This window comes from Halomonas sp. ABH4_019 (assembly GCF_056159885.1).
The window spans coordinates 786,078-900,083 of sequence record NZ_JBSWWC010000002.1 but is presented as its reverse complement, the minus strand read 5'-3'; the positions used below and the strand labels follow the sequence as shown (position 1 = coordinate 900,083).

At 67.1% G+C, this 114,006-nt stretch carries 99 protein-coding genes and 1 tRNA gene (2 of these 100 running past the window's edge); 63 read left to right on the top strand and 37 right to left on the bottom strand.

Annotated elements, in window-relative coordinates; genetic code table 11:
• Positions 1-311 carry the beginning of a LysR family transcriptional regulator gene (locus tag ACXAFN_RS11295; protein WP_474988757.1) on the bottom strand. 586 nt of this gene lie to the left of the window's left edge, so the window shows 311 of its 897 coding nt (coding positions 1-311); the start codon lies at positions 309-311; the stop codon falls past the left edge of the window.
• A gap of 327 nt (positions 312-638) precedes the next feature.
• Here ACXAFN_RS11295 and ACXAFN_RS11290 point away from each other — a divergent pair, with 327 nt between their 5' ends.
• The 4 genes from ACXAFN_RS11290 to ACXAFN_RS11275 all read left to right on the top strand — a co-directional run bounded on the left by ACXAFN_RS11290 (position 639) and on the right by ACXAFN_RS11275 (position 5,253).
• Positions 639-1,691 (top strand): porin, encoded by a 1,053-nt coding sequence (locus tag ACXAFN_RS11290; protein ID WP_474988755.1) that lies wholly within the window; start codon positions 639-641, stop codon positions 1,689-1,691.
• Positions 1,692-1,808: 117 nt separating this feature from the next.
• Positions 1,809-2,912: a 4-hydroxyphenylpyruvate dioxygenase gene (gene hppD / locus ACXAFN_RS11285; RefSeq protein WP_474988753.1), complete on the top strand. Its 1,104-nt coding sequence runs from the start codon at positions 1,809-1,811 to the stop codon at positions 2,910-2,912.
• 204 nt (positions 2,913-3,116) lie between these two features.
• Positions 3,117-4,184 (top strand): isocitrate/isopropylmalate dehydrogenase family protein, encoded by a 1,068-nt coding sequence (locus tag ACXAFN_RS11280; protein ID WP_474988751.1) that lies wholly within the window; start codon positions 3,117-3,119, stop codon positions 4,182-4,184.
• Between the two features lie 103 nt (positions 4,185-4,287).
• Positions 4,288-5,253, top strand: coding sequence for an NAD(P)-dependent oxidoreductase (locus ACXAFN_RS11275; protein ID WP_474988749.1), 966 nt, complete (start codon positions 4,288-4,290; stop codon positions 5,251-5,253).
• Between the two features lie 302 nt (positions 5,254-5,555).
• Here ACXAFN_RS11275 and ACXAFN_RS11270 read toward each other — a convergent pair whose 3' ends face one another.
• The 9 genes from ACXAFN_RS11270 to ACXAFN_RS11230 form a co-directional block, all read right to left on the bottom strand.
• The gene (locus tag ACXAFN_RS11270; protein ID WP_474988747.1) at positions 5,556-6,167 is read right to left on the bottom strand and encodes a lambda exonuclease family protein; all 612 of its coding nucleotides are present in this window, start codon (positions 6,165-6,167) and stop codon (positions 5,556-5,558) included.
• Between the two features lie 60 nt (positions 6,168-6,227).
• A complete protein-coding gene (locus ACXAFN_RS11265) occupies positions 6,228-6,965 on the bottom strand; it encodes an ERF family protein (protein ID WP_474988746.1) in 738 nt (245 codons plus the stop codon).
• Positions 6,966-6,976: 11 nt separating this feature from the next.
• Entirely contained in the window at positions 6,977-7,162 is a 186-nt protein-coding gene (locus ACXAFN_RS11260; protein ID WP_474988744.1) for a hypothetical protein, read from the bottom strand.
• A gap of 92 nt (positions 7,163-7,254) precedes the next feature.
• Complete coding sequence (locus ACXAFN_RS11255) at positions 7,255-8,223, bottom strand: DUF932 domain-containing protein (protein ID WP_474988742.1); 969 nt, start codon at positions 8,221-8,223, stop codon at positions 7,255-7,257.
• 69 nt (positions 8,224-8,292) lie between these two features.
• A complete protein-coding gene (locus ACXAFN_RS11250) occupies positions 8,293-8,610 on the bottom strand; it encodes a hypothetical protein (protein WP_474988740.1) in 318 nt (105 codons plus the stop codon).
• Between the two features lie 161 nt (positions 8,611-8,771).
• Positions 8,772-10,667 carry a UvrD-helicase domain-containing protein gene (locus ACXAFN_RS11245; RefSeq protein WP_474988738.1) on the bottom strand — a complete coding sequence of 632 codons (1,896 nt, stop codon included), beginning with the start codon at positions 10,665-10,667 and terminating at the stop codon, positions 8,772-8,774.
• On the bottom strand, positions 10,664-12,622 hold the full coding sequence (locus ACXAFN_RS11240; RefSeq protein WP_474988737.1) for an ATP-dependent nuclease: 1,959 nt from the start codon (positions 12,620-12,622) through the stop codon (positions 10,664-10,666). The genes ACXAFN_RS11245 and ACXAFN_RS11240 overlap by 4 nt, the downstream gene beginning before the upstream one ends.
• A 619-nt stretch (positions 12,623-13,241) precedes the next feature.
• A complete protein-coding gene (locus ACXAFN_RS11235) occupies positions 13,242-14,504 on the bottom strand; it encodes a tyrosine-type recombinase/integrase (protein WP_474988735.1) in 1,263 nt (420 codons plus the stop codon).
• A gap of 347 nt (positions 14,505-14,851) precedes the next feature.
• Complete coding sequence (locus ACXAFN_RS11230; RefSeq protein WP_474988733.1) at positions 14,852-15,715, bottom strand: YicC/YloC family endoribonuclease; 864 nt, start codon at positions 15,713-15,715, stop codon at positions 14,852-14,854.
• Between the two features lie 110 nt (positions 15,716-15,825).
• Between ACXAFN_RS11230 and rph the strand changes: the two genes are divergently transcribed.
• Complete coding sequence (gene rph / locus ACXAFN_RS11225; protein ID WP_474988731.1) at positions 15,826-16,563, top strand: ribonuclease PH; 738 nt, start codon at positions 15,826-15,828, stop codon at positions 16,561-16,563.
• Between the two features lie 311 nt (positions 16,564-16,874).
• Here rph and ACXAFN_RS11220 read toward each other — a convergent pair whose 3' ends face one another.
• Positions 16,875-17,642, bottom strand: a complete 768-nt coding sequence (locus tag ACXAFN_RS11220; RefSeq protein ID WP_474988729.1) for an exodeoxyribonuclease III — start codon at positions 17,640-17,642, stop codon at positions 16,875-16,877.
• Between the two features lie 91 nt (positions 17,643-17,733).
• Between ACXAFN_RS11220 and pyrE the strand changes: the two genes are divergently transcribed.
• The 3 genes from pyrE (at position 17,734) to rep (ending at position 21,107) form a co-directional block, all read left to right on the top strand.
• Positions 17,734-18,414: an orotate phosphoribosyltransferase gene (pyrE, locus tag ACXAFN_RS11215; RefSeq protein ID WP_474988727.1), complete on the top strand. Its 681-nt coding sequence runs from the start codon at positions 17,734-17,736 to the stop codon at positions 18,412-18,414.
• A 99-nt stretch (positions 18,415-18,513) separates the two neighbouring features.
• Complete coding sequence (trmL, locus tag ACXAFN_RS11210; RefSeq protein ID WP_474988725.1) at positions 18,514-19,053, top strand: tRNA (uridine(34)/cytosine(34)/5-carboxymethylaminomethyluridine(34)-2'-O)-methyltransferase TrmL; 540 nt, start codon at positions 18,514-18,516, stop codon at positions 19,051-19,053.
• Complete coding sequence (gene rep, locus ACXAFN_RS11205) at positions 19,050-21,107, top strand: DNA helicase Rep (RefSeq protein ID WP_474988723.1); 2,058 nt, start codon at positions 19,050-19,052, stop codon at positions 21,105-21,107. Before trmL ends, rep begins: the two co-directional genes overlap by 4 nt.
• A 98-nt stretch (positions 21,108-21,205) precedes the next feature.
• Here the strand turns inward: rep and ACXAFN_RS11200 are convergent, their stop codons facing one another.
• Both ACXAFN_RS11200 and ACXAFN_RS11195 read right to left on the bottom strand, forming a co-directional pair.
• Positions 21,206-22,021 carry a c-type cytochrome gene (locus ACXAFN_RS11200; protein ID WP_474988721.1) on the bottom strand — a complete coding sequence of 272 codons (816 nt, stop codon included), beginning with the start codon at positions 22,019-22,021 and terminating at the stop codon, positions 21,206-21,208.
• Between the two features lie 255 nt (positions 22,022-22,276).
• Entirely contained in the window at positions 22,277-23,428 is a 1,152-nt protein-coding gene (locus ACXAFN_RS11195) for a baeRF3 domain-containing protein (protein WP_474988719.1), read from the bottom strand.
• Between the two features lie 208 nt (positions 23,429-23,636).
• Between ACXAFN_RS11195 and ACXAFN_RS11190 the strand changes: the two genes are divergently transcribed.
• Together ACXAFN_RS11190 and ACXAFN_RS11185 are read left to right on the top strand one after the other, a co-directional pair.
• A tRNA-Arg gene (locus ACXAFN_RS11190) sits at positions 23,637-23,713 on the top strand.
• A 252-nt stretch (positions 23,714-23,965) separates the two neighbouring features.
• Positions 23,966-25,558 (top strand): sensor domain-containing diguanylate cyclase, encoded by a 1,593-nt coding sequence (locus tag ACXAFN_RS11185; protein WP_474988717.1) that lies wholly within the window; start codon positions 23,966-23,968, stop codon positions 25,556-25,558.
• Between the two features lie 24 nt (positions 25,559-25,582).
• Here the strand turns inward: ACXAFN_RS11185 and ACXAFN_RS11180 are convergent, their stop codons facing one another.
• On the bottom strand, positions 25,583-27,688 hold the full coding sequence (locus ACXAFN_RS11180) for a putative bifunctional diguanylate cyclase/phosphodiesterase (RefSeq protein WP_474988715.1): 2,106 nt from the start codon (positions 27,686-27,688) through the stop codon (positions 25,583-25,585).
• Positions 27,689-27,896: 208 nt separating this feature from the next.
• Between ACXAFN_RS11180 and ACXAFN_RS11175 the strand changes: the two genes are divergently transcribed.
• From ACXAFN_RS11175 to ACXAFN_RS11165, 3 genes are all read left to right on the top strand, one after another.
• Complete coding sequence (locus ACXAFN_RS11175; RefSeq protein ID WP_474988714.1) at positions 27,897-28,643, top strand: sulfite exporter TauE/SafE family protein; 747 nt, start codon at positions 27,897-27,899, stop codon at positions 28,641-28,643.
• A 191-nt stretch (positions 28,644-28,834) separates the two neighbouring features.
• Positions 28,835-30,592 carry a formate--tetrahydrofolate ligase gene (locus ACXAFN_RS11170; protein WP_474988712.1) on the top strand — a complete coding sequence of 586 codons (1,758 nt, stop codon included), beginning with the start codon at positions 28,835-28,837 and terminating at the stop codon, positions 30,590-30,592.
• A 244-nt stretch (positions 30,593-30,836) separates the two neighbouring features.
• Entirely contained in the window at positions 30,837-32,534 is a 1,698-nt protein-coding gene (locus ACXAFN_RS11165) for an EAL domain-containing protein (protein WP_474988710.1), read from the top strand.
• A gap of 30 nt (positions 32,535-32,564) precedes the next feature.
• Here ACXAFN_RS11165 and ACXAFN_RS11160 read toward each other — a convergent pair whose 3' ends face one another.
• The 3 genes from ACXAFN_RS11160 to flgA form a co-directional block, all read right to left on the bottom strand.
• On the bottom strand, positions 32,565-33,014 hold the full coding sequence (locus ACXAFN_RS11160) for a flagella synthesis protein FlgN (RefSeq protein ID WP_474988708.1): 450 nt from the start codon (positions 33,012-33,014) through the stop codon (positions 32,565-32,567).
• Positions 33,011-33,301 carry a flagellar biosynthesis anti-sigma factor FlgM gene (gene flgM / locus ACXAFN_RS11155; RefSeq protein ID WP_474988706.1) on the bottom strand — a complete coding sequence of 97 codons (291 nt, stop codon included), beginning with the start codon at positions 33,299-33,301 and terminating at the stop codon, positions 33,011-33,013. The genes ACXAFN_RS11160 and flgM overlap by 4 nt, the downstream gene beginning before the upstream one ends.
• 74 nt (positions 33,302-33,375) lie before the next feature.
• Positions 33,376-34,071, bottom strand: coding sequence for a flagellar basal body P-ring formation chaperone FlgA (flgA, locus tag ACXAFN_RS11150; RefSeq protein WP_474988704.1), 696 nt, complete (start codon positions 34,069-34,071; stop codon positions 33,376-33,378).
• A 159-nt stretch (positions 34,072-34,230) separates the two neighbouring features.
• Here flgA and flgB point away from each other — a divergent pair, with 159 nt between their 5' ends.
• From flgB to flgL, 11 genes are all read left to right on the top strand, one after another.
• Positions 34,231-34,644: a flagellar basal body rod protein FlgB gene (flgB, locus tag ACXAFN_RS11145; protein WP_474988702.1), complete on the top strand. Its 414-nt coding sequence runs from the start codon at positions 34,231-34,233 to the stop codon at positions 34,642-34,644.
• Positions 34,645-34,659: 15 nt separating this feature from the next.
• Complete coding sequence (gene flgC, locus ACXAFN_RS11140; RefSeq protein WP_474988700.1) at positions 34,660-35,067, top strand: flagellar basal body rod protein FlgC; 408 nt, start codon at positions 34,660-34,662, stop codon at positions 35,065-35,067.
• Between the two features lie 4 nt (positions 35,068-35,071).
• The gene (locus ACXAFN_RS11135) at positions 35,072-35,785 is read left to right on the top strand and encodes a flagellar hook assembly protein FlgD (RefSeq protein ID WP_474988698.1); all 714 of its coding nucleotides are present in this window, start codon (positions 35,072-35,074) and stop codon (positions 35,783-35,785) included.
• 72 nt (positions 35,786-35,857) lie between these two features.
• Complete coding sequence (gene flgE, locus ACXAFN_RS11130; RefSeq protein WP_474988696.1) at positions 35,858-37,126, top strand: flagellar hook protein FlgE; 1,269 nt, start codon at positions 35,858-35,860, stop codon at positions 37,124-37,126.
• Positions 37,127-37,142: 16 nt separating this feature from the next.
• Positions 37,143-37,898 carry a flagellar basal body rod protein FlgF gene (locus ACXAFN_RS11125; protein ID WP_474988694.1) on the top strand — a complete coding sequence of 252 codons (756 nt, stop codon included), beginning with the start codon at positions 37,143-37,145 and terminating at the stop codon, positions 37,896-37,898.
• A gap of 25 nt (positions 37,899-37,923) precedes the next feature.
• Positions 37,924-38,706: a flagellar basal-body rod protein FlgG gene (flgG, locus tag ACXAFN_RS11120; RefSeq protein ID WP_474988692.1), complete on the top strand. Its 783-nt coding sequence runs from the start codon at positions 37,924-37,926 to the stop codon at positions 38,704-38,706.
• A 25-nt stretch (positions 38,707-38,731) separates the two neighbouring features.
• On the top strand, positions 38,732-39,415 hold the full coding sequence (locus tag ACXAFN_RS11115; RefSeq protein ID WP_474988690.1) for a flagellar basal body L-ring protein FlgH: 684 nt from the start codon (positions 38,732-38,734) through the stop codon (positions 39,413-39,415).
• Positions 39,416-39,427: 12 nt separating this feature from the next.
• Complete coding sequence (locus ACXAFN_RS11110; protein WP_474989100.1) at positions 39,428-40,561, top strand: flagellar basal body P-ring protein FlgI; 1,134 nt, start codon at positions 39,428-39,430, stop codon at positions 40,559-40,561.
• On the top strand, positions 40,561-41,580 hold the full coding sequence (gene flgJ / locus ACXAFN_RS11105; protein WP_474988688.1) for a flagellar assembly peptidoglycan hydrolase FlgJ: 1,020 nt from the start codon (positions 40,561-40,563) through the stop codon (positions 41,578-41,580). The genes ACXAFN_RS11110 and flgJ overlap by 1 nt, the downstream gene beginning before the upstream one ends.
• Positions 41,581-41,662: 82 nt before the next feature.
• Positions 41,663-43,585 carry a flagellar hook-associated protein FlgK gene (flgK, locus tag ACXAFN_RS11100; protein WP_474988687.1) on the top strand — a complete coding sequence of 641 codons (1,923 nt, stop codon included), beginning with the start codon at positions 41,663-41,665 and terminating at the stop codon, positions 43,583-43,585.
• Between the two features lie 18 nt (positions 43,586-43,603).
• Positions 43,604-44,830: a flagellar hook-associated protein FlgL gene (gene flgL / locus ACXAFN_RS11095; protein ID WP_474988685.1), complete on the top strand. Its 1,227-nt coding sequence runs from the start codon at positions 43,604-43,606 to the stop codon at positions 44,828-44,830.
• Positions 44,831-44,917: 87 nt separating this feature from the next.
• Here flgL and fliR read toward each other — a convergent pair whose 3' ends face one another.
• The 13 genes from fliR to fliF all read right to left on the bottom strand — a co-directional run bounded on the left by fliR (position 44,918) and on the right by fliF (position 56,208).
• Entirely contained in the window at positions 44,918-45,712 is a 795-nt protein-coding gene (fliR, locus tag ACXAFN_RS11090; protein ID WP_474988683.1) for a flagellar biosynthetic protein FliR, read from the bottom strand.
• A 6-nt stretch (positions 45,713-45,718) separates the two neighbouring features.
• Positions 45,719-45,988, bottom strand: coding sequence for a flagellar biosynthesis protein FliQ (fliQ, locus tag ACXAFN_RS11085; protein ID WP_309652059.1), 270 nt, complete (start codon positions 45,986-45,988; stop codon positions 45,719-45,721).
• 42 nt (positions 45,989-46,030) lie between these two features.
• Positions 46,031-46,780 carry a flagellar type III secretion system pore protein FliP gene (gene fliP / locus ACXAFN_RS11080; protein ID WP_474988681.1) on the bottom strand — a complete coding sequence of 250 codons (750 nt, stop codon included), beginning with the start codon at positions 46,778-46,780 and terminating at the stop codon, positions 46,031-46,033.
• Positions 46,777-47,211 carry a flagellar biosynthetic protein FliO gene (gene fliO, locus ACXAFN_RS11075; RefSeq protein WP_474988679.1) on the bottom strand — a complete coding sequence of 145 codons (435 nt, stop codon included), beginning with the start codon at positions 47,209-47,211 and terminating at the stop codon, positions 46,777-46,779. Before fliO ends, fliP begins: the two co-directional genes overlap by 4 nt.
• A complete protein-coding gene (gene fliN / locus ACXAFN_RS11070; RefSeq protein ID WP_474988677.1) occupies positions 47,208-47,720 on the bottom strand; it encodes a flagellar motor switch protein FliN in 513 nt (170 codons plus the stop codon). The genes fliO and fliN overlap by 4 nt, the downstream gene beginning before the upstream one ends.
• The gene (fliM, locus tag ACXAFN_RS11065; protein WP_474988676.1) at positions 47,713-48,756 is read right to left on the bottom strand and encodes a flagellar motor switch protein FliM; all 1,044 of its coding nucleotides are present in this window, start codon (positions 48,754-48,756) and stop codon (positions 47,713-47,715) included. The genes fliN and fliM overlap by 8 nt, the downstream gene beginning before the upstream one ends.
• A gap of 19 nt (positions 48,757-48,775) precedes the next feature.
• Complete coding sequence (fliL, locus tag ACXAFN_RS11060) at positions 48,776-49,258, bottom strand: flagellar basal body-associated protein FliL (protein WP_474988674.1); 483 nt, start codon at positions 49,256-49,258, stop codon at positions 48,776-48,778.
• 123 nt (positions 49,259-49,381) lie between these two features.
• A complete protein-coding gene (locus ACXAFN_RS11055; RefSeq protein WP_474988672.1) occupies positions 49,382-50,839 on the bottom strand; it encodes a flagellar hook-length control protein FliK in 1,458 nt (485 codons plus the stop codon).
• A gap of 19 nt (positions 50,840-50,858) precedes the next feature.
• Positions 50,859-51,314 (bottom strand): flagellar export protein FliJ, encoded by a 456-nt coding sequence (fliJ, locus tag ACXAFN_RS11050; RefSeq protein WP_474988670.1) that lies wholly within the window; start codon positions 51,312-51,314, stop codon positions 50,859-50,861.
• Complete coding sequence (gene fliI / locus ACXAFN_RS11045; protein WP_474988668.1) at positions 51,311-52,705, bottom strand: flagellar protein export ATPase FliI; 1,395 nt, start codon at positions 52,703-52,705, stop codon at positions 51,311-51,313. Before fliI ends, fliJ begins: the two co-directional genes overlap by 4 nt.
• A 12-nt stretch (positions 52,706-52,717) precedes the next feature.
• Positions 52,718-53,470 (bottom strand): flagellar assembly protein FliH, encoded by a 753-nt coding sequence (locus ACXAFN_RS11040; RefSeq protein WP_474988667.1) that lies wholly within the window; start codon positions 53,468-53,470, stop codon positions 52,718-52,720.
• Entirely contained in the window at positions 53,463-54,464 is a 1,002-nt protein-coding gene (gene fliG / locus ACXAFN_RS11035; protein ID WP_474988665.1) for a flagellar motor switch protein FliG, read from the bottom strand. The genes ACXAFN_RS11040 and fliG overlap by 8 nt, the downstream gene beginning before the upstream one ends.
• Positions 54,454-56,208, bottom strand: coding sequence for a flagellar basal-body MS-ring/collar protein FliF (fliF, locus tag ACXAFN_RS11030; protein ID WP_474988663.1), 1,755 nt, complete (start codon positions 56,206-56,208; stop codon positions 54,454-54,456). The genes fliG and fliF overlap by 11 nt, the downstream gene beginning before the upstream one ends.
• A 248-nt stretch (positions 56,209-56,456) precedes the next feature.
• On the opposite strand from fliF, the gene fliE reads away from it, so the two are divergent.
• Positions 56,457-56,789, top strand: coding sequence for a flagellar hook-basal body complex protein FliE (fliE, locus tag ACXAFN_RS11025; protein WP_474988662.1), 333 nt, complete (start codon positions 56,457-56,459; stop codon positions 56,787-56,789).
• 183 nt (positions 56,790-56,972) lie between these two features.
• Here fliE and ACXAFN_RS11020 read toward each other — a convergent pair whose 3' ends face one another.
• A complete protein-coding gene (locus ACXAFN_RS11020) occupies positions 56,973-57,332 on the bottom strand; it encodes a flagellar protein FlaG (protein WP_474988660.1) in 360 nt (119 codons plus the stop codon).
• Positions 57,333-57,537: 205 nt separating this feature from the next.
• Between ACXAFN_RS11020 and ACXAFN_RS11015 the strand changes: the two genes are divergently transcribed.
• From ACXAFN_RS11015 to ACXAFN_RS11005, 3 genes are all read left to right on the top strand, one after another.
• Positions 57,538-59,196 (top strand): methyl-accepting chemotaxis protein, encoded by a 1,659-nt coding sequence (locus tag ACXAFN_RS11015; protein WP_474988658.1) that lies wholly within the window; start codon positions 57,538-57,540, stop codon positions 59,194-59,196.
• Positions 59,197-59,206: 10 nt separating this feature from the next.
• Positions 59,207-60,976 carry an EAL domain-containing protein gene (locus tag ACXAFN_RS11010; protein WP_474988657.1) on the top strand — a complete coding sequence of 590 codons (1,770 nt, stop codon included), beginning with the start codon at positions 59,207-59,209 and terminating at the stop codon, positions 60,974-60,976.
• Between the two features lie 73 nt (positions 60,977-61,049).
• Positions 61,050-63,584, top strand: a complete 2,535-nt coding sequence (locus ACXAFN_RS11005; protein WP_474988656.1) for an EAL domain-containing protein — start codon at positions 61,050-61,052, stop codon at positions 63,582-63,584.
• On the opposite strand, the gene ftsZ is transcribed toward ACXAFN_RS11005, so the two are convergent.
• Positions 63,574-64,662 carry a cell division protein FtsZ gene (gene ftsZ / locus ACXAFN_RS11000; protein WP_474988655.1) on the bottom strand — a complete coding sequence of 363 codons (1,089 nt, stop codon included), beginning with the start codon at positions 64,660-64,662 and terminating at the stop codon, positions 63,574-63,576. The genes ACXAFN_RS11005 and ftsZ overlap by 11 nt on opposite strands.
• Before the next feature lie 212 nt (positions 64,663-64,874).
• Here ftsZ and ACXAFN_RS10995 point away from each other — a divergent pair, with 212 nt between their 5' ends.
• The 4 genes from ACXAFN_RS10995 to ACXAFN_RS10980 all read left to right on the top strand — a co-directional run bounded on the left by ACXAFN_RS10995 (position 64,875) and on the right by ACXAFN_RS10980 (position 73,509).
• Complete coding sequence (locus ACXAFN_RS10995) at positions 64,875-66,743, top strand: methyl-accepting chemotaxis protein (RefSeq protein WP_474988653.1); 1,869 nt, start codon at positions 64,875-64,877, stop codon at positions 66,741-66,743.
• A 382-nt stretch (positions 66,744-67,125) separates the two neighbouring features.
• Positions 67,126-68,319, top strand: a complete 1,194-nt coding sequence (locus ACXAFN_RS10990) for a FliC/FljB family flagellin (RefSeq protein ID WP_474988652.1) — start codon at positions 67,126-67,128, stop codon at positions 68,317-68,319.
• Between the two features lie 203 nt (positions 68,320-68,522).
• Complete coding sequence (locus tag ACXAFN_RS10985; protein ID WP_474988650.1) at positions 68,523-73,076, top strand: FkbM family methyltransferase; 4,554 nt, start codon at positions 68,523-68,525, stop codon at positions 73,074-73,076.
• 193 nt (positions 73,077-73,269) lie between these two features.
• Positions 73,270-73,509 (top strand): DUF2835 domain-containing protein, encoded by a 240-nt coding sequence (locus ACXAFN_RS10980; protein ID WP_474988648.1) that lies wholly within the window; start codon positions 73,270-73,272, stop codon positions 73,507-73,509.
• Here ACXAFN_RS10980 and ACXAFN_RS10975 read toward each other — a convergent pair.
• Positions 73,503-76,205: a bifunctional diguanylate cyclase/phosphodiesterase gene (locus ACXAFN_RS10975; protein ID WP_474988646.1), complete on the bottom strand. Its 2,703-nt coding sequence runs from the start codon at positions 76,203-76,205 to the stop codon at positions 73,503-73,505. The genes ACXAFN_RS10980 and ACXAFN_RS10975 overlap by 7 nt on opposite strands.
• A 229-nt stretch (positions 76,206-76,434) precedes the next feature.
• On the opposite strand from ACXAFN_RS10975, the gene ACXAFN_RS10970 reads away from it, so the two are divergent.
• From ACXAFN_RS10970 to ahpF, 30 genes are all read left to right on the top strand, one after another.
• Entirely contained in the window at positions 76,435-78,117 is a 1,683-nt protein-coding gene (locus ACXAFN_RS10970; protein WP_474988644.1) for a PilZ domain-containing protein, read from the top strand.
• A gap of 78 nt (positions 78,118-78,195) precedes the next feature.
• Positions 78,196-79,581 carry a flagellar filament capping protein FliD gene (fliD, locus tag ACXAFN_RS10965; RefSeq protein WP_474988642.1) on the top strand — a complete coding sequence of 462 codons (1,386 nt, stop codon included), beginning with the start codon at positions 78,196-78,198 and terminating at the stop codon, positions 79,579-79,581.
• Positions 79,582-79,638: 57 nt separating this feature from the next.
• Positions 79,639-80,064: a flagellar export chaperone FliS gene (gene fliS, locus ACXAFN_RS10960; protein ID WP_474988640.1), complete on the top strand. Its 426-nt coding sequence runs from the start codon at positions 79,639-79,641 to the stop codon at positions 80,062-80,064.
• A 1-nt stretch (position 80,065) separates the two neighbouring features.
• Positions 80,066-80,446, top strand: a complete 381-nt coding sequence (fliT, locus tag ACXAFN_RS10955; protein WP_474988638.1) for a flagellar protein FliT — start codon at positions 80,066-80,068, stop codon at positions 80,444-80,446.
• A complete protein-coding gene (gene fliK, locus ACXAFN_RS10950; RefSeq protein WP_474988636.1) occupies positions 80,443-81,762 on the top strand; it encodes a flagellar hook-length control protein FliK in 1,320 nt (439 codons plus the stop codon). Before fliT ends, fliK begins: the two co-directional genes overlap by 4 nt.
• The gene (locus tag ACXAFN_RS10945; protein ID WP_474988635.1) at positions 81,759-82,040 is read left to right on the top strand and encodes an EscU/YscU/HrcU family type III secretion system export apparatus switch protein; all 282 of its coding nucleotides are present in this window, start codon (positions 81,759-81,761) and stop codon (positions 82,038-82,040) included. The genes fliK and ACXAFN_RS10945 overlap by 4 nt, the downstream gene beginning before the upstream one ends.
• Positions 82,041-82,352: 312 nt before the next feature.
• Positions 82,353-82,685 (top strand): flagellar transcriptional regulator FlhD, encoded by a 333-nt coding sequence (gene flhD, locus ACXAFN_RS10940; protein WP_474988634.1) that lies wholly within the window; start codon positions 82,353-82,355, stop codon positions 82,683-82,685.
• On the top strand, positions 82,675-83,250 hold the full coding sequence (gene flhC, locus ACXAFN_RS10935) for a flagellar transcriptional regulator FlhC (RefSeq protein WP_474988632.1): 576 nt from the start codon (positions 82,675-82,677) through the stop codon (positions 83,248-83,250). The genes flhD and flhC overlap by 11 nt, the downstream gene beginning before the upstream one ends.
• A gap of 228 nt (positions 83,251-83,478) precedes the next feature.
• Positions 83,479-84,351 carry a flagellar motor stator protein MotA gene (motA, locus tag ACXAFN_RS10930; RefSeq protein WP_474988630.1) on the top strand — a complete coding sequence of 291 codons (873 nt, stop codon included), beginning with the start codon at positions 83,479-83,481 and terminating at the stop codon, positions 84,349-84,351.
• Positions 84,348-85,307, top strand: a complete 960-nt coding sequence (motB, locus tag ACXAFN_RS10925) for a flagellar motor protein MotB (protein ID WP_474988629.1) — start codon at positions 84,348-84,350, stop codon at positions 85,305-85,307. Before motA ends, motB begins: the two co-directional genes overlap by 4 nt.
• Positions 85,308-85,337: 30 nt before the next feature.
• The gene (locus tag ACXAFN_RS10920; RefSeq protein ID WP_474988627.1) at positions 85,338-87,740 is read left to right on the top strand and encodes a chemotaxis protein CheW; all 2,403 of its coding nucleotides are present in this window, start codon (positions 85,338-85,340) and stop codon (positions 87,738-87,740) included.
• Positions 87,737-88,234, top strand: a complete 498-nt coding sequence (gene cheW, locus ACXAFN_RS10915) for a chemotaxis protein CheW (protein WP_474988626.1) — start codon at positions 87,737-87,739, stop codon at positions 88,232-88,234. The genes ACXAFN_RS10920 and cheW overlap by 4 nt, the downstream gene beginning before the upstream one ends.
• A 231-nt stretch (positions 88,235-88,465) precedes the next feature.
• Positions 88,466-90,076, top strand: a complete 1,611-nt coding sequence (locus tag ACXAFN_RS10910; RefSeq protein WP_474988624.1) for a methyl-accepting chemotaxis protein — start codon at positions 88,466-88,468, stop codon at positions 90,074-90,076.
• Positions 90,077-90,133: 57 nt separating this feature from the next.
• The gene (locus tag ACXAFN_RS10905) at positions 90,134-91,873 is read left to right on the top strand and encodes a methyl-accepting chemotaxis protein (protein WP_474988622.1); all 1,740 of its coding nucleotides are present in this window, start codon (positions 90,134-90,136) and stop codon (positions 91,871-91,873) included.
• A gap of 90 nt (positions 91,874-91,963) precedes the next feature.
• On the top strand, positions 91,964-94,150 hold the full coding sequence (locus ACXAFN_RS10900; protein WP_474988621.1) for a methyl-accepting chemotaxis protein: 2,187 nt from the start codon (positions 91,964-91,966) through the stop codon (positions 94,148-94,150).
• 1 nt (position 94,151) lies between these two features.
• Positions 94,152-95,024, top strand: coding sequence for a CheR family methyltransferase (locus tag ACXAFN_RS10895; protein ID WP_474988620.1), 873 nt, complete (start codon positions 94,152-94,154; stop codon positions 95,022-95,024).
• Between the two features lie 103 nt (positions 95,025-95,127).
• Positions 95,128-96,189: a protein-glutamate methylesterase/protein-glutamine glutaminase gene (locus tag ACXAFN_RS10890; protein ID WP_474988618.1), complete on the top strand. Its 1,062-nt coding sequence runs from the start codon at positions 95,128-95,130 to the stop codon at positions 96,187-96,189.
• A gap of 55 nt (positions 96,190-96,244) precedes the next feature.
• Positions 96,245-97,954, top strand: coding sequence for a methyl-accepting chemotaxis protein (locus ACXAFN_RS10885; RefSeq protein WP_474988617.1), 1,710 nt, complete (start codon positions 96,245-96,247; stop codon positions 97,952-97,954).
• A gap of 64 nt (positions 97,955-98,018) precedes the next feature.
• Positions 98,019-98,408, top strand: coding sequence for a chemotaxis response regulator CheY (gene cheY, locus ACXAFN_RS10880; protein WP_474988615.1), 390 nt, complete (start codon positions 98,019-98,021; stop codon positions 98,406-98,408).
• 48 nt (positions 98,409-98,456) lie between these two features.
• Entirely contained in the window at positions 98,457-99,143 is a 687-nt protein-coding gene (gene cheZ, locus ACXAFN_RS10875) for a protein phosphatase CheZ (RefSeq protein ID WP_474988614.1), read from the top strand.
• 227 nt (positions 99,144-99,370) lie between these two features.
• Positions 99,371-100,537, top strand: coding sequence for a flagellar biosynthesis protein FlhB (gene flhB / locus ACXAFN_RS10870; protein WP_474988612.1), 1,167 nt, complete (start codon positions 99,371-99,373; stop codon positions 100,535-100,537).
• Positions 100,534-102,615: a flagellar biosynthesis protein FlhA gene (gene flhA, locus ACXAFN_RS10865; RefSeq protein WP_474988611.1), complete on the top strand. Its 2,082-nt coding sequence runs from the start codon at positions 100,534-100,536 to the stop codon at positions 102,613-102,615. The genes flhB and flhA overlap by 4 nt, the downstream gene beginning before the upstream one ends.
• A gap of 5 nt (positions 102,616-102,620) precedes the next feature.
• Positions 102,621-104,903 carry a flagellar biosynthesis protein FlhF gene (gene flhF, locus ACXAFN_RS10860; protein ID WP_474988609.1) on the top strand — a complete coding sequence of 761 codons (2,283 nt, stop codon included), beginning with the start codon at positions 102,621-102,623 and terminating at the stop codon, positions 104,901-104,903.
• Positions 104,900-105,421, top strand: a complete 522-nt coding sequence (locus tag ACXAFN_RS10855) for a hypothetical protein (RefSeq protein ID WP_474988607.1) — start codon at positions 104,900-104,902, stop codon at positions 105,419-105,421. Before flhF ends, ACXAFN_RS10855 begins: the two co-directional genes overlap by 4 nt.
• Complete coding sequence (locus ACXAFN_RS10850) at positions 105,418-105,819, top strand: flagellar protein FlhE (RefSeq protein ID WP_474988605.1); 402 nt, start codon at positions 105,418-105,420, stop codon at positions 105,817-105,819. Before ACXAFN_RS10855 ends, ACXAFN_RS10850 begins: the two co-directional genes overlap by 4 nt.
• A 39-nt stretch (positions 105,820-105,858) precedes the next feature.
• Positions 105,859-106,560: an RNA polymerase sigma factor FliA gene (locus ACXAFN_RS10845; protein ID WP_474988604.1), complete on the top strand. Its 702-nt coding sequence runs from the start codon at positions 105,859-105,861 to the stop codon at positions 106,558-106,560.
• Between the two features lie 302 nt (positions 106,561-106,862).
• Positions 106,863-107,681 (top strand): motility protein A, encoded by an 819-nt coding sequence (locus ACXAFN_RS10840; protein WP_394590058.1) that lies wholly within the window; start codon positions 106,863-106,865, stop codon positions 107,679-107,681.
• Positions 107,674-108,333 carry an OmpA/MotB family protein gene (locus tag ACXAFN_RS10835; RefSeq protein ID WP_474988603.1) on the top strand — a complete coding sequence of 220 codons (660 nt, stop codon included), beginning with the start codon at positions 107,674-107,676 and terminating at the stop codon, positions 108,331-108,333. The genes ACXAFN_RS10840 and ACXAFN_RS10835 overlap by 8 nt, the downstream gene beginning before the upstream one ends.
• A 132-nt stretch (positions 108,334-108,465) precedes the next feature.
• On the top strand, positions 108,466-109,029 hold the full coding sequence (gene ahpC, locus ACXAFN_RS10830) for an alkyl hydroperoxide reductase subunit C (protein WP_474988601.1): 564 nt from the start codon (positions 108,466-108,468) through the stop codon (positions 109,027-109,029).
• Between the two features lie 236 nt (positions 109,030-109,265).
• A complete protein-coding gene (gene ahpF / locus ACXAFN_RS10825; protein ID WP_474988599.1) occupies positions 109,266-110,819 on the top strand; it encodes an alkyl hydroperoxide reductase subunit F in 1,554 nt (517 codons plus the stop codon).
• Between the two features lie 73 nt (positions 110,820-110,892).
• Here the strand turns inward: ahpF and ACXAFN_RS10820 are convergent, their stop codons facing one another.
• The 4 genes from ACXAFN_RS10820 to ACXAFN_RS10805 all read right to left on the bottom strand — a co-directional run bounded on the left by ACXAFN_RS10820 (position 110,893) and on the right by ACXAFN_RS10805 (position 113,518).
• Positions 110,893-111,441 (bottom strand): hypothetical protein, encoded by a 549-nt coding sequence (locus ACXAFN_RS10820; protein WP_474988598.1) that lies wholly within the window; start codon positions 111,439-111,441, stop codon positions 110,893-110,895.
• A 69-nt stretch (positions 111,442-111,510) separates the two neighbouring features.
• The gene (locus tag ACXAFN_RS10815) at positions 111,511-112,281 is read right to left on the bottom strand and encodes a molybdopterin-binding protein (protein ID WP_474988596.1); all 771 of its coding nucleotides are present in this window, start codon (positions 112,279-112,281) and stop codon (positions 111,511-111,513) included.
• The gene (locus tag ACXAFN_RS10810) at positions 112,262-113,152 is read right to left on the bottom strand and encodes a cytochrome b/b6 domain-containing protein (RefSeq protein WP_474988594.1); all 891 of its coding nucleotides are present in this window, start codon (positions 113,150-113,152) and stop codon (positions 112,262-112,264) included. Before ACXAFN_RS10810 ends, ACXAFN_RS10815 begins: the two co-directional genes overlap by 20 nt.
• Positions 113,153-113,236: 84 nt before the next feature.
• The gene (locus ACXAFN_RS10805) at positions 113,237-113,518 is read right to left on the bottom strand and encodes a pentapeptide MXKDX repeat protein (RefSeq protein ID WP_474988592.1); all 282 of its coding nucleotides are present in this window, start codon (positions 113,516-113,518) and stop codon (positions 113,237-113,239) included.
• Positions 113,519-113,704: 186 nt separating this feature from the next.
• Between ACXAFN_RS10805 and ACXAFN_RS10800 the strand changes: the two genes are divergently transcribed.
• Positions 113,705-114,006, top strand: partial view of a response regulator transcription factor gene (locus tag ACXAFN_RS10800; protein WP_474988591.1) — the 5' portion only. Its footprint extends 424 nt past the window's final position; only the first 302 of its 726 coding nucleotides appear in the window; its start codon is at positions 113,705-113,707; its stop codon lies off the right edge, out of view.

Genomic DNA, 114,006 nt, shown 5'->3' with positions numbered 1-114,006 from the left:
ACAGAGAGGCTCGCAAAAATTTTCAGGTTACCTTGAATTCCATGGCTGAATTCACTCAGCTCAGCATGCATCTTTTCTAGGGATCTCAGCGTTTCCTTTGCCGATCGTAGTAATACTTCTCCCGCTGGAGCTGGAGTCGCACCGCGCTTGCTCCTTTCTAGAAGCTGTACCCCTGCTTGTTCCTCCATGGCTGAGATTCTTTTACTTATGGCAGAGGGAACAATGGCAATTTTTTCTGCGGCATTGACGATACTTCCTTCATCGCAGACGGTTATGAATATTCTCAAAGAGTGTGGATCATAATATCGCATATTTATCTTTTCCTGTCGGGTGTTGAGTTCTAAGAGGACCAGTAAAAGTGTGTTTTTTGGTAAAGGTTTCGAAGGCTAGGTGAGTTAGCTCTCATTGTCCCTCCTTTGATCCCCGTAGTTTATTATACAAAAGTATCATCCTCAATGGCCCTCCGGGAGAAAATGAATTAAGTTATTGATATTAAAGATCTTTATTGTTTCCTGGCTGGAATTTTTTGAGTGAAAACTCTGAACTTTATTCTTTTTCTTCACGTGGTTATTTTGTGATTGAGCAGGGTCCATAGCGATGGTCTTGTTTGCTTTATTATCCAATAACAAGGAAATTTTATGATTTATAAAAGTGTGGGCTTGGGAGCCGTTCTAGCTGGTCTTTATGCCATTTCAGGGAATGCAGTGGCTGTTGATTTTGATTTCTATGGTCAAATCAATAGGGGCATCATGAGCGTTGATGATGGCCAGGATACAGATAGTTATTTTGTGGACGGCGATACTAGTTCGACCCGTGCCGGTGTAAAGGGTGAAGCGACAGTCAATGATGCTCTTAGTGCTGGGATTAAGCTCGAAGCAGAGTATCAGTCTAATGATGCGAGTGCTGTCTCACAATTAGAGCAATCTGTCTCTCCAGAACTAAAAGAGCGCTATGTCGAGATGTACCTTTCAGGCTCATGGGGGCGTTTGAGCTTGGGGCAGGGCGATGGGGCAGCTAATGGCATTGTCGAGAGAGATCTATCAGGCACTATGCTAGCGCATTTTGCGATGACACCAACCGTGGGTGGTTCTATCCAGTTCCGTGATGGTGATGAATTCGGTCCTCCTGTTGGCGCCACTATTAACGCCCAAGATTTTGAAAGTCGATATGATCGCCTTCGCTATGACGCGAGCCTTGTTCAAGGACTGGACGTAGCCATCAGTACTGGTGTCAATGAAGAGGACAATACTCACGAGATATCTAGCGTATACCTGAACGAATCTGACCTCGGAACAATTCGGGCTACTGCGGGGTATTCGGTCCGTGAAATCGGTGGTGTTGATGGTAACCGTGACACAATCGGTGGCTCCTTGGCTTATCTGGCTCCGAATGGGCTCAACGCCTTTGTATCTTTTTCAGATCGAGAGGACGATGACGACTATGAGGGCCGGTTTTATTATACCAAACTCGGTTATCGAACAGGAGCTCATCGTTTTTCTATTGATTATGCTCGTGGGGAAGACTATCTCGTGGAAGGGGATGTCTCCCAGCAGGTCGGTTTTGGCTACGTCTACAAGGCTGCCGATTGGCTCGAGCTGTATGGACTGGCCAAGAGGCACTACCTGGAATCCGATGAAGCCGACTATGACGACATCAACATGCTGATGCTCGGTTCGCGGTTGAAATTCTGAACGGTTTTCGAACTCAGGATCGGCACACCGCGAGCCAGAGCTGCACACCGGACCTGAGTTCTTTCCCTCAAGGACGGGAAACATTAACACCCTCCGTAAAAAATAGAGGAATGCGCTATGACTGCTGGTACCCAAACTTCAGCCACCGTATCTCAAAGCAACCCCATCGGAACCGACGGCTTCGAGTTCGTTGAGTACACCGCCCCGACCGCGGAGGGCATTGAGGCGTTGCGCCAGTTATTCCTGCAGCTGGGCTTCACCGAGACCCGCAAGCACCGCTCCAAGAACGTTTTCCTGTTCCAGCAGGAGCGCATCAACTTCGTGCTCAACGCCGAGCCGGACAGCCAGGCCGCCGAGTTTGGCCGCGTCCACGGCCCCTCAGCCTGCGCAATGGCTTGGAAGGTCGCTGACGCCAAGCAGGCTTTTGACCATGCCGTATCCTGTGGAGCCAAGCCGGTGGAGATCCCGGTGGGTGAGGGCGAGGTCGGCATTCCGGCCGTCGAGGGCATCGGCGGCTCGCTGCTGTATTTCGTCGACCACAAGCTCGACGCCGACGGCCGCACTATCTATGACGTCGACTTCGAGCCGATCAACGGCCGCACGCCCCGCGACCACAGCGTCGGCCTGCAGGTGCTCGATCACCTGACTCATAACGTCGACCGCGGCCAGATGGATGTCTGGGCGGACTTCTACACTCGTGTGGCCAACTTCCGCGAGATCCGCTATTTCGACATCGCCGGCAAGCAGACCGGACTTTATTCCCGAGCGATGACTGCGCCCTGCGGCAAGATGCACATCCCGATCAACGAGTCCGCCGACGACAGCTCGCAGATCGCTGAATTCCTGCGCGAGTACAACGGTGAGGGCATCCAGCACCTGGCCATGGCCACCGACGACATCTACGCCACGGTGCGGGCGCTGAAGGCCAATGGCGTCCAGTTCCTGACCACCCCGGACACCTACTACGAGAAGGTCGACCAGCGGGTGCCCAACCACGAGGAGAACCTCGAGGACCTGCGTGAATTAAGCCTCCTGGTGGACGGCGCACCGGAAAAGGGCGTGCTGCTGCAGATCTTTACCGAGACGGTGATTGGCCCGATCTTCTTCGAGATCATCCAACGCAAGGGCAACGATGGCTTTGGCGAGGGCAACTTCAAGGCACTGTTTGAATCCATTGAGGAAGACCAGATCCGGCGCGGTGTGTTAAAGACCGAGAGCTGAGAGGCAAGCTAGCCTCAGAGGGATATTTGTCAAGGATACTCGGGAGAAGTGAAGCGAGGATTAATCTTCTATCTTGTACAGCGTCTTTGAGGATGGAAAGAAAGGCTGCTAGGCCTATCGGATTTTAGTATTTTCGAAGTCTATAGGTATAGGTTTTACAATGTTCTTGCGAGATGTTTCTAATATATTAAAAGGTGATTCGTAATGAAATACGAAATAGCTGTGATTCCCGGCGACGGAATCGGACCCGAAGTCATTGATGCTGCTTTGGCAGTGTTGAAGGAGTGTGAAGCGCGCTATGGGGTAGAACTCAGCTTCATGTTCCATGACTTCAGCGCTGACTTGTATCGACGGACCGGAAAAAAAATCACTGCGAGCGACATGGATGAAATTGGAAAATCCCATGCTGTGCTATTTGGCGCCATGGGGTTGCCCGACGTTCGTGGGCCGGATGGTCTTGAATTAGGCGCGCAGGTAGAAATGCGGGCTCATTACGGGCTATTCGCGAGCCTTCGCCCGGTTCGGCTTTTTCCAGGAGTTGAAAGCCCTGTAAAGGCAAAAAATATTGATATGCTCGTCATCCGCGAGACTTCCGAAGGGATGTTTGCGGGCTTAGCGGATAAGCATGAACCGGACAATGAGAGTGCAAGTGATCGAATGACGATCACGCGGGCCACCTGTGAGAAGCTCTTTGACGTCGCATTCTCACAGGCGAGGGCTAGGCGAAAGCGGGGTACGCCGGGGCATGTAACACTTCTTCATAAATCAAATGCATTGAGAAGCAATGTGTTAATGGAGAAGGTGTTCGACGAAGTCGCTGCGAGAAACGATGATATTGGTAGTGATAAGTTTTATATCGATGCTGGATCGATGTACATGGTCACCGATCCTGAACGATATGACGTTGTTGTTTCAGAGAATATTTTCGGCGACATCGTATCAGAAATTGCAGCAGGCCTCGTGGGGGGGCTTGGACTCGCGCCCTCGGCCGACGTCAGTCTTACTCATGGCGTTTTCCAGCCTTCGCATGGCAGTGCGCCCGATATTGCAGGTAAGGGGGTAGCAAATCCAACGGCAATGATATTGTCGGCCGCAATGATGCTGGAGTGGTTGGGCGAACGTCATGAAGACGCCCTTTGCACGAAAGCAGCGCAAAGCATTCAGAGCGCTGTCAAGGTGGCACTAGAAAAAGGTCCGCGGACACGTGATTTAGGTGGAACAGCGGATACCCACGATGTTGTGGATTCAGTGGTAAGTGCGTTGTCTTATTAGTTTTGATTTTTAGTCAATACCACATCGGCTCGAGTATCATGTCCCGTTAAACCGAAATTTGATGCCGTTAAAGATAGTAAAAGAATACGAAAGGGAGGCGCTTATGAAATACAAAGTACTCTTTGTTAATCCATTGAAAGATTATGTCAGCCGTCTAGTAGAGTCAGCGCCAGATGGCTTCGACGTAAAAGTCATGCCCAGCCAAGCAGATGTTTCTGACATTTGCCGAGAAGCCGAGGATGCCGATTTTTTAATTTCAGGCGTCGGTGTTCCCGAGCAGGTGTTCAGGGCCGCTAGAAATGCTAAGTTCATTCAGTATATGAGCTCTGGCTACGGGCAGCTTCCGACAAATATTCTAAATGACCTGGGTATTCCCGTATCTCAGATGAAGGCCCATTCTATATCCGTCGCTGAGCATGCTGTGACATTGATGCTATCGACCTTGCGAAGGATTCCAGCCTCCATGCAATTAATGAGGGAGGGGAAGTGGCGTCCAGAATTGGACGAGATGTCTTACTCGGAGCTGTACAATAAGACAGTTGGTATTGTTGGCTTGGGTAATATCGGACGCTGGGTCGGAAAGATCGTACACCATGGCTTCGGTGCCAATGTCATTTATTATGACAATTCGGAGATCCCCCTGACCGTCTCCGAGCTCATATCGGCCCGCCCCGTTTCCCTGGATGATCTGATGAAGCAGTCTGACGTTGTCTGCTTGAGTCTTCCGCTGAATACGCAATCCGATAAGATGATAGGAAGGGATCAACTCTCTCTCATGAAGCAGCGAGGTGTTCTTGTCAATGTTGGGCGCGGTGAAGTTGTGGATGAAGGTGCGTTAATTGAATGCTTGCGTGAGGGTCGCATCGCAGGTGCAGGGCTCGATGTTTTCATGAGCGAGCCGCTTGATATGCACAGCGAATTGATGAATCTTGAGCAGGTTGTTTGCACGCCTCACATGGCGGGTGTTGGATGGGAAAATGTCGAACGCAGGATCGAAACAGTGTGGCAGAATATTGATGCCGTCTTGCACGGGGGGGTTCCAAGTGGCGTCGTTACATCGACTAGGTGAGCAGCGAGGACGTCAATGATTTAGTTATGAAATAGCAGCTTTGGAAGCTGTGGCTTGGTATGTGATCACCTAGGGAATAAAAGTGATGCCTTGGTTAATTCATAGGCCTACCTCTCTACCTGGGTACATTCGATTCTATGAGTTGGTAAAAAAACATAGGGATGTAGAAAGGCGCTACCCCTTGGAGGGGAAGCGCCTGAGTTAAAATGAATTTGTAGATTGTTTCTCCCTTGGCTGGCTAGAGTGCCATGTCAAACTTTTTTATGTCGACCATCAAATTCGAAGGTTCGCCAATTACCATTTTAGGCCGCCATGACCATGGCCATGCGACGCTCCAGCTCCTCGTGGAAGGCCTCGACCCGCTCGGCGATGGTGCGGATCATTCCCTCGTCCCGGTAGGCACGCTTCACGAACAGCGGCATCCCCGGCCAGTAGCTGACGAAGTCGATCCATTCCCGCTCGCTGACCCACAGTCCGCCCTGGCACTGCGCGACGTGCTCCTGGGGCAGCTCGTCGGCCAGTAGCAGCTCGATCTGGTACTTGGGCAGCTTGGTCTTGATCTCGACCAGGCCGTTGCTGTCCACCAAGCAGTCGGGCGAGTAGCCGACGCCGTGGTTAAGGATGATGCCCACCTGCTCCAGGCGTGGCAGCCCGGTGGCCTCCTGGTAGAGCTCGCGGGCCACGGGTTCCAGCTCATGACCGCGCTGGGTATGAGCGTTGCCCTGGAAGGCATCGGAGGGCTCGCCGGTGATGCGCTCTCCGATCAATTGATGCATGTAGCTCATCGCACCGGCACCGAAGCCTCCCGGTCCCTTGCCCTTGACCAGCAGTGTCTTCAACTCGGACATGGTGACGATGCCGAGCCGGGCGGCATGCCACTCGGGCGTGCCCTGTTCCAGTGTCAGGATCTGCATGATGTTCTCCTTCTCGATGACACGGCATAGACCAGCGAGGGGAGGCCCCTCGCCGGCCGGTCAGTGATGTTGATGGTTGGGCTGCGCCCGCTTCTGCAGGGAGGCGCGCAGCTTGTCGAAGTCGCCACGGGGCACCTGCTCGGCGTCGCCGTACTTGCCGACGAACCATTCCTGGGTCGCCGGGGGGCAGGCGGCGATCAGCTGCCGGATCTGCCCGACCTGGAAGGGCGTGATCAGCTTGACCGGGGCGGCGGCGTGGCCGTTGTCGTCCTGGCCGCGGGTGGTGATGTTGAGCAGGGCGCAGAGTATGTAGCGCTTGCCGTAGCTGGTGGAGGAGCCGAAGGCCTGCACGGCGTTCTTGCTGCCGCTGGTATCGGCCGGCAGCAGCATGCTGGTCTCTTCCCGATGGCCGTCCTGGTGCATCAGCACGCCGGTCACCTGGATGCCACGCTCCTGGGTGTGAATGCGGAAGCTCACCGCGAAGCCGTGCTTCTTCATGATCGGGCGCACGGTATCGACGATGTCTTCCAGGGTGGCGTAGTGCCCGTTATTGGTCTTGCCGCGCTCGGCGATGCTCGGCAGCTCGTTCTGCATGGCCGCCATCGCGGCGCTGTAGGCCATCAGCGCCTGGCGGTCGAGGACCCGCTCCTGCATCTGCAGCAGGCGCTCCATCTTGTCGATGTCGACCTCGGGGTTGAGAGCAGCCCGCTCGATCACCTGGATGATCGCGGTGCTGTCCTGGGTGGTCTGTGCGACCGGTGCCTGGTCTGCGGTCTTGGGATGAATAGGGGTTGCCATGATGGCCTCCGTTATCGATAGCGTTGGATGACGTCAGGGAGCTCCTCGGTCGGAATCGGCTCCAGAGACACGGCCACGCGATAGACCTGCCCCTTGGCCAGCACGTGGGTCTCGGTCGCTTGCTCGCCAGCCTCCAGCAACTGACGCGTCAGCTGGGTCAGGGCATGGCAGATCTCGAATGTCATGGGTGGTTGCATCAGTACCTCCAGAAACAAAAACGCCCGGCCTTTGAGGGGCCGGGCGCTATGCCGTGGTGAGGGAAAGACTGGGGGAGAACGTAGGACGCCTTTCAGGCCACCAGCGCAAGGGCAGACTCCAGCGCCTTGTCCTTGAGGCCGGCGCCCTGGCCGAACCAGGCGGAGTCCATGCGATAGTCGTTGCTGCGAGCGCGTTTCTCGTGGTCCACGTACTCGGTGACCGCGTTGAGCAAGCCCCAGGCGGTACCTTGCGCCGTACACAGCTGAGAGCCGCGACCCACGCCCTGGTAGAGCTTCTGGACGCGATTGAGGGCACGAACGTTGGGTAGCTTGGATGGATCGTCCAGCGGCGCCTCGGCGTTGCAGATCACCGACTGGAAGTAGGTCCTCGCTTCTTCCTGGCTGACCTTGCGCTCGGCCAGGGTCTTCAATCGATACATGAAGTCGTCCCACTGCGACACGGAGATCCCCAGCTGCTGCTTGACCAGCTGAGGGCGAAACTCGGTGCTGTGCGGCACCTTCACGCCCTGCGAAGTGCCGTCCACCGCGATGGTCAAGGTGTTGTTACAGACCACGCGCACGGAAGTCGGCGTGGCGACGGTGGCGAGCGAGCCGTCACAGGAAGTCGCCAGCAGCAGGTAGTCGTTGACCTGATCCTGGCCTTTCAATGCTCCGCCCAGACCACTTTTCGCCAACGCCCAGAACTTGCGGCCACCCTTGAGCACGCCGGCCGTCTCCAGCTCGTAACCGGCGTACTCGGTCAGATCTCGGTAGAACTCCAGTACCTCCTCCGGCTGGACCACTTTGTAGCGCTGGGAGACCACCGATAGCGGAGACCGGGTATCGGAGCGATAGAGAACCTTCTGCTCGGGGAAGGAATGGATGCTGCCCAGGTGGCCGGCACCATCGGTGATGAAGCGCACCGGGGATTCCTCGATGTGCCAGTCCATGCCGGCTTGCTGCCGCCAGACTTCCAGCGGCTGGTGACGGGACAGCTGCTGGCCCAGGCCATGCCAGGGGGTATCGCCGACATAGGCCATGTGTTCGATCAGGTGTGCCATGGGGAATCTCCTTGACGAAAAAAAGCCGGCAATACGCCGGCAGACAGTTGATGATAAAGGCTTTTAGGATCAGGCAGTCACCCGGAAGGCGTGGCCGCAGCTCAGGCAAAGCCAGGGTGTGCCATCTCCAGGCGGAAACAGGTTCTGCACCATCTGATGCCCGGCGGCGGCTCCGGCAATGCCGCCTGTAGCGGCCGCCATGACAGCCGAAGCGACCCGATTGAGAGGAAGTTGCGTAGGCGCCATCAGAAGATGGCCGGGGGAGTAGATCGACGTGTAGGCCCCCTTGAGGGAGCCGGTCAGTGCGCCGGCAGCGGTTCCCAGCTTACGAGCTGTCTCGAGGTTGATGACGCGCTGCGATTCGCAGCGAAGGCAGGGTGGCGGCATATCATAACTCCTGTGAGGGTGAAGAAAGCCCAGAGAGGGCTCAGCTCACAGGAGTGATATAGATCTCAAAATGGTTGAAATTGAATGGATTCGGGTATTCTAGACTCTGGGTGTTACGCTGAATCGAAAGTCAGACATACACTGCCCTACAACCCCGTGGTTTAGTTGGTATCTACCTCCTCTACGCCTGCCTCGGTCAACATTTGGTAAAGATCAGAGACCCGTTCCCTAGCACCGCGCTGTTCGCAGAAAAGAAAGACGGCGCGTTGCTTAGCCCGCGATAAGGCCACGAAGAACGTAGCGACCCCCTCGGGATTTCGAGGCGTGTGACTCCACCAAGACCTGTCATCGAGCCCGACGAAGAACACAGTGTCATACTCCAAACCTTTGCTCTTGTGTACCGTCATCATTGGTACGTCGTTAGTGCCCTCGAATCCATCGATGCATTCAGGCCATGTAGTAGCAGTATCAGCGGTATGTTGAAGATGTTTCGAAAAACCCTCAATCATGACTTCGAGTAAGTCATTTCGTGTGTAGATCGCGTAGGTACCCTTGATCGCTCCTACGTCTAAAAAATAAAAGATTTGCTGCGTGATTTCTACTGCCAATTCGGCTGATGGTGTTTTGTCACGAATGTCTTGGCTTAGCCTGCCGAGAAAGTCCTGTATTTCCCTGTCGACGCAATTTCGTAGGGCTTCGTCCTCATTGTCCACGCCTCGAATCTGATAGACGGCACTCGAAAGCTTCAACCAAGCTGCCGCACTGCGCTGGCCAGTGGCTAGTCGTAATGCAGCGATAGCCACACAAGCTGCCTCGTCTACCATCAGGTCCTGAACATTAGTCCGACCGATGGCCCGGCTCTCGTTGCGCAGGCTAAGTCCAGACGAGGTGAATCTACGTTTAAGTTCTTCCTCAAATTGGTCAGCGCGCTGACGCACGAGAATTACATAGTCGCGAGGCTTCTTCTGACGTCTGGACATGTCCTCAGCGAGCCACTGTGCGAGGCGCTGTCCCTCGCGAGCTATGGTGCTGCTCTTCCACACCTGCACGACGTCTCTGTCCAGTTGGCTTGCTGCTTGGGACTGAATCTGTGGTGATCGTGAGTCTAGGGCTTGCGCAACGAAGTGTTGAACACGCACCAGCTCTGGCGATGACCTGAAGTTGAAGAGAAGGTTAACTCGCTGCGCACCGAAGTCTTGCTCAAATCGCTCGAAGGAATCCTGCCGCGCTCCAGCCCAACCCATAATGCGCTGCTTGTGATCGCCGACTGCCGTGACGACTGTCTTACTCTTGGAAAACAATGAGAGCAGGAAGTCGTATTGAGCGAAAGAAGTATCCTGGAACTCATCAACGAACACGAAGGGGTAGGTCATACGGAGTGCGCTCGAGATTCCGGGGTTTGCCCGAGTTGTCAGCTCCGCTAAGCGATTCAATGTGACGAACGTCAGCTTTGATATGTTTGTACCGAAGAGCCTCTGATGAAGCCAGTAATAAATAGCAAATTCTTCCGCCGTCTTGAGCTGCAGGCGTGGGTCTACAGCGAGGCGATGGCCGCCAACGTTCTGCGCTTCGAACGTTCCGGGAAAGAGTTCTGAGATTTTGGATTGCCAAGCCGGTTGCGCCATACCCCGAATGCGATTCAACTCAGCTTCCATCACGCGTCTAGTCGGAAAGTCGATTTCATAGGGCCGAGTTGGACGCCACTGCTGAGGGATGGCCGTATGAAATCGATCAACCAGGCTCTTGGTGAATGCATCAAAGGTGAGCGAGATGAACCGCCCAGCCAATTCGGGAGGACAACGCTTTCGCACGCGTGAAGCGAGGTTCTCTGCGGCGTCAGTCTTGAAAGAAATTGCGAGGATCTGCTGTGGTGCTTTGCATAACCCCGTCTCAAGAAGGTAGACCGCGCGCTGCGCGAGAAATTCGGATTTCCCAGCGCCAGGACCGGCTACTACAGACGTCGATTCTTCCCGGCGTAAAGCTTCCCAGGCGTTTGGCTCGAGATCCGCTATGCCACGAGGGCGCCATGCCTCGGGTGGTAATGGACGCCAACTCATCGTATGCAGTCTCCTTCGAGAACATCACGAATTTTTGTCAACATGCCCTGAAATGGATGGGGCATATTTTTCACCAGATCTTCCTGCGAAGTACAGCTTAGGACTCTGAAGTGGGTGCTAGGCTTGCCGCGGCCTAGGAAGAGATACCGATACCAGCGTAGTGCGTCGATCTTATCATCTCCGTAGTAACCCGGGCTTCCATCATCCCCAAGAACGACATTTCTTGGGTCGCTATTTCCCGATGGTCCCCGCATTCCATCTTCAAGAACACGGTAAGCATTCGGGAATGCCGTCAGCATGGAGTAGTCGAGATCAAGGGGGGCTGAGAAGTAGACATGGTACTGTTCCAGCCACTTAATCCAGCCTTTTAGATTCGTTGTATCCGCCGAGTCACACGTAGCGAGGTCGGCAAGGTTCCGTTCAGGTCCTTCTGGACTTAGCCTTTCTCCGAATACCTGCTCGGGTGTGAAACCTACATTTAGTAATTGCTCACACACTGTCTTGATTCTGCCGAAGCCGCCGCCACTGCGTCCCCAGTCTAGGTCAAGCAAGGTAGCGTATGGTACCTGCAGATCGTTCAGCAATCTCCATAAGTGGTTGACATGTCGACCACCTAGCGGGACGACGGCGACAAATGACCTGTCGATAGGAAATCCCATGGCCTTTGAAAGCAAAGGCAGCACGACTTCCTCCGTGGCTCCTTCGCCGAGGATTACGTAGCGTGCAAAGTACAACTCGGGGTAAGCCCGTACCGCCTCCCGAACGAACTTCGAAACGTCTCCACTGTTAGCTGGCAGCCTGATCTGCCGTACCTCCGAGCAACGGCTATGAAGATCCAGGCGGAAGTGTCGAACACTGGATGGTTCTAGCCGAGCGAGAATGCTGGGTGAATGACTTGAGACGATGGCTTGCGCGTTCCTACCTGCTGCGATTTCCTGTACCTGTTGGATGATACGAGATAGGTAGAATGGAGCGAGATTGTTCTCAGGCTCCTCCAGCGCCACGATAGTCAGTGCGGGCAATGCCACGCCAGCCTCCACAAAACCCTCAAGCGTGTTGTCGCCCGCTAGTTTAGCCTCGATGTCCAGGGTTGCGGCAGCCATGGCTATGTGGAAAAGTGATCGCTGTCCGTCGCTCAGATCCTCCAGAGCCCTGTCATGCCCGTCCTCGGTCGGGTGAAATACAACCTCGACTCGTCGAATGAACTCCTGCCAGCGTGTGTCAATCGGACGGAAAATTGGGGTCGTATCGGTGCCAGCTGAATAAAGCTGCTGCCAGCGCTGGGTCACTGCGCTGCTGATGTTAGACACGGCTGTTTCAGACATGAAAGCTTGGTTGACTTCATCCCCAGCGCTGGTCAGTGACTCCTTGACCTGTTGGGACCAATTAATGGCTCGCCATAGGCGGCCACGGACAAAGGCTGTGACCTGCGATGCACCATCTCTAGTCGCTGGAATATATATAAGCTGAATGCGTGAACGGTCGGGGCCGCTTAGTTTTTGTAAGTCGCCCTCATCAAAGTCTCCGAAGGTCTGCACAGCGCAGTAAGACTCTTCAATCGCACCGTCTAGAGTGCCATCGTCTGTCCACGTGGCCTCCAGCCTCAGGCGAACCTTGAGGTTGCCGCTTTCATCGGATGCCATGTTTTTAAAGAATGCTGGAACGGCGGGGTTGTCATCGTCGTAATCTAACTCGGGAAACGCGAGTATTGCCTCAATTACCAAGTTACGAGCTGATGGCTTTTCGTCTTCATCAAACGGAACATGGAAGTCTTGTTTTCGTAGTCTTCGTTGCTCTGACGTCACGCCAAACATGCGCTGTAGAGCTTGCATGATCACCGTTTTACCAGTTCCATTATCACCAACAAATCCTACCAGGTCTGGACCGAGTAAAACTGGTTTTCTCAGAGGTCCGAAGCAACGAAAGTTCTCAAGTTCAAGACGTTCGATGTGCACGTAATACTCCTAATGGAAGTTCGATGATCGCTGAGTCGAAGGGGTAGGCATATCACGCCGACCGCTGTCGCTAGTTTTAAAATGAATGCAATCTGGCCGAGCCCATTGGGCGGGGAGTGCAACCACCGACCATGACCGCAAGCTACTGGTCCAGGCAAAATCGCGACCTCCTAGGAAGGACCGGTATCGCTTAGCTTTCCCAAGCCCTTTTAGGACTCTGTTTTCGAATCTGGCATAAATTTATTCAGACCGCTACCAATGATGGCGGTGCTTGAGCCTGGCAACATGCCCAGCAGCTACCCGATTCATGTGTCAGCGCCTTTGGTATATCAGGGGCGAGACGGGCACAAGGAGCCCCGCTCGAGGCGGGGCTGGGTCGGTTGTGAGGTTGTATGGCCGGAGGTCGTGATAGGGCTGGGATAGTGCGGCAGGTGCTACGTCTGGGCTTCCAGCTCTTGTAACCTTTTTCCACGCTGATGCTGCTTTGCAACGCTGGGTGTCTAGCTTTACAACTCAGGGCGGGAAGCAGTTCAAAATCGTCTTGGGCACTCTGAGGCCGGGGTCCGGGAAGCTGCTTCTATAGGATCCGAACTTGCAAACCGCCGCTTAGGAGGTGCTCTTATGCTTTCGCAATCTGTTCATTGTCCTCTAAATGTGCTTGTTGCGCTTCGCTGATGGCTGGTGCAACCAGCTCTGCCACCTTGTTCAGGGCCTCTTTCCGCTCGTCAAAGTAGTCGTGCCGGTCGTAGATACCCTCTACGCCCTTGAGCTTGTGGTTCAGGCAGCGTTCCGCGACATGGCCGGGGATGCCTGCGGCAGCCAGCAGGCTGCGGCAGGTGCGCCGCAGGTCGTGCACGGTGAACTCGGCGATATCGCCCATCCTGTTCTCCGGCTGCGGTTTCTTGCCTGGCTCCTTGCCGAACAGCTTGGCAATGGCTCGATTCAGGGTGTCCTTGCCCATGTGTGGCCGCTTGCTGTTGCGGCGGCTGGGAAAGACGTAAGGTGAGCCGCAGGAGCGGATCTTGAGCTCTTCTAGCCAGCTCACAGCCTGTGGAGGCAGGGGGATTACGATCCCCGCGCCTGTCTTGCTGCGCTCACTGGGCAGGTTCCACCGCTTCCCCTTCAGGTCAAATTCTGACCATTGGGCCTCTGTCAGCTCGGTCTTGCGCACCCCAAGGACGAGCAGCAGTGCACAGGCAAGGTAGTTGTCTCGGGTGAAGCTCTCTCGGTTGTCCCTGAAGATTCGAAAGACCTGGTGAATCTCCTCGACGGTGAGAACGCGGTCACGGCTTTTCTCGATTCCACCGGCGTCATTGACGCTGAAGGCAGCCGCCGGGTTGTAGGTGATCAGTCCTAGCTTGATGGCGTGATTGAACAGTTGCTTCAGGTACATCAGGGTGTCGTTCGCGATGGTCGGTCGGCCGCTGCTAGCGACTTTCCGGATGATGGCACGCACATCCATGGGAGTGGCGTTTTCCAAGGCGAGGTGCCCGATGGAGGGCGCGATCTCCTTTTCGAAGATCCGCTTCGGGATGTTGGGATGCTTCAGGCGCTTATCCAGGTCTTGGTGCCAGTCGCTGAAAAGATCCCTGACGGTGTGGATGGTGACCTGCTCTTCACGCTTGCGCTCTTCGACGGGGTCGATGCCGTTGCGGATGGCCTTCTGAGCTTCTACAGCCCGCTCGCGAGCCTCGGCCAATGAGAGGCCTGTGTACTTGTCCAGCGTCATCTCGCGGCGCTTTCCGGAAAATGTGTACCGATGCATCCAGTAGGGAGCGCCCCTTTTGGGGATCATCAGGTACAGGCCATTGCCGTCACTGTAGCGACCCGGGGTGCCGTCCTTGATCAAGGCCTGGACCTTCTTTGCGGTGAAGCTACCCATCACTCCTCCTGGAGACCACTATCGAAAAATTTGAAACAAATGTTTGGATGCGTGGCTGAAACAAGGTGCATGCCGCGTAAGCCCCTGTTTATGTGGTTTGAGTCGCCAGTATGGCTGAGGGTTTCGTTCGCCGCAGAAGCGTCGATATCGGAAGTGAGCGTTTGAGATGGGGAGTACATGTCGGGAAAAACACGCCTCTTTCTGGGGAGTAAGTCAATATACTCCCCATTGTACTCCCCGAAAAGCGGTGGCTGAAGATAGATCCACGTAGACAACCATAGACAATTTATCTCATATTTTTTCTTAAAAAACAGTAGTATATGGACTAAAGTGGTGTTCTGTGGACTTCACTCGATGTTCTGGATCTGCTCGCGCATCTGCTCGATCAGCACCTTGAGCTCCACGGCACAACGGGTGGTGTCGGCGACCACCGACTTGGATGACAGGGTGTTGGCCTCGCGGTTGAGCTCCTGCATCAGGAAGTCCAGGCGGCGGCCGATCGGCCCCTTCTGCTTGAGCTGGCGCTCGACCTCGCCGACGTGGGTCTCCAGGCGATCGAGCTCCTCGGCCACGTCGGCCTTCTGAGCGAGCAGCACCAGCTCGGCCTCCAGGCGCTGGGGCTCGAGCTCGGTGCGCATCTCGGCCAGTCGCTCGAGCAGTTGAGTGCGCTGGCGCTCGAGGATCTCGGGCAGCAGCCGGCGTACTTCCTTCACCTGGTCGCGGATGCCCGCCAGCCGCTCGCGGATCAGTGCGGCGAGCTGCTCGCCCTCCCGGGCGCGGCCGGCGATCAGGTCGTCGAGGGCGGCATCGAACAGCGCGCGGGCCTCGGCCTTGATGGTCTCCAGGTCCGGCCCCGGGGCCTCGAGCACGCCCGGATGGTCGAGCAGCGCCAGGGCATCCGGCAGCGGCGCCTCGGGGACGGCCTCGCGCACCTCGCCCAGTGCTGCGCCGAGGGCCTCGAGCCGCGCCCGGTTGACGGCCAACTCGGCGCTGCGCTCGGCGGGGTCGAAGCGCAGCGTGCACTCGACCTTGCCGCGGGCCAGGCGCTGTCTCAGGGCGTCGCGGAAGCCGGGCTCCAGGTCGCGCAGGGCCTCGGGCAGGCGGAAGTGGGGGTCGAGATAGCGCTGGTTGACCGAGCGCAGCTCCAGTTGCAGCCGGCCCCAGTCGGCGTCGCGATCCTGCCGGGAGAAGGCGGTCATGCTGTGCACCATGGCGGGGCTCCTTGAGGTCGGTCGAGGGGAGAGCGAGTCAGTGTAACCGATTCGCCGGGCAGTCCGTGTAGAATGGCCGGCCATCCATTCCCGATTGCGAGAGAGGTGCCATGTCTCCGGACTTCCAGCGTCCCAGCGGACGCGCCCCCGACCAGCCCCGCGAGATCCGTCTGACCCGCGACTACACCCGCCATGCCGAGGGGTCGGTGCTGGTGGAGTTCGGCGATACCAGGGTGCTGTGCAACGCCAGCGTCGAGGCCGGCGTGCCGCGCTGGCTGCGCGGCAAGAAGCAGGGCTGGGTGACCGCCGAGTACGGCATGCTGCCGCGGGCGACCCATACCCGGGGCGGTCGCGAGGCGGCTCGCGGCAAGCAGGGCGGCCGCACGCTGGAGATCCAGCGGCTGATCGGTCGTTCGCTGCGCGCAGCGGTGAACCTCAAGAAGCTCGGTGAGTTCACCATCACCGTGGACTGCGACGTCATCCAGGCCGACGGTGGCACCCGCACCGCGGCCATCACCGGCGGCTGCGTGGCGCTGGTCGATGCCCTGCGCTACCTGCAGCGCGAGAAGCTGATCAAGGGCGACCCCTTCCACCAGCTGGTGAGCTCGGTCTCGGTGGGCATCTACAAGGGCGAGCCGGTGGTCGACCTGGACTATCCCGAGGATTCCCGCGCCGGCACCGACATGAACGTGGTGATGGCCGAGGGTGGTGGGCTGATCGAGGTGCAGGGCACCGCCGAGTCCGGCACCTACAGCCGCACCGAGCTCAATGCCATGCTCGATCTGGCCGAGAAGGCCGGGGGCGAGCTGTTCGACCACCAGCGCGAGGCGCTGGGCATCCGCGGCTAAAACAGCCCTTCCCCGGGGGACGCTGATTTACGTTGCGAGCGAAGATAGGCGGGGGCGCCGAGCCTGATTGCCGCCGGAGCAAAGCAACCGGAGTTGACAGTTTGCTCAATGAGGATTGTGCCGGTCCGACGCTTCGGCACCGCCGGCGGTCAGGATGGCTAGGCCCGTTCCCTACGGGCCTTCGCACTTCCCACATCCATGTGGGTCGTCGAGCGCAGCAGTAAATCAGTGTCTCCCTAACGCAGCACGCCGGCGCTAGGCCGGCGTGCTGCGTCATGCCCCGGGGCACGACGGCGACGAAGGGAGACGCGTTACAGCGGCAGGTCGTACTCGACGATCAGCGGCGCGTACTCGGAGAAGGTCGCGTCGTAGTCGATCCAGGCGTCCACCACGTGGCGGCGGAAGTTGGGGCCGACCAGCTGGTAGTCGATCCGCCAGCCTTCCTGGCGCTCGCGGGGCTGGTCCTGGTCCAGCGCCGGCCACCAGGTGTACTCGCCGGCGTCGCGGTTGATCTCGCGGAAGGTGTCGATGAAGCCGATCGGCCCGAATACCTGATCCATCCAGGCGCGCTCCTCCGGCTTGAAGCCGGGGGTGGTCTGGTTGTCGGCCCAGTTCTCGAGGTCGATGGTCTTGTGGGCGATGTGCCAGGTGCCGCAGATGATGTACTCGCGGCGCTTGCGGGCCATCTTGCTCAGGTATTCCTGGTACTGGGCCATGAAGGCCTGCTTGGCGGCCGGGTCGCTGCCGTCGGGCATCAGGAAGCTGGCGATGCTGAAGCGGTCGTAGTCGGCCTGCAGGAAACGTGCCTCGTGATCGCACTCGGGAAAGCCCAGGCCGTACATGATCGCCTTGGGGATCTTGCGGCAGTACAGGCCGACGCCGGAGAACCCGTCCTGCTCGGCATCGAGGAAATAGCCCTCGTAGCCTTCCGGATAGAGGATGCTGTCGTCGAGCTCGAAACTCTTGGCCTTGAGGTTCTGCACGCAGACGACGTCGGCATCCTGATTGGCCAGCCAGTCGAGGAAACCCCGACCCACCGCCTCGCGGATGCCGTTGACATTGATGGTGGCGATTTTCATACATGGTCCCTTTTGCGTCGCGCGTGTATGATACCCGACGTTTCGACGTTTGGGTAAATGGCGTCCGTCAATAAACGTGATAGGAGGCTCCGTGGCCGCATCGACCCTGCAACCCTACCAGCAGGCCTTCATCGAGTTCGCCATCGAGCAGGGCGTGCTGCGCTTCGGCGAGTTCACCCTCAAGTCCGGGCGCGTCAGCCCCTACTTCTTCAACGCCGGCCTGTTCAAGAGTGGCCGCGCCCTGGCCGAGCTGGGTCGCTTCTACGCCCAGGCCATCGCCGACAGCGGCCTCGAGGCCGACGTGCTGTTCGGCCCGGCCTACAAGGGCATTCCCCTGGCCGCCGCCACCGCCGTGGCCCTGGCGGACCATCATGACCGCGATCTGCCCTATGCGTTCAATCGCAAGGAGGCCAAGGCCCACGGCGAGGGCGGTAACATCGTCGGCGCCGCGCTTGCCGGCCGCATCCTGATCATCGACGACGTCATCACCGCCGGCACCGCCATTCGCGAGGTGATGGGGCTGATCGAGGGCGCCGGTGCCGAGGCCGCCGGCGTGGTGGTGGCCCTGGACCGCCAGGAGCGCGGCGGCGACGACGCCGACCCGCGCAGCGCCATCCAGCAGGTCGAGGCGGCCTACGCCATGCCGGTGGTGAGCATCGTCACCCTGGACATGGTGCTGGAGTATCTCGAGGTGCATGCCGGCGACGCGCTGCGCGGCCACGCCGAGGCGATCCGCGCCTATCGCGACCGCTACGGCGTCGCGGCGTCCTGAGCGATGCCGCGTCCGCGGCATGACCCATCGCCGCGCCGGTTTCTCGGGCCCCGTTCGGGGCCCGAGCGCGTTGTCGGCCCAGTCTATCAGGAGTCATCGATGCTCGACGTGGTGCTCTACCAGCCCGAGATCCCGCCCAACACCGGTAACCTGATTCGGCTGTGCGCCAATACCGGCTTCCGGCTGCACCTGATCGAGCCGCTGGGCTTTACCCTCGACGACAAGCGCCTGCGCCGCGCCGGCCTCGACTATCACGAGTGGGCCCGGGTGCGGGTACACGCCGATTGGGCGGCCTTCCTCGCCGCGGTGGCGCCGGCACGGGTGTTCGCGGTCTCGACCCGCGGGCGCACCGGCTACCACGAGCCCGCCTACCGCGAAGGCGACGCCCTGGTGCTGGGCCCCGAGACCCGCGGCCTGCCGCAAGGCATGCTCGATGCCCTGCCCGAGGCGCAGCGCCTGCGCATCCCCATGCGGCCCGAGAGTCGCAGCCTGAACCTGTCCAATGCCGGGGCGGTGCTGGTCTATGAGGCCTGGCGCCAGCTGGGATTTCCGGGGGCCGGCCATCCGGGGGCCGGCCATCCGGGGGCCGGGCTGCCGGGGGCCGGGGAAACCGAGGCCGCGCCGAGGAGTCGCTCATGAGTCAGGGCATCGCCAGTCGTATCGCCAAGCTCAACCCGCGCCAGCAGGAGGCGGTACGCGCCATCGACGGTCCCTGCCTGGTGCTGGCCGGCGCCGGTTCGGGCAAGACCAGCGTGATCACCACCAAGATCGCCTACCTGGTGCAGGAGTGCGGCATGAGCGCCCGGCGCATCGCCGCGGTGACCTTCACCAACAAGGCCGCCCGCGAGATGAAGGAGCGCGTCGGGCAGATGCTGCAGGGGCGCCAGGGCCACGGCCTGACGGTGTCGACCTTCCACACCCTGGGGCTCAACATCATCCGCGGCGAGCTCAAGGCGCTGGGCTACAAGCCGGGCTTCTCGCTGTTCGACCCGGAAGACGCCAAGGCGCTGCTGCGCGACCTGATGAACAAGGACACCCAGGTCGACGCCGAGGCGATCAACCAGGTCCAGGCGACCATCTCCAACTGGAAGAACGACCTGGTGCTGCCCGGCCAGGCGCTGTCTCACGCCAACAGCGAGGACGAGCTGTTCGCCGCCCGGGTCTACGAGGCCTACGGTCGCCACCTCAAGGCCTACAACGCGGTGGACTTCGACGACCTGATCCTGCTGCCGGTGACGCTGCTGCGTGACGACCCCGAGGCCCTCTCTCGGTGGCGCAAACGCATCCACTACATGCTGGTGGACGAGTACCAGGACACCAACGTCAGCCAGTACCAGCTGGTGCAGCTGCTGATGGCCGAGCGCCAGACCTTCACCGTGGTCGGCGACGACGACCAGTCGATCTACGCCTGGCGCGGCGCACGGCCCGAGAACCTGGTGACCCTGGGCGAGGACTTCCCGCGCCTGAACGTGATCAAGCTGGAGCAGAACTATCGCTCCACCGGCACCATCCTGCGCGCGGCGAACACCCTGATCGCCAACAACCCCCACGTCTACGAGAAGACCCTGTGGTCCGATATGGGGCAGGGGGCGGCGATCCGCGTGGTGGTCAACCGCCACGAGGAGGCCGAGGCCGAGCGGGTGGCCAGCGAGATCCTCACCCGGCGCATCAAGGAGCGCGCCGAATGGCGCGACTTCGCGGTGCTCTACCGCGGCAACTTCCAGGCCCGGCTGCTGGAGCTCAAGCTGCAGCACTACCAGATTCCCTACAAGCTCTCCGGCGGCACCTCCTTCTTCTCGCGCAACGAGATCAAGGACGCCATGGCCTACCTGCGGCTGCTGATCAACCCCGCCGACGACAACGCCTTCCTGCGCATCGTCAACGTGCCGCGCCGCGAGATCGGGCCGACCACCCTGGAGAAGCTCGCCAACTATGCCACCGAACGCGGCGGCTCGCTGTTCGCCGCCTGCCAGGAGCTGGGGCTGGCCGAGCAGCTGCCGACCCGTGCGGTGGAGCGCCTGGGCCGCTTCACGCACTTCATCGAGGGGGTGCGCCGGCGCATGGACCAGGGTGACGCCATCGCCGCCATCCGCGAGATGCTGCGCGACATGGACTACGAGGCCTGGCTGTATCAGAACGCCAGCGCGCCGACCATCGCCGAGCGGCGCATGGCCAACGTCTGGACGCTGATCGACCAGCTCGAGAAGTCGATGGATCGCGACCCCGACGAGGACACCGCCAGCACGGCCACCGAGACCGACGGCGTGGAGGCGGCGATCTCGCGGCTGGTGCTGCGCGACATCCTCGAGCAGCAGGCCGAGGAGGACGACTCCGACCGCGTGCAGCTACTGACCATGCACGCCTCCAAGGGCCTCGAGTTCCCCCACGTCTACCTGATGGGCCTGGAGGAGGAGCTGCTGCCGCACCGCAATGCCATCGAGGTCGGCACGGTCGAGGAGGAGCGGCGCCTGGCCTATGTGGGCATCACCCGGGCGCGGCGCACCCTGACCCTGACGCTCGCCCGCCAGCGCAAGGCCTATGGCGAGCTGATGGACTGCACGCCGAGCCGTTTCCTCGACGAGCTGCCGGAAGATGCCCTGGAGTGGGAGGGGCGGGCCGACCGCGAGGACCCGGAGAAGAAGCAGGCCCGCGGCAAGGATGCCATCGCCGGGCTGCGCTCGCTGCTCAACTGACGTCGTTCGAGACCATGGCAACGAAGAGCGGGGCGCCACTGGGCGCCCCGCTCATATCTCCTGCCACCGTTTCCGTCATCGCCGGACTGGCGAGCGGCTCACTGTGCCTCGCCGACCATATAGTCGACGATCGCCTTGATCTCCTCGTCGGGCAGGCCGGCGCCGCCCTTGGGCGGCATGGTGCCGATGCCGTTGATGGCGTTGGCGTAGAGGGTCTCGATGCCCTTGTCGAGGCGCGATGCCCAGGCCTCGGTATCGCCGAGCTTGGGCGCCCCGGCGATGCCGGCGGCATGGCAGGCGGCGCAGGGGGCGCTGGCGTAGAGCGCCTCGCCATCGAGGCCGCCGTCGGCCGGGGCCGCCGTGTCTCCGGCCGCCTCGCCGGCGTCGGAAGCGTTGGTGTCCGAGGCCGGGGTGGCTTCGCCCTCGGCGGAGGCGGTGGTGTCCGCGTCCGCGGGCGGCTCGCTCTCGGCGGCGGGCGGCACGTCCATCACCGGCTCGACCAGATAGGCGACCGCCGCGCGGACCTCAGCATCGGAGAGATTGGGGTTGCCGCCGCGGGCCGGCATGGCGTTGAGGCCGTTGATGGCATGATCCAGCAGGGTCGCGAAGCCCTGGCCGGTGCGCTCCGTCCAGGCCGCCTCGTCGCCGCGCACCGGGGAGCCCGCGGCGCCGGTCTCGTGGCAGGCCATGCAGACGCTGTTGTAGATGGCCTCGCCGTCGACGGCATCGCTGCCGCTCTCCGCGTCGCCGCCGGCCGAAGCCGTGGCGGTGCCGCAGTCCTCGCCCTGGATGCACAGCTCGCCCACCGGCGCCAGGCGCTCGGCGATGGCTGCGCGATCCACCTCCTGCTGGGCGTGCGCCGTGGCCAGGCCGAGGAGGGCCAGGCACCCCAGGATCCATTTGCTGGGTTTCACTCTCACCACCTCATTTGTGTTCTTGTCATCGAGTCACGGTCGGCGCCACGACGGCCGGGAGGCGCTTTGAGGCGCGATGCGCGCCAGTATAGCGGCAACCCCGAGACCGGGAAAATGTCGCCGGTCAACTGCGCGGTGAACGATACCCATGGCACGGGGCCGCGGGGGAACATGCAAAGGCGGCGGCCGTATTGGCCGCCGCCTTGCGGGTGGCTACGGGGTATCCGGGGGAATACCCCGATGCGTCGCCGTGCCTCACGCCGGTTCCATGGCATAGCGCAGGATGGCCGCGACCCCGCTATCGACGGGCATTCGCTCGCTGGGCACGAAGATGACGTCACCATCGGCGCCGATGACGTGCTTGGCGACCGAGTCGAGCACATCCTCGGTGCCGGCGCGCTCATAATCGACCTTGCCGTCATCGGCGTTGACGGCGCCTTCGATGCGCACATTCTCGTCGATCAGCAAGGTTTCCACCTGGCCGATGGTGGCCGAGTAGGCCACTTGCTCGAGGTCGCTCTCGCCTTCGCCCCGTGACGCCTTCTGCCGATACTGTTCGACCAGTTGATCGAGATCGGTGCGAGTGGCCTGGTGGGCCACGTCCCAGGCGAGCTCGCCGAGCTTGTGCTGGCGGATCGCCTCGAAGGGCTCCTGGTCCACCCCATGATCGAGCAACTGGGGATGTTCGCTGACCTCACGGAACAGGCCCTGATGCTCGGCGACCATGGCCAACACCAGCGGGCGCTGCTGGCGGGTGGCGTGATGAGCGCGGATGGCCTTGTCGATGGCCCGGAAATATTGCTTGAGGTCGGTGCTGTCGTCACCGCTACGCTCGCCATCCTTGCGGTTGGCCGACGTCTCGGTCTTGCCGAGCGCCTCGCCCATGCCCCGGGGCACATCGCTGTGCAGCTTGAGCTCGGTCAGCCGCTCCTGGTGGCCGTTGTACAGCGCCACGTCATGCAGGCTGACGCACAGTACCTGGTATTGCTCCCAGTGGGAGGCATCACGCAGGGCCGGGCGCAGATGGAAGGCGTCGCCGACGACGGCCTGGGCGCTTTCGGGGCTGGTCATCATCTTTCTGACCAGGATGCGCCGCGGCGAGACGAAGACCGCCAGGCCATGCTGCTGGAGCGTCCAGAACTCATCGGTGATGCCGATGGATTCCAGCCGCTCGATCAGCTCTGCCCGCAGCGACTTGTCGATATCCCGCTGCTCGAGCGCTGCCGAGGCCTCCTTGACCTGATCCTTGTAGAGGATGCGATTCTCTTCGCGATAGTTCGACACCGGGGTCGTAGGGACATAGATGCTGATGCAAGGCGATTCGTCTGCTTCCAGCAGGGTGCCGATATCGCTCCATTGAAGAAGGCTTGCCCGAGTCTCGTTCGCGGTCGCGGATGCGTTGGCCATGGAACACTCCTGGTATCTTCGGTTGAGATTTCCTTCTGTCCCTTCACACCTGCCGATGCCCTCCGCGGATTTCAAGGCGCCGAGGGCGTCTGCACATTTCGCGCGTGAGACGGCCGACTTGCCCGGCACGAGGCCATGCTGGCTGGACACCCGCCAGCCGGCCAGGTAGGATGTGACGCGCCCGATGGCGATAGCCACCGGGCACCGCGCGCCCTTAGCTCAGCTGGATAGAGCGTCGCCCTCCGGAGGCGAAGGTCAAAGGTTCGAATCCTTTAGGGCGCGCCAAGGAATTCAAGGGCCTGCGGTTATCCGCAGGCCCTTTTCTTTTGCCTGCCATCCGCTTGGCGACCTTCTCCCCTGCCAACCGTCTCGCCACGGGCCCCATGTCACGGTACGCTCGACGCTGCACCTGCCGACCGACAGGCACCGACAAGGAGAAGTGGCGTCGTGACACAACCAGCCTGGTGGGACGAAGTCCTGACCCTCTCGCATTGCGCTTACCTGCACTTTTCGCGGAGTCAGCGGATCATCGATGTCATGGGGGACACGCGAACGCTGGTCGGTCGTGCGCCGGAGGCGCTGATCGGCCTGGCGCTGGCCGAGCTGAAGGACGTCCGCACCCAGCTGGGCGGCGCCGTCGCGGAGTGCCTGAATCGGCGAGAAATACGCCCGGGCGACACCTGGGCCTTCGAGGATGGGGCCGTCTGCTACTACGGCCTTGCCGATGGCAGTTTCGTCGTCAAGCTGATGTCGGCCGAGCCCGTCGACCAGCGGATCGTGGGGCGGCTCGCCGACCAGCTGCCGGTCATGGTGGCGTATGTCGACCGGGAGGAACGCTTTCGCCTCAACAACCAGGCCTACGTGGATTTCGTCGGCATCGAGCGCGAGGCGCTTTACGGCCGGCCGGTGTCCACGGTGCTCGATGCGGCCTCCTTCGACAAGGTGCGGCCACGCTTCCAGAAGGCGCTGGAGGGAGAAGAAGTCAGCTACGAGGACCGGCTGGCGCTGGCGGATGGCCGCACCTTCTACTTCAAGGTGGATTACATCCCCGACTTCCTGGCGGGCGAGGTGATGGGGTTCTACGCCATCATTCAGGATGTGTCCGAATACCGGGCCATGATCCAGCTGTTGCGCGATGTCCACAGCGGCGTGAACCGCACGGACATCGGCGCGAGCGAGATCATCGCCACCCTGCTGCGCGATGCCCTGGCCTATCTCTCCCTGGATATCGGCCTCGTCAGCCGCATCATCGGCGACCAGTACATCGTCAAGTGGGCCGCCTCCGAGGTCGCGGATATCTCGCCGGACGATCGCTTCGTCCTGGGCGATACCTATTGCCGCCTGATGCTCGATGCCGAGGACGTCTTCTGGACCGTCGAGGCGGGCCAGGACGATCGCATCAAGGGTCATCCCTGCTACCAGCAATTCGGCCTGGAGAGCTATATCGGTACCTCGCTCAGCCTCAACGGCGAGGTCTGGGGCACCCTCAACTTCTCCAGTCCCGAACCCCGCCGGCAGCCGTTCACGCGGGTGGAGGTCGAGCTGGTGCGGCTGATCGCCGATGCGGTGGAACGCGTGATCACCGATGAAGCCGAGATCGAGCAGGTGCGCCAGGAGCTCGACCTCATGGCGGACAAGGCCTCCCGGGACTACCTGACCCGGCTGCCGAACCGGGCCTACCTGGACCAGCACGTAGAGGCGCTGATCCGCGACCATGACGCGCGGGGCACGACGTTCTCGATTGCCGTGGTCGACATCGATCACTTCAAGCGGGTCAACGACACCCATGGCCACGATGCCGGGGATGCCGTGCTCCAGTGGTTGGGCGCGCGGATTTCCGAGCGCCTGCGCGATGGCGATGTGGTGGCGCGCACCGGCGGCGAGGAGTTCGTGGTGGTGATGAAGGGCGCGCGGGCGGCGGAGGCCGCAAGGGCCATGGAGCGGGTGCTCGAGCATATCCGATCCGGCACGATCACGCTCCAGGACGGCCATGAGCTTGGCATCACCGCCAGCGGCGGCCTCGGTGAACACCGCCAGGGGGAATCCTTCGCGCGCCTGTTCAAGCGCGCCGACAAGGCCCTGTACGCGGCCAAGCGGGACGGACGGGACCGGCTGCAGATCGCGGGCTGACGCCGTGGCTCGTCGGCGGACGTGTCAGCCGTCCTGGGGCTGGGCGAGAGCGCCGATGGCTGCCTGCCGGTCCGCCAGCAGTCGCCTCAGCTCGTCGCCGGGGAGCGCCCGGCTGTACAGGTAGCCCTGGTATTCGTGGCTCTGCAGCCGGCGGATCAACTGCAGCTGATCCTCATGCTCGATGCCCTCGGCGACCACCTGCAGCCCGAGGCTCCTGGCCAGGGCCACCACGGCCTGCACGATCGCCGCATCCTGCAGGTTGGAGACCGCGCCGGACATGAAGGTGCGGTCGATCTTCAAACGATCGATGGGGAAGCGCCGCAGCTGCGCCAGATTCGAATAGCCGGTGCCGAAGTCGTCGATGGAGAGCACGACGCCGAGGGCGCGCAGCTCGGTGAGGGTCTCCAGGGCATGGTCCGGGTTCTGGATCAGGGCGCTCTCGGTCAGCTCGAGCTCGAGGCAGTGCGCCGGCAGGCCCGTGTCGTCCAGCGCTCGGCGGACCAGGGCGACGAAATGGCGGCTGTTCAGCTGCACGGCCGAGATATTGACCGCCACCGGCATCGGCCGGTCGTCCTCGTCCCGCCACGCCGCGGCGTACCGGCAGGCGGTGCGCAGCACCCACTCGCCGATCGGCAGGATCAGGCCGGAATCCTCGGCGAGCGGGATGATCTCGTCCGGCGCCACCGTGCCGAGTTCCTCGTCGTCCCAGCGCAGCAGGGCCTCCACGCCGGTGATGCGGCCCGTCTCGACATGGACCTTGGGCTGGTACGCCAGGCTCAGGGTCTCGTTGTCGATCGCCAGTCGCAGGCGCCGCTCCAGCTGGGCGCGCCGCTCGGCGTGGGACGACATGTCCGGCTCGAAGTACTGGAAGTTGTTCCTGCCCATCTGCTTGGCGCAGTACATGGCGGCGTCGGCGTGCACCATCAGCTCGTGCTTGTCCCGGCCATGGTCGGGATAGAGGCTGATGCCGACGCTGGACGAGATGCTCACCACGCTGTTGCCGACCTGGAACGGCTTGTCCAGGGTGCTGACGATGCGCTTGGCCAGGCCGGTCACGATATCCGGCGCCGCGCCGCTCTCCACCACCACCATGAACTCGTCGCCGCCGACCCGGGCGACGGTATCGGAGTCGCGAACGGCGGCCTGTAGCCGCGCGGCCGCCTGCTGGATCAGCTCGTCGCCCACGTGGTGACCCAGCGAGTCGTTGACGTTCTTGAAGCGGTCCAGGTCGACGAAGAACACCGCGAAGGCCTGGCGGTGGGCGTCGAGCAGGGCATCCAGGCGTTCCTCCAGCAGCAGTCGGTTGGGCAGCTGGGTCAGGGCGTCCCGGTAGACCATGCTCTTGAGTTCGTGGTTGGCCTCGCGCAGCGAGTCGGCGAGCCGGGCGTTGCGCGATGACATATGGGCATCGAAGAGCGAGATCAGCATGGCGGCGAGCATGATGCAGGTCGAGACCAGCGCCACCGTGATGGCCAATGGGTAGGTCGAGAGGCCGCCGGTGGCCGCTTGCATGCCGCCTTCGGGGTAGATGGCGGCCGCCATGCCGGTGTAGTGCATGCCCGAGATGCCGACCGCCATGGTCAGCGCGGCCAGCCCGCGCTGCCACAGCGGTGAGCGGGCCCGCGCATGCGTCGGGTTCAGGTGAAAGGCCAGCCATAGCGCGGCGGCCGATGCCGAGACGGCAATGCCCACCGAGACCAGGAACGGGGCCCATCGATAGCCCAGGGCGCCCTCGATCTGCATCGCCTCCATGCCCACGTAGTGCATCAGGCAGACACCGCTCCCCATGACCAGGGCGCCGACGCCCAGGCGGACGCGGCTCAGCCGTCCCGTCTGGACGATGGCCAGCGCCAAGGCCGAGGAAAGAATCGCGGCCAGCAGCGAGACGACGGTCAGGGGCACCCCGTAGGCGACGCTCGACGCCATCTCCATGGCCAGCATGCCGATGAAGTGCATCGACCAGATGCCGGTGCCCATGGCGAAGGCGCCCCCGGCCAGCCAGGCGTGGCCGGCCAGGCCCGTGCTGGCGCGCACCCGGCCGGCGAGGTCCAGGGCGGTGAGGGACGCGATGGCGGCGACGCCGAACGACAGGGCGACCAGTGCCAGGTTGTAGGAAGCCTCGTGCTCCATGGCGTGCGGTTCTATGGTGGCGGCGAAGTCAAGCAGTCTGGTGAAGCGCTACGTGGAAGGCAAGCGTGGCGGACTGCCGGAAGCCTTGAGCTCGCGTCATGTGCGCGCAAGAGCCGAGGTGAGGGGGGAGGCGCCGAGCCGGTATAATCGTATCTTTACTCCGGGAAGGCGTCGTCGGCCGGGCCGGCGACGCGACAAGGATGCCGACATGACCCTGCCCGACTACTCTTGGCTCGCCTGGACGCTGATCGTCCTCTCCACCTACCTCACCGGGGTCTCCAAGGGCGGCTTCGCCGGCGGTTTCGGCACCCTGTCGGTGCCGCTGATGGCACTGGCGATCGGCCCCATCGAGGCCGCGGGGCTGCTGCTGCCGTTGCTGCTGGTGATGGACGCGCTGGCGGTCAAGGCCTGGTGGGGGCACCAGGACATGGCCGAGGTGAAGCGTGTGATTCCCGGCCTGGCCATCGGCGTGGTGGCGGCGACGCTGGTGGCGGGCAGCCTGGACGAGGATCACATCCGCGTGTTCCTCGGCGTGATCTCGCTGCTGTTCGTCGCCTACATGATCGCCAAGCCCGCCGCGTCACGGCCGATCCGCGCCTTCTGGGCCTGGCCGGCGGGGATCGCCACCGGCATCACCAGCTTCATCGCCCACGCCGGGGCACCGCCGATGAACCTCTACCTGGTGCCCCGGCGCCTGCCCAAGAGGACCTTCATCGCCACCACCACCCTGGTGTTCGCCGCCGTCAACCTGATGAAGCTGCCGCCCTATCTGTGGCTTGGCGAGATCAACCTGACCAGCGCCTGGGCCTCGGCGGCGCTGGTGCCGGTGGCCTGGGCCGGGGTGCGCAGCGGGCTGTGGCTGCAGCACCGGGTCAACGAGCGGCTGTTCTATCGGCTGGTGATACTGGCCATGGCGATCGTCGGCGTACAGTTGATCGTCAAGGCGCTGGGCTAGCCGCCAAGGCCGCGTGATCGCCTACTCCACCATGCGGTCGTTATCCAGGCCCTGGCCTCACCGCATGTCCGTTTCGACTATGCCGGCGTCGTAACCGGAATGCCGCGCTCGCGAGAGGCGTTCCACGCTTTCCGGGAAGGCGTGGACTCAGGACGACGGTGCCGCCGGGCGGCACCGCGCGGGAGGGCGAGATGACCGATTACATGCCGTGGCGCGACGACGACCCCCTGGCGCGGGAGCCAGTGTCGCTGGAGGCGACGCCCGCGCCCGACTGGCCGCCTCCCGGTTCGCCGGACAGCGTCATCGCCCGGGCGGTGACGCCGCGCCCCATCGACGAGGTGGCGGCCCGGCTCGGCCTCGACGCCTCGCAGCTGCTGCCCTTCGGTCGCGACAAGGCCAAGCTGCCCCACGCCCTCACCGAAGCCCTGGCCGATCGTCCCCGGGGCAAGCTGGTGCTGGTCACCGCCATCACGCCGACGCCCGCCGGGGAGGGCAAGACCACCACCACCGTGGGGCTGGGCGACGGCCTGAACCGGCTCGGCCATCGCGCCGCCATCTGCCTGCGCGAGCCTTCTCTTGGCCCCTGCTTCGGCATGAAGGGCGGCGCCGCCGGCGGCGGACGCTCGCAGGTGATCCCCATGGAGGACATCAACCTGCACTTCACCGGCGACTTCCACGCCATCACCAGCGCCCACAACCTGCTGGCCGCGCTGATCGACAACCACCTCCACTGGGGCAACGAGCTGAACCTCGACCCCGAGCGCATCACCTGGAAGCGGGCGATGGACATCAACGACCGGGCGCTGCGCCACCTGACCGTCGGGCTCGGCGGTCAGGGGGTACCCCGCCAGGACGGCTTCGACATCACCGCGGCCTCCGAGATCATGGCCATTCTGTGCCTGGCCCGGGACCTCGCCGACCTGCAACGGCGCCTCGGCGAGATCGTGGTGGCGCGGACCCGCGACGGGGCGCCGGTGCTGGCCCGGGACCTCAAGGCCGACGGCGCCATGGCGGCGCTGCTCAAGCAGGCCCTGGCGCCCAACCTGGTACAGACCCTCGAGCACAATCCGGCCTTCGTTCACGGCGGGCCCTTCGCCAACATCGCCCACGGTTGCAACTCGGTGATGGCGACCCGCTCGGCGCTGGCGCTGGCCGACGTGGTGGTCACCGAGGCCGGCTTCGGCGCCGACCTGGGCGCCGAGAAGTTCTTCAACATCAAGTGCCGCCAGGCCGGCCTGACCCCCAGTGCCGTGGTGGTGGTGGCCACCCTGCGGGCCCTCAAGATGCACGGCGGCGTCGATCGGGAGGCGCTGGGCGTGCCGGATCCCGAGGCGGTTCGTCGCGGTGCCGCCAATCTCGCTCGCCACGTCGAGAACCTGCGCGGCTTCGGCGTACCGCTGATGGTGGCGGTCAATCAGTTCGACCAGGACTCCGCCGAGGAGCACGCCGTGCTGCGCGAGGCCTGCGACGCCCTGGGCGTGGAGATGGCGGTGAGCAGCCACTGGCGGGACGGCTCGGCCGGCAGCGCGGCGCTGGCCGAGCGGGTGGCGGCCCTGCTCGAGGCGCCGGCCCCCGAGCCGACGCTGACCTATGCCGACGAGGCCAGCCTGGAGGACAAGGTGCGGGCCATCGCCACTCGGCTCTACGGCGCCGCGGACATCCAGCTGGAGGAGCGTGCCCAGCGCCAGCTCGCGGAATACGAGGCGCTGGGCTACGGCCACCTGCCGGTGTGCATCGCCAAGACCCAGTACAGCTTCGCCGCCGACCCCGAGATGCGCGGCCTGGCCGCCGGGCACGTGTTGCCGGTCCGCGAGGTCGAGCTGGCCGCGGGGGCCGGCTTCGTGGTGGTGCTGTGCGGGGCCATCATGCGCATGCCGGGCATGCCGCGCCGCCCGGCCAGCATCGGCATGCGGCTCGACGACAACGGCGAGATCGAGGGGCTGTCCTGACGCCGCCTATCCCTCAATCCAGTTAGGCCGCCTGATATACTGTGCCCAAGGCCTTTCCGGGCCTCGAGCGAGCGCCTCGCCATGGCCGCTCGGCCCCCGCGGGGCCCGGAGAACCGAGCGCACGCGCCATCGTGTCGAGCGATGCCCGGGCCGGCGGGATCGACCCGATGCGCGATTGTGCTCAAGAATGCTTCGGTTCGGCCGACATCCGGAGTTCAGGCACAGACGCTGCGAGGCGGCAACGATGACGGGCAACGGCGCGGAACCACCAGGCAACCAGGGCGAACGGCCGCCGGAGGCGGCGGTGCGCTACCTGCCGGCGGTGCTGTCGCGGCTCGCCGTCGAGCATGCGCCCGTGGGGCTGGTGCTGGTGGATGGCGAGGGCCGGATCCGCTGGGCCAGCAAGGGCTTTCGGCGCCTGCTCGGCGTGGACGACGAGGCGCTGGCCGGTCGGCCGATCGGCGAGTGGATCGAACGGCCGGGCCTGCTGGCCCCGCCCCGCGAGGTCCTGGCATCCCTCGAGGGTGGCTGGCAGCAGGTGCGCCTGGTGAGCCGAGACCGGGACGAGGGCCAGGTGGTGCTGGTCTCGGTGTCGCCGGTCGAGTCCGGCGCGGGCGATGCGCTGCGCCTGCTGAGCCTCATTGACCCTTGGGAGGTCACCGGCGTCGCGACGCCTCCCCGCCTGGCCAGCGTCTGGCGGTTCGAGGACCGCCTGCGCCATGCCCTGGAGCGAGCCGATCGGTTGCAGGGCCAGGTCGGCCTGCTGATGCTGCGGCTGGAACCGCCTGCCGGGCCGGCGGCGGACGATCGCGACGAACTGATCGAGCGCGTCGGGCGTCGCCTATCCCGCACCCTGCGCCGCGAGGACAGCCTCGCCCAGCTGGCGCCCGGCTGCTGGGGGGTGCTGATCGAGCCGCCGCTCTCGCCCGAGGCGCTGCAGACCACGGCGCTGCGCTGTCTCGAGGCGATGGAGGCCCCGCTGCTGATCGGCGAACGCACCCGGTTGCCGATCCTGTCGATCGGCATCGCCATCCACCCCGAGGACGGCGAGACGCCGGAGCGTCTGTTGGCCGGCGCCGAGTCGGCCATGATGCGGGCCGGCCCGTCGCGGCACGCCTTCTTCGACGACGCCCTGCGCCGTCGGCTCGCCGCCTCGCTGACGTTCCGCCAGCAGCTTCAGGAAGCGCTGCTGGCGCCCGAGGCGCATTTCCAGCTGCTGTTCCAGCCCCAGCTCGAACTGCGCAGCGGTCGCTGCGTGGGCCTGGAGGCCCTGGTGCGCTGGCGCCATCCCCGCGACGGCCTGCTCGACCCCGATGACTTCCTGCCGACGGTGGCCGAACTCGGCCAGCAGGTGCGCCTGGACCGCTGGGTGATCGCCGCGACGATCGCCCAGCGGGCCGCCTGGCGGGCCGCCGGCTCGCGGCTGGGCGATCTCGGGGTCGCGGTCAACGCCCACGTCGACCTGCTCGATCAGGCGGTGTTCGACCGTCGTCCGCTGGATGTCTTCCTGAGGCAGCAGGGGCTCGAGCCGGGCTGGCTGTGCCTCGAGCTGGCCCAGCGGGAGCTGATCGATCGGGCGCGCCCCCAGGCGCACCTGCTGCGCCGGCTGCAGCGGCTGGGCGTCGGCCTCGCCGTCAACGACATCGGCACTGGGCCGCTGGACCTGCTCAACCTGGCGAGCCTGCCGGTGTCCCGGGTCAAGCTGAGCCCGGTGCTGATCGCATCGCTGGAATCCCTCGAGGCCGGTGAGGCCCTCGAGGCGCTGCTGCGCTGCCTCGGCGTGCTGCGCCTGGAGAGCGTGCTGGTCGGGGTCGAGACGGCGGCTCAGCTCGAGGCGGCGCGACGGCTGGGCGTGACCCTGGTGCAGGGTCGGCTGCTGGGGGCGCCGCAGTCGGCGGCGGCGCTGGAGGACTGGTGGGCGGCGCGCGCCGTGTCCGGTTGAACACGGGCGCCGGGCCGGAGGAGGCCGGGCTCAGGCGCGGGCGTCGAGGCGTCGCGGCTGGAGGCCGGTACGGCCGTCGGCGGCGTAGACGTCGGGGTCGGCGAGGCGATGGATGAAGTCGAGCATCTGCTGGTTGTGGCGCATGCGCAGCTCCAGCAGCCGCCCGTTGCGCTCGTTGAGCCGGGCGATGAGTCGGGCCTTGTCCAGCACCCGGCCCCAGCCTTCCCGGCAGCCGGCATCCTCGGCCGCCCGGCGGGCGCCCTCGATGCCGGCGGGATAGCCCAGCTGGCCCTGGACCCGGGCACGCAGCGTCTCGGTGTCCTCCAGCGCCCGCAGGAGGCCGGCCTTGTCGGCGGCCAGCTCGTTGAGCCGCCGGCCGTCGATGTCGCCGGCCATCAGCAGCGCCTGCTCGTCCTCGAGCAGGCGGCTCAGGTCGTCCAGGCGGTCGGCCTGGTCATCGAGCAGGCGTTGCAGGCTCACTCGCTGTCGCCTCCCTCGGCGAGCAGGTCCTGAACGCTGGCGATCAGGCCGTCGGCGATGCGTTCCGGCTTGATCTCCAGGCGCCCCTCGCGAATGGCCTCGCGCAGTTCGTCGACCCGAGCGGTGTCGATGTCATGACTGGCGTCGGTGCCGGCCTGGCGCAGGTGCGTGGTGGTCGCCGACTCCGGCGCGTCCTGGTTCGTCGAGGGCGTTTCCCGGGTCTGGCGGGTCGGGTCGCGTGGCTCGACCTGTCCGGGACGCAGGGGATGATGATTGTCGACTTTCACGGTGAAGAGCCTCGTGAGCGGTGCGTTACCCGAGCTATCGGCGCCCGAAGGCATAACTTTAATGCCCGGATGCCTCAGCCGTCCACGGCCAGGCGCCGGGGGCCGATGATCCGGGCCTCGAGGATGCGGCGGTCGTCCAGGCGTACCCGGATCCGTTCGCCGCGCCCGCCCGGCGCCAGGGCCTCGGCCTGGCGGGTGACGCGAAATCCCTGCCCGCCGGCCACCAGGGTCACCCGGTCGCCGCGGCGTACCAGCCGTGGGGCCTGGAGCTGGTAGGCCTGGATCACCCGCCCCGCGGCCAGCGGCCGCCGCGCCACCTGGCCGACGATGCGACTCGGGTCGCGCAGCGACTGGCGGGGCAGGCGGTTGAGCTCGCCGTGTCGTTCCACCAGGTCGGCGCGGGTGAGCCGCTCGCCGGCGGCGATCGCCCGGGTCGTTTCCAGGTAGCGGCCGAGCACCGCCACCTCGGCCTGCAGGTAGCGGGTCCGACGGCCTTCCTCCCCGCAGTGCACTCCCACCGAGAGGCGGCCCAGCGGTGGCCGCGAGGCGTCCGGCAGGAAGGGTGCCGGCTGGCGGCAGACCGGGAAATGGGCGGCGGGCGGATAGAGGGTGACCCGGACCTCTTCGCCCTGCGAGGCGGCCTCGGCCGCCAGGAAGGCGCGCACGCGCTCGAGCATGGCCGTATCGTCGGCCTGGCTCAGGGGCACGACCGCCAGCAGCAGCAACAAGGCCGCCAGGCAGCGCGGCGGCGCGAACAACGATCGCAACATGGGCTCGCTCGGTGTGTATTCCTCGCTGCAGTCTAGCGCCCGCCCCCGATGGGAAGGCGGTGAAATGGCCGGCCTATTGTCGGCTGTTCGACCCTTTGGGATGACAGTTCCCTGGCTATTCTCCAACGTCGACGAATTTCCTTTTCCGGAGCGTGCCGGATGATCGATCAGCTCGAAGCCGCCTTCAACTTCCACCAGCAGGCGCTGGGGTTGCGGCATGAACGCCAGAAGGTGCTGGCCAGCAACATCGCCAATGCCGATACCCCGGGCTACAAGGCCCGCGACATGGACTTCTCCGGCGAGCTGGCCAAGGCCGTGCGCCATGGTCGGTCGGCCCAGGGCGGGCTTGACCTGGCGCGTACCGATGCCGGTCATCTGGCCGGCCAGGCCCCGGCGGCGCCGAATCGCGAGCTCCTCTACCGGGTGCCGGACCAGCCGAGCCTCGACGGCAACACCGTGGAGATGGATCGCGAGCGCGCCGCCTTCGCGGACAACTCGGTGCGCTACCAGGCGTCCCTGAACTTCCTCACCAGTCGCATCCAGGGCCTCAAGAAGGCCATGCAACCCGAATAAGCCAGGAGCGGAACCATGTCGATGTTTTCCGTGTTCGATATCTCCGGCTCGGCCATGAGCGCCCAGTCGCAACGCATGAACGTCACCGCCAGCAACCTGGCCAACGCCGACAGCGTGGCCGGCCCCGATGGCGAGGCCTATCGCGCCAAGCAGGTGATGTTCGAGAGCCAGGCCGCGACCCGCGACGGTATCGGCGGGGTCGGGGTGCGCGAGGTGGTCGAGGACCCGTCGCCGCTGCGCCGGGAATACCGCCCCGAGCACCCGCTGGCCGACGAGCAGGGCTACGTGAGCATGCCCAACGTCGATCCCGTGGCGGAGATGGCCAACATGATCTCCGCTTCCCGTTCCTATCAGGCCAATGTCGAGGTCATGAACACCAACAAGCAGTTGATGCTCGAGACCCTGACCCTGGGCGAGGGCTGATCCCATGGCGACGACCATCGATTCCGGCGTGTTGAACACGCTCAATAGCGGCGCCTCCGCTGGCGCCACCAGTACCAGCGCCGCGCTGAGTGCCGGCCAGTCGGACGAGCTGCGCAACAACTTCATGACGATGCTGGTGACGCAGCTGCAGAACCAGGATCCGCTGAGCCCGATGAAGAACGAGGAGATGACCTCGCAGCTGGCGCAGATCAATACCGTCAGCGGCATCGAGGAGCTCAACGAGTCCCTGACCGCGATCACCGATCAGATCGATGCCGGCCAGACGCTCCAGGCCACCGCCCTGATCGGCCAGGGCGTGCTGGTGCCCGGCAACCGTGTGCTGCTCGACACCGGCGAGGAGGGTGAAGTGGCCACCACGCCGCTGGGCATCGAGCTGGCCGGGCCCGCCGACCAGGTCACCGTGACCGTCACCAACGACTCCGGCGAGGTCGTCAACCGCTATGAGCTGGGCGACCTCAAGGCCGGGGTGCAGTCCTTCAACTGGAACGGCGAGACCAGCGGCGGTGAGACCGCCGCCGATGGCGCCTACCAGTTCCGCGTCGAGGCCACTCGGGACGGCGAGACGGTGACGGTGGAGGCGCTCAACTACGCCGTGGTCAATCGCGTCACGCCCCCCGCCGAGGGCGGTGAGGTGCAGCTCGACCTCGGGGGCGTCTACGGCCAGGTGGGACTCGCCGACATCAAGCAGATTCTGTGACGCGCCGGAGCCGGGCGCGAGGCGCGGGTCGGCTCACCATCTTTCACGATTCGAAAACGCAGGGATAACGACATGGGTTTCTCACAAGCGCTCAGCGGCCTGAATGCCGCCTCGTCCAGCCTCGACGTGCTGGGCAACAACATCGCCAACTCCCAGACCGTGGGCTACAAGGGCGCCAGCGCCCAGTTCGCCGACATCTTCGCCGGCAGCACCGGCCTCGGCACCAAGGTGTCCGCCATTCTCCAGGACTTCGGCGACGGCAACATCGAGAACACCGGGCGCAACCTCGACCTGGCGATCAGCGGTGACGGCTTCTACCGCTTCCAGCAGGACGGCGAGGTGGTCTACTCGCGCAATGGCCAGCTCAGCATGACCGCCGACGGCTTCCTGGAGAACGCCCAGGGCGCGCGGATCATGGGCTATGGTCTCAACGCGGCCGGCAACGTCCAGGTCGGCGGCCAGCCCCAGGTGCTGCAGGTGGCGGCCGACGACATGCCGGCCAGCGCCACCACCGGCGTGGCCACCACCTTCAACCTGGATTCCCGCGAGGTCGTCGGCGAGGAACTCAGCCAGGCCACGGTGTCGACCGACATGACCAACCCGGCGGGCACCGAGCAGACCATCGACTACCACTTCTCGAACAACTTCTCGGTCTACGACTCGCTGGGCAACCCGCGCAACGTCACCGTCTACTACCAGAAGACCGGGGCCGACAATACCTGGTCCGCCAAGGTGGCCATGGACGGCCACTATGATGCCGCCAATGACTTCACGGTGTCGTTCGACAACAACGGCCAGCTCGACACCATCAACGGTGCCGCGGCGACCCCGGCCAACATGCCGACCATCGACGTGGCCAACGATGCCACCACCCCGCTCGGCACCGGGCCGGCGGCGATGGCCTTCGGTCTCGACATCGCCGGCTCCACCCAGTTCGGCAACGCCTCGGCGACCAATGCGCTGACCCAGGACGGCTACACCTCCGGCGCCCTGGTGGGCATCACCATCCAGGACGACGGCACGGTGATGCGCAACTACGCCAACGAGCAGTCGGTGCCCGCCGGGCAGATCGCCCTGGCCAACTTCCGCAATCCCGAGGGGCTCGAATCGGTGGGCGACAACGCCTGGGCGGCCACCGCGGCCTCCGGCCAGGAGCTGGTCGGCGAGCCGGGCACCGGGGTGCTTGGCAGCGTGCAGTCCGGCGCCATCGAGACCTCCAACGTGGACCTGGCCAAGCAGCTGGTGGACATGATCGTCACCCAGCGCGCCTACCAGGCCAACTCCCAGACCATCTCGACCCAGGACGAGGTCCTGCAGGCCGCCATCAACCTGAGCCGCTAAGCCCGGGAGCTGACCCATGGATCGCATCCTCTACACCGCGATGAGCGGCGCCCGGCAGAGCATGGAGCAGCAGGCGGTGGTCAGCCACAACCTGTCCAATGCCTCCACCAGCGGCTTTCGCGCCCAGCTGCATGCCATGCGCGCGGTGCCGGTGCAGGGCGATGGCCGCCTGGACACCCGCGCCTCGGTGGCGGCCTCCACGCCTGGTGCCGACTTCTCGCCGGGGCCCATGACCCGCACCGGTCGCACCCTTGACGTGGCGCTCCAGGGCGATGCCTGGCTCGCCGTCCAGGCGCCGGACGGCAGCGAGGCCTATACCCGCCGCGGCGATCTGCAGGTGGACGGCGATGGCCTGGTGCGCAGCGCCGGCCGGCCGGTGATCGGCGAGGGCGGTCCGATCCAGGTGCCGCTGGGCGCCGAGCTGTCGATGGGCAGCGACGGCACCCTCAGTGCCATCGCCCCGGGCCAGGGGCCCGAGGCCCTGGTCGAGGTAGGCCGCCTCAAGCTGGTCACGCCCGGCGAGGCGGGTCTCGCCCGCGGCGAGGACGGGCTGTTCCGCGGCCCCGCCAACGAGGAGGGCGTTGCCGGCGTGCTGCCCGGCGACGAGCAGGCGCGGCTGGTCAGCGGGGCGCTGGAGGGCAGCAACGTCAATCCGGTGGAGGCCATGGTGTCGATGATCGACGTGGCGCGTCGCTACGAGATGCAGACCAAGGTCATGAGCACCGCCGACGAGAACGACCAGCGGGCCAATAGCCTGCTCTCGCTGCGCTGAGTGGCAAGAATATGAGGAATTCAAGATGATCAAGTCACTGTGGACGGCCAAGACCGGGCTGGAGTCCCAGCAGGTCCAGCTGGACGTCATTTCCAACAACCTGGCCAACGTCAACACCAACGGCTTCAAGCAGTCCCGGGCGGTGTTCGAGGACCTGCTCTACCAGAACCTGCGCCAGCCCGGGGCCCAGAACAACGCCCAGGACCGCCTGCCGTCGGGCATGCAGGTCGGCACCGGGGTGCGTCCGGTGGCCACCGAGCGGCTGCACACCCAGGGCGGGCTCGAGGAGACCGGTAACAGCCGTGACCTGGCGATCGAGGGCCGCGGCTTCTTCCAGGTGCTGATGCCCGACGGCACCACCGCCTATACCCGCGACGGCAGCTTCCAGCTCGATGCCAACGGCCAGATGGTCACCGCCAACGGCTACCCGCTGGAGCCGGCGATCGTGATTCCGCCCAATGCCCTGTCGGTGAACATCGGCGAAGACGGCATCGTCTCGGTGAAGGTGCCGGGCGACACCGAGCTGCAGGAGGTCGGCCAGATCACCCTCTCGCGCTTCGTCAATCCCACCGGGCTCGAGAGCCTGGGCGGCAACCTCTATGCCGAGACCACCGCCTCCGGGCCGCGCAACGAGGACATTCCGGGCATCAACGGCACCGGGCAGGTCATGCAGAACTACGTCGAGACCTCGAACGTCAACGTGGTCAAGGAGATGGTCAGCATGATCCAGACCCAGCGCGCCTACGAGATCAACAGCAAGGCCGTGCAGACCAGCGACGAGATGCTGGCGCGCCTGGCCCAACTGTGACGATGCGTCCCGGGAGACTCCAGGCATGAGAGGCGGAATTCTCGGACGTCGCGGGGCCGGCGTCCTGCTGCTGGCGCTGTCGGTGTTGGGGGGCTGTGCCCAGATCCCCCACGCGTCGGTGGTCGGCGAGCAGGAGCGGATCGACATTCCCGAACGGCCGCTGGCCCAGGCCAACGGTGCCATCTACCAGCCTCGGCGCGGCTACCAGCCGCTGTTCGAGGACCGCCGACCGCGCATGCGTGGCGATATCCTGACCATCGTGCTGGACGAGCAGGTCAGCGCCAGCAAGAACTCCCGCTCCAACGCCGATCGCAACGGTTCCGCCGGCCTGGAGCTGGCCCAGCTGCCGGACGCCCTCGACACCCTGGCCGAGTACGGTTTCGACGTCTCCGGGGAGAACGACTTCGAGGGCGGCGGCGGCTCCCAGGCCAACAACTCCTTCACCGGCACCATCACGGTCAGCGTGGTGGACGTGATGGGCAACGGCAACCTCAGGGTGCGGGGCGAGAAGCAGATCGCCATCAACCAGGGCACCGAGTTCATCCGCTTCGGCGGGGTCGTCAATCCCCGCGACATCACCGGCGAGAACACCGTGCCCTCCACCGCGGTGGCCGATGCCCGCATCGAGTACGTGGGCGACGGCTATATCAACGAGGCGCAGCACATGGGCTGGCTGCAGCGTTTCTTCCTCAACGTTTCGCCCTTCTGAGGGAATGGCATGATGACCGGCAACCGACGCGCGCCGAGCGCGCGCCCCTCGCTGGCCCGCGGGCTGGCCCTGCTGCTGCTGATCCTGGTGGCCCTGCCGGCCCAGGCCGAGCGCCTGCGCGACATGGCCAGCTTCGCCGGCGTGCGCGACAACGCCCTGGTCGGCTACGGCCTGGTGGTGGGGCTCGACGGCACCGGCGACCGCACCACCCAGGCGCCGTTCACCGGGCAGAGCCTGACCAACATGCTGTCCCAGCTGGGCATCACCGTGCCGCCCGGCACCAACATGCAGTTGCGCAACGTGGCGGCGGTGATGGTCACCGCCGAGATGCCGCCCTTCGCCCGGCCGGGCCAGGACCTCGACGTGGTGGTGTCCTCGGTGGGCAACGCCGACAGCCTGCGCGGCGGCACCCTGTTGATGACCCCGCTCAAGGGCGCCGACGGCGATACCTACGCCCTCGCCCAGGGCAATCTGCTGGTCGCCGGCGCCAGCGCCTCGGGCGGCGGGACCAGCGTGCAGGTCAACCAGCAGGGCGGCGGACGCATCCCCGGCGGCGCCACCATCGAGCGCGGCGTGCCGCTGGACCTGGGCGCCAACGGCGGCGTGCTCGAGCTGCAGTTGGAGAGCGACGACTTCAGCACCGCCCAGCGCGCGGTCAACGCCATCAACCAGGAGTTCGGCCGCATCGTGGCCTCGGCGCGCAACGCCCGGGTGATCGCCCTCGACGGGCCCCGCGACGCCAACGCTCGGGTCAACTTCATGGCCCGGGTCGAGAACGTCCGGGTGACCCCCAGCGAGGAGCCGGCCCGGGTGGTGCTCAACTCGCGCACCGGCTCCGTGGTGCTCAATGGCCAGGTGACCCTGCAGCGGGCGGCGGTGGCCCAGGGCAACCTGTCGATCGTCATCGACAGCGACTTCGGCGTCAGCCAGCCCAACCCCTTCACCGACGGCGACACCGTGGTGGTGCAGGACACCGAGATCAGCATCCAGCAGCAGCCCGGCACCCTGAAGGTGGTCGAGGGCGCCGACCTGCTCGAGGTGGTGGACGCGCTGAACTCCCTGGGCGCCACGCCCAATGACCTGATGTCGATCCTCGAGGCGCTCAAGGAAGCGGGCTCGCTGCGCGCCGAACTGGAGATCATCTGATGAGCCTGGACACTCCCGGTGGCATGAGCGGCCAGTTCGCCCTGGACATCCAGGGCCTGGAGCGGCTCAAGCACTCCGCCAGCCAGGCCCCCGGCCAGGGGCTCGAGGGCGCGGCCAAGCAGTTCGAGGCGCTGTTCGTGCAGATGATGATGAAGAGCATGCGCGACGCGGTGCCGTCGTCGGGACTGCTCGACAGCCGCCAGGGCGACTTCTACCAGGAGCTGCTCGACAAGCAGTGGTCCCAGGGCGTCGCCGAGCGCGGCGTGGGGCTGGCCGAGCAGCTGGTCGCCCAGCTCGAGGGTCGCCTCGGCGAACGGCCCGCCGGCGGGCAGCGGGACATCGAGGCGCTGATCGCCGGCATCCCCCGCGGCACCCCGCGGCCGCTGACGGACGCGCTGGCGGCCGGCCCCGAGGCCGACGACGGCGACCCGGCGGCGCCGGCCTCCTTCCTCGAGGCGCTGCAGACCGGTGCCGGCGAGCGCGAGGTCGCCGCCGCATCCGGGTCGGCCGCGACGAGCGGGCGGCCCGAGCATGTCGAGGCGTTCCTGTCGCGGCTGAGCGAGCCGGCCCGCGAGGCCAGCCGCGCGAGCGGCGTGCCGGCCGAGCTGATCCTGGCCCAGGCGGCGCTCGAGACCGGCTGGGGGCGCCGCGAGATCGCCACCGCCGATGGCGGCAACAGCCACAACCTGTTCGGCATCAAGGCCGGCAGTCGCTGGCGCGGCGAGACCACCGAGATCCTGACCCACGAGGTCATCGATGGCCGCCGCCGGGCGGTGCGCGACGATTTCCGGGTCTATGGCTCCTTCGAGGAGGCCTTCACCGACTATGCCCGGCTGATCGGCGACAACCCCCGCTATGCCGGCGTGACCGCGGCGGCGACCCCCGACCAGGCGGCCCGGGCCCTGCAGCGCGGCGGCTATGCCACCGACCCGGCCTACGCCGACAAGCTGATCGCGGTGATGGATACCCTGGGCCCGCTGGCCGGGGGCGACATGCTGGCCCGGGCCGGCACGCCCTGAGCGAGGGATTCGTCGGGGCGATGGCCTCAAGTTCGGCCCGGCGTGGCCGATAGCCAGACAATCGGCATAAGGGAATACCGTCATGAGCATCTTCTCCACGGGCCTAAGCGGCCTCAACGCCGCCCAGAACGCCCTGGCCACCACCAGCAACAACATCAGCAACGTCTTCACGCCGGGCTACAACCGTGAGGTCACCCTGCTCGGCGAGAGCAGCACCGGCAACGGCGGGGTCCGGGTCGAGGACATCCAGCGCCAGTTCAACCGCTACATCGCCGACCAGCTCAACGCCGCGACCAGCAAGACCAGCGCCCTGGAGGCCTACGGCGGCCAGGTGGAGCAGATCGACAGCCTGCTGGCCGATCGCGAGGCCGGCCTGTCGCCGCTGATGCAGGACTTCTTCTCGGCCATGGAAGACCTGGCCAGCGCGCCCTCCGACCCCGCCGCCCGCCAGGGCGTGCTGGGCTCGGCGGATACCCTGAGCGCCCAGTTCCGCTCCTTCGACGGCTACCTGCAGGACATGCAGGAGGGCATCAACGGCCAGATCGAGGACGAGATCACCCAGATCAACAACGCCACCGAGCAGCTGGCCGGCATCAACCGCGAGATCGCCCTGGCCCGCGCCAAGCAGGGCGAGGCGCCCAATGCCCTGCTCAACCAGCGCGACCAGCTGGTCCAGGAACTCAGCGAGCGCATGGACCTGCGGCTGAACGTCCAGGACGGCTCGTCCTACAACGTCAGCCTGGCCAACGGCCAGCCGCTGGTGCTCGGCGACCGCAGCTTCGCGCTGGAGGCCATGGCCTCGCCCGAGGATCCCCAGCGCACGGTGATCGGCTATCCCGATTCCAGCGGCAACGTCAGGGCGCTGGACGAGGAGGCGGTCTCCGGGGGCACCCTCGGCGGGCTGATGAGCTTCCGTGCCGAGACCCTCGACAAGACCCAGAACCAGATCGGCCAGATGGCCGTGTCGCTGGCCGTGGCGATCAACCAGCAGCATGCCAACGGCGTCGACCTGGACGGTAACCAGGGCGGCGACTTCTTCTCCATCGGCCAGCCGCAAGCCTTCTCGGACGACGGCAACCTGGGCGGCGCCGAGATCAGCGGGGCGGCGTTCGATACCGACAACATCGATCGCCTCGCGGCCACCGACTATTCGGTGCGGGTGCTGAATGCGCCGCCCGCGGGGCCCGCCGACTTCGAGGTCACCCGCCGGGACAACGGCGAGGTGCTGGATGCCGGTGAGCTGGCCTTCGACGATCCTAACGGCGACGGCACCGACGCCACCCTGAGCTTCGGCGGCGTCACCCTGACCTTCGACGATGCCAACCAGATGGCCGGCAACGACCGCTTCGAGGTCCAGCCGGTGCGGCGCGCCGCCGCGGAGCTCGAGAGCGCCATCGCCGACCTCGATGCCATCGCCGCGGGCAGCCTGGTGCAGGGCGACGCCGAGGCCGTCGCCTCCTTCCAGGCCGAGCCCGGCAATGCCCTGACCTCCGGCGACGCGCCCTGGTCGCTGGCGATCAGCGACGACGGCAGCGGCGGCTTCGATATCGTGGCCACCGGCGATGGCGGGGCGACCCAGAACTTCAACGTGCAGCCGGGCGACGAGATCACCCTGGACGGCGTGACCCTGACCCTGGGCGAGCTCGAGGACGGCCAGAGCGTGCGTCTGGACCTCGACGGCGCCGGCAGCGGCGACAACCGCAACGCCCTGGCCCTGCAGGATCTGCAGCAGGAGAAGGTCGTGGGGGGCTCGGCGTCGCTGAGCGGCGCCTATGGCGCCATGGTCAGCGACGTCGGCAACCGGACCAATATCGTGCAGGTCAACCTGGACGCGCAGCAGGGGCTCAGCGAGCAGCTGCGGGCCGCCCAGCAGGCGGAGTCCGGCGTCAATCTGGACGAGGAAGCGGCCAACCTGATCCGCTACCAGCAGTTCTACCAGGCCAATGCCAAGGTCATCGAAACCGGCACCACGGTCATCGACACCGTGCTCGGCCTGCGCGGTTGATAGAGGGAGACCCGAGAGATGCGTATCAGCACCGTCACCATGTTCGAGCAGAGCGTCACCTCGCTCAACCAGCAGCAGTCGGACTTCCTCAAGGTCAGCCAGCAGATCGCCAGCGGTCGCCGGGTGGTCAACCCGTCCGACGATCCCCAGGCGGCCTCCCAGGCGGTGGGCGTCGACCAGTCCCAGGCGGTCACCCAGCAGTACACCGATTCCCGGGTCAGCGCCCGCAACTCGCTGTCCCAGGCCGAGAGCGTGCTCAACAGCGTCAGCGACGCCGTGGCCAGCGCCAAGACGCTGCTGGTCCAGGCCTCCAGCGAGACGCTCGGCGATGCCGACCGGCAGTCCGTGGCCAGTGAGCTGCGCGGGGTCTACGAGACCCTGGTCGGCCAGGCCAACGCCACCGACGGCAACGGCAACTACCTGTTCGGCGGCTATCGCGACGACAGCGCGCCCTTCGTCAGGAACGCCGGCGGCGAGATCGAGTACGTGGGCGACAGCCGGGTCCGCGAGCAGCGCATCGACGCCTCGCGGCTGATGGAGGTCAGCGACAGCGGCGAGGCGATCTTCCGCAGCGTGCCGAGCGGCGCCGGCCATGTGGCCACCGCCGACCCGGGCAACGGTGGCAGCGTCACCTTCAAGGGGCCTCAGGTCGTCGACGATGAGGCCGTGTCGTCCGGCGAGGGCTACACGCTGACCTTCGCCGGGGATGCCAGTTCGGGCTACACCTACGAGGTGCAGGACGGCGCCGGCACCAGCGTCGCCTCGGGCAGCTACGACCCCGACAGCGAGCAGCCGGCACGGGTCGAGTTCGAGGGCCTGGTCATGGAACTCCGGGGCGAGCCGGCGGCCGGCGACAGCATCGCCATCGATCCCGCCGACCAGGGCAATACCGACCTCTTCACCACCCTCGAGAACGCGATCGGCGTACTCGAGAGCCCCGCCGGCACCGATGCCGGCCAGGCCGCCCTGCGCAATACCCTGAGCACCTCCATGCGCGAGCTGGACAACAGCCTGGACAACGTCCTGACCGTGCGTGCCTCCATGGGCGCGCGGCTCAACGAGCTGGACGTGGTGGACGGCGTCAGCGCCAACCGCAGCCTCAACTACGCCCAGACCCTGTCCGACCTGGTCGACCTCGACTATGCCGAGGCGATCTCCGAATACAGCCTGCGCCAGGTCGGCATGCAGGCCTCCCAGCAGACCTTCGCCGACATGAAGGGCATGTCGCTCTTCCAGTACCTCTGATCCCCCGAGCCCTGCCGGTCATGGTGCCTTACGGCCATGACCCCTTGTCCCGCCCCGCTGCATCCCGCCGGGGCGGTTTTTTTCGCCTCAGCCGCCCAGCGGGGCCAGGGCGTCGAGCAGGCCGCTCAGGGTGTCGAGGCCCTGGCCGAACAGCCGCTCGAGGAAGCGGCCCAGGTCGGTCATCAGCACCATCAGCAGGATCACCCCCACGGTCAGCGAGGTCGGGAAGCCGATGTTGAACACCGTGAGCTGCGGCGCCGAGCGGTTGAGGATGCCCAGCGACAGGTTGATGATCAGCAGCGCGGCGACCAGCGGCAGCGCCAGCAGCATGCCGGCGGTGAAGATGGTGCCGCCGTAGCGGGCCAGCATCTCGAAGGCGGCGGGGTCGTAGCGGCCCAGGCCGATGGGCAGCGCCGCGAAGCTCGAGGCGAGGATCTCGATCACCATCAAGTGGCCGTTGAAGGCCAGGAACATCAGCAGCGTGATCATGTAGAGGATCCGCGACAGCACCATCATGTTGGTGCCGCTCGAGGGATCGAAGAAGGTGGCGAAGGCCAGCCCCATCTGCAGGCCGATGAACTCGCCGGTGGCCTGGACCACCACCAGGGTCACCCGCATCACCAGCCCCATGGCGGCACCGATCAGCAGCTGCTCGACGATGATGCCGAAGCCCGCCCAGGACATCAGCGGCACCTCCGGCATGGGCGGCAGCACCGGCGACATGACCACGGTGAGCGCCCCGGCCAGGCCGATCTTGGCCTGGCGCGGCACGCTGGAGTGCCCCCAGATCGGCGAGGTCAGCATCAGGCCGGTGATGCGGCAGAACGGCCACAGGAAGGCGACCAGCCAGCTCTGCAGCTGGGCGAAGGTGATCTCGACCATCGGCCGCTACATCACCAGGTTGGGGATGTTGCCGAACAGCTCGCGGGTGAAGGTGGTGATCAGCCCGAGCAGCCAGGGGCCGGCGAGCACCAGCACGGCGAACACCGCCAGGATCTTGGGGATGAACGACAGGGTCATCTCGTTGATCTGGGTGGCGGCCTGGAACAGGCTGACCAGCAGGCCGGTGAACAGCGCGGTGAGCAGCAGCGGGCCGGCCAGCAGCAGGGTCACCCGCATGCCCTGGTAGGCGATGGTCATTACCGTCTCGGGGGTCATGGCATGCGTCCCGGGTCAGAGGTGGAGGGTCGGCGGGGGCGCTCAGAGATAGAAGCTTTCCGCCAGCGAACCGATGATCAGCTGCCAGCCGTCCACCAGCACGAACAGCATCAGCTTGAAGGGCAGCGAGATGGTGATCGGCGGCACCATCATCATCCCCAGGCTCATCAGGGTGCTGGCCACCACCAGGTCGATGATCAGGAAGGGGATGAAGATCGTGAAGCCGATCTGGAAAGCGGTCTTCAGCTCGCTGGTCACGAACGCCGGCACCAGCACCCTGAGCGGCACGTCCTCCGGGCCCTGCAGGGGGCCGACCTCGGCCAGGCCGGCGAACATCCCCAGGTCCGGCTCGCGGGTCTGGGCCAGCATGAACTCGCGGAAGGGGCCCTGGGCCTGGGCCAGGAACTCGGGGAAGGCGATGTCGCCGTTGGACAGCGGCACCCAGGCCTGGTCGTACACCTCGCCGAACACCGGCGCCATGATGAAGAAGGTCAGGAACAGCGCCAGGCCCAGCAGGATCTGGTTGGGCGGCGTGGCCTGGGTGCCCATGGCGGTGCGCAGCAGGCTGAGCACGATGATGATGCGGGTGAAGCTGGTCATCATCAGCAGCGCCGCCGGCAGGAAGGCCAGCGAGCTGAGCAGCAGCAGGGTCTGCAGCGACAGCGACCAGCGCTGGCCGCCGTCTTCCATGGGCTGGCTGATCAGGCCCGGGATCTGCTGGGCCAGCGCCAGGCCGGGCAGCAGCACCAGGGCCAGGGCCAGCCAGCGGGCGTGACGGGGGGCGAGCGTCATGAACGCCCCCGGCCGTTGCGACCCAGGCCGGCGTTGTGGCGCAGCGCCTGGGCGAAGCGCGCGGCGAAGCCGTCGTCCCGGGACACCGGGGACGCCGGCTCGGCCGCCGAGGGCTCGGGGGCGGGCATCTCGTGCAGCTTGTTGACCTGGCCGCCGCCGACGCCCAGCACCAGCCAGGTCGACTCCACCTCGACGATCACCACCCGCTCGCGGTGGCCGATGCCGGTGCTGCCGACCAGCCGCGGGCGATGGCCCTGGCCGCGTCCGCCGCCGCCCAGGCGCCGCAGCAGCAGGCTGCAGCCGAGAATCACCACCAGCACCAGGGCCAGGGCGGCGGCCGTCTTGCCCAGGGTGGCCATGCCCACCAGGGCCTCGCCGCCGGCGGCCAGGCCCTCGGCGGCGGTGCTTGCGCTGGAAGCGGTCTCGCTCATCGGTTCAGCTTCTGGACCCGTTCGGACGGCGTGATGATCTCGGTGATGCGGATGCCGTACTTGTCGTCCACCACCACCACCTCGCCCTGGGCGATCAGGTAGCCGTTGATCAGGATGTCCATGGGCTCCCCGGCCAGGCCCTCCAGCTCGATCACCGAGCCCTGGGCCAGCTCCAGCAGCTGCTTGATGGTCAGCTTGGTGCGCCCCAGCTCCACGGTCAGCTTGACCGGGATGTCCATGATCATCTCGAGATCGCGGGGCACCGGGCTGCCCTGGCTGTCCTGCAGCGGCTGGAAGACGCTGTCGCTGGCCGGCTGCGCCGGGGACTCGGCCGCTTCCTCGGCCGGCGCCTCATCGCCCTCGGCCGACTCGGAGGCGGCCTGCTCGGCCATGGCCGCGGCCCAGGGGTCTTCGTCCTCGCTCGGGGTGGCGTCGCCCTCCTGCTCGGACATGGCGGCCGCCCACTCGTCGTCGAGGGGGCGATCGTCGGGCTTGTTGGGATCAGTCATGCTTGGCTTCCTTGGGTTTCGGCTGGGCCGACCTGACGAAGGCGCTGGACGGCGCATGGCCCGCGGCATGGTCGAACAGGCGCAGCACGCGCAGCGCCCGCTGTTCCTGCTGGCTGCCGTACTCGCACTCCATCACCGGCACGCCGTCGACGCTGGCGCTGACCGTCTCGGGCAGCTCCAGCGGCAGCACGTCGCCGGCCTTGAGGGCCAGCACCTGGGCGATGCGGGAGGGAATGTCGGCGAAATTGGCCACCAGCTCGATCTCTGACTGGCGGAGCTCGCCGGCCATGCGCTTCGACCAGGTACCGTCCTGGTCCTGGTGACCGTCGTTGAGCGGGTTGGTCAGCAGGTCGCGCAGCGGCTCGATCATCGAGTAGGGCATGCAGATCTGGAAGCTGCTGGCCAGGTTGCCCACCTCGAGGTTGAAGCTGGTGTTGACCACGATCTCGTTGGGCGAGTTGGTGATGTTGGCGAACTTCGACTGCATCTCGCTGCGCAGGAAGCTGATCTCCAGCGGATAGACCGACTTCCAGGATTCGGCGTAGGCGTCGATGGCCAACTGCAGCATGCGCTGGATGATGCGCTGCTCGGTGTTGGTGAACTCGCGGCCCTCGGACTTGGTCAGGAAGCGACCGTCGCCGCCGAACAGGTTGTCCACCACCATGAACACCAGGCTGGGGGGGAAGACGATCAGCGCCGAGCCCTTGAGCGGCTTCATGGCGATCATGTTGATGTTGGTGGGGACCGGCACGTTGCGCGAGAAGTCGCTGTAGCTCTGGTACTTCACCGAGTCCACGGTGATGTCGGCGCTGCGCCGGATCAGGTTGAACAGCCCCATCCGGAAATAGCGGGCGAAGCGCTCGTTGATCATGTCCAGCGCATGCAGGCGCTCGCGGATGATGCGGTGCTGGGAGGCCGGGTCGAAGGGACGCACCTGGGGCTGGCCGTCGTTGCCGCCGCTGGGTTCGTCATCCCCGCTGACGCCCTTGAGCAGGGCATCGATCTCGTCCTGGGAGAGCAGATCGTCTTGGGACATGAGCGTCGCGACCCCGGGGTTATTGCACGATGAATTCGGTGAACAGCACGTCCTCGATGGTCAGCGCCGGCTGCGTCTCGCTCATCGGGGCCTCGAGGGTGGCCTTCACCTGCTCGGCGAGGCGCTGCTTGTCTTCCGGCGAGGACAGGTCCGTCGCCTGCTGGCCGGAGAGCAGCATCAGCAGGCGGCTGCGCACCTCCGGCATGTGGGCCGTCAGCAGCTCCTGGCTCTGGGCATCGGGCACCTTGAGCGAGATGCCCGTGTACAGCAGCCGCGAGCCGTAGTCGTCGTCGGCCAGGTTGACGGTGAAGGGAGCGATCTCCACGAAGATCGGGTCCTGGTACGCGATCGCCTCGGGTTCCTGGGCCATGGCCTGTCCTTCGTCCTGCTGGGTGAAGACCATGAACAGGGCCGCGGCCGCCGCCGATGAGGCGAGCACGACCAGCACCACCAGCAGCCATAGCAGTTTCCGGGAGCCCGTACTGGATGTTGCCGTCGCCATTGCCGTTCCTATGCTGAGCTATCTGCCGATAGCGGTGAATTATGCCGCCCCCAAGGGCGCCACGATGATGCGAACAGGCCCGATGAACGGGCCCAACTCCGGATTTTGCGGGCCGTCGGCTCGTCAGGCGTAGAGGTCGACGCGGCCGTCCAGGGGCCGCTCGCGAGCGCCGTCCGCGCCGGCGTCCCGGAGCGCCTCGAGGGGCTCGTCGCCCTCGCCGTGGCCCGATCCCCCGGCGCCGGCGAATCGCTGGCCGTCGGCCTGGGCGCCGCCCTGGCGCTGTTCGCCGACCGAGGTCTCGCCCAGGGCGATGCCCTGCTCGGCCAGGGCCTCACGCAGCTGGGGCAGCGCCTGCTCGAGGGTCTGTCGGACCTGGGCATGGGCCGAGAGGAAGTGCGCCTGGGCGCCCTGGTCGCCGACTTTGAGGGTCACCGACAGGGGGCCCAGCTCGGCCGGGTGCAGCTTCATCTCGATGTGCTGTTCGCCGCCGCCGCGGCCGAAGCGGATCAGCTGCTGGCCCAGCTGGCGCGGCCAGGCCGGACTGTCGACCGGCGCGCTCAGGGTCGCCTGCTGGGGCGTGGCGGGGGCGGCGGCGTTGCCGGCGGGCGTCGTCGAGCCGGGTTGGCCGCTGGCGCCGAGCGGCCCCACGGCCGCGGGATGGTGGCCCTGGCCGCCGCCGGCCTGTCCCTCCTGGCGTGCCGCCAGGGCCTCCAGCATGGCCTGGGGCGAGGCCTGTGGCGTGGCTTGCAGCGTGCCTGGCGGGGTGCCGCTCACCTGCTGGCCTGGCCCCTGGCGGGCGGCCTCGGCGGTGGCGAGGGCGGTCGCCGTGGCGGCGGAGCCATCGCCGCGCGCCTGGGCGGCCTGGAGCAGCGGGTTGGGCGACTCGGCGCCGGCCGTTGGCTGGCCGGACGGCCGGGCGGCGGCCGGGCCGGTCAGCGGTAGTGCGGCGGCCGAGGCTTGAGCGGGCGCCGCCTGTGCCGTGCCAGCGCCCTCGGCGGTGGTCTGGCCGGCGCCCTGGATCAGGGCCAGGCGCTGCATGATGGCCTGCAACCCGGGGGCGGTCTCGGGAGCGGCGGACTTAGCGTCGGGGGCGCCGCCCCGTTCGCTGTCCTGTGCCGCCGTCAGGCGGGCCAGCAGGGCCGCCGGCGGCGCCGCGGAGTCAGCCCCGGGCTGCAGGCGTTGGAGCCCCTCAGGCAGCTCGTCGCCCTCGGCCGCGGTGGACAGCAAGGCCTGGAGCCGCGCCGCCGCATCTCCCTCGCCCTCCGTGTCGAGCAGGGACTGGAGCGCTTCCGCCAGGCCCTCGCCCGATGGGTCCGACGCCAGCAGGGCCTGCAGCCCCTCGGGCATGGCCTGGCCCTGGGCGTCCTGGGCCGCCAGGGTGCGTCGCAGGGCCCCGAGCGTCGTCCGGGAGGCATCGCCGTCGGCGGTGCCCTGGGGTTGAGCGGCGCCGGTCGCCGGCGACAGCGAAGCCAGCGCCTTGGCGAAGTCGGCGCCGGTCAGGCCGGCGGCGTTGCCCGAGCCGCTAGTCTGCGAGGCCGAGGGCTTGCCGGTGCCGGCGGTGAGGATCTGCTGGATATCCATGAGCCTTGTCCTTGCTGTCCTAGTAGCCGCTTGGCATGGCGTCCCGGCGCAGCCAGCGCTGGGTGACCAGTTCATCGGTGTCGCGCTGGTCGCGACGTCGTTCGGCTCGACGCTGGGCCATGGCCCGACGCTCGGCGAGGGTGTCGTAGGAGCTCAGCCGGCGCTGCTCCTGCTGCCAGTGGCGCTGGCTGCGCTCCACGCGGTGGCGCTGCTCGTTCAGGGCCTGGCGGGCACGCGCCAGGGCGTCGTCCAGCGAGGCCAGGAAGCGCTGATAGTTGTGCATGCTGGCCGGGTCGATGCCCTCGCGCAGCGCCGCCTGCAGCTGGGTGGCGTATTCCCTGCGGTAGTGCTGCAGGGATTCCAGCTGGGCGACGATCTGGTCGACGCTGCGGCGCTCGCCGGCGAGCTTCTGGCCGGCCTGGTCGCGGGCCTCGCGGGCCCGCTCGGTGAGATTGTCCAGCGCGGTGCGGCTCATGACATACCTCCAAGGGCGCCGATGAGTGCCTGACGCGAGGCATCGAGATCGGCGCAGTCCCCGATGCCTTGTTGCAGGAAGCCCTCCAGGGCCGGGTAGCGATTCACCGCCTCGTCCAGCTCGGGGTCGTGCCCCGGGTGGTAGGCGCCGACGCTGATCAGGTCGCGGTTGCGCTGGTAGCGCGAGAACAGGCTCTTGAAGCGGCGGGCCTGCTCGAGCTGGCGGGCGTCGACGATGGCGGTCATCGCGCGGCTGATCGAGGCCTCGATGTCGATGGCCGGGTAGTGGCCGGCCTCGGCCAGGGTGCGCGACAGCACCACGTGGCCGTCGAGGATGGCGCGCGCCGAGTCGGCGATCGGGTCCTGCTGGTCGTCGCCCTCGGTGAGCACCGTGTAGAAGGCGGTGATCGAGCCGCCGCCGCGCTCGGCGTTGCCGGCGCGCTCGACCAGGCTCGGCAGCTTGGCGAACACCGACGGCGGATAGCCCTTGGTGGCGGGCGGCTCGCCGATGGCCAGGGCGATCTCGCGCTGGGCCATGGCATAGCGGGTCAGCGAGTCCATGATCAGCAGCACGTTCTTGCCCTGGTCGCGGAAGCCCTCGGCCAGCCGGGTGGCGTAGGCCGCCCCCTGCAGGCGCTGCAGCGGCGAGGTGTCGGCCGGTGCCGCCACCACCACGGCCCGCCGGCGGCCCTCGGCGCCGAGGATGTTGTCGATGAAGTCCTGGACCTCGCGGCCGCGCTCGCCGATCAGCCCCACCACGATGACGTCGGCCCGGGTGTAGCGGGCCATCATGCCCAGCAGCACCGACTTGCCGACGCCGGAGCCGGCGAACAGCCCCATGCGCTGGCCGCGGCCGACCCCGAGCAGGGCGTTGATGGCGCGGATGCCGACGTCGATCTGGGTGTCGATGGGGGCCCGTGACAGCGGGTTCAGCGGCGGCGTGGCCAGCGGCGCCCGGGGCGCCTCGTCCAGCGGGCCCTGGCCGTCCAGCGGCGCGCCGTTGCCGTCGACCACCCGGCCCAGCAGGCGCTCGCCGAGCGGGAACCGCCGGGCGGCATCGCCGGCGCCGTCGCCCAGCGGCATGACCCGGGCGCCGGGGCGCAGCCCGCTGATCTCGGCCAGCGGCATCAGGAACAACCGCTCGCCGTCGAAGCCCACCACCTCGGCCTCGGCGAAGCGCCGGCCCGGCCGGCCCTGGTCGTCGGGCAGCTCGATGCGACAGGCGTTGCCGAGCGCCACCTGCAGGCCCACCACCTCGATCACCAGGCCGGCGGCGCGCACCACCCGGCCGCTGGCGCGGCTCACGGGCAGCGGCTCGATGCGGCGGCGCACGCCGCGAAGGGCGAGCTGCCAGCCGGCCTGGTGGCGATTGGTGAGGGTGGCATCGGTCATGCGGTGTTCCACTCAGTCCTCATCGTGGGAAGACGTCGGCGGCTGGCGCCGGCGCACCTGATCCTGGATCGCCTGCCAGCGCGTTTCCCAGGTGGCATCCAGCTCGCCGCGGGCGCTGGTGACCCGGCAGCCGCCGCGGCTCAGCTGGTCGTCGGGCTGCAGTTGCCAGCCCGCGGCTTCCAGTTCCTCGCCGAGGTGCTTGGTGACCAGCCGATGGTCGAGGGGGTGCAGCCACAGGCGCTGCTGGCCGATCAGCGGCGGTTCGCTGTGCAGCAGGGCACGAATCAGCTCCAGCACCTGGCGGGGGCGTGCCTTGAGGGCATCGCCGGCGAGCTGGCGGCCGGTGGTCAGGGCCAGCTCGACCAGGTCCTCGGCCACGGCCTCATCCAGGCTCGCCAGGGCCTCGTCGAAGTGACGGGCCAGCGGCACCAGCGGCGCCAGGGTCTCCTCGACGCGCTGCTCGAGCTCCTCCTGGGCCTGGCGGCGGCCTTCCTCGAGCCCCTGGGTCAGGCCCTCGGCGTGGCCGGCCTCGCGGCCCTCGCGCAGGCCCTGCTCATGGGCGTCCCGGCGGGCCTGCTCGCGCAGCGCCTCGAGGGCCTGCTGCTGGCGCTGCGCCTCCTGCTGCCGCGCCCGCTCGGCCGCGGCCTGGGGATCGGCGGACTCGGCGGGCGCCTCGCGGCGCTCGGGCTCGCGCAGCTCGCCCATGCGCCAGCGGCGCCAGGGCGTGTCGGCGCCCTCCCGGGCGCGGGCCTCGGCATCAGACATAGGTGTCGTCTCCACCGCTCAGCACCACTTCGCCGGCATCGGCCAGGCGGCGCACCACCTGGAGGATCGCCTTCTGCTCGGTCTCCACCTGGGAGACGCGGATCGGCCCGCGGGCCTCCATGTCCTCGCGCAGCAGGTCGGCGGCGCGCTGGGACATGTTGCGCAGGAACTTGTCCATGAGCGCCTCGTGGGAGCCCTTGAGGGCCACCACCAGCGAGTTGGTGTCGATCTCCTTGAGCACCAGCTGGATGCTGCGATCGTCGAGGTCGATCATGTTCTCGAACAGGAACATCTCGTCGATGATCTTCTGGGCCAGGTCCTCGCTGTGCGAGCGCACCGTCTCGATGGCGGCCTCTTCCTGGTGGCTGTTCATCAGGTTGAGGATCTCGGCCGCGGTGCGGGCGCCGCCCATCTTGCTGCGCTTGAGGTTCTGGCCGTCGAGCATGCTGGTCAGCACCTCGGTGAGTTCCTGCAGCGCCGCCGGCTGCACGCCGCTGAAGGTGGCGATGCGCAGCACCACGTCGTTGCGCAGCTTGTCGTCGAACATCTCCAGCACGTCGGCGGCCTGGTGGCGCTCGAGGTGGATCAGGATGGTGGCGATGATCTGCGGGTGCTCGTCGCGGATCAGCTCGGCCACCATCGAGGCTTCCATCAGGTTGAGGGCGTCGATGCCCGAGCTGGTGCCCGAGGTCTCCATGACGTCCTCGATCAGGCTCGAGGCGCGCTCGCTGCCCAGCGCCTTGGTCAGCACCGAGCGGATGTGGTCGCTGGAGTTGAGGTTCAGCGCGATGAACTCTTCGGTCTCGGTGCTGAAGTCCTGCAGCACCTGGCGCATCTCCTCGTGGGAGACCTGGTTCATGGTCGCCATCTCGATGCTGAGCTGCTGCACCTCCTTGGCCGACATGTGCTTGAAGACCTCGGCGGCGCTGTCCTCGTCCAGGGCCAGCAGCAGGATGGCGCTGCGCCGCAGGCCGGTGATCGCTTTACTCGTCATGTTTGCTCATCCAGCCGCGGACGATCATGGCCACCATGCGCGGATCCTCCTGGGCCATTTCCCGCAGGTCGTTGAGGTTCTGTTCGTAGGCGGTCGTGCGGCGCTTGCGACGCCGCGGCGGGGCGTCGCCTTCCTCCGGCTCGCCGTCGTCGCCGAGCGCCTCGTCGCTGTCGTGGCGTTCGTCGTCGTCGCCGACTCGGGCCTGGAAGCCCGAGGTCGCCGGCGCCGGCGCCGGCAGGGGCCGCTCGGTATAGCGACGGATGAAGGGCCGCAGGATCAGCAGGTAGAGCAGCAGCAGGGCGAGGCCCACCAGCAGGTAGCGACCCAGGGTGAAGGCGAGCTGCTGCACGGCGGGACGCTGCCACCAGTCCGGCTCGCTGGCCGCCGCGTCGTCCTGGGCGAAGGGGCTGTTGACCACCGCCACCTGGTCGCCGCGGGTCTCCGAGTAGCCCATGGCCTGGCGCACCAGACGCTCGATCTGGGCCATCTCCTCGTCCTCGAGCGGGGCGGGCACCAGCTCGCCGGTGTCCTGGTCGCGGACCTCGCGGAAGTTGACCACCACCGCCGCCGAGAGGCGTTCCACCCGGCCCCGGCGATGCTGGACGTGGGAGACCTGGCGGTCGAGCTCGTAGTTGATGACGTCGTCGCGGCTCAGGCGCCGGTCGGCGGCGTTGCCCGCCTGGGCGTCGCCCGTGGCCTCGGCGTCATCGCCCTCGCCGGCCTCGTCGCCGGCCGCCTGGCCGGCGATCGGCGAAGCCGCGGCCCCGGGCGGGGTATTGCTCAGCGCCCCGGGGATGCCCCCGGCCAGGTCGCCGGCGCCGTTGAGGTCGAGGCTGGTCTGGCGGCTGCGCACCGCCGCCTCGTTGGGCGGCTGGTTGGGGGTATAGCTTTCCGAGGTCTCCTCGCGGCTGGCGAAATCGAGCTGGGCGGTGACCTGGGCCTCGACGTTGTCGCGGCCGAGGATCGGCGCCAGGATGGTCTCGATGCGCTGCTGGTAGGCGCGCTCCACCTCGGCGACGTAGTCCAGCTGGGAGCCGTCCAGGCCCATGCCGCCGCCGTCGGGGGTGGTGAGCAGACGGCCGCCCTGATCGACCACGGTGACGGCGTCGGCGGCCAGGTCCGGCACGCTGCTGGATACCATGTGCACGATGGAGTTGACTTGGCCCTCGCCGAGGGTGCGCCCGGGGTGCAGGGTCAGCACCACCGAGGCCTTGGCCGGTTCGCGGCGGCGCACGAACACCGAGTCCTTGGCCAGGGCCAGGTGGACCCGGGCCCCGGCCACCGGGCCCAGCGATTCCATGGAGCGGGCCAGCTCGCCTTCCAGGCCGCGCTGGTAGTTGACCTGTTCGGCGAACTGGCTGATGCCGAAGGCCTGGTTCTCCATCAGCTCGAGGCCGACGTTGCCGCCCTCGGGCAGCCCCTGGGCCGCCAGCTGCAGGCGCAGGGGGTGGACCTGGTCGGCGGGCACCAGCAGGGCCTGGCCGCCCTGGCTGAAGCGGTAGGGAATGTTGCGGTTGTCGAGCTCGCCGATGATCTGGCCGCCATCGGCCTCGCTGAGGTTGCTGTAGAGCACCCGGTAGGTAGGGGCGCCGGCCCACAGCAGCAGCGCGACCGCGATGGCGACCACGGCGGCGCCGACGATCAGCAGGGCGATCAGGGGGCTGCCGCGCAGCTGCTGGGTGAGCTGCGCGAAGGAGAACGACTGGGCCCGAGGGTTGCCGGTGGCGGAGGCGCCACTGCTCATGCGAGCCTCCCGGCGGCGATAGTGCCGGGGCCCGCGGAACTAGAAGAAGGCATCGACTGCTTCCCGTCAATCGCGGTTCGCCGCCCCGAGGCCGGGGCGGAACTGTGATGACGGACATTATCCGCGGGGGCTGTCGCGCCAAAGGTGAGAAAAGCCGGTTTTTTGCCCGGCAATTGGCCGCATGGCAGGCGCCGCGGCGCTGCTAGCCTTGGCAACCATTCCTAACTGCCCCTTCATGGAGGTGCTCGATGAGCTCACCCGCCCTCGCGTCGGCCCTGGCCCAGATGCAATCGCTGGCCACCCAGGCCGGCGGTGACGCCGCCACCCCCGGTCAGCGGCTCGACACGGCCGTGGGCAACGGCGGCTTCGCCGGCGAACTGCAGGCCTCCATCCAGCGCATCAACGAGCTCAAGCTCCAGGCCGGCGACAGTGTGAAGGCTTTCCAGGCCGGTGAACCCGGCGTCGAGCTCAACGACGTCATGGTCGACATGCAGAAGGCCAGCGTGGCCTCCGAAATGGGCGTCCAGGTGCGCAATCGCCTGGTGACGGCCTACAAGGACGTGATGAACATGCAGGTCTAGGCAAAGTTCGAATAGTGTCTGCGCTCGGCTATACGGCGTTAACAATCAGCTCGTGCGCGAGCCCGGTCCGGCTTCTCGCTGATTCTTGCCTTGCGACCCACAGGGAAGTGGGGAGTGCGTTGGCCCGTCGGGAACGGGCCTAACCCTCGCCTTCGCTCGCCAACTTTTCAGACAATGCCTCTATCAGGCCTCCAGATGGATCAGCTGGCCCTGGAGTTCCTCCAGGTGCTCGGCGATGCGCAGCACCTCCTCGGCGGGAATCTGGCGAATCAGTTCGCCGGTCTCGCGATCCACCAGTCGGGTCACCGTTCGCGAGGTGGCATCGTCCATTTCGAACTGCACCCCGTAGGGGCGCATCACCTCGTTGATCTGCTGGACGGGGGCCACCAGTTCGCCGTGCTGGGTGGGCGCCTCGCCGCTCGCCGGGGTGGCCTCGCCGGGCAGCCAGGTGGCCAGCACCTGCTCCGCGCGGTGGCGCGGCGTGGCGATGTCGGTGTGCTGGGTCGCCTGGCCGGCGCCGATCTCGTTCACGGAATGGCTCATGGTCATTGTCCTGTCGTTCTCATGAAGGTCCATCTCGTGACGGGTTATCGGCCGTCGCCGGTCGGTCTTGAATCGCGATGTTCTCCGCCCTTGGCGGCATGATCGTCGCCTGCCATCGGAATGTCATGAAGCGCTGATATAACGCCGAACGTGCCCGGCCGTGGGCCGTTCGCGCGTTTTCTTCCCTTCAACGACAGGATCCCCGATGCGCTTCCTCGATCGAATGACCATTCGGCTCAGCGGGTGCCTGGTGTTGGTCGCCTTCGCCGCCATCATCCTCGGTACCGGGGCCCTGGGCCTCTATGCCAACCATCATGGCCGCGGCGCCTTCGAGACGCTCCGCGAGGTCCAGGTGGCCCAGTCCCGCGCTCTCAACCGTGCCTACATCGCCACCCTGCGCGCCCAGGTAGCGATGGACCGCGCCGCCCATCTGGTGCGGATGCCATCATTCGACCGTCCGGGGCCGGTCATCGAACGGGCTCGGGCCGAGATGGCCGCGGCCAAGACGGCCTTCGAGCGCTTCCAGGCGATTCCCGTCGTCCCGGCGCAGCAGGAGGCGCTGGAGGCGCTGGCCTCGCGCTTCCAGTCGCTCTATAGCACCGGGCTATCGCTGCAGCTGATGCTGCTCGAGGAGGGGGATGCGGGCGGCTACGACTCGGGCCAGTCCCGGGTCAGCGACATGAGCCAGGCCTTCATGGACAGCGCCGACGCCTTCTTCGCCACCTCCGCCGAGCGCAGCGACGGCCTGGCCGAACGCTTCTCGGCCGTGGCCGGCTGGCTCAACCTGGCGCTGGTGGCGGCCCTGGGCGGGGCGCTGGCGATCATGCTGGCGGTGATCTGGGGCGTGCGGGCCAATGTGCTCGTGCCGCTCACGCGGATCATCGACCACTTCCGGCGCATCGCCGAGGGCGACCTGGCCACCCCGGTGGCGTCGCGGGGCGACAACGAGATCGGCCGGCTCTATCGCGAGCTGGACGGCATGCGCCTGGCCCTGGCGGAGACCGTGGAGCGGGTCCGCGACGGCAGCGACCGGGTGCTCGACGGCGCCGCCGCCATGAGCGAGGGCAATCAGGAGCTGGCGGCGCGAACCCAGCAGCAGGCCGCTTCCCTGGAGCAGACCGCGTCCAGCCTCGACGAGATGACGGCGTCGGTGGCCGACAACACCGGCCACGTGCGCGAGGCCAACGAGCTGGCCGAGCGGGCCACCGGCAAGGCCCGGCAGGGCAGCGAGGTGGTCACGGCCTTCGTCGCTACCATGGGCCAGATCCACGAGCGCTCCGGCCGTATCGGCGAGATCGTCGGGCTGATCGACGACATCGCCTTCCAGACCAACCTGCTGGCGCTCAATGCCTCGGTGGAGGCCGCCCGGGCCGGCGAGCAGGGCCGCGGCTTCGCGGTGGTGGCCGGCGAGGTGCGCTCCCTGGCCGGTCGCAGTGCCCAGGCCGCCAAGGAGATCCGCGAGCTGATCGAGGCCTCGCGGACCAGCGTGGAGCGGGGCAACGGTCTCTCCCGCCGGGCCAGCGAGGACATGGCCGCCATCGTCGCCGCCATCCAGGGGGTCGGCGCGCGCATCGACCAGATCGCCCATGCCTCCGATGAACAGCACCGTGGCCTCGAGCAGGTCAACCAGGCCATGCACCAGATGGGCAGCGTGACCCAGCGCAACACCGCCATGGTGGAACGGGCCAACCACACGGCCGCGGCGCTGGAGCAAGAGGCCGAGCGCATGCGCGCCTTCACCGCTAGCTTCGCCCTGGCCGAGCGCACGGCGCTCGAGGCGGCGCCGGCCGAGTCGCCCGATGCCTCGCAGGACGACGCCCCGGAGGACGATGACGTGCGGGGGCTCGAGGCCCTGCCGGCCTGAGGCGCGCCGCATGACGGATCTCACCCTCGCGTCCGGCCGGGAGGCCGGCGTCATGATCGACCACGAGGCCCGCGAACTGGCGCGGATCCTCGAGCAGCAGCGCATCACGCCGCTCTTCCAGCCGATCGTGGATGCCAGCTGCCAGGGCATCTTCGGCTACGAGGCACTGTCCCGCGGCCCCTCGGACTCGCCGCTGCACTCGCCGCTGACGCTGTTCGACACCGCGCGGCATACCGGCCGCCTGGTGGAACTCGACCTGCTGTGCCGCCGCCGGTCAATCGAGGCCTTCGCCCGGCTCGGGCTGCCGGGGCGGCTGTTCCTCAACGTCATGCCGACCTCGCTGCTGGAGCATGACTTTCGCGAGGGGCTGACCCGAGGCTTCCTGGATGGCGTGGGGCTGTCTCCGGAGCGGGTGGTGATCGAGCTCACCGAGCACCTGCCGATCCACGACTATGCGCTGATGCGCCAGGCGGTGGACCATTACCGGCGCATGGGCTTCCAGGTGGCGCTGGACGACCTGGGCGCCGGCTATTCCAGCCTGCGCCACTGGGCCGAGCTGCGGCCCGATTTCGTCAAGGTGGACCGGCACTTCGTGCAGGACATCGACCGCGATCCGGGCAAGGGGCAATTCCTCGGTTCGCTGCTCGAGGTATCGCGCAGCCTCGGCTGCCGGGTCATTGCCGAGGGCATCGAGACCGCCGGCGAGCAGCGCTGCCTGTGGGGCATGAACTGCACCCTGATGCAGGGCTACCACTTCGCGCGCCCGGCCGAGGATCCGCCCCGCCGTCTCGAGCCCCCCGCGCCGGTGCCGCCGACGATGTCCGGGTCCCTCGGTACCAGTGCGGCCATGCTGTGCCGTCACCTGGCGCCGGTGATGCAGGGCACCCTGGTGCCCGAGGTGGTGGAACGCTTCCGCCTGGACCCGGACCTGCGCTGCCTGGCGGTACTGGACGACGCGCATCGGCCGGTCGGCCTGGTGCGTCAGCACCAGTTTCTCGGGGTCTTCACCAACCCCTTCAGCCACTCGTTGCACGCACGGCGGGCCATCGATTCGCTGATGGACCGGCGCATGCTGGTGGCCGAGGCGACCATGCCCCTGGAGACCCTCAGCCAGCGCATCACCGGTTCGCCCAAGGGCAGTCGCGACGATTTCGTCATCGTCGACGAGACGGGACGCTACCGGGGCATGGGACAGGTCATCGACCTGTTGCGCGAGATCACCGCCCTGCAGGTGCGCGGCGCCCGCCAGGCCAACCCTCTCACCGGCCTGCCGGGCAACCAGGTGATCAACGACACCCTGGCCGCCCGGCTGGCCCGGGGCGAGCCCTTCGTCGCTGTCTACGTCGACCTGGATCACTTCAAGGCCTACAACGACGCCTATGGCTACGCCCGGGGCGACCAGGTGATCCTGGCCCTGGGGCGCATGCTGCAGGAAGAGGGCGGGGCGGATGGCTTCATCGGCCACGTGGGAGGCGATGACTTCATGCTGGTATTCCCGCAGGCGCCGGCCCGGGTCCGCTGCGAGGCGATCCTTGCGCGCTTCGCCCGCTTCATCCCCAGCTTCTACTCGAAGGAACACCGCCAGGCCGGTGGCTTCTCGGGGCGTGATCGCCGGGGCGAGGAGGTGTTCGTCCCGCTGATGACGCTGTCGCTGGCCTATCACGCCGTCTCGCCCGGGGGCGGGCGAACCGCCATGGACATCGCCAACGTGCTGGCCGAACTGAAGGGGCAGGCCAAGCGTCAGCCGGGCAACAGCCTGTTCATTGATCGGCGTCAATAAGCCGTATCGGCGTGCTTCCTGTCCTGGCGCCTTCGATATTAGAGTGCTCCGTTTCCCCTGAGACGGTGCATGGATGGACTCGGATCGGCTGCGCGACCCCCACGACCTCCCTATCGAGCGCATCATGCGCACTGGCCTGCTGAGCTGCGGGCCGGATACGCCTCTGTGCGACGCTGCCGGGCGTATGGGACGCCGTCGGTGCGGGGCCATCCTGGTAGTCCGGGATGGGAAGGCCTTGGGCATCTGGACCGAGCACGATAGCCTGGCCCTCGATTTCGCCGATCCGGCGTCGGCAAGGCGGCCCATCGCCGAGGCCATGAGTCGCCCGGTGGCGAGCATCCATCGCGGGGCCAAGGTTGGCGAGGCGGCCAGGCGCTTCGTGACGCTGGGCTGTCGCCACTTGCTGGTGGAGGGAGATCAGGGCGAGCCGTTGGGCATGGTGTCGCAGAGCGACGTGGCGCTGAACCAGGGGCTCGAGCCCTATCTGCGGCTACGCGAGGTAGGTGCCGCCATGCGTCGCTCGCCGCTGGTATTGCCGGGCGATCTCGACCTGGCCGAGGCCGCCCGGCGAATGCGCGGAGGCGGCGCGGACGCCGCGGTGGTGGACGATGCCTCCGGAGCCCTGGGCATTCTCACCGAGCGAGACCTGGTGCGCTTCGTCGCCCGCCACCCCGGGGAGGGGAGCATTGGCGCCCTGGCCAGCCGGCCGCTGCTGACCATCGGTGCCGGAGAGCCGCTGATCCGGGCCCGCGAAATGCTGGTCGGCGAGGGCGTGCGGCATCTGGCGGTAACCGACGAGCTCGGGAGGGTGATCGGGCTGCTGGGCTTCGGTGACATCCTGGCCGGCGCCGAACACGGCTACCTGAGCGATCTCCGCGAGGCCCTGGAGGCCCGAGACCAGGCCCTGGCGCAGTCCCGGGAGAGCCTGCAGCTCGCCGAGCGGGTCATCGATGCCTCCCTGGAGGGCATCATCATCACCGACCCCCGGACTCGCATCGAATTCGTCAATCCGGCCTTTACCCACATGACCGGCTATGGTCTCGAGGAAGTGGTGGGGCATACCCCGGCGGTCTTGTCCTCCGGCCGCCACGATGGCGCCTTCTATCGCGACATGTGGCAGGCGTTGCAGCAGAACGGCTTCTGGCGTGGCGAGATATGGAATCGCCGCAAGAGCGGCGAGCTCTACCTGGAACTGCTGACCATCTCGGCGATTCACGACGAGCAGGGCGAGGTCAGTCACTATGCGGCGCTGTTCACCGATATCACCCATATCCGCGAGAACGAGGAGCGGGTGCGCCACCTCGCCTACTATGACCCCCTGACCGGCTTGCCCAACCGACGCCTGCTCGACGATCGGCTGGCGCTCGCCATCCGTCACGCCCATCGCCAGCGGCAGCGCCTGGCGGTGCTGTTCCTCGACCTGGATCACTTCAAGCAGGTCAACGATTCCCTGGGCCACGCCCTGGGCGACGAACTGCTGGTCAAGCTCACCGAGCGCCTGCGCCACCATCTGCGTGAGGACGACACCCTGGCGCGGCTGGGCGGCGACGAATTCATCGTCCTGTTGCCCGAGCTGTGCGAAGTCGACGAGGCGACCCGGGTGGCGCGCCGGTTGATCGAGGCGGCGAGCGCGCCCTTCGAACTGGGTGGGCGCCGCTTCCGGGTCGGCTGCAGCCTGGGCATCAGCCTCTATCCGGACGACGGTGACCAGGCCGAAGCGCTGGTGCAGCGGGCGGACGCCGCCATGTATCGCGCCAAGCAGGAAGGGCGCAACACCTATCGCTTGTACCGGGCCGAGATGCATGCTCGGGACCATCGCGACTTGACGCTGGAGACCGAGCTGCGCAATACCGCTGAGTCCGGCGAGGGGCTGGCCGTCCATTACCAGCCGCTGATCGACCGCGACAGCGGTGAGGTCCGTAGCGCCGAGGCACTGCTGCGCTGGATCAGCCCCGTGCTGGGCGAGGTGTCGCCGGGCGATTTCATCCCGCTGGCCGAGCGTTCCGGGCTGCTGCTGCCCCTGGGCCGGCGCCTGATGCGGCTGGTGGCCGGCCAGCTTCGGGAGTGGCGCGAGGCCGGGTTGGTGCCGCCGAGGGTGGCGATCAATCTCTCGGCGCGCCAGTTCTGGCAGCACGACCTGGTGGCCGACATCGGTAGGCTCTATGCGGATTTCGACCTGCCGCCTGGTCAGATCGGCTTCGAGCTCACCGAGAGCACCCTGCTCGACCAGCATCAGCAGGCCGTTGCCACCCTGGAGGCGCTGCGTGCGCTCGGCTGCGACATCGCCATCGACGATTTCGGCACCGGTTACTCCTCGCTGAGCTATCTCCAGGAGCTGCCGGTGACGACCCTCAAGATCGATCGCAGCTTCATTCGCCGGCTGGGCCTGTCCCGGGGCAGCGGCGCGATTCTCGCTGCGGTGACCGGGTTGGCCCGCGAGCTCGGCCTGAAGGTAGTGGCCGAGGGTGTTGAGACCCCGTCCCAACTCGAGGCCCTCGAGGCGTATCACGTTACCTTGGTTCAGGGCTTCCTCACCGGGCGGCCGGTGGCGGCGGAGGCCTTTTGCGAACGCTACCTGATGCGAGCCGCCCCGGTTCCTAGCGCTTGAGACGGTTCAGGAAGTCGCCGAGATCCAGCAGGTCCTCTGCCGGGGCCTCGGCGGGCCGGCGAGGCGGCGCCGCGGTGCCCTCGCCGGCGGGCGCGGGGCGCTTCTCCTCGGTGGCCTCGGCGAGGGCCAGGCCGGTGGCGACGATCGAGACCCGCAGCCGGCCTTCCAGCGTGGGGTCCAGGGCGGTGCCCACCACCAGCATGGCATCCTCGTCGGCGAAGGCGGCGACCCGGCGGCCGACCTCGTCGAAGTCGGCGAGGCTCAGGTCCTCCCCGGCGGTGATGCTGACCAGCACGCCAGCGGCCTCGGCCAGGTCGGTGGCTTCCAGCAGCGGGTGTTCCACCGCCGCCTGCACCGCCTGGCCGGCGCGGTCCTCGCCGACACCCTCGCCGGTACCGATGCGCGCCCGCCCGGGGCGGCGCATCACCGCGGCCACGTCGGCGAAGTCGATGTTGATCATGCCCGGCTTGGTGATGACCTCGGCGATGCCGACCACGGCCTCGCGCAGCACGTCGTTGACCGCGGCGAAGGCCCGCATCATCGAGGCGCCGGCCCCGAGGGCCGGCAGCAGGCGGTCGTTGGGCACCACCACCAGGCAGTCCACCCGGCCGTCCAGGGCCTCGATGGCGGCCTGGGCGGTCTGGCGGCGCCGCGCCCCCTCGAAGCCGAAGGGCCGGGTCACCACCGCCACGGTCAACAGTCCCATCTCGCGGGCCAGGTCGGCGACCTCCGGGGTGGCGCCGCTGCCGGTGCCCCCGCCCATGCCAGCCATCAGGAACAGCAGGTCGGCCCCGGCCAGCCGGGCGCGCAGGGCGTCGCGGCTCTCCTCGGCGGCCCGGCGGCCGGCCTCGGGATCGGCGCCGGCGCCCAGCCCGCGGGTGACGGCGCCGCCGATGGGCAGCGCCCTGTCCTGGGGCAGGGCATCGAGGGCCTGACGGTCGGTGTTCACGGCGACGGCATCGATGCCGTCCAGGGCGGTGGTGTCGAGCAGGTGGCGGATGGCGTTGCCGCCGCCGCCACCGACGCCGACCACCTTGAGGGCGGCGGGATATTCCTGGGGAAGCTGTGGGTCGCTCATGCGTCCTGTCATGGGTCGGTGAAGGGAGTGCCTTTCCTCCCCATCATCGGCCAAAGGTCGCCCTTCTTGAAAGTCGAGACCGCATGCGATGGGCGAGCCTCGGCGCCTTGGCGCGGTTCAAGTTTCCGCAAGCTGTGCCGATAGGGCGGTCAGCCGGCGCCTGGCACCCGGGGCCGCGCCACCCTAATGACTCCCCACCCATGAGAGTAACGATGTTGACCTCCTTGCGACTGCGAATCCTGATCGCCACCCTGGTGGTGATCGCCGTGGCGTTGATCATCAACGGCGCGGCCAGCTATCTCACCGTCCGCTCCCACAACGACGACCAGATCGACCACAACCTCCAGGCCGTGGCCCATGGCAATGCCCAGGCCATCGAGGAGTGGGTCGACGCCCGCAGCGGCATGCTCGAGGCCCTGGAGGCCGTCGCCACCAGCGAGTCCCCGCTGCCGGCCCTGGAGCAGCTGCGTGTCTCCGGCGACTTCATGAACACCTACATCGCGGATACCGAGGGCGGCGTGGTCTTCTCGGCCAGCGAGACACCGGAAGGCTATGATCCCCGCGAGCGCCCCTGGTATCGCCAGGCGGCGGAGGCCGGCCATGTCGTGGTAACCGCGCCCTACGAGGATGCGACCTCGGACAAGCTGGTAGTGACCTTCGCGGCACCCTTCTACCGCGGCGGCGAACTGGCGGCCGTGGCCGGGGGCGATGTGGCCCTCGACGCCATCGTCGGCATCGTCGAGCAGATCGCGCCCACCCCCTCGAGCCTGGCCTTCCTGGCCGCCGCCGATGGCACCCTGGTCGCTCACCCCGATCCCGAGATGAGCCTCGAGCCGGTCGAGACGCTATCCCCGGCGCTTTCCACCGAGACCCTGGCCGGCCTGGCCGATGCCGAGACTCCTAAGCGCGCGGCCATGGCGGGGGCCGACAAGCTGCTGCTCGGCGACACCATCGATGGCACCGACTGGCAACTGGTGGTGGCGCTCGACGAGCATGAGGCGACCGCCGGGCTGCGTGGCGTGATGAGCGCCTCGGCGATCACCCTGGTGCTGGTGGCCCTGGGGGCCGCGGCGATCCTCGGCGCCCTGCTCAAGGTCGCCTTCCGGCGGCTGCTGGCGACCCGCGATGCCATGGAGAGCGTGGCCAGCGGCCAGGCCGACCTGACCCGTCGTCTGCCCGAGGACGGCAACGACGAGGTGGCGCAGCTCGCCAACGCCTTCAACCGCTTCGTCTCGCGCATGGAGTCGGTGATGCTGACCATCCGCGATAGCAGCGAGTCGGTGCACGTGGCCGCCACCGAGATCGCCCAGGGCGGCCAGGACCTGTCGCGGCGCACCGAGAACGCCGCCTCAAGCCTGCAGCAGACCTCGGCCTCCATGGAGGAGATCACCAGCACCGTGGAGCACACCGCGGACTCCTCGCGTCAGGCCAACGGCCTGGCCGAGTCGGCCAGCGCGGTGGCGCGCCGCGGCGGCGAGGCGGTGGGCCAGGTGGTGAAGACCATGGACGGCATCACCGAGTCCTCGCGACAGATCGCCGAGATCGTCACCATGATGGACAGCATCGCCTTCCAGACCAACCTGCTGGCGCTCAACGCCTCGGTGGAGGCGGCCAGAGCCGGCGAGCAGGGCCGCGGCTTCGCGGTGGTGGCCGGCGAAGTGCGTCAGCTGGCCAGCCGCAGCGCCGAGGCAGCCAAGCAGATCAAGGCACTGATCGACACCTCGGCGACCCGCACCGAGGAGGGCGCGGCCCAGGTGCGCGCCGCTGGCGAGACCATGGAGGAGCTGGTGGAGAGCGTGACTCGGGTGGCCGACGTGCTGGGCGAGATCACCGCGGCCACCGGCGAGCAAAGCGACGGCATCGGCCAGGTCAACGTGGCGGTCTCCGAGCTCGACCGCATGACCCAGCAGAACGCCGCACTGGTGGAAGAGTCGACCACCGCCGCCGAGCAGCTCAAGGACCAGGCCGACCGCCTGGCCGAGGCCGTGGGCGGCTTCACCCTCGGCCAGCGCGACACCGCGGCCCTGGGCGGCCCGCCGGCGCGTGCTGCGCTGCCGAGCCGCGAGGCGGAGTTTGCCTGAGGCGTCGTCCTCAAGACGCCGGGGCCAGGAAGGGCCCCGGCGCGTCGCGACAGCGGACGACGAGCTGTCCACAGTTCATTCGAGCCCCGCGGGGCTGGGGATAACACTCCACTTTACCCCTGAATCGAGCCCCGAACGGCGCTTCCTACCGCCTTCGCTTCCTGCCCACACACGGCGCGTTGCCGCGAGTCGCGTGGGGCGCATCGGCGCCTTGGCTGGGTCTTTCGGTCATCCAGGAAAAATTTCGACCCGCCCCTAAAGTCACTGCCAAAGCCGCCGTTAAAGGGAATAACGGCCAACGGCGCCGTTGCGGCAGGCCCCAGCCCAGGCATGGCCCCGGGGCGGCCAATGGAGCCCTCAACAGAACGGGAAGGAAATCACCATGTCCGTGATCAATACCAACATCACTGCGATGATCGGCCAGCAGAACCTGGCGGAATCCAAGAACGCCCTCTCCACTTCCATGGAGCGCCTGTCTTCCGGCCTGCGCATCAACAGCGCCAAGGACGACGCCGCCGGCCAGGCCATCGCCAACCGCATGAGCGCCCAGATCACCGGTCTGAGCCAGGCACAGCGCAACGCCAACGACGGCATCTCCGTCGCCCAGACCGCCGAAGGCGCGCTGAACCAGGTCAACGACAACCTGCAGCGCATCCGCGAACTGTCCGTTCAGGCCCAGAACGACACCAACTCCGCCGACGACCGTGCCTCCATCCAGGCCGAGATCGACCAGCGCCTGACCGAGATCGACCGCATCTCCGAGCAGACCAACTTCAACGGCGTCGAGGTGCTGGGCAAGGATCAGAACCTGTCCATCCAGGTGGGTGCCAACGACGGCGAGGCCATCGAGATCGGCCTGGAAGAGATCACTTCCAGCACCCTGAGCCTCGACAGCTTCAACGTGAATGGTCCGGGTGCAAACCTGGGGACCGCCGCAGCCGCTGATTATGAAGCCGCCTATGGCGAAGGCACCGGGGTTGCCAACAACACCGTGGCTGCTACTGGCTTCAGCGATGAGCTGGCGACAAATCTGGGTATCGCGACAGGTTCTGTGGCGACCGCCGGCACCGCTCAGGTCGACGACGATGGCAACTGGTATGTTGACGTGACCATCACCGCGGCGGACGCTTCCGAGGTCAAGGCGCTGGAGCTGCAGGGTATCGAAGCGACGTCCGGCACTGCCGTGACCTTCCAGGTTGCCCTGGATCCGGCCGAGGCGACGATTGCCACCGGTAACACCACGGCAGCCTTCACCGTGGACGGTACAGAGCTCGGTGCGGATGACCTGCTGAGCGGCGCCACTGCCAACCCCATGGAGCAGCTCGATGGCGCCCTGAAGAAGGTCGATGAGCTGCGCTCCGACCTGGGTGCCATCCAGAACCGCTTCGAGTCGGCGATCACCAACCTGTCGACCAACGAGACCAACCTCTCGGCGGCTCGCTCGCGCATCGAAGATGCCGACTACGCGACCGAAGTGGCCAACATGACCCGTAACCAGATCCTGCAGCAGGCCGGTACCTCGGTTCTCGCCCAGGCCAACCAGCTGCCGCAGAGCGCCCTCTCGCTGCTGGGCTAACAGCGGCTCGCCATCGCTCGGCACCTCCGAGTGCAAGGCCCTCCCGGATGGGAGGGCCTTTTCGTTGGTGGCATCTTTCTCGTGGGCCCGGCCCCTCAAGCCCGTCAGGTGTGCGTGAACCCGGACGCTTTTCGTGTCTTTGCCGGCCGTGCCGGTTGGTTATCCTGTAACGTTGACTCCCCTAGGTTTATAGGATGCTGGTTATGGCAAAGGCGAGCAAGAGAAAGAACCCGCGCAAGATCAAGGCCTCCACACTGGAGGGGCAAGTTGCCACGATGAGTATCGAAAAAGCCAAGAGCCTTGTGGCCAGGCATCCAGATAATCCGGAAGGCTGGAAGCAGCTTGGGGCGCAGTTAGTCAATAATAGTCAGTATCAGGAAGCGCTGGATGCATTGAGCGAGGCCCATCGGCTCGCACCAGAAGATGCCGAGGTCATCGCGGTACAGGCGAGGACATATCACCAGCTGGGGGACGTCGATACTGCTGTACATCTGCTGGGCAGGGCCATCGAGGTAAAGCCGAATTATGCCAAGGCGCATAATTACCTGGGCTACATCTATTATTCCAAGTCCGATTTTGACCAAGGTCTGCGGCATGCCGAGAAGGCGTGCGAGCTGGCACCGCACGATGTCGACATGTACAACACGCTCGGCAACATACTGGCCAAGCGTTTCGAATACTCACGGGCCAGGGAGGTGTTGACCAAGGCCACCAGGTTGGAACCTGGGCGTTATCTCTCCTGGAACAACCTGGGTAATGTGCTGAGCGAGATGGGAGAACTGGATACGGCCTTGAAGAGCTACGAGAAGGCGCACAAGGCTAATCCTGCTGCAACGGGACCCTTTTCCAATCTTATCACGGCCCACCATTACCACCCCGGCAAGGACAAGCTTGAAATCCTGAAACTCTGCAAGAGTTGGGAAAATACATTCGCTTCCCGGTTTAAAGAGCAGGCGGTTGAGACCGAAAAAAAGCCTGAAAAGACATTGCGGATCGGGATGATCTCCGATGGCTTCCGCGGACACCCTGTTGGCCGCATGGTGACGTCCGCCCTGGAGCGGGTGTCTCGCGATCAGATAGAGTTCTACCTCTACACGACCAATAATTCCAACGATGCCATTACCGAGCGGCTGAAGAAAGTCGCGGCCAAGTGGGGGCAGGTACATCCATTGAGAGACGATGAGGTGGCTGAGGCCATTCGAGGCGATGGAGTGGATATCCTGATCGATCTCGCCGGCCATAATTCGGGTAATCGTATCCTGGCAGTCGCCCAGCGGTGTGCGCCCGTTCAAGTGAAGTGGGTCGGTGGGCTGATCAATACGACGGGCGTCAAGTCGATAGATTATCTCATCAGTGATCACATCGAGACGCCTCAGGGCTGCGATGCCGCATACACGGAAAAGCTGATCAGGTTGCCGGATGACTATATCTGCTACGACCCTCCTGGGGGCTATGAGCCGAGCGTAGGACCGCTGCCGGCTCGTCGTAATGGTTATCTGACGCTGGGATGTTTCAATAACGCCACCAAGCTCAACAAGGTGGTGTTGCTGGAGTGGGCAAGGATCATGCGCGATATACCGGCATCGCGTCTTTTACTGAAGGGCATGCAGTATAAAAGCGAAGAGCGCTGCCAGCAGATCATCGATATCATGGCCGCCGAGGGAATTGGCGAAGACCGGCTCGCCCTCGAAGGCCCTTCTCCCCACGCAGAGCTGCTGGATGCCTATAATCGGGTCGATATCGCCCTGGACCCCTGGCCTTACTCCGGCGGACTGACGACCTGTGAGGCCTTCTTGATGGGGGTTCCGGTGGTGACGCTGCCCGGTCCTACCTTCGCCGGTCGCCATAGCGCCACCCACCTGGTGAATGCCGGGATGCCCGAACTGGTCGTCAACAGCTGGGAGGAATACCGGGCCCGCGTACTGGAGCTGGCATCGGACCTGGACAGCCTGGCCACCATTCGCACGCATCTTCGCCAGACCCTGCTGGCGTCGCCAGTCTGTGATGCCGGGCGCTTCGCCAAGCACCTTACCGCAGCCATGCGGGCCATCTGGCAGCGCCACTGTGGAGATAAGACTCCCGCCGCGCTTACCTTCAACAAGTTAGGTGAGGCGCGGTTCGAGGATGAGGATGCCCCTGTCGACATCCAGTACGCGGCTGCGTCCGAGAAAAGCGATGAGTTCCAGTGGCAGTTCGAAGGCAAGCTCATTGCCGTGGACAATGGCGGCCGGCTTCTCGAGAACGACGTCATTCGTCAGCTGTTGCAGAGGGAAGCGCTCGAGTTGATCGCCTTCGATCCCAGCAGTCGGGCGTTGGAAACTTCACTGAAGCAACATCAGGGTGTGCATTACTACCCGAATGCCACGCTGGGGAGTGGCCAGCCCGGCCGGCTCCATGCCTGCCTCGACCCTAGGCTCAGCGCGAGCCTGGCGCCGCTGGAGGATGAATATCAGTCGAAAGAGATCCGCAGGGGGCGTCAGGTACTTACAAGACTTCCACTCAACACCATCGCACTGGATAGCATCGACGGTCTGCCTGCGATCGACTGGCTGGTGCTGGATGAATTGAGTGATGCGACTACTATCCTCGAGCATGGTCCCCAGTCGTTGAAGGACACCTTGCTGGTGCAGGTCAGGGTCGCGTTTCAGCCTACCCACGAGCACCAGCCGAACCTGGCGGAGCTGCAGCACTGGGCCAGCCGCAACGGCTTTCGCTTCTACCGACTGCACGAGCCTCGGCACCACAGCCACCTCCCCGAGGAGATTCCAGAGGCACAACGACAGGCCACCGAGCTGACAAGTGCCGACGCACTTCTTATCCCCAGCCATGCGCGCTTGGCGGATCTGTCGGACAATCAGCGCATCAGACTCGCCTTCTTGTTGCACACCCTGTATGGCATCAAGGATACGGCGCATGCATTACTGGTGGAGGTGAGCGGGCAGAAAGCCGAGGGCTATCTGAAGAAAGAGGTGGTCGTTGGCGCTGTGGGCTCCATCGGTGACGAGACGGCTCCAATGGCGGCGACTCTCAGTAAAGACGCCGAGATCCGCACCTTGGCTGGTGACGGCCGAGGAGTGGAGGAAGCAGGCACTGTATCGCCAGTGGGCAGTGCTGGTCATACGGCAATGGCGCAGCCACTGGAAGGCGCCGATAGTCCTTCGCGGGTCTCGAAGGATCAGTCTCCCCTCGAGGATGGAACGGTCGATCGGCTATGGGAGCTGGAGGATCCAATTTATGTGGTTGATATTGGTGCTAATCCCATCGATGGTACGCCACCATATGCTGGAATGTTAAATAAGGGAGTCATTGAGCTTGTAGGTTTCGAGCCCCAGCGAGATGCCTTGCGGAAGCTTCAGGAAAGGAAAGGTCCGCATGAGACATACTTGCCTCATGCCGTTGGCGACGGGGAGAGGGCCAAGCTTTACTTGTGCCAGGCGCCGGGCATGACTTCAACCCTAAAGCCTAATCATCGCCTGCTTGATCATTTCCAGGGATACCCTATCTGGGGAAAGGTCAGGGAAGAGGAGGATATCGATACGGTCAGGCTTGACGATGTCAATGATATTAAGAAAATAGACTGGCTAAAGATCGATATCCAAGGCGGAGAGCTAAGCGTTTTCGAGAATGCCGAAGAGAAGCTAAAGAATGCCCTGGTCATTCAGACTGAAGTTAATTTCATTCAGCTTTATGAGGGGCAGCCACTGTTTGCCGAGATAGATCAGTGGATGAGATGCCATGGGTTCATGTTGCATACCCTGCTGGAAGAGAGAAAGCGCGTATATGCGCCCATGCGAGTCAATGGTGGTATACATCAAGGGCTTAATCAGCTGACTACGGCAGATGCGGTTTACGTGAGGGATATCAACAAGCTTCAAGGCATTGTTCCTGACGATATCAAGAAAATGGCCTTCATCATGCATGAGGCCTATGGGAGCTATGATCTTAGCCTTCGACTCCTTCGTGGGGTGATACCTGACGAATGGCAAAAGAAATATATTGAAAGAGTTGGGAAAGGTCTGCCTCTAAGCCTTCGCTGCCAAGACGATTCACTGGCGCCTTTGCGTCACTTGTTTGTCGTCGGATGTGGGCATACGGGAACTACTTTGATGGCAACCATCTTGGGTGAGAATAAGGCTATACATACCATAAAGAGAGAGACTTCATGGTTCCTTAAGGATGGCGATATTTCGCAGAGTCTCGTCGTGGAGGAGGGCTATGCACGGGAGGCGGGAAGTGAGTGGCTTTGTGAAAAGACACCGCGACATGTCTATTGCAAGGAAAAGATAAAAGCCAGGTTGCCCGAGGCTAAGTTTGTCGTGATGACGAGGGGTGCAAAAGATGTCGTGGCCTCGATAAAAAATCGCACGGGAGATTTCGATCATTCGTTGAGTCGCTGGATAAAAGATAATAATCAGGCAATAAAGGTTTCCTCTGAGTCTGATGCCATTCTGGTTCGTTATGAAGATCTTGTCGAAAATCCAGATAAGGTAGTGTGTGAAATCTGCGATTTTATCGGTGTCGAATACACCAGTGATATGCTGAATTACCATCGCTCCGAGAGTGCCTGGTTTGGCGTCAACCCAAAGCAGACGGATGGCAAGGGAGAACAAGCCCATCTGGAACGCAGGGCCTGGCAAATGAGCCAGCCGATCCAGGATAGAAGAGGTGTTTGGGTAGAGCACCTTACTGAAGATGAGGCCAGAAGAGTGGATGAGTCTTGTGAGGCGGTAATGCATGGTTTGGGCTATAACGTTTAATCGTTGACACCATGGTATCGCTTCCAGAATGTCGACCTCATAGGCCGGCGATATGCCATTACGGCGGCATCGAGGGGCCGCCAGGCGGTGCGAATGATCTGACCGTGTGGGTTGAGGAAAGAGGCGTGGTGGTGCCAGCTCTGGATGCTCGCTGAAGGCACCCCCGTCATTGGCTTGAGGAGCGCCAAGGCCCATGCCCACCATCGACGTGATCATCGAGCTCTCCCCCGAGGCCTGCCTGGCCCATTATGAGGGCCGGGTGGGCGTGGTGCATACCCGTAGCCTGGACGGGCGCAGCGTGGCCTTCCCGGCCGAGGCGCTGCGCCGGGTGGTGGCTCGGGATGGCGTGCATGGGGTGTTCCGGTTGAGCTTTTCCGCGGCGGGGCGCTTCGAGGCTATCCAGAGACTCTCGGTGTCACCCCGCTCTCACTGACGTTTTTCTGGTCGCCGGCCTATCGGCCTCCCATGGCACTGCCCCAGGTCGCCGCGAAGTCGGCGGGGGGGCAGGGGGCGGCCGAAGTGGAAGCCCTGGGCCTGGTCGCAGCCCAGCCGGGCCAGCTCAAAGGCCTGTTCCTGGGTCTCCACGCCTTCGGCGACGGTCTGCATGCCCAGGCTGCGGGCCATGGCGATGATGGTTTCCACGATGGCGTGGTCGTGTGGGCCGTCGAGCATCTCGCGCACGAAGGACAGGTCGACCTTGAGGGTGTCGGCGGCGAAGCGGCGCAGGTAGGCCAGCGACGAGTAGCCGGTGCCGAAGTCGTCGATCGACAACGTGTAGCCGGCGTCGCGCAGCGAGCGGGTGATCTCGATGGCCTGCTCGGCGTCGCGCATGACGTCGCTTTCCGTCAGCTCCAGGTCGATGGCCGAGGCCGGGGTGTGGCGGGTCAGGCTGGCGATGCGCCGAACCAGGTCGGGATCGGCGAACTGCTGGGCCGAGACGTTGATCGACAGCCGGCCCGGCAGCGCCATGCCGTCGCAGCGCCAGGCGGCCAGCTGGCGGGCGGCCTCCTCGAGCACCCAGTCCCCCAGCAGGCGAATCAGCCCGCGTTCCTCGGCCAGCGGAATGAACTCCCCGGGGCTGACCCAGCCCCATTCCTCGTCGTGCCAGCGGCAGAGCGCTTCGGCCCCCACCAGCCTGCCGCTGGCGAGGTCGAACTTGGGTTGATAGTGCAGCGCGAGACGACCCTCACCGATGGCGTGATGGAGGCGCTCGGTCATCTGCTGCCGGCGCTGAAGCGCCTGGGTCATGGTGGCATCGAAGGGGCAGGTGCCGTCGGTGTGCTGCTTGGCGTGATAGAGGGCGATGCTGGCGAACTTGAACAGTTCCTCCGGCGAGACGGCGTCCCGCGGATACTGGGCGGTGCCGATGCTCACCGTCAGCGAGAAGCGGCGGTGATCGAGGTCGATGGGGTGTCCCACGGCGCGGCGCATGCGCGCCAGGCATTCCTCCACGGTCGTCGCCGTGGCCCGGGGCACGAGCAGGGCGAACTCGTCGTTGGAGAGTCGTGCCAGGCTCTCCTGAGGCGCCAGTACGCGCCGCAGGCGCTCGGCGAGGGTGGCGAGCAGCCGGTCGCCGACCCGGTAGCCGTGGGTGTCGTTGATCTCCTTGAAACGGCGAATGTCGAGCAGCAGCAGGGCCAGCGGCGTCTGCTCGCGTTCGGCGGCCCGTCGCTGGCGGTCCAGGTCCTCCATGAAGCGAATCCGGTTGGGCAGGCCGGTGGTGCCGTCGGTGTAGGCCAGCTGGTGCATGCGCTGATGATCGCTGCGGCGTTCCAGTTCGGCGGCGGCGCCGTTGGACAGGATGCGCAGCACCGAGGTGGCGAAGGCATCGGTCTCCGGCGGCTGGCGATACAGCACCATGAGCAGCCCTATGGGCTTGCCCTGGGCGTCGTCCAGCCGGCGGCCGATCCAGGCGCGGGTATCGGCCGGGAAGCCCGGCAGGCAAGGGTCTCCCGCCTGCCGCTCCATGACTTCCTGCTCGTCGAGCAACGCCGCGCCGGGCGTGCCGGAAAGGGCCAGGCGATAGCGCTCCAGGGGGCGGCCATCGACCAGGGCGCTGACCAGGCTCATGTCGAATTCGGCGGAAGGCCCGGGCGTCGTCTCCGACGCCTCGGCGGCGGGCTCCAGCAGGGCGACGAAGCCGGCATCGGCCTCGAGCAGTCGGGTGAGGGTTCCCACCAGCTGATGGAAATAGTCGTCGCCGGTCCGGCTGCTCACGGCCGCGGCGACCTGGGTGACGGCTTCCTGCACGCGCTGGGCCTCCTGCTGCTCGGTGACGTCGGTGACGAAGCCCTCCAGGCAGTCCACCCGGCCCATTGCATCGAAGATGGCCTGGCCCTGTTCCCACATCCAGCGCAGGTGGCCGTCGGCGGTCCGCAGGCGGTAGACGACGCGAAAGGGCTCGCGACGTGCGACGGCCTCCTGCACCGTGTCGTCGACGCGCTGCCGGTCGTCCGGGTGGATGAGCTCGAGGTAGCTGACCCGGCGATTGCGGGTGAGGGCCTCGGGGGGATGGCCGGTCAATGCGGCGGCCCCCTGGCTGACCAGCAGCATGGTCCAGCTGGCGTCGTTGAGGCAGCGGTAGGCCATGCCGGGCAGGTGGTCGAGCAGGGTGTCCAGCCGGCGTTCGCTGGCTCTCAGGGCATACTCGGCTTCCCGTCGGCCCAGTTCGGCACCGGCCTGGGTCGCGGCGATGCGCAGCAATTCGTGTTCCTGATCGCTGGGTGTCATGGGGCGGTTGGCCAGCACGGCCAGCAGCCCCAGGAGATCGCCGTTCGCGGTGAGCAACGGCAGGCCAAGATAGCTCTCGGCCCCGAGTTCCCGAAGCATGATGTCGCGAGGGAAGTGCGCCTGAACGTCATGGGGATGCAGGCAGGTTTGCCGACCGGCAACCGCCTCGCAGGGGGTGCCGGTCAGTGGATATTGAAGGTTTGCCCGGTGGCGCCCCTGCGACCAGACGGCCAGGGTGTGGGCCTCACCCTCGCAGACCCGGGCGATCAGCACATGATCGGCCCCCAGCAGTTGTGCCAGCCGTTCCACCAGGGTATCGAAGAAGTCGGTGGCTCCGCTGTGGCCGAGCCCTTCGGCGAGTCGTCGGAAGGCTTCTTCGGCGGTGATCCGAGCGGGCATCGATACGGTCTCCCTTGCCGGTTTTGGTGGTGTCTCGGGCCGTCGTGTGTTGCGCCACATAGACAGATTGCTCTCTGTTGTCGTTTCACGGCAAGTCCTGGCATGCCAACGCTGCGAGCGGGAGACACCGGGATCAAGTTGTGCCGATGTCGGCCGATAGAGTGCCGAAACCCTTCATCAATAGCACAACCCGAGAGGCCCAGGGATGGCGCAGGACGGCTATACCAGAGTGGAAAATCCCGTCGAGATAGATCGTCTGCTCGAGGCGCTGAGCGAGCCGGGTGGCGCCTCCCTGCAGCTCGGCGAGGGCGGCGAGCCGCTACCGGTGCTGCTGGCCGAGCAGCGCTCGGGTGAAGGGATGGCGCTGGATATCAGCGCCATCCGCGAGGTGGCCGGCGAGCTCCAGCGCGGCCAGCCCTTCCGGCTGCTCGGCCAGGCCCAGGGCAAGATGGTGCGTACCCCCGAGCTGGCCATGGAGGAGTGCCGGCAGCAGGACGGGCGATTGATCTGCCGCTGCCCCTATCCCTACCACCTGGAGGTGCTGCAACGCCGCGAGACCTTCCGTGCCCGCCTCAGGCTGGGCATGGAGGTCGGCGCCATCCTGCGCGACGGGGAAGGCAAGCGGGTGCAGGGCGATCTCAAGGACCTGTCGCTGGAGGGCTGTCGGCTGGAGCTGCCGCTGGCGGCCTCGAGCCTGCTCGCCGAGTCCCCCCTGCCGCTGGATATCGAGCTGTGCTTTCCCGATGGCACGCGCTGTGCCCTGCGCGGCAAGCTGCGCCATCGCCGCGTGGATACCGAGCGCCAGGCGGTCATGGCGGGGTTTCGCTTCTCGGGCAACGGTCCCGAGCAGGAGCGCAAACTGTGGTATCTGGTGCGCGAGATCGAGCAGGAATCGGCCCGTCACGTCGAGGGCGGCGAGGCCTCGCGGCTGCCCTCGCTACTGTTCCAGGGCGCGGCCGCGAACGGCCCGGAGGTCGGGCGGCGCAGCATGAAGGCCTATGCCACGCCGATGGCCAGACGGCTCGCGCGCATCGCCGGCTACCTGGATGCCCAGATGCTGGAGCTGCGGGACGGCAACGAGGTGGATGGCGTGCAGCTCTCGAGGCACGCCGATCGCCTGCTGCGGCTCCACGAGGAGGATCGCGAGGCGCTGCTGTTCGCCAGCCACTGCCTGCACGACGAGTCCTGGCTGGTAGGGCATGGCCTCGGGGTGGCCGTGCACCTGCTCGACCTGGTGGGGGTGAACGCCGTGCCCCAGGAGCTGCGCAAGGCGCTGGTGGCCAGCGCCATGCTGCACGACCTGGGCAAGTCGATGCTGGCGGACGAGGCTTGGCAGCGGGTGGACCCGGTGGCCGCGCCTCCGGCCGAGCTGGCCGAACACATCGCCCGGCTCGAGAAGCGAATGGGCCGCTGCCAGTGGCTCTCCTCTGCGGTCTTCGGTTCGGTGGTGCGGCGCATCAACGAGCGGCTGGACGGCAGCGGCTATCCGGCTGGGCTCGGTGGCGAGGCGCTCGGCGAGCTGGAGCGCGCGGCGGCGGTGGTCGATGTGGTGGATACCCTGCGCCGGCCGCTCGGGGGGCGGGCCGCCTGGCCCGTGGGGGCCATCTATCGTCACCTGATCGATGCCGACCAGGCCTTCGACCCGCGCTGGGTCAAGCGCTACATCCGGCGCTTCGGCCTCTTTCCCGTGGGCTCGCTGGTGCGCTTCGCCGGCGGCAAGCTGGCCTGGGTCCAGGGCGTGGACGAGCAGGGCCGGCCCTCGCGGGTGCAGCTCACCGAGGCGATCGCACCGCCCGGCGAGGCGCTGGGTGAGGTGCTGCTCGGCGAGGTCGTCCAGCGCCTCGGCGACCCCCGCGAAGAGGTGCTGGTCGACCCTAAAGTTGGCGCGGCAATCGCCGATACCCCGAAATAGCCCGTCCGACAGGGCCTGTTCGGCACCACTCGTATCGCCGCGCCTTGTCAGACTCACTGCCTACAGGAAGGAAGCGTCATGGCCTCGATTTCATCACTGGGTATCGGTTCGGGATTGGACCTCAACGGCTTGCTCGATCAGCTGGAGAGCGCCGAGCGGAAGCAATTGCAGCCGCTGCAGACGCAGCAGGCCAGCTACCAGGCCAAGATCTCCGCCTACGGCAAGCTGGAGAGCGCCCTGTCCTCCTTCCAGGAGGCGGCGGCCAAGCTCAACGACGAGGCGCTCTACCAGAGCCTGTCGTCCAGCGTGACCGGCGACAGCGTCGCCGCGACCGCGACGGACGACGCCCAGCCGGGCACCTATGACGTCAATGTCACCAACCTGGCGCGGGCCCAGAGCATCGCCAGCGAAGGCTTCGCCGAGCGGGATGCCCCGCTCGGCAGCGGCACCATGACCATCGAGGTCGGCACCGGCGACGATGCCCAGACGCTGAACCTCGCTATCGCCCAGGCCGACAGCTCCCTCGAGGGCATCCGTGATGCCATCAACGCCGAGGATGCCGGGGTGACCGCCAGCATCGTCAACGATGGTGGTGCCAGCCCCTATCGGCTGGTGCTGTCCAGCGCCGAGACTGGCACCGAGGCCGCCATCCAGTCGGTCAGTTACACCAGCGACGCCGGCGACACCGCCCTGGAGAACCAGCTCTCCTATGGCGGCAGCGGCACGATCACCCAGACCGTTGCTCCCGAGAACGCCGAGCTGACGGTCAACGGTATCGATATCACCAGCCAGTCGAACACCGTGGAGGGGGCCATCCAGGGCGTGACCCTGGATATCGCCGAGGAAGGCGAGTCCAACGTCGAGGTAGAGCTCAACAATCGGGCGCTGCGCGAGGCGGTGACCGGCTTCGTCGATGCCTACAACGACTTCAAGTCGACCGCCGGCAAGCTGACCAGCTTCGATGCCGAGAGCGGCGCGGCCGGCGAGTTGCTGGGCGACAGCACCATGCGCAGCGTCGAATCGCGGCTACGGGGTGCCCTGAACGGTGGCTCGTCGAGCGGCGAGTTCGGGTTGCTCAGCGACATCGGCATCAGCCTGGAGCTGGACGGTACATTGACGCTCGATGACGACAAGCTCGACGAGGTGGTGCTGAACGATCGCCAGGCGTTGACCGACTTCTTCTCCGGCACCGAGGAGGCCGATGGCCTGGCGGACATCCTGGACACCACCCTGGGCAACCTGCTCGCGGAGGGCGGTGCCCTGGAGAACGCCACCTCGGGGCTGGAGTCGCGTATCGAGGGACTGGACGAGCGCTACGCCAGCATGGAAGCCTCCATCGACAACACCATTGCGCGCTATCGCAGCCAGTTCAGCCAACTGGACGGCATGATCGCCAACATGAACCAGACCAGCACCTATCTGAGTCAGCAATTCAGTGCACTCAGCTCGCAGCTGGGACAGTAATCCCGGCGACCAGGCCGTCGTACGCCGGCCTGGCCCGGGAATGAGAGGGGGACGAGGATGAACGCCATGCGAGGAGCCGCCGCCTACGGGCGTGGTGCGAACGCCTATGCCAAGGTCGGGGTCGAGAGCGGCGTGATGGCCGCCAGCCCTCATCAGCTGATCGTGATGCTGTTCGACGGCGCCCAGGCGTCGATCCGGGCGGCGCGCATTCACCTGGAGGCCGGCAACACCGCCGAGAAGGGCAAGGCGATCTCCAAGGCCCTGGATATCGTCAACAACGGCCTGGCCGCGGCGTTGGATGCCGAGCGCGGCGGCGACGTGGCCGGGAACCTGGCTTCGCTCTACGACTACATCGCTCGGCTGCTGCTGTCGGCCAACCTGAGCAACGAGGTGGGCAAGCTCGACGAGGCCGAGCGGCTGCTGGACGATATCGCCTCGGCCTGGCGGGAGATCGAGCCCCAGGCCCAGGCCGCGGGAGGCTGACATGACCGAGACCAGCGAGGCGGTGATCGCCGGCTACCAGGGCCTGCTGGAGCGCAGCGAGCGCATGCTGGCCATGGCCCGCGAGGCCGACTGGCCGGCCCTGGTCGACCAGGAGGCGGACTACGTCCAGCAAGTGGAGCGCATCGCCGAGCTGGATGCCCGGCATGCCCTGGAGCACGAGGCCCAGGTGCGCAAGGCCGAGCTGCTCGAGCGAATCCTCGAGAACGATCTGGAGGTACGCCGCCACCTCGTCCAGCGCCGCGACGAGCTGGGCGAGCTGATCGGCTCGTCTCGCCGGCAGCGTGACCTGCAGCGTGCCTACACGAACGGCGGGGCCCAGGTGCTCTCCGCGGCGTCCCGCTTCGGCCAGGGTCCGGTGTGAGCGGCATCACGCCCCTGATCGACACCCTCCTGCACCAGGTGCTGGGCAAGCGCGTCGACGTGCCCGCGCCCAAGCCGCTCAACCAGCCGATCAAGCCCACCGCGCCGGCCGAGGCGCCAAAGGCCGTGCACAGCGATTCGCGTCTCGATGCGCGTGCGCCGTCCCCGACCGCCGGCGAGGTGGCGAAGGGGGCGTCGCGCGGTGCGTCCGCCACCCCCGCGCCGCCCCAGGGCGCCCCGCTCTCGGCCGCGACCCACTTCAGTGCCACGGCGCGCACCATCGCCGACCTGCTGGTGCGCTTTCCCGCGCCGCCGTCGGCGATCTCTCCCGCTGCGCCCCTGGTGGCCGCCGGCGAACAGGCGGCGACGCCGGACCAGCTCGCCCAGCGGCTTGCCGGCAGCATCCGTGACAGCGGCCTGTTCTATGAGTCCCACCTGGCGCGCTGGTATCAGGGCGGGCTCTCTCGCCAGCAGCTCAACCGCGAGCCGCAGATGCTTCAGATGTTGCAGCAGCTGCGCTTCACGCCGTCGCCTGCCACGGCAGCGACGCCCGCCGCGGTGGCCGGCCAGCCCGGTGCCAATGTGCCCGCCGATGCCGCGGCGGCGAAGGTTGGCCTCGAGGCCCTGGCGGCCCGCGTGCAGGCGCTGCGGCCGCCGGTGCCGTTCCTGGCCGTCGGCGCCATGGCGCGGGGAGCGAGTGCCGCGCCGCCCCCCCTGGCGGGAGGCGGGGCGAGCACGCTGATGCCGCCGGCCGGTCCGGTGACGCCGGGCACGATGCCGGCCTCGGCCGTCGGCGAGGCGACCACGGCCGCCGCACAGGGGCGTGCGTCGGGCGACGCCGGGCGCGTGCCGATGCCCCCCCTGGCGGGGGGCGGCGAGGCGGTCAGGGCCGAGGCGCCACGCGACCCCCTCGCCGACGGGTTGCAGCATCTGGTTCGCCACCAGCTGGAGATGCTGGCCACGCCCAGCCTGCGCTGGGAAGGCGATGTCTGGTCGGGCCTGTTCATGGCGCTGGTGGTCCAGCTGCCCCAGGGGCGTCGCGACGGGCAGCCGGGCGGTGAAGAGGCCGACGGCGAACGGCGAAACGACGCCCACGGCTGGCGCTCCGAGCTCGAGCTCGAGGTGGCGGATCTGGGGTCGCTGACGGTCTCGCTGTGGATGCGCGAGGCGCGCCTGGACATCGACCTGCGGGTCCGCGAGGAGGCCGCACAGGCCCGGCTCGAGCCGGGCCTGGAGGCGCTGCGTCACCGCCTGGCGGGCCATGGCTTCGATGATGTCAGGCTGCGTCTCGACGTGGCCGCGGAGGGCGAGAGATGAGCGATGCGGATGGTGCGTCTCGCCGCCAGGCGGTGGCCTTGGCCTACCAGGAAGCCAAGGGGGCACCCCGGGTGGTGGCGCAGGGCTATGGCGAGCTGGCCGAGCGTATCGTCGAGGAGGCGCGGCGCCAGGGTGTCTTCGTGCACGACGCCCCGGAGCTGGTGGGATTGCTGATGCAGCTCGATCTTGACGAGGAGATCCCGCCCCGGCTCTACCAGGTGATCGCCGAGCTGCTGGTCTGGGTCAGGGAGATGGCCCCGCCGCGCCGGGACGAGTGACGCGGCGATCGACGCACGACTGGATTGTTATTTTTGGTAAAAAAATGTTTCCAAAAAGTTCTTCAGTAGTGGAAAACATCATTCCAACGGAATGTTTTAGTAGCACTTTTTCATGAAATTGATCTAAGTCAATGTCATTGCGTTGGTAGGCGTTGGAGACTACATGTTGCATAGTCACTGACCACATAGACAATGTTATAAAAATGACAACAAGCATCGGTATGTTGTGCATTTCGTGGCATGGGGGTTCGCCCCCTAACGAGCACGGCGGCAGACCGTGACGCTGGAATATGCCAATAAAAGCAGGGAATTATGAAAACCAATCCGCACGTCGACGAGATTCGTGAAATGAATCTCGCCTATCTGTTACTCGCCCAGCGGTTGCTGAATGACGACCGGGTCGAGGCCATGTTCCGCCTCAAGATCGATGAGGAAATGGCCGATCTCCTGACCTCGTTGAACGCCCAGCAGCTGGCGCGCCTGGCCAACACCAACCAGCTGCTGTGCCACCTGGGCTGCGAGGGGGCCGACCAGCTGCGTCAGGTGGTCGACAACCCCCGCGATCAGGGGCTCGCCCATTTCCACTCGTCGTTGCTGATGGCCTCGCGTTCCATGCTGTCGCAGGGAGGCGGTCATGTCGGCTAAGAGCCTGTTGGATGAGTTGCAGCAGGTCCAGCTCGCCATCGACCTGATCGAGCTGGGGGCGCGCCTCCAGGTGCTGGAAACCGAGACCGACCTCAGCCGTGCCCGGCTGATCCGGTTGTTCAAGGAGGTTCGCGGCATGTCGCCCCCCAAGGGCATGCTGCCGTTCTCCACGGACTGGTTCATCACCTGGATGCCCAATATCCATTCCTCGCTGTTCTACAACGTCTTCCGGCGGCTGCTGGAGGATCACGGCTGCGGCCGCATGGAGGCGTTCATCAAGGCCTATCGCCTCTACCTGGAGCAGGTGGAGATCGACGGCGCCGAGGCGGTATTGGGGCTGACCCGGGCCTGGACCCTGGTACGCTTCTTCGAGAGCGACCAGCTTCAGCTCTCCGAGTGCGGTCGCTGCCACGGGCACTTCGTGGCCCACGCCCACAGCCCGACCCACGACTACGTCTGCGGGATCTGCCAGCCGCCCTCCCGGGCCGGCAAGACCCGCAAGCGGCGGGATGCAGAGGCAGCGGTCGCCCGGCCGGTGTCGCTCGAGGCGCTGCGACACGCCTGATCGTCGCCCGCCCCGGAAACGCTCCGGGGCGGCGGTCAGGCGGCATGGGCACGAACGAGGCCGCCTCCGGATCTCCCGTCCGGAGGCGGCCTCGTCGTGTCGGTGAAGCGGACTTAGGGTTTCCCGCCCCGCGGCAACTTTCTCGCCCGCCGCCCTCAAGTCCTGCCCGGTATTGGCCGATAGCTCATGTCAGAAACGTCATTCACGTGTCGGCGAAGGATATCGGTCGTGCTGATTCCCATTGGTTATCTGGTCGTTCTGTTCTCGGTGTTCGGTGGCTTCGTGCTGGCCGGGGGCAGCCTCGGGCCGCTCTTCCAGCCCACCGAGCTGTTGATGATCGGCGGCGCCGGCATCGGTGCCTTCGTCGCCTCCAACAACGGCAAGGCCCTCAAGGCCACCTTCCGCATCCTGCCGCGGCTGCGCCGCTCCAAGAAATACGACAAGGCGTTGTACATGGAGCTGATGGCGCTGCAGTACAAGATCCTGACCAAGATTCGCCGCGACGGCATGCTCGGCATCGAGCGCGACATCGACAATCCCCAGGACAGCGCGCTGTTCAACGAGCATCCCAAGGTGCTGTCGGATCCGCTGATCATGGCCTTCCTCACCGACTACCTGCGGCTGATGGTCAGCGGCAGTATGGATCCCATGGAGCTCGACGAGCTCATGCTCCACGAGATCGAGGCCTTCGAGCAGGAGGCGCACATCCCGGCCGACGCCATCCACAAGGTCGGCGACGCCATGCCCGCCTTCGGCATCGTCGCCGCGGTCATGGGGGTGGTGAAGGCGCTGAGCGCCTCCGCCGCCGACCCGGAACAGATGGGTGTGATGATCGCCCATGCGCTGGTCGGCACCTTCCTCGGCATCCTGCTCGGCTATGGCTTCATCATGCCGCTGTCCAGCCGCATCGAGCGCCAGACCAAGGAGGTCGAGAAGGTACTGCAGTGCATGCGGGTGACCCTGCTGGCCAGTCTGCACGGCTATGCCCCGCAGCTGGCCGTGGAGTTCGGCCGCAAGGCGCTGCATAGCCAGGAGCGCCCCGGCTTCAGCGAACTCGAGGAATATGTGCGTGAATCCAGGGCGGGTGTGGGGAGCGCATGAGTCAGGGGGACAACCGCCGGCCGATCATCATTCGGCGCAAGAAGGTCGTCAGCGGGCACCATGGCGGCAGCTGGAAGATCGCCCTGGCAGACTTCATGACGGCCCTGATGGCGCTGTTCCTGGTGATGTGGATCCTCTCGACCTCGAGCCCCGAGCAGCGCGAGGGGGTGGCCGACTACTTCAGCACGCCGCTGGTCGCGGCGATCACCAGCGGCGATCGCTCGGCCGTGAGCCAGAACGTGATTCCCGGCGGTGGCCCCGATCCGACCTTCCAGGAGGGCGAGCGGGCGCGCATCGACCTGCGCCAGCAGACGCGGCCCAGCGAGCGCCAGCGGCGCGCCTTCCGTGATCTCCAGGAACGCATCGAGGCGGCCATCGAGGCCGACCCCGACCTCAAGCAGCTGCGCGACCAGCTGCGCTTCGACATGACGCCTGAGGGGCTGCGCATCCAGCTGCTGGACACCGAGCAGCGGCCGATGTTCGAGCTCGGCAGCGCCCGGGTGGCCTCCTACATGCGTGACCTACTGCGGCTGATCGCGCCGCTGCTCAACGAGCTGGACAACGACCTGAGCATCAGCGGCCACACCGACAGCCTGGCCTATCTCAACGGCGTGCGCGGCTACGGCAACTGGGAGTTGTCCTCGGCGCGAGCCAACGCCTCGCGTCGCGAGCTGGTGACCGGCGGGCTGGAGGCCAGCAAGCTGCTGCGCGTGGCGGGCTTCGCCGACCAGGTGTCGATGCCCGACACCGAGCCCAGCGACCCGATGAACCGTCGCATCGAGCTGCTGGTGCTGTTCGAGGCGGTGGCCGAGCGCATCCGCTCGCCGCGGGCGATCGACGGCCTCGGAACGCCCTCGACGCTGGGCGGCGGGAATCGCCGGCCATCCACCGACTCGCCGCTGGAACGCTTCAACCGACAACTCAACGAGGCCCTGGGCCCGGCATCATCGCCCTGAAGGGCACCACACATCTGGGTGGGGAACTGCATGGATATCACCGATTTCTATGACACCTTCTTCGAGGAGGCAGAGGAGCTGCTGGCCGACATGGAGCGCCATCTCCTCGAGCTCGACGTCGACGATCCCGACGCCGAGCAGCTCAACGCCATCTTCCGGGCGGCGCACTCGATCAAGGGTGGCGCCGGTACCTTCGGCTTCGACGTCCTGCAGAAGACCACGCACCTGTTCGAGAACCTGCTCGACCACACCCGCCAGGGCGAGCTGACCCTGCGCCGGGACATCGTCGACACCTTCCTGGAAACCAAGGACATGCTGCACGACCAGCTGGACGCCTATCGCAACGACGAAGAACCCGACCAGGACGCCTTCGCCCGGATCTGCGAGACCCTGCAGCGCCTGGCGCTGGAGGAGATCGGCCAGTCCCTGGACGGCACCGAGGCGGCCGCGCCTCCCTCGTTGGCGGCGTCCGACCCCGAGCCGGCCGTCCAGGCCGCGCCGGCAGCCGACGACGAGGCAGCGCCCGAGGGGCAGGCCCGGCTGGCGGTGTCGCTGCTCAACGTCGGCGACAAGGATCGCGGCCTGCTGGTCGAGGAGCTCGAGCAGCTCGGCGAGATCGAGGCCAAGGGCGGCGACGCGAGCTGCTACCGGGTAACCCTGAGCACCGCGGTGGGCGTCGAGGACATCGAGGCGGTGATGTGCTTCATCGTCGAGCCCGACCAGCTTCGGATCGAACCCGCGAGCGAGGCCGGGAGCGCCGCTCGGGGGGGCGACGCCTCGCCCGTCGGCGAGCCCCGGCTGACGGTGTCGTTGCTCAACGTCGGCGAAAAGGATCGCGGCCTGCTGGTGGAGGAGCTCGAGCAGCTCGGCGAGATCGAGGCCAAGGGCGGCGACGCGAACTGCTACAGAGTGACCCTGGCCACCACGGTGAGCGCCGAGGACATCGAGGCGGTGATGGGCTTTATCGTCGAGCCCGAGCAGCTGCGTATTGAACGGTCCGACGCATCGGCGGCCGGCGCTCCGGGGTCCGACGCATCGTCGGCCGGCGCCCCGGAAGGCGTCGAGCCGGCCCGGGATGCCGCGCCCGAGCAAGGCGCCGAGCCCGCCGCCGCACCGCCTCCGGCCGCCAAGGCGGCCACCGACAAGCCCCCACGCGACAAGCCCAAGGCCAGGAAGGCCAAGGCCGGCGGCGGCGAGTCCAGCTCCATCCGCGTCTCGGTGGAGAAGGTCGACCAGATCATCAACCTGGTCGGCGAGCTGATCATCACCCAGTCGATGCTCGACCAGACCGTCAGCGAGCTCGACAACGTCAACCACAGCGGCCTGCACAACGGCATGAGCCTGCTGCAGCGCAACGCCCGCGACCTCCAGGAAGCGGTGATGTCGGTGCGCATGATTCCCATGGACTTCGTGTTCAGCCGCTTCCCGCGCGTGGTGCGCGAGACCGCCGGCAAGCTGGGCAAGGAGATCGAGCTGGTCACCGAGGGCGCGGCCACCGAGCTCGACAAGAGCCTCACCGAACGCATCATCGACCCGCTCACCCACCTGGTGCGCAACAGCCTGGACCATGGCATCGAGGCGCCCGACGCCCGCGAGGCCGCCGGCAAGCCGCGCACCGGCAAGCTGACGCTGTCGGCCAAGCACCAGGGCGGCAACATCCTGATCGAGGTGATCGACGACGGCGGCGGCCTGAACCGCGAGAAGATCCTGGCCAAGGCCCGGGAGAGCGAGCTCAACGTCTCCGACGGCATGAGCGACGACGAGGTCTGGCAGCTGATCTTCGCGCCGGGCTTCTCCACCGCCCAGGAGGTCAGCGACGTCTCCGGCCGCGGCGTGGGCATGGACGTGGTCAAGCGCAACATCCAGGCCATGGGCGGCAACGTCCAGATCATGTCTCGGCCCGGCGAGGGCACCACCATCCGCATCGTGCTGCCGCTGACCCTGGCGATCCTCGACGGCATGTCGATCAAGGTCGGCGACGAGGTGTTCATCCTGCCGCTTTCCGCGGTGCTCGAATCGCTGCAGCCCAGTGCCGATGACCTCTACGCCATGGCCGGCGACGACGTGGTGCTCAAGGTCCGCGACGAGTACCTGCCGGTGGTGCCCGTCCACGAGGCGCTGGACGTGGCCGACGCCAAGACCGAGCTCGACGACATGATCGCGGTGATCGTCCAGGGCGAGGGCCGCCGCTATGCCCTGCTGGTCGACGAGCTGGTCGGCCAGCAGCAGGTGGTGGTGAAGAACCTCGAGACCAACTATCGCAAGGTGCCCGGCGTCTCGGCGGCGACCATCCTCGGCGACGGCAGCGTGGCGCTGATCCTCGACATCACCGACCTGCACCGCCTCAACCGAGCCAAGAAGGAGGCGCGGCGCGGACAGCGCGTCGACGCCGCCCCCACGACCCTTACCCGCAAGGAGGTAGAGCCGTCATGACCACCCAGACCACCGACGCCGCCCTGGCCGCCACCGAGGAACACAACCGCGAGTTCCTGGTGTTCTCGCTGGGCGACGAGGAATACGCCATCGACATCCTCAAGGTGCAGGAGATCCGCGGCTACGAGAACGTCACCCGCATCGCCAACGCGCCGGACTTCATCAAGGGCGTGACCAACCTGCGCGGGGTGATCGTGCCGATCGTCGACCTGCGCATCAAGTTCCGTCTGGAGAGCGTCGAATACGGCGGCCAGACCGTGGTCATCGTGCTCAACGTCGGCGAGCGCATCGTCGGCATCGTGGTCGACGGCGTCTCCGATGTCATGACCCTGACGCCCGAGCAGATCAAGCCGGCCCCGGAGTTCGGGGTGACCCTGTCCTCCGACTATCTGAGCGGCCTGGGCAGCCTCGAGGACCGCATGCTGGTGCTGGTCGACATCGACAAGCTGCTGACCAGCCAGGAGATGGCGCTGGTCGACAGCGTGAGCGAATAAGCCAGCACCTCGATACGAACGTGCCGGGTCAGGCGCCCGTAGAGATGAGCGCCGGGGACAAGTCGGCGCGAGGGTTTTTCGACCAGGGACGGCGAAAGTAGCGCCCATGGACGGGTTTATAGCGCCTCGCGAAGGCTTGTCGCCGGGAAAGCTCACAACGCTCTCCGGCCATGGCTCTACCAACAACAACACACCCAACAAAACAACAACACACCCGACAAGAGGTGACGCGTGCGCCAGCTGACAATGACACAGAAACTGTGGGGATCCCTGGGCATCATCTGGCTGGCCATGGGCCTGATGGTGGCCTGGGGCGCCTGGGAGAATCGCCAGACCATGCTGGAGGAGCGCCACGGCGCCCTTCGCGACTACGTCCACCTCGCCGTCGGCGCGATCGAGGCGCAGGCCGAGCGGGCCGACACCGGGGAGATCAACGTCGCGCAGGCCAAGCGGCGTGCCGCGGAAATCGTCAAGGCCATGCAGTACGACGACGGCCGCGGTTATCTCTACGTCTTCGACGACGACTTCGCGCTGCTCAGCCATCCGCGCCTGGCGGTGGGCACCGACGTCGGCGACTTCCAGAACGTCGAGGATCGCTACCTGTTCCGGGAGTTCGCCGAGGACGTGGTCGCCGATGACGGCTACGTCGACTACCTGTGGCCCCACGAGGCGGGCAGCGAACCGATTCCCAAGTCGTCCTACCACGAGCGCTTCGCGCCCTGGGGCTGGACGATCGGCACCGGCGTCTACATCGACGACATCGACGCCGCCTTCCTGGCCTCGCTGTTCCGCTCGCTGCTGGCGCTGCTGGTGGTCGGCGTGCCGGTGAGCCTGGGGATGGCGCTGGTGATCCGCGGCGTGACCCGCTCGCTGGGCGGCGACCCGCGCTATGCCGCGTCCTCGGTACGGGCCATCGCCGACGGCGACCTGACCCGCGAGGTGCGCCTGCGCGACGGCGACGGCGACAGCCTGCTGTTCGACGTTGAGCGCATGCGCCGGGCCCTGGTCACCACCATCGGCGATATCCACCGCGACAGCGATGCCGTCAACCACGAGGTCGAGGCCCTGGGCGAGGGCAACGACGAGCTGTCCACGCGCACCGAACAGCAGGCCTCGGCGCTGGCCGAGACCGCCTCCAGCATGGAGCAGCTGACCACCACGGTGGGCCACAACGCCGACCACGCCGACCAGGCCCGCGAGGTCGCCGCGGACACCGCCGGCAGCGCCGAGCGCGGTCGCCAGGCCATGGCGGAAGTGGTGAGCGCCATCGACGCCATCAACGACAGCGCCACCCGCATGACCTCGATCGTCGACACCATCGACTCGATCGCCTTCCAGACCAACATCCTGGCGCTCAACGCCTCGGTGGAGGCGGCCCGGGCCGGCGAGCACGGCCGCGGCTTCGCGGTGGTGGCCGAGGAAGTGCGCCAGCTGGCCAGCCGCTCGGCGGACGCGACCCGGGAGATCAAGGCGCTGATCGAGCGCTCCGACGACCAGGTCGTGGAGGGCAGCCGGCGGGTCAAGGACACCGACGGCCTGATCGCCGGCATGGCCGGCGACATCCAGCGGCTCAGCGGGCTGGTGGAGGAGATCTCCACGGCGACCCGGGAGCAGCGCCAGGGCATCGAGCAGGTCGGCGTGGCCGTCACCCAGATGGACCGCATGACCCAGCAGAACGCCGGGCTGGTGGAAGGCAACGGCGCCGCCGCACGCCGGCTGGTGGCGCGGGCCCAGCACCTGCGCGAGCGGGTCGCCCACTTCCGGCTCGAGACGGGCGGCGAGGCCCCGGCGGCGCTGCCCGCGGCGTCGCCGGCCCACGCGCCGGAGCCGGCCGAGGCCTGACCCAGAGATTCGTCTATCGGGGCGGCGAGCGATCGCCCCACTGCAAGGGAGAGAGTCGTGAAGCTTCTCGACAACATGACCGTTCGGGTCAGCTGGAGCCTGGTGCTGGCGGTGTTCGCCGCCCTCGTGCTGGTGCTGAGCGGACTGGGGCTCTACACGGTGCGTTACAGCGAGGACTCGCTGCGCACCCTCAACCAGGTCAACGTGGATCAGCAGTCCACCCTCAACCGCACCAACTCGCAGATGCTGTTCGCGCAGATGGAGTTGCGCAACCTGCACGCCCGGCTCGCCGAGGCGGTGTGGCCGGACGACCGGGAGGCCGTGCAGGTCGAGGCCGAGGCGCTGACCGAGACCTTCGACGAGATCGAGGCGACCTTCCAGGAGTTCCTGGCGCTGCCGGTGCAGGACGGCCAGGCGGCGCTGATCGCCCCGGTCGAGGAGAGCTTCGCGGCGCTGATGAACGACGGCCTGCGCCCCCAGCAGCAGGCCCTGGAGGAGGGCAGCGCCCAGGCCTTCAGCGACCTGCATGGCGAGGTCGAGACGCTCACCCAGGGCTTCTACGACAACGCCGTCGCCTTCTTCAGCCATGCCGAGAGCAACGGGGCCTCGCTCTACGGCAACTTCTTCGACATGGTCGGCCTGCTCAAGGGGCTGATGATCGCCGCCCTGGTGATCGCCGCCCTGACCATCGCCGTGGTGCTGTGGGGCGTGACGGTCAACGTCATCCGCCCGCTCGGCCGGCTGGTCGGCTACTTCGAGCGCATGGAACAGGGCGACCTGTCCCAGGAGATCCCGCGCCTCGGCAACAACGAGATCGGCCGCCTCTACGGCTCGCTGGACAAGATGCAGCACGGCCTGGCCGAGACGGTGGGCAGCGTGCGCGCCAGCGGCGACTCGATCTTCCAGGGTTCCCAGAGCATCGCCAGCGGCAACAACGACCTGTCCTCGCGCACCGAGGAGCAGGCCGCCTCGCTGCAGGAGACCGCCTCGAGCATGGAAGAGCTGTCCTCCACCGTGGGCCAGAACGCCGAGAACGCCCAGCAGGCCAGCCAGCTGGCCGCCGAGGCCACCCGCACCGCCGAGCAGGGCGGCGAGGTGGTCGGCGAGGTGGTCACCACCATGCACGAGATCCATCGCGGCTCCCAGCGGGTGGCCGAGATCATCGGCACCATCGACGCCATCGCCTTCCAGACCAACATCCTGGCGCTCAACGCCTCGGTGGAGGCGGCCCGGGCCGGCGAGCACGGTCGCGGCTTCGCGGTGGTGGCCCAGGAGGTGCGCAGCCTGGCCAGCCGCTCGGCGGACGCGGCCAGCGAGATCCGCGGGCTGATCGAGGACTCGGTGAGCCAGGTCGAGGCCGGCTCCGCACGGGTCGACCGGGCCGGCCAGACCATGTCCGAGATCGTCGCCGCGGTACAGCGGGTCAGCGACATCATGGACGAGATCGCCGCCGCCTCCACCGAGCAGAGCAACGGCATCAGTCAGGTCAACGACGCCGTCACCCAGATGGACCAGGTGACCCAGCAGAACGCCACCCTGGTTCAGCAGGCGGCCAGCGCGGCCACCCAGCTCGAGGCCGAGGCCGGCCGGCTGCGCGAGGTCACCGGCCGCTTCCGGCTCAAGGAAGGCGTCGAGGCGCCGCGCCTCGCCGGCCGGGCGGAGGCCGAACGGGAAAGCGAGCTGGCGCGCTGGATGCCGTCACTGGTGTCGGATCAACGAGCGTCGGGCGAGCGCCCCGAGGCGGCCCCGACCCGCACGCGCCACCACGGCCAGGACGAGGAGTGGGAGTCGTTCTGATCGCCGTCCCGGCGTCGCCCGGGGCGGCGCCGCCTTTCCAGAACACCAACGAGTGGCCCGCGATGGCCGCCGCATCAGGGAATTGACGACATGCGAAACAACCAGCCGGTCACCCAGCGCGAGTATCCCCTCAAGGACGACCATTTCCTGATCTCGCGTACCGACCTCAAGGGGCGAATCACCTACGCCAACCCGGCCTTCGTCGAGGTCAGCGGCTTCGAGCGCGACGAGCTGGTCGGGGCGCCCCACAACCTGGTGCGCCACCCGGACATGCCGCCGGCGGCCTTCCAGGACCTGTGGGACACCCTGGCGGCGGGCGAGACCTGGCAGGGCCTGGTCAAGAACCGCCGCAAGGACGGCGATCACTACTGGGTCGATGCCAGCGTCTCGCCGATCATCGAGGAGGGTGAGGTCGTTGGCCATGCCTCCATGCGCACCAAGCCCGAGCGTGCCGAGGTCGAGCTCGCCGAGGCGGTCTATGCGCGCATGCGCGACGGCCACAAGACCGGCTATACCCTCAACCGCGGCCGTCTCGAGCGGCGTGGCCTGGTCGGTCGCCTGGGGCGCCTGAACCTGCGCAGCATGCGCGCCAAGGTGGTGGCCATGGTGCTGGTGGCCGGGGTGCTGCTGGCGGTGGCCGGCGGCCTGGGGCTGTTCGGCATCGATACCGCCGGCCAGCGCCTGGCGGCCCTGGACCGCGACGGCCTGCAGGACGTCGCGCGGCTGCAGCAGATCGACCAGGTGGTGACCAAGAGCCATCAGGCGCTGACCAGCCGCGAGCCCTTCGAGCTGATCAATCAGCGCGACGAGGTGGTGGCCAGCCTCGAGCAGGCCGATGCGCGGCTCGAGACGCTGTGGTCGGCCTATCGGGATCGCGAGCTCAACCAGGGCGAGGCCGCCGACGCCTTCGCCGAGCGTCTCGGCGAGTACCGCGAGGCGGGGCTGGATCACGCCCTGACCCTGCTGGGCGCCGAGGACAACTTCAAGGTGTTCTCGGAACTTCCGCCCCACGCCGAGCAGATGCGTGACTGGGGCAATGCCCTGTCGGACCGGGTCAACACCCTGATCACCGCCAAGCAGGAGGCCGCCAGCGCGCTGGCCGACCAGGCCCGCGTCGCGGAGCAGCGCATGATGCTGGTGCTGGCCGTCATGCTGGGGCTGGGGCTGTTGGTGCTGGCGGTGCTGGGCCTGGTGCAGCTGCGGGCCCTGGTGCGGCCGCTGCGCGAGGCCGAGCGCTTCACCCTGCAGATCGCCTCGGGCAACCTCGCCGCCACCGCCCCGACCCGCCGTCGCGACGAGGTCGGGCGCATGCTCGGCGCCCTGGAGCTGATGCGCAAGAGCCTCGGCAGCATCGTCGGCAACGTCAACGACGGCGTCGAGCGGGTGGCACCGGCGGCCCGCGACATCGCCGACGGCAACGAGGAGCTGGCCTCGCGCACCGAGCAGCAGGCCGCCTCGCTGCAGCAGACCGCCTCCAGCATGGAGGAGATGACCACCACGGTGCAGCACAACTCCGACAACGCCCGCCAGGCCAGCGGCCTGGCCTCGGACAATGCCACCCAGACCGCCGAGACCGGCGAGCTGATGCAGCAGCTGGTGGGCACCATGGGCGAGATCACCAGTGGCTCGAAGAAGATGACCGAGATCATCGACGTCATCGACTCGATCGCCTTCCAGACCAATATCCTGGCGCTCAACGCCTCGGTGGAGGCGGCGCGGGCCGGCGAGCAGGGCCGCGGCTTCGCGGTGGTGGCCGGCGAGGTGCGCCAGCTGGCCAGCCGCTCGGCCCAGGCGGCCCAGGAGATCAAGGCGCTGATCGACGGCTCGGCCCGCCAGATCGAGGGCGGCGCCGAGCTGGTCAAGCGTGCCGAGACCTCGCTGGCCGAGGTGCTGGAGGCCTCGACCCGGGTCAACGACATCATGGGCGAGATCACCGCGGCCTCGGAGGAGCAGAGCAACGGCATCGGCCAGATCAACCAGGCCGTGATGGAGATGGACCGAGTGACCCAGCAGAACGCCGCGCGGGTGCAGTCCTCGGCCCGGGCGGCCACCGAGCTGGACCAGCAGGCCACCGAGCTGGCCCATGCCGTGGCGGCCTTCCGCCTGCGCGGGGCCGGGATGGAGAGCGCGCCGGCGCTCGCCCGGCGTCGCGGCGGCGAGCCGCGTCGCCAGCTGCCGGCCGCATCGGAGGCGACCCGCGACGAGGCGGCCGCGCCGTCGATGACCCGCACGGCCGCGGCGACGGACCCGGCCGTGGAGGAATGGGAGGAATTCTGACGTGCCACCGGACCTGATCACTCCCGAGCCGGGAGGCTGGGCGAGCGGCAGCCAGTTCGAGCGTGACCTCGAGCTGACCGACGCCGACTTCGCCCGGATCCGCCAGCTCATCTACCAGCGGGCCGGCATCGTGCTGGCCGAACACAAGCGGGAGATGGTCTACAGCCGGCTCGCCAAGCGCCTGCGTCACCATGGCCTGATTCGCTTCGCGGATTACCTGGCGCGTCTCGAGCGCCAGCCCGAGGCGCGTGAGTGGGAGGCCTTCACCAATGCGCTGACCACCAACCTCACGGCCTTCTTCCGCGAGGCGCATCACTTCCCTCTGCTGGAGGCCCAGGTGCGCGAGCGGCGCGGGCCGGTGCGGGTGTGGAGCGCGGCGGCCTCCACCGGCGAGGAGCCCTACTCCATCGCCATGTCGCTCCACGAGGCGCTGGGCTCACGGGCCGCCGAGGCCGAGGTGGTGGCCACCGACATCGACACCGAGGCGCTGGAGAAGGCGCGGGCCGGGGTCTACTCCCTGGAGCAGATCCACAAGCTCGACGAGGCGCGCATCAAGCGCTTCTTCCAGCGCGGCCGGGGCCGCCACGAGGGCCTGGCTCGGGTCCGTCCCGAGCTCAAGGCGATGATCGACTTCCAGGCGCTCAACCTGCTGGCGCCCTCCTGGCCGGTCAAGGGGCCCTTCGACGCGATCTTCTGCCGCAACGTGATGATCTACTTCGACAAGGAGACCCAGGCCCGGATCCTCGAGCGCTTCGCGCCGCTGCTCAAGCCCGACGGCCTGCTGTTCGCCGGACATTCCGAGAACTTCTCCTATACCACCGACGCCTTCCGGCTGCGTGGCCAGACCGTCTACGTGCGCAAGCCCCGACACTGAGAACCGTTAAAGAACCCGCCTGGCCGGCCGATAGCCCTTTCACTGGCCGGCGACGGGGGTGGCATGCCTCGCGACGCCTGCCACCGTGGAGAGGAGATGTCCCTTGAGTGCACCCAGGATCAAGGTGCTGTGCGTCGATGATTCGGCGCTGATACGCGACCTGCTGACAGAGATCATCAACCGCCAGCCCGACATGGAGGTGGTGGCGGTGGCGCCGGATCCGATCGCGGCTCGCGACCTGATCAAGCGACACGACCCGGATGTGCTGACCCTGGACGTCGAGATGCCGCGCATGGACGGCCTCGACTTCCTGGAACGGCTGATGCGCCTGCGGCCGATGCCGGTGCTGATGGTCTCGTCGCTGACCCAGGCCGGCTCCGAGGTCACCCTGCGCGCCCTGGAACTGGGCGCCCTGGACTTCGTGGCCAAGCCATCGCTGGGCATTCGCCACGGCATGCAGGCCTATGCCGACGAGATCGCCGACAAGCTGCGCGCGGCGGCGCGCTCGCGGCCCCAGCGCGCGCGCCGCCGCGATGCCCCGCCGCCCAGGACCCTCGAGGCGCCGCTGGTGTCCAGCGAGAAGCTGATCATCATCGGCGCCTCCACCGGTGGGACCGAGGCGATTCGCAGCGTGCTGCAGCCGCTGCCGCCCAACAGCCCGGCGATCCTGATCACCCAGCACATGCCGGGGGGCTTCACGCGCTCCTTCGCCGAGCGCCTCGACCGCATCTGCCAGATCTCGGTCAAGGAGGCCCGCGACGGCGAGCGCATCCTGCCCGGGCATGCCTACATCGCCCCGGGCGACGCCCACCTCAAGCTGGCGCGCAGCGGGGCCAACTACGTGGCGCGTCTCGACGACGGCCCGCCGGTCAATCGCCATCGCCCCTCGGTGGACGTGCTGTTCCAGTCGGCGGCCACCCAGGCCGGGCGCAACGCCATCGGCGTGCTGCTCACCGGCATGGGCAAGGACGGCGCCGCCGGCCTGCTGGAGATGCGCCGGGCCGGCTCGCCGACCCTGGCCCAGGACGAGGCCAGCTGCGTGGTGTTCGGCATGCCGCGGGAGGCCATCGCCCTGGGGGCGGCGGCCGAGGTGGTCGCCCTGGACGAGATGGCGCCGCGCCTGCTCAAGCGGGTCGCCGCCTCGGGCCGCGCCCAGCGGGTATAGATCAGGGCCAAGCCCGACAGGCCGCCCAGCAACCATCGGCACAGGAGCCGTCTCGATGCTCAAGGTACTGCGCAATTTCCGTATCAGTCAGGTCGTCAACGGCGTCCTGGTGTGTTTCCTGGCCTTCCTGGCGGTGGTGGCGAGCCTGGGCTGGATGGCCAGCCGCACGGCCCACGACACCCTCGAGACCCTGGACCGGATCAACGTCGCCCAGCTCAACGAGATCAACCGCGCCGACTCGCTGCTGACCGGTGCCCTGGTCGAGCTGCAGTCGGCGTCCGGCCACTTCCTGATGGGGCGCACCAGCCAGGCCGATGCCAGCCTGGCCTCGGCCCTGGACCAGCTCGACCGCGCCGAGGCGCGCTTCGAGGCCTATGCCGCCGTGCCGCGCACCGCCCAGGGCGAGGCGCTGGGGGCCCGGGTCGAGGAGCGCTTCGCCGAGGTGCTGGCCCTGGTGCGCGAGGGCCACGGGCTGCTCGATCGGGTGGATACCCAGGCGTTCGCCCAGCTGCGCCAGCGCATGGCCGAGCCCCAGCAGGCCCTCGAGGCGGCGCTGACCGACTTCGTCCACTACGCCGACAGCCGGGGCCAGGCCATGATGGCCGACTACGCCGCCATGGAGCAGCGCTATACCGTCATCGGGCTGGTCATCCTGGGCGTCGCGGTGCTGATCATGGGCGTGATCTATCGGGTGCTGCGTCGCCTGCTGGTGGTGCCGCTGCGCCAGGCGGTGACCAACCTGGAGCGCATCGCCGAGGCCGACCTGTCCCATGACATCAAGGTGATGAGCCGCAACGAGATCGGCCAGCTGTTCGCCGCCATGCGCGACATGCAGGACGGCCTGGTGAGCATCGTCGGCGACGTGCGCCAGGGCAGCGGTGCCATCCATGGCCGGGCCCGGGAGATTTCCTCGGGTAACGCCGACCTGTCGTCGCGCACCGAACAGCAGGCCGCCTCCCTGGAGGAGACCGCCTCCAGCATGGAGGAACTCACCGCCACGGTGCGCCAGAACGCCGACAATGCCCGCCAGGCCAACGGCCTGGCCCAGGAGGCCACCGGCACCGCCGAGCGCGGAGGCGAGGTGGTCCAGCGGGTGGTGAAGACCATGCACGGCATCGCCGGCAGCTCCCAGAAGGTCGCCGACATCACCGGGGTGATCGACTCGATCGCCTTCCAGACCAACATCCTGGCGCTCAACGCCTCGGTGGAGGCGGCCCGGGCCGGCGAGCAGGGCCGCGGCTTCGCGGTGGTGGCCGGCGAGGTGCGCGAGCTGGCCAGTCGCTCGGCGGCCGCGGCCAAGGAGATCAAGGCGCTCATCGACGGCTCGGTGAGCCAGGTCCAGGAGGGCTCGGCGCTGGTCGAGCAGGCCGGCTCGACCATGCAGGAGGTGGTGAATTCCGTGCGTCGGGTGACCGACATCATGGACGAGATCTCGGCCGCCTCCCAGGAGCAGAGCGACGGCATCGAGCAGGTCAGCCAGGCGGTGGGCCAGATGGACCAGGTCACCCAGCAGAACGCCCGCCTGGTGCAGGAGGCGGCCACCGCCGCCGCGGCCATGGAGGAACAGGCGACCCGCCTGGAGCGCGCCGTGGCGGTGTTCCGCCTGAACGGCGAGCAGGCGGTCCTGCCGGCCGGCGATGCGCAGGCGGCGCCGCCCGCTCCCCCGGCCCGCGCGGCGGCGTCCCGGTCGCCGGCCCGGGCCGAGCCGCCGGCCCCGCGTCAGGCCGCGACGGCCCTGGCCGAGGACGACTGGGAAGAATTCTGAACACGGCCGGCGGCCTGCCGCCGGCCCTGCAATTGCCATGACGACCGAGAAAAGAGGATCCCCGATGGCGGACAAGAACATGAGCATCCTGGTGGTGGATGACTTCCCGACCATGCGGCGCATCGTGCGCAGCCTGCTCAAGGAACTGGGCTTCACCAACGTCGAGGAGGCCGAGGACGGCCAGGATGCCCTCGGCAAGCTCAAGGGCGGCGGCTTCGAGTTCGTGGTGTCCGACTGGAACATGCCGAATCTCGATGGCCTGGAGATGCTCAAGCAGATCCGCGCCGACGACGCCCTCAAGGACCTGCCGGTGCTGATGGTCACCGCGGAGGCCAAGAAGGAGAACATCATCGCCGCCGCTCAGGCCGGGGCCAGTGGCTATGTGGTCAAGCCCTTCACCTCGGCGACCCTCGAAGAGAAGCTCAACAAGATCTTCGAGAAGCTGGGCATGTGACATCGGTCGGGTCCGCCCGGGCGGACCCGGCAAGCAGGAGAGGTGATGATGAGCACCGAGACGCAGCCTGGCGACTATCAGGCGAACGGAGACGAGCTGGTCCAGCGCATCGGCCACCTGACGCGCATGCTGCGGGACAACATGCGCGAGCTGGGCCTGGACAAGGAGATCGAGCGGGCGGCGGATGCGATCCCCGATGCCCGGGACCGCCTGAGCTATGTGGCGACCATGACCGAGCAGGCGGCGGAGCGTGCCCTCAACGCCATCGACCGCGCCCAGCCCCTGCAGGACGACCTCAGCCAGCAGGCCGTGGCCCTGGATGCGCGCTGGGCCGAGTGGTTCGCCGCGCCCAAGGAGCTCGACGAGGCCCGCGACCTGGTCAAGGACACCCGCGGCTACCTGGCCCGGGTGCCGGAGGCGACCCAGGCCACCAACAAGGAGCTGCTCGAGATCATGATGGCCCAGGACTTCCAGGACCTGACCGGCCAGGTGATCAAGAAGATGATGGACGTCATTCGCGAGATCGAGCATCAGCTGGTGCAGGTGCTGATCGACAGCGTGCCCCAGGGCGAGACCCGCGAGGACATGCAGCGCCGCGCCGACGGCCAGCGCGAGCACGACGCCAGGCGCCGCGAGGACGCCCTGCTCAACGGCCCGCAGATGAAGCCCGAGGCCGACGACGTGGTGGCCGACCAGGATCAGGTGGATGATCTGCTCGACCAGCTGGGCTTCTGAGTCATCGCCGGAAAGTGGCGGCGCTCGACGACTTTTCGGCTGATGACTAGGAGGTGACGGGGGCGCCACGGCGCACCCCGCTGCCGCGCATTCTTCCCGCTTCCCCTTACCGGCAAGCGGCCGGGACGCGTGGATAAGCCCACGAAAACCGGCCCTTTTCGCGTGACCGTTCCTTCCCCTCTCCCCGGATAATGGCCAGGGTGCGTACGAGTGCCCGGTGATTGGCCATGGCCGACGAGACCAGCGACGACGAAAAGACCGAAGATGCCACGCCCCGACGCCTGGAGAAGGCGCGCGAGGAGGGCCAGGTCGCCCGTTCCCGGGAGCTGGCCACCTTCATGCTGCTGCTCGGTGGCGTGATCGGGATCGGCACCATGGGCAGCACGCTCTTCGAGTTGATCGGCGGCGTCATGGAGGAAGCCTTCCTGTTCGACCGCCGCCAGGCCCTGGAAACCGCGCCGATGCTGGTCGAGGCGCTGGCGCTGGGGCGCCGCACCCTGATTGGCCTGCTGCCGCTGTTCCTGCTGCTGACGGTGATCGCCCTGGTGGCCCCGGCGCTGCTTGGCGGCTGGGTGATCTCGGCCAAGTCGCTCAAGCCCCAGGCCAGCAAGCTCAACCCGCTGAAGGGGCTCAAGCGAATCCTCGGCACCCAGGCGCTGGTGGAGCTTTCCAAGGCCATCGCCAAGGCGGTGCTGGTGGGCAGCGTAGGGCTCGCCTACCTCTACCTGCACCGGGGCGACTTCATGGCGCTGATGAGCATGCCCATCCAGCAGGCCCTGGCCAAGGCGATGTGGATGGCCGCCGAGGCCTGCGGGCTGATGGTGCTGACCCTGCTGGTGGTGATCCTGATCGACGTGCCCTACCAGCTGTGGAGCCATGCCAAGCAGCTGCGCATGTCCAAGGACGAGGTCAAGCGCGAGCACAAGGAATCCGAGGGCGACCCCCTGGTCAAGGGCCGGATCCGCCAGCAGCAGCAGGCCATGGCCCGGGGCCGAATGATGAGCCAGGTGCCCGAGGCCGACGTGGTCATCACCAACCCCACGCACTATGCCGTGGCGCTCAAGTACGAGCAGGCTGGCATGGCCGCACCCCGGGTGGTGGCCAAGGGCGCCGACGCCGTGGCGGCGCGCATCCGGGAGGTCGCGGAGGAGGCCGGGGTGCCGCGCCTGGAGGCGCCCCCGCTGGCCCGCTCGCTCTACCACTATGTGGACCTGGAGGCCGAGATCCCCGCCGACCTCTACACCGCGGTGGCCGAGGTGCTGGCCTGGGCCTTCGGCCTGAAGCGCGTCGCCGAGGAGGGCGGCGAGGCGCCGCCGACCCCCGAGAACCTGCCGATTCCGGACGCCATGGCGGCGCCGGGGCCGGACGATGACACCGACGAGGCACGAGCATGAAGGCCCTGAGCCACTATCTGCCGCGACGCAACTGGATGGCCGGCGTGCCGGTGAAGGTGCTGGCCGGTCCGCTGCTGATCATCATGATCCTATCGATGATGATCCTGCCGCTGCCGCCCTTTGCGCTGGACCTGCTGTTCACCTTCAACATCGCCATGGCGGTGATGGTGCTGCTGGTCAGCATGTTCACCCAGAAGCCCCTGGACTTCGCCGCCTTCCCGGCGGTGCTGCTGTTCACCACCCTGTTGCGACTGTCGCTCAACGTGGCCTCGACCCGGGTGGTGCTGATGGAGGGCCACCAGGGCGGCGACGCCGCCGGCAAGGTCATCGAGGCCTTCGGCCAGTTCCTGGTCGGCGGCAACTTCGCCGTCGGCCTGGTGGTGTTCGCGATCCTGGTGATCATCAACTTCATGGTCATCACCAAGGGCGCCGGGCGCATCGCCGAAGTGGGCGCTCGCTTCATGCTCGACGCCATGCCCGGCAAGCAGATGGCCATCGACGCCGACCTCAATGCCGGGCTGATCGGCGAGGACGAGGCGCGCCAGCGTCGCGCCGATGTGTCCCAGGAGGCCGACTTCTACGGCTCCATGGACGGCGCCAGCAAGTTCGTGCGTGGCGACGCCATGGCGGGCCTGGTGATCATGGTGGTCAACATCATCGGCGGCCTGCTGATCGGCCTGCTGCAGCACGACATGGCCTTCAATGATGCCGCCCGCACCTATGTGCTGCTGACCATCGGCGACGGCCTGGTGGCGCAGATCCCGGCGCTGGTGATCTCCACCGCCGCCGGCGTCACCGTGTCGCGGGTCACCACCGACCAGGACGTCGGCCAGCAGATGATCAGCCAGCTGTTCGTCAATCCCCAGGTGATGCTGCTGGCCGCCGGCGTGATGGGGCTGCTGGGCCTGGTGCCGGGCATGCCCAACCTGGTGTTCCTGCTGTTCACCGCCCTGCTCGGCGGCCTGGCCTGGTGGATGATGCGCCAGAGGGAGCGCCGGCTGGTCGAGGAGCAGACCCAGGCCGCGCCGCCCCCGGCACCGGAGGCCCCGGAGGCCAGCTGGGAGGACGTCCAGCTGGTCGACACCCTGGGCCTCGAGGTCGGCCACCGGCTGATTCCCATGGTCGATGCCCAGCAGAAGGGCGAGCTGCTCGGCCGCATCAAGAGCGTGCGCAAGAAGTTCGCCCAGGAGGTCGGCTTCCTGCCGCCGGTGGTGCACATCCGCGACAACCTGGAGCTCTCGCCCAACGCCTACACCCTGAGCCTCAAGGGCGCCGAGATCGGCCGCGCCGAGGCCTTCCCGGGACGCTGGCTGGCCATCGATCCGGGCCAGGTCTCCGGCGAGCTGGCCGGCACCCCCACCCAGGACCCGGCCTTCGGCCTGCCGGCGGTGTGGATCGACACCGAGCAGCGCGAGCATGCCCAGGTCTACGGCTACACCGTGGTCGACGCCAGCACCGTGGTGGCCACTCATCTCAACCACCTGCTGCATCGCCACTCCGCCGAGATGCTCGGCCGCCAGGAGGTGCAGAAGCTGCTCGACAAGCTGGGCGAGGATCACAAGCCGCTGGTCGAGGAGGTGGTGCCCAAGGCCATCTCGCTGACCGTGCTGCAGCGCATCCTGCAGAACCTGCTCGAGGAGGAGGTCTCGATCCGCGACCTGCGCACCATCCTCGACGCCCTGGCCGAGCACGCCCCCCAGCAGCAGGACCCGGGCGAGCTGACCGCGGTGGTCCGCGTGGCGCTGGGCCGCGCCATCACCCAGCAGTGGTTCGCCGGCCACGAGACCCTCAACGTGATGGGCCTGGACGGCCAGCTCGAGCAGGTGCTGCACCAGGCCATGAACGGCAGCGGCGCCCTGGAACCGGGGCTGGCCCAGACCCTGATGGACCAGGCCGAGCAGGCCGTGGCCCGCCACGAGGCCAGCGGCGAGCCGCCGGTGCTGGTGGTCCAGCACTCGCTGCGCCCGGTGCTGGCGCGCTTCCTGCGGCGTCGCCTGCGCCACCTGGCGGTGATGTCCCAGGCCGAGATTCCCGATGACCGCACCCTGCGGGTCACCACCCTGATCGGAGGACAGTGAGCGAGATGAGCGTCATGCGATTCGTGGGCGAAACCAGCCGCGAGGCGATGCGCAAGGTGCGCGCCGCGCTGGGCGACGAGGCCCTGATCCTGGCCAATCGCCCCAGCGAGTCGGGGGTGGAGATCCTGGCCATGGCCGACGAGGCGGTCGACGCCATGGCCTCGTCCCGGGCCCTCGCGGCGGCGTCCGGCGACGACGGGGCTGTTGCCACGGCGGACAAGGTGGCGGCGACGCCACGTGCCGCTGCGACCGCCGCGCGCCCGCCCGGTACCGAGCCTTCGTCGTCCGCCGATGGAGGCGGCGAGCTGGCGGCGATGAGCGAGCGATTGCTGCGCGAGATGCAGGACATGCGGGCGCTGCTGGCCCGACAGCCCGCCCCCCAGGCGTCCGTCCGGGACTCGACCGAGCCCGACGGCCGCGAGACGCTGGCCCGCACCCTGCGCGCGGCCGGCTTCGGCCGGGCGCTCGCCGAGGAGATACTCCAGGGCCTGCCGCCGGAGCTGGCCGCTGCCGAGGCCGATCGCGAGGCCGGCCAGGCTTGGCTGGTCCGGCGGCTGGCGGCACACCTGCCGACCGGCGTCGATCCCGAGCGCTTCCTCGATACCCCCGGCATCCTAGCGCTGGTCGGTCCCACCGGGGTCGGCAAGACCACCACCACCGCCAAGCTGGCGGCCCGCTGCGTGCAGCGCCACGGCGCCGAGAACGTCGCCCTGGTGACCACCGACGGCTTCCGGGTCGGCGCCCACGAACAGCTGCGCATCTACGCCGAGCTGCTGGGCGTGCCGCTGCATGCCCTGTCGCCCGAGCAATCCCTGGACGAGCTGCTCGCCGAACTCCGCGGCCGGCGCTGGGTGATCATCGACACCGTGGGCATGAGCCAGCGCGATCGGCGCATCATCGCCCAGGCCGCCCAGCTGCAGGGTGGCGATGAGCGCGTGCGCCTGCTGCTGGTGCTCAACGCCGCCAGCCAGCCTGGCACCCTGGAGGAAGTGGTCACTCGCTATCGCCAGGCCGCCCGGGCCGCCGGCGTGTCCCTGGACGACTGCCTGCTGACCAAGCAGGACGAGGCCGGCCAGCTGGGCCCGGCCCTCGATGCCCTGATGCGTCATGGCCTGCGGCTGCGTTTCGTCTCCACCGGCCAGCGGGTGCCCGAGGACCTGGCGCCGGCCGAGGCCGGGCCGCTGGTGGAGGCCGCCCTGGCGGCGGCCGGCGCCGCCGACGACCTTCCGCCGCCGCCCGCCGACGCGGCGCCCTGGGCCGGCGAACTGCTCGGCCAGGGGCGCCGCCTGGGGCTGCTGCTCGACGCCCTGCGCCGCCGGCTGACCGGTTTCGCGACCCTGGAGGCGGCCTGGGACCTGTCGGCGCTGCCCGGCTGCCTGCAGGAGGAGCGCCTGGCGCAGCTGCTCGCCGCGCCGCCGGAAGTCCTGTCCCGGGCCGGCATGCTGTGGGCGGCGCGCCGCCGGCTGCCGGGTGCCGACTGGGCCATGCCCGACCTCGGCATCGACGACCGTGGCGGCTGGCTGGTGCTGCCCGATCTCCAGCAGCGCCAGCCGGCGGGCTGGCCGGCGCGCCTCGAGCGGGCCCGGGACGCCCAGGGCGTCGGCGTGCACCTGCTGCCGACCCTGCCCGATGCCGAGACCTGGCTGTGGCTGGACGAGACGCGGGCCCCCTGGATCTGCCAGGCGCGCCCCGGCCAGCGCGCGGTGCATGGCGGCGAGCGCCTGCCGCTGTCGAGCCTGGAGGCCCAAGCCGAGGCCGTCGCCACCCGGGACTGCCGCTTCCGCGGCCAGACCGCCCGGGTCCGCTTCGCCCGCCTGGCGGTCGAGGCCGGCCCCGGAGGTCGGCGCGGCGCGCCGGCGAGCTGTGCGCTGAGCGCCTGGTTCGCCACCCTGGTCGATCCCGAGAGCGGCCGCACGCTGGGCCAGCGTTACTGGCTGACGCCGCTGCGCAGCGCCGAGGATGCCCTGCCGTTGCTGGTCAGCCGGGTGCACGGCGAGGCCCTGCCGCGCCAGGTGCGTCGCGCCTGGGAGCGCCTGCAGGAGACGCTGCCGGCGGAGACCGATCGAGAGGTGCGCCAGCTGCTGGCCGCCGGCCTGGCCGCCTCGGCGAGCCACCTGGATCAGGCCGATGACGCCGAGGCCGAGCAGCTGCGCGGCGACCTGCTGACGCTGCTGGGCGGGCGTCGCCGGCGCCGCGAGGGCGCGCTGCTGGAGGCGCTGCTGCACCTGCTGATGGCCCGGGATGCGATTCGTCACGTCGGGGCGGCCGGCCTGGAGGGCGTGCGGTGATCGAGGGCGATCAGGCGGCGGGGCTCAGGGCCTGGGCGGCCAGCATCGAGCGACCAGCGGCCGAAACCGTTGTCGAGTCGGCGCCCGCCGCCGGGTCGCCGGCGACCTTGCCTCGGAACGAGGTCGCCGCGGGGCCGCTCACCACCCTGATGGTGGTGGGGCTGCCGGGCACCGCCCCGGCGCAGGCCGAACGGGTGACGGAACTGCTCGAGCACTGGGCCGGCCACGGCCGCCGCTGGGTGGGCGATCCGCGGCGCTGGAAGGTGGTGCCGCTGGCGGCGTCCAGCCCGCACCTGGACCTGCTGGCCCAGCAGCAGCTGCGCTGGGCACTGTGGGTGGGGGCCGACGGCGAGGCCTTCCGTCGTGCCTTCGCGGTGCTCGGCCGGCTGGCACAGGGCGGCGGTCCGAAGCGCCTGCTGGCCGTGCATCCCCCGGGCCTGCCGCGCCAGGGGCTGCTCGACAACCTGCGCCAGGCCGCCCGGCACTATTTCGGCATCGACCTGCTGGTGATGGCATGAGGCGGCATGTCGGCTCGTGGTGCCTCGCCGGCTGGCTGGTCGCCCTGGCCGCCCCGGTGTCGACGGCCCAGGCGGCCGGCAGCTGGGTGGCCGAGGCGCCGGCGCTGCGGGCGGCGGTGGCCGGGCGGGAAACCGCCAGCGAGGCGCTGGCGCCTCCCGCCGGCACCGAGGGGCGCATCGCCGAGGTGCGCTGGCGCTTCCGGGTGCCGCCCGGCCAGGCCTGGCACGGCCGGCTCTGCCACCCGGCCGGCTGCGTGGCGCTGCCGGCCCGGCGAGGCCGCAGCGAGGCCCTGGCGGGGTTGCCCGCCGGGGTGCCGCTGAGCTTTCGCTTCTCGCCCACCGCGGGGCAGGCCCCGCTGGTGGTCGAGGGGCTGCAGGTGATCGTGAACTTTCAGTAAGGCCCAAGGCCCGTGAGAGCAGAGAGGCGAGGCTGAGCCATGTACACAGCACAAGGCAAGATCGAACAGGATGCGCTGCTGGATGACTATCTGCCGCTGGTGCGTCGTCAGGCGCTGGCGCTGCAGGTACGCCTGCCGGCGAGCATCGAGCTGGACGACCTGATCCAGGCCGGCACCGTGGGCCTGCTGGAGGCCCTGGGCCGTTTCGATTCGGCCCAGGGTGCCAGCTTCGCGACCTTCGCCAGCCAGCGCATCCGCGGCGCCATGCTCGACGAGCTGCGCAGCCGCGACTGGCTGCCGCGCAGCGTGCGACGCAATGCCCGCGCCGCCGACGAGGCGGCGCGCCGGCTGGAGCAGGAACTGGGCCGGCCGGCCGAAGAGACCGAGATCGCCGCGGCCCTGGACATGGACCTCGAGAGCTATCGCCGGCTGCTCAGCGATACCAACAGCGGCCAGCTGCTGCCCTTCGAGGAACTGATGGCCGAGGGCGGCGAGGGGCGGCTGCAGGGCGACGGCGCCGAGACGCCGTTCTCCCGACTGGTCGACCACCAGCAGCGCGCGCGGCTGGTCGAGGCCATCGCGGCGCTGCCGGAGCGCGAGAAGCTGCTGATGGCGCTCTACTACCAGGAAGAGCTCAACCTCAAGGAGATCGGTGCCGTGCTCGGCGTTACCGAGTCCCGGGTCTGTCAGCTCCACAGCCAGGCCGTGGGCAGGTTGCGTGGAAAGCTGCGCGACACTTGACCGCATCAAGCTCGGCTGTTCGAGGTCGATGACTCTCCATCCGCGTGAAGTGCTAGGAGGGGAGTCGAGGGGCGCCGGGGACAGCTCGAAGAGGAGGTCCTACGCCAGGGATGGCATCGGTAGCGCCCAGGGAGGGGTTCACAGCGCCCCCTCGCAGAGCTGTCGACGGATCAGCCCCGAGCGGCGTCAGTCACGGTAATGGGCCGCCATGCTGGTGCTCAACTCTTGTGGCTACACAGCTTATCCGGCCGTTGCAGGCCGATGAATACTCAACAACGTCGTCTTTTTGACAGGGAGCCCCCATGAACCCGTCCACCCTGATCGGGATCCTGGCCAGCATCGTGCTGCTGGCGAGTGTCCTGCTGTTCACCGCCGAGTCGCCGCAGAGCTTCGTCAACCTCCCGGGGCTGGCCATCGTGCTGGCCGGCACCCTGGCCGCGACCTTCATCAGCTACCCGCTCAAGGAGGTGGTGCGGGTGGTGCGGCTGGTCGGTATCGTCTTCCGACGTGAGAACACCTATATCCGCGACGACATCCGCGAGCTGGTGGACATGTCGCGGCTGTGGTTCAAGGGCGACGTGCGCGCCGTGGAGGCGGCCCTGGAGCAGGCCCGCAATCCCTTCCTGCGTACCGGCATTCAGCTGGTCATCGCCAACACCAAGGAAGAGGAGATCTTCGACCTGCTGCGCTGGCGCATCGCCCGGCTCAAGGCCCGCGAGCACGCCGAGGCGCAGATATTTCGCACCATGGCCACCTACGCGCCGGCCTTCGGCATGATCGGCACCCTGGTGGGGCTGGTGAACATGCTGGAGGTGATGGAGGCCGGCGACCTGAACGTCATCGGACCGCGCATGGCGGTGGCGCTGCTCACCACCTTCTACGGCATCCTGCTGGCCAACCTGGTGTTCAAGCCGATTGCGGTGAAGCTCGAGCGGCGCACCGAGGAACGCCTGATCGCCATGAACATGGTGCTCGAGGGCATCTCGCTGATCACCAAGCGGCGCCTGCCGTCGTTCATCGAGGAGACGCTGAACTCCTTCGTCGCCAACTACCACGACGAGATCCGCGACCCGGTACGGCCAGGGGATCGCGACGACGCGGAGGCCGGCCAGCGTGCTTGACCGCGACACCCGCCAGGCGCTCGCGCCGCCGGCGCAGGCTGGCGCCGAGGGCGAGAGCTGGCTGATGAGCTACCTGGACGTGTTGACCCTGCTGATCACCCTGTTCGTGCTGCTGCTGTCCATGGCCAGCCTCACCCCGGCCCGGGCGCCGGCGGAGGCTCTCACGCCCTCGGCCCGGCAGGCCGCGCTGGCGATCGGCGAGGGGCTCAAGCCGCGGCATTCAGGGCTTCAGCCGCGCTTCCGGGGGCTCGGCATCGAGGGCGTCAGCGTCGAGCGCACCCGCCAGGGGCTGACGCTGCGGATCGAGGAGCGGCTGCTGTTCGACAGCGGCCGCGCCCGAGTGACCGAGGGCGGCCGACGGGTGCTGGCGCGTCTCGCCGAGCGGCTGGCCGACCTGGGCGGAGTGATCTCGGTGGAGGGCCATACCGACAGCCTGCCCATCGCCACCTCGCGTTTTCCCTCCAACTGGGAGTTGTCCACCGGGCGGGCCAGCGTCGTGGTGCGCGCCCTGGCGGCCGCCGGGGTGGCGCGGGAGCGCCTGCGCGCCATCGGCTACGCCGACACCCGGCCCCTGGCGGCCAACGCGGATGCCGAGGGGCGGGCCGCCAACCGGCGCGTCGAGCTGGTGTGGCGGGCGCCCGCCGGCGCCTGAGGACCGGGTCAGCCAGGAGTTAGCTGTAAGCTATCAAAAAGATCGGGCCATTCAATTTAATCTATCATCCGCTCGTCGGTATTCTCGTTCCTGTCTTCACCACACACCCACCGCAACGAGGATAGCAACGCGATGTCCCTGCTCAATACCGACGTCAAACCCTTCAAGGCCACCGCCTACCACAACGGCGACTTCATCGAGGTCTCCGACGAGAGCCTGAAGGGCCAGTGGAGCATCTTCTTCTTCTACCCGGCCGACTTCACCTTCGTCTGCCCCACCGAGCTCGGCGACCTGGCCGACAACTACGAGGCCTTCAAGGAGCTCGGCGTCGAGATCTACGGCGTGTCCACCGACACCCACTTCACCCACAAGGCCTGGCACGACAGCTCCGAGACCATCGGCAAGCTCCAGTACCCGATGCTGGCCGACCCGACCCACGTCGTGTCGCGCAACTTCGAGGTGCTGATCGAGGAAGACGGCGTCGCCGATCGTGGCACCTTCGTCGTCGACCCGGACGGCAAGATCCAGATCATCGAGCTCAACGCCGGCAACATCGGCCGCAACGCCGAGGAGCTGCTGCGCAAGGTCAAGGCCGCCCAGTATGTCCGCGCCAACCCCAACGAGGTCTGCCCGGCCAAGTGGGAAGAAGGCGAAGAGACGCTGGCTCCTTCACTGGATCTGGTCGGCAAGATCTAAGCAAACGCTGATGGATCGCTGATCCGCGGGAGCCGTCGACTCCCGCCCCGGTTTACCCCATCGAGTCGGCCTCACCTCGGTCGTCCAACCAGTCGCGCAAGCGAGATCGAGACGGCGTCTCGATGGGGTTCTACTCCGACGTTTCCATGACACCCCGCCCCATCCGGCGAGCCCCATCGTGGCCCGCACGGGGAGGTCGTGTCCGCTATCTACCCGCATCGAGGATTGCCGCCGTCATGTTGGACGACTCTCTGAAGCAACAGCTGAAAGCCTATCTCGACAAGGTCACGCAACCCTTTGAGCTGGTCGCCACCCTGGATGACGGCGACAAGTCCAAGGAACTCCACGCGCTGCTGCGTGATATCGCCGGGCTCTGCGACAGGATCACCCTGTCCACCGAGGGCCGTGACCGCCGCGCGCCGTCCTTCGCCCTGCACCGCGACGGCGAGCCCACCGGCGTGGTGTTCGCCGGCATTCCCATGGGCCACGAGTTCACCTCCCTGGTGCTGGCCCTGCTGCAGGTGGGCGGCCATCCGCCCAAGGCCAGCGACGAGGTCATCGAGCAGATCCGCTCCCTCGACGCCGACCTGCACTTCGAGACCTACTTCTCGCTGTCGTGCCAGAACTGCCCGGACGTGGTTCAGGCGCTGAACCTGATGGCGATCCTCAATCCGCGCATCTCCCACGACGCCATCGACGGCGCCCTGTTCCAGGACGAGGTCGAGGCTCGCGAGGTGATGTCGGTGCCCAGCGTGTTCGTCAACGGCGAGCCCTTCGACCAGGGCCGCATGAGCCTGGAGCAGATCCTGGCCAGGGTCGACACCGGCGCCGCCGAGCGCGAGGCCGCCAGGATCAGCGAGAAGGCCGCCTTCGACACGCTGATGATCGGCGGCGGTCCGGCCGGCGCCGCGGCGGCGGTCTATGCGGCGCGCAAGGGCATCCGCACCGGCGTGGCCGCCGAGCGCTTCGGCGGCCAGGTGCTGGATACCCTGGCCATCGAGAACCTGATCTCGGTGCCCCACACCGAGGGCCCCAAGCTGGCCGCGGCGCTGGAAGAGCACGTCAAGGAATACGACGTCGACATCATGAACCTGCAGCGCGCCGTCGCGCTGGTGCCGGGCGAGCCGGGCGGCGAGCACGAGGTGCGCTTCGAATCCGGCGCCAGCCTCAGGAGCCGGACCCTGGTGCTGGCCACCGGCGCCCGCTGGCGCGCGATGAACGTGCCCGGCGAGGCCGAGTACCGCAACAAGGGCGTGGCCTACTGCCCGCACTGCGACGGCCCGCTGTTCAAGGGCAAGCGGGTGGCGGTGATCGGCGGCGGCAACTCCGGCGTCGAGGCGGCCATCGACCTGGCCGGCATCGTCGGCGAGGTGACGCTGATCGAGTTCATGGACGAGCTGCGCGCCGACGAGGTGCTGCAGAAGAAGCTCGCCAGCCTGCCCAACGTCGAGGTGATCAAGGGCGCGCGCACCACCGAGGTCAACGGCGACGGCAGTCGCGTCACCGGGCTGACCTACGAGGAACGCGCCTCCGGCGAGCTGCGCGAGCTGGCCCTCGAGGGCGTCTTCGTGCAGATCGGCCTGGTGCCCAACACCGAGTGGCTGAAGGATTCGCCCATCGAGCTCTCCGAGCGCGGCGAGATCGTGGTCGACGCGCATGGCATGACCTCGGTGCCCGGCATCTTCGCCGCCGGCGACGTGACCACCGTGCCCTACAAGCAGATCGTGATCGCCATGGGCGAGGGCTCCAAGGCCGCCCTGGGCGCCTTCGATCACCTGATCCGCAGTTGATCGCCCGCCGTTCGTGCCGGACGCCCTCGCCGTACCGCGGCGGGGGCGTCCTGCGTTGCGGGCAGAGAAAGGCTCAGCCGGCGCGGCAGAGCCGCTGCATGCGGTCCCGGGCGTCCCCGAAGCCCGACAGGCTGAAGACCAGGAACCAGTAGTCGTCCTCGGCGCGATGGATGCGCAGGCGCAGCGTCTCGCCGCCTTGCATCTCGTCGAGCACGGCCTGGGTATCGGGCAGGATCAGGCGGGCGTAGAAGCCGCTGTTGCCGCGTTCGGTGATGAAGTCGGCCTGGCCCTGGTGGACCCAGCCCCGGTCGATCAGCAGGTCCGCCGGCACCCGGTTGACCGTGGCGGTCTCGGCCTGGACCTCGCCGAGCTCGACGCGCAGCTCCAGCCAGGGACGGTCGCAGGCCCCCGGCGTGGCATTGAGGCTGAACACGCTGTCGGCGTAGCTGCGCTGCTCCAGGGCCCGCACGTGGCGCTCATCGCCCAGTTCAAGCACCAGGGAGTGCCAGTCGCCGTGGGCTCGGGCCTCGGTGGTGTTGAAGCTGCCGGCGTACGACGCGGCGACGAGGCCCAGGGCCAGCAGGCCGCACGAGAAGGGCTTGAGGAGCAGAGACGGGCGCATGCGGGCATCCATGACCGGGAAAATGCCGCAGGCTAGCACGACTCGCTCGTGGCTGTCCGGGGCCCGGGCTCAGATGCCGGCCCACCAGTTGTAGCCGCGGTCCTCCCAGTAGCCGCCCTTGCCGCGGCCCAGGTGGTCGAAGCTCGCGACGAGCTCGATGCGCATCAGGTACTTGGCCATCTTGTAGCCGAGCTGGCGCTCGGCGCGCAGCCGCAGCGGGGCGCCGTTGGCGACGGGCACGTCGGCGTCGTTGAGGCCGTAGGCCAGCAGGGTCTGGGGATGGTAGGCCTCGCGCAGGTCGAGGCTCTCGTAGTAGGCATCGCCGCCGCGGTAGCGGTCGGCGCAGTGGAAGACCACGAAGCGGGCCTCGTCGCGGACCCCGACCCGGTCCAGCAGGTCGCCGAGCGGAACTCCGGTCCACTGGCCGATGCAGCTCCAGCCCTCCACGCAGTCGTGGCGGGTGATCTGGGTGCGCGACGGCATGGCCTTGAGGGCCGCCAGGCTGAAGGCCGCGGGCGATTCGACCAGGCCGTCGACCTCAAGGCGCCAGTCGCGAAAGCCGCCCGCGGCCAGCCGCTGGTACTCGGCCTCGTCGGGCCGGGTGGTGCCGTTGGCGCGGAAGGTCGGCGCGATATCGGCGCGGTCGTACTCCCGGGCCAGCGACTCCCGGGAAGCCAGCAGGCGATGGGCGCGCCGGGTCAGCGATTCGCTGGCATCGAACAGCCTGCCCATGGCATCGCTGCGCGACAGCCGGTCGCAGCCGGCGAGCAGGGTCGCGCCGCCGGCCAGCAGGGTGCGGGTCAGGAAGCGGCGACGGCCGTTATCGGTCGTTTTGCTCATCGTGGGCCTCCTGCTGTGAGGGCTGCGTCGTGGGAAGGGCGGGGGGAAGCGCATAGCGCCCGGTGATCATCGAGCGCAGGTTGTTGAACACGCCGGACAGCAGCACCAGGGCCACATGCACCAGCAAGAACAGCACCAGGGCCAGGGCGCACAGGAAGTGGATGGTCCGGGCGCTCTGGCGGCCGCCGAAGGCGTCGAGCAGCCAGGGCCAGGCGGCGTCCATGGTCGGCGACATGGTCAGGCCGGTGAGGATCACCAGCGGGGTGATCACGAACAGCACCAGCAGATAGGTGAGCTTCTGCAGGATGTTGTAGTGGCGGGCTTCCTCGCCGCGGGGGAATTTCAGTCGCGCGTGCTCGACGATGGTGGCGCCGAGGTGTCGCCATTCCCGCCGTCGTGGCAGCAGCCGTCGCTTCAGTTGACCGCTCACCACCAGGTAGATCAGGTAGGCGGTGAGCATGGGCGCGAAGATCCAGCCGGCGAGGAAGTGCCACTGACGGCCCATGGCCAGCCAGCGCGGGCCGGGCAGGGTCGCCCAGGCCGGGAAGGCGCGCCGCTCCAGGTCGTCGGCGGGCCCCGAGACGCCGAGCACGCCGGTGGTGTCGAAGCGCCAGCCGCCGAGGCGGGTGACGCCGCGCCACTCGTCCTGGGCGTCGCGTTCGGCGCCGATCGACAGCGCCGGGCTGTCGAAGTGAGAATCCTTGCCCCAGTAGAGTGCCGGGTGGGCGTTGAAGATCTGCAGGCCGCTCATCAGCAGGATGATCAGGCAGGCCAGGTTCACCCAGTGCCAGACGCGAGTGAACGGCGTGTGGCGCTTGATGACCGTCGGCGCCTGCGCGGTGCCCGCACGGGGCTTGCCGAAGACGCTCATGGTGTCGCCTCCCTGGGCTGAAGGGCGAGAAAACGCCGACCGGTGAGCGGGATGTCGGCACCGGCCGGCTGCAGGCGGCGAGCATCACATTTCGCCGTCTTCCTCCATCATCTCTTCGTCTTCCTCCATCATGGCATCGTCGCCCATGGCATCGTGATCCATGTTGTCCTCACCCATGGCGTCGCCGGACATGGCATCCTCGCCCATGGCGTCATGCTCCATGCTGTCCCCGTTGGACATGGCATCCTGTTCCATGCTCTCGCCTTCCTCATGATGCGCGGCCAGGGCGGTCGCCGGGAGCAGCAGGGCGGTGCCCAGCAGGGCGGCGAACAGTGCGGTCCTGGGGTGCTGAGATAGCTTGATCATCATCGACCTCCATTGTTGTATGAGCCACCGGCGATGCTTGCGGTGGCCTGTCTCAAGCTAGCAGCTATCGACGGCAAGACATCACGAAATCATCACGTACTCGCGAGGGGCGTGACGCTTTCGTGATGCATCCGCCGTGCGGGGGCTCTAGAGTGGGATCCGAACCGTCGCCAGGAGCCTGCGTCCATGCCCTATCGGATTCTTTGCGTCGAGGACAATCCCGACATCGGCAAGCTGCTCGGCGAACGCCTCGGCGAGGCCGGCCATCGCTGCGAGCGGGTCCTCGACGGCGAGTCGGCCCTGGCGGCCCTGGAGGGGGCGGCAGACGACCCCTTCGACCTGGTGATGCTCGATCTGATGCTGCCCGGCATCGACGGCCTGGAGGTGTGTCGGCGGCTGCGGGCCCGCGACGCCCACACCCCGGTGCTGATGGTGACCGCCAAGGCGGCGATCCGCGACGTGGTGCAGGGTCTCGAGATCGGCGCCGA

What these genes read in the sequence shown, in the direction of transcription:
- ACXAFN_RS11290 (WP_474988755.1), top strand. Translation starts at nt 639, where the DNA reads ATGATTTATAAAAGTGTGGGCTTGGGAGCCGTTCTAGCTGGTCTTTAT.
- hppD (WP_474988753.1), top strand. Translation starts at nt 1,809, where the DNA reads ATGACTGCTGGTACCCAAACTTCAGCCACCGTATCTCAAAGCAACCCC.
- ACXAFN_RS11280 (WP_474988751.1), top strand. Translation starts at nt 3,117, where the DNA reads ATGAAATACGAAATAGCTGTGATTCCCGGCGACGGAATCGGACCCGAA.
- ACXAFN_RS11275 (WP_474988749.1), top strand. Translation starts at nt 4,288, where the DNA reads ATGAAATACAAAGTACTCTTTGTTAATCCATTGAAAGATTATGTCAGC.
- ACXAFN_RS11270 (WP_474988747.1), bottom strand. Translation starts at nt 6,167, where the DNA reads ATGCAGATCCTGACACTGGAACAGGGCACGCCCGAGTGGCATGCCGCC.
- ACXAFN_RS11265 (WP_474988746.1), bottom strand. Translation starts at nt 6,965, where the DNA reads ATGGCAACCCCTATTCATCCCAAGACCGCAGACCAGGCACCGGTCGCA.
- ACXAFN_RS11260 (WP_474988744.1), bottom strand. Translation starts at nt 7,162, where the DNA reads ATGCAACCACCCATGACATTCGAGATCTGCCATGCCCTGACCCAGCTG.
- ACXAFN_RS11255 (WP_474988742.1), bottom strand. Translation starts at nt 8,223, where the DNA reads ATGGCACACCTGATCGAACACATGGCCTATGTCGGCGATACCCCCTGG.
- ACXAFN_RS11250 (WP_474988740.1), bottom strand. Translation starts at nt 8,610, where the DNA reads ATGCCGCCACCCTGCCTTCGCTGCGAATCGCAGCGCGTCATCAACCTC.
- ACXAFN_RS11245 (WP_474988738.1), bottom strand. Translation starts at nt 10,667, where the DNA reads ATGAGTTGGCGTCCATTACCACCCGAGGCATGGCGCCCTCGTGGCATA.
- ACXAFN_RS11235 (WP_474988735.1), bottom strand. Translation starts at nt 14,504, where the DNA reads ATGGGTAGCTTCACCGCAAAGAAGGTCCAGGCCTTGATCAAGGACGGC.
- ACXAFN_RS11230 (WP_474988733.1), bottom strand. Translation starts at nt 15,715, where the DNA reads ATGGTGCACAGCATGACCGCCTTCTCCCGGCAGGATCGCGACGCCGAC.
- rph (WP_474988731.1), top strand. Translation starts at nt 15,826, where the DNA reads ATGTCTCCGGACTTCCAGCGTCCCAGCGGACGCGCCCCCGACCAGCCC.
- ACXAFN_RS11220 (WP_474988729.1), bottom strand. Translation starts at nt 17,642, where the DNA reads ATGAAAATCGCCACCATCAATGTCAACGGCATCCGCGAGGCGGTGGGT.
- trmL (WP_474988725.1), top strand. Translation starts at nt 18,514, where the DNA reads ATGCTCGACGTGGTGCTCTACCAGCCCGAGATCCCGCCCAACACCGGT.
- rep (WP_474988723.1), top strand. Translation starts at nt 19,050, where the DNA reads ATGAGTCAGGGCATCGCCAGTCGTATCGCCAAGCTCAACCCGCGCCAG.
- ACXAFN_RS11195 (WP_474988719.1), bottom strand. Translation starts at nt 23,428, where the DNA reads ATGGCCAACGCATCCGCGACCGCGAACGAGACTCGGGCAAGCCTTCTT.
- ACXAFN_RS11185 (WP_474988717.1), top strand. Translation starts at nt 23,966, where the DNA reads ATGGGGGACACGCGAACGCTGGTCGGTCGTGCGCCGGAGGCGCTGATC.
- ACXAFN_RS11180 (WP_474988715.1), bottom strand. Translation starts at nt 27,688, where the DNA reads ATGGAGCACGAGGCTTCCTACAACCTGGCACTGGTCGCCCTGTCGTTC.
- ACXAFN_RS11175 (WP_474988714.1), top strand. Translation starts at nt 27,897, where the DNA reads ATGACCCTGCCCGACTACTCTTGGCTCGCCTGGACGCTGATCGTCCTC.
- ACXAFN_RS11170 (WP_474988712.1), top strand. Translation starts at nt 28,835, where the DNA reads ATGACCGATTACATGCCGTGGCGCGACGACGACCCCCTGGCGCGGGAG.
- ACXAFN_RS11165 (WP_474988710.1), top strand. Translation starts at nt 30,837, where the DNA reads ATGACGGGCAACGGCGCGGAACCACCAGGCAACCAGGGCGAACGGCCG.
- flgA (WP_474988704.1), bottom strand. Translation starts at nt 34,071, where the DNA reads ATGTTGCGATCGTTGTTCGCGCCGCCGCGCTGCCTGGCGGCCTTGTTG.
- flgB (WP_474988702.1), top strand. Translation starts at nt 34,231, where the DNA reads ATGATCGATCAGCTCGAAGCCGCCTTCAACTTCCACCAGCAGGCGCTG.
- flgC (WP_474988700.1), top strand. Translation starts at nt 34,660, where the DNA reads ATGTCGATGTTTTCCGTGTTCGATATCTCCGGCTCGGCCATGAGCGCC.
- ACXAFN_RS11135 (WP_474988698.1), top strand. Translation starts at nt 35,072, where the DNA reads ATGGCGACGACCATCGATTCCGGCGTGTTGAACACGCTCAATAGCGGC.
- flgE (WP_474988696.1), top strand. Translation starts at nt 35,858, where the DNA reads ATGGGTTTCTCACAAGCGCTCAGCGGCCTGAATGCCGCCTCGTCCAGC.
- ACXAFN_RS11125 (WP_474988694.1), top strand. Translation starts at nt 37,143, where the DNA reads ATGGATCGCATCCTCTACACCGCGATGAGCGGCGCCCGGCAGAGCATG.
- flgG (WP_474988692.1), top strand. Translation starts at nt 37,924, where the DNA reads ATGATCAAGTCACTGTGGACGGCCAAGACCGGGCTGGAGTCCCAGCAG.
- ACXAFN_RS11115 (WP_474988690.1), top strand. Translation starts at nt 38,732, where the DNA reads ATGAGAGGCGGAATTCTCGGACGTCGCGGGGCCGGCGTCCTGCTGCTG.
- ACXAFN_RS11110 (WP_474989100.1), top strand. Translation starts at nt 39,428, where the DNA reads ATGACCGGCAACCGACGCGCGCCGAGCGCGCGCCCCTCGCTGGCCCGC.
- flgJ (WP_474988688.1), top strand. Translation starts at nt 40,561, where the DNA reads ATGAGCCTGGACACTCCCGGTGGCATGAGCGGCCAGTTCGCCCTGGAC.
- flgK (WP_474988687.1), top strand. Translation starts at nt 41,663, where the DNA reads ATGAGCATCTTCTCCACGGGCCTAAGCGGCCTCAACGCCGCCCAGAAC.
- flgL (WP_474988685.1), top strand. Translation starts at nt 43,604, where the DNA reads ATGCGTATCAGCACCGTCACCATGTTCGAGCAGAGCGTCACCTCGCTC.
- fliR (WP_474988683.1), bottom strand. Translation starts at nt 45,712, where the DNA reads ATGGTCGAGATCACCTTCGCCCAGCTGCAGAGCTGGCTGGTCGCCTTC.
- fliQ (WP_309652059.1), bottom strand. Translation starts at nt 45,988, where the DNA reads ATGACCCCCGAGACGGTAATGACCATCGCCTACCAGGGCATGCGGGTG.
- fliP (WP_474988681.1), bottom strand. Translation starts at nt 46,780, where the DNA reads ATGACGCTCGCCCCCCGTCACGCCCGCTGGCTGGCCCTGGCCCTGGTG.
- fliO (WP_474988679.1), bottom strand. Translation starts at nt 47,211, where the DNA reads ATGAGCGAGACCGCTTCCAGCGCAAGCACCGCCGCCGAGGGCCTGGCC.
- fliN (WP_474988677.1), bottom strand. Translation starts at nt 47,720, where the DNA reads ATGACTGATCCCAACAAGCCCGACGATCGCCCCCTCGACGACGAGTGG.
- fliM (WP_474988676.1), bottom strand. Translation starts at nt 48,756, where the DNA reads ATGTCCCAAGACGATCTGCTCTCCCAGGACGAGATCGATGCCCTGCTC.
- fliL (WP_474988674.1), bottom strand. Translation starts at nt 49,258, where the DNA reads ATGGCGACGGCAACATCCAGTACGGGCTCCCGGAAACTGCTATGGCTG.
- ACXAFN_RS11055 (WP_474988672.1), bottom strand. Translation starts at nt 50,839, where the DNA reads ATGGATATCCAGCAGATCCTCACCGCCGGCACCGGCAAGCCCTCGGCC.
- fliJ (WP_474988670.1), bottom strand. Translation starts at nt 51,314, where the DNA reads ATGAGCCGCACCGCGCTGGACAATCTCACCGAGCGGGCCCGCGAGGCC.
- fliI (WP_474988668.1), bottom strand. Translation starts at nt 52,705, where the DNA reads ATGACCGATGCCACCCTCACCAATCGCCACCAGGCCGGCTGGCAGCTC.
- ACXAFN_RS11040 (WP_474988667.1), bottom strand. Translation starts at nt 53,470, where the DNA reads ATGTCTGATGCCGAGGCCCGCGCCCGGGAGGGCGCCGACACGCCCTGG.
- fliG (WP_474988665.1), bottom strand. Translation starts at nt 54,464, where the DNA reads ATGACGAGTAAAGCGATCACCGGCCTGCGGCGCAGCGCCATCCTGCTG.
- fliF (WP_474988663.1), bottom strand. Translation starts at nt 56,208, where the DNA reads ATGAGCAGTGGCGCCTCCGCCACCGGCAACCCTCGGGCCCAGTCGTTC.
- fliE (WP_474988662.1), top strand. Translation starts at nt 56,457, where the DNA reads ATGAGCTCACCCGCCCTCGCGTCGGCCCTGGCCCAGATGCAATCGCTG.
- ACXAFN_RS11020 (WP_474988660.1), bottom strand. Translation starts at nt 57,332, where the DNA reads ATGAGCCATTCCGTGAACGAGATCGGCGCCGGCCAGGCGACCCAGCAC.
- ACXAFN_RS11015 (WP_474988658.1), top strand. Translation starts at nt 57,538, where the DNA reads ATGCGCTTCCTCGATCGAATGACCATTCGGCTCAGCGGGTGCCTGGTG.
- ACXAFN_RS11010 (WP_474988657.1), top strand. Translation starts at nt 59,207, where the DNA reads ATGACGGATCTCACCCTCGCGTCCGGCCGGGAGGCCGGCGTCATGATC.
- ACXAFN_RS11005 (WP_474988656.1), top strand. Translation starts at nt 61,050, where the DNA reads ATGGACTCGGATCGGCTGCGCGACCCCCACGACCTCCCTATCGAGCGC.
- ftsZ (WP_474988655.1), bottom strand. Translation starts at nt 64,662, where the DNA reads ATGAGCGACCCACAGCTTCCCCAGGAATATCCCGCCGCCCTCAAGGTG.
- ACXAFN_RS10995 (WP_474988653.1), top strand. Translation starts at nt 64,875, where the DNA reads ATGTTGACCTCCTTGCGACTGCGAATCCTGATCGCCACCCTGGTGGTG.
- ACXAFN_RS10990 (WP_474988652.1), top strand. Translation starts at nt 67,126, where the DNA reads ATGTCCGTGATCAATACCAACATCACTGCGATGATCGGCCAGCAGAAC.
- ACXAFN_RS10985 (WP_474988650.1), top strand. Translation starts at nt 68,523, where the DNA reads ATGGCAAAGGCGAGCAAGAGAAAGAACCCGCGCAAGATCAAGGCCTCC.
- ACXAFN_RS10980 (WP_474988648.1), top strand. Translation starts at nt 73,270, where the DNA reads ATGCCCACCATCGACGTGATCATCGAGCTCTCCCCCGAGGCCTGCCTG.
- ACXAFN_RS10975 (WP_474988646.1), bottom strand. Translation starts at nt 76,205, where the DNA reads ATGCCCGCTCGGATCACCGCCGAAGAAGCCTTCCGACGACTCGCCGAA.
- fliD (WP_474988642.1), top strand. Translation starts at nt 78,196, where the DNA reads ATGGCCTCGATTTCATCACTGGGTATCGGTTCGGGATTGGACCTCAAC.
- fliS (WP_474988640.1), top strand. Translation starts at nt 79,639, where the DNA reads ATGAACGCCATGCGAGGAGCCGCCGCCTACGGGCGTGGTGCGAACGCC.
- fliT (WP_474988638.1), top strand. Translation starts at nt 80,066, where the DNA reads ATGACCGAGACCAGCGAGGCGGTGATCGCCGGCTACCAGGGCCTGCTG.
- ACXAFN_RS10945 (WP_474988635.1), top strand. Translation starts at nt 81,759, where the DNA reads ATGAGCGATGCGGATGGTGCGTCTCGCCGCCAGGCGGTGGCCTTGGCC.
- flhD (WP_474988634.1), top strand. Translation starts at nt 82,353, where the DNA reads ATGAAAACCAATCCGCACGTCGACGAGATTCGTGAAATGAATCTCGCC.
- flhC (WP_474988632.1), top strand. Translation starts at nt 82,675, where the DNA reads ATGTCGGCTAAGAGCCTGTTGGATGAGTTGCAGCAGGTCCAGCTCGCC.
- motB (WP_474988629.1), top strand. Translation starts at nt 84,348, where the DNA reads ATGAGTCAGGGGGACAACCGCCGGCCGATCATCATTCGGCGCAAGAAG.
- ACXAFN_RS10920 (WP_474988627.1), top strand. Translation starts at nt 85,338, where the DNA reads ATGGATATCACCGATTTCTATGACACCTTCTTCGAGGAGGCAGAGGAG.
- cheW (WP_474988626.1), top strand. Translation starts at nt 87,737, where the DNA reads ATGACCACCCAGACCACCGACGCCGCCCTGGCCGCCACCGAGGAACAC.
- ACXAFN_RS10900 (WP_474988621.1), top strand. Translation starts at nt 91,964, where the DNA reads ATGCGAAACAACCAGCCGGTCACCCAGCGCGAGTATCCCCTCAAGGAC.
- ACXAFN_RS10885 (WP_474988617.1), top strand. Translation starts at nt 96,245, where the DNA reads ATGCTCAAGGTACTGCGCAATTTCCGTATCAGTCAGGTCGTCAACGGC.
- cheY (WP_474988615.1), top strand. Translation starts at nt 98,019, where the DNA reads ATGGCGGACAAGAACATGAGCATCCTGGTGGTGGATGACTTCCCGACC.
- cheZ (WP_474988614.1), top strand. Translation starts at nt 98,457, where the DNA reads ATGAGCACCGAGACGCAGCCTGGCGACTATCAGGCGAACGGAGACGAG.
- flhB (WP_474988612.1), top strand. Translation starts at nt 99,371, where the DNA reads ATGGCCGACGAGACCAGCGACGACGAAAAGACCGAAGATGCCACGCCC.
- flhA (WP_474988611.1), top strand. Translation starts at nt 100,534, where the DNA reads ATGAAGGCCCTGAGCCACTATCTGCCGCGACGCAACTGGATGGCCGGC.
- flhF (WP_474988609.1), top strand. Translation starts at nt 102,621, where the DNA reads ATGAGCGTCATGCGATTCGTGGGCGAAACCAGCCGCGAGGCGATGCGC.
- ACXAFN_RS10850 (WP_474988605.1), top strand. Translation starts at nt 105,418, where the DNA reads ATGAGGCGGCATGTCGGCTCGTGGTGCCTCGCCGGCTGGCTGGTCGCC.
- ACXAFN_RS10845 (WP_474988604.1), top strand. Translation starts at nt 105,859, where the DNA reads ATGTACACAGCACAAGGCAAGATCGAACAGGATGCGCTGCTGGATGAC.
- ACXAFN_RS10840 (WP_394590058.1), top strand. Translation starts at nt 106,863, where the DNA reads ATGAACCCGTCCACCCTGATCGGGATCCTGGCCAGCATCGTGCTGCTG.
- ahpC (WP_474988601.1), top strand. Translation starts at nt 108,466, where the DNA reads ATGTCCCTGCTCAATACCGACGTCAAACCCTTCAAGGCCACCGCCTAC.
- ahpF (WP_474988599.1), top strand. Translation starts at nt 109,266, where the DNA reads ATGTTGGACGACTCTCTGAAGCAACAGCTGAAAGCCTATCTCGACAAG.
- ACXAFN_RS10820 (WP_474988598.1), bottom strand. Translation starts at nt 111,441, where the DNA reads ATGCGCCCGTCTCTGCTCCTCAAGCCCTTCTCGTGCGGCCTGCTGGCC.
- ACXAFN_RS10815 (WP_474988596.1), bottom strand. Translation starts at nt 112,281, where the DNA reads ATGAGCAAAACGACCGATAACGGCCGTCGCCGCTTCCTGACCCGCACC.
- ACXAFN_RS10810 (WP_474988594.1), bottom strand. Translation starts at nt 113,152, where the DNA reads ATGAGCGTCTTCGGCAAGCCCCGTGCGGGCACCGCGCAGGCGCCGACG.
- ACXAFN_RS10805 (WP_474988592.1), bottom strand. Translation starts at nt 113,518, where the DNA reads ATGATCAAGCTATCTCAGCACCCCAGGACCGCACTGTTCGCCGCCCTG.